Below are 115,343 nucleotides of genomic sequence, written 5' to 3'. Positions count from 1 at the left end.
CACGCGCACGGTTGGTCCGCCGCCGTGGAGCTTGGCTGACAAGTTGTGGTGATCTGAGTGGTTGGTCTCCATCTCGTTGCCTTCCACGTGAATGTTGCCGGAGCCGGTGGACGCTTCGAGGGTCAGGGAAGCGCGGTCTGGCCACATTTCTACGTTGCCGGAGCCGGTGGAAACCTTCCATCCAGTCTTGGGTTGCCCGCCCAACTTGATATCGCCAGAGCCCGTCTCCGCCCGCAGGCCGCCGGAGAGATTGCGCAACTCGATATTGCCGGAGCCGGTGTGTGCCTTCACGTCTCCTGAACCGGTCTGCTCGGCATAGATATCGCCAGAGCCGGTTTCAACCGAGAAGCTGGAGTTGAGGCCCTTGGCGTGAATGTTCCCCGATCCGGTGTTCAGCTTGGCGTTTACTCCCACACCATCATCTGTGACGTTTCCTGAGCCAGACGAGGCATCGAGAAAGGTTCGCGCCGGCGCTTCAATTTCGTAATCAATCGAGATGTTGTGAAGCCCGTCCAAGTGCTCGCCAATGCGCAGGATGCTGCCGGTCTGCTCGATCGGGGGATGAGCGGCAATGTCCTGGACCCGTTGTTCACTGCCGCCAAATCCGGACTTGACGCGGCCGAAGATGTGCACCTGGCTGCCTGAACCCGGCTTGATGTGGATGTTCCCCGATCCCGTGGAAACATGCAGCGTTACCGCGCCGGACACCGAGAGCGTCCGTTCAAAAGTTGCTTCGCTGGCTAGAGCGGGAATTGCGGCCGCGGCCAGGAGCAATGCAGATACCGGAATCCAACGTTTCATTTTGTTCCTCACAGTGTTGCTATTTCGTCTCTACTGTTAGCACTCATCGTGCCAAAGTCACATCGGGGGAAACGACTGATTTCAAACGACTTCAACACGTAAAGATAAATCCTCTCGAGTTGCCATGTCCGCATTTGCAACTGCCGTGTCCGAAAACGAACAACCTTCCGCTTATTGAAGCACTACCGCATCCCCTTCTTTCAGCCCGCTGATCACTTCGGTGATCGTGCCGTTGGATAGTCCAACCTTGACAGGCACTTTCCGCTTTCCGTCCTTCTGTTTCTTTTCCGGAATCTCGACGGAAGCGTTTTTCATTGCGTCATAGATGACAGCATTTTCGGGAACTGTCAGCACGTTCTTGTGTTCATCGAGCAGTATCTCCGCATTCGCAGTCATTTGCGCCTTTAACTCGCCGCCGGGGTTGTTGATGGATACGCGGACCTCAAAGGTTGTGACGTTGTCCTTCTCGACGCCCATCGGGGAGATCTTCGTTACCTTGCCCTGAAAATAGCGGTCGCGGAAGCTTTCAACCTTGATGCGCGCAGGCTGTCCGAGGTAGACGTGCGCAATATCGGCTTCGTCCACCTTACCCTTGACGTAGACTTCAGTCGTATCACCTACGGTCATCACCAGCGTCGCAGTCGAGCCAAGCACGAGAATGGAACTCACTGCATCGCCGATCTCCACGTCGCGCGAGAGCACTACGCCATCCATCGGCGCCAGAATCGTCGTGTAGCTGAGTTGCTCTTCCAGCTGATTCAGCGTTGCCTGGCTCTGCGTAACCTGCGCCTTTGCCTGCTTGAGCTTGGCGTTGTCGACTCCAAGCTGGGCTCGCGCAGAATCTCGCTTGTTTAGCGCTGCTAGGTAGTCGCGATTGGCATTGTCGAGGGATTGCTGCGGTACCAGTCCCTGCTTGACCATTTCGGTGTTGCGATCGAGCGTGACCTTATACATGGGCAGGTCAGGGGCGGCGGCGTTTACTTTGTCCTGCTCAAGTGCTGCTTCGAAGTTGGCCACATTGGCCTCTGCCGCGCCAAGCTGGGCCCGCTGTGCTGCTACCTGCGCCGCAATCTCCTGCTGATCAAGCTGGGCCAACGGCTGGCCTTTGCGAACGACATTATTGATGTCGACGAACAGTTTTTCCACAATGCCTGAGGCCTTTGACTTCACCTCGACCTGGAGGATGGGGGTGATCTTGCCAGTCGCCACCACGGAGCGGGCGACGTCGCCGCGTCCAACCTTGCCGAGCTTACTTGGATCGATGCCAGAGCCGGATGCCATCCGTGCCACGCCATATCCCGCTGCGCTCAGTACCAATACCACTCCCAGCCCAATCCAAAGCCAGAGACGACCATTCTTGCGTGTTGCCACAACTACCCCCAAAACCTGATCCACGCATATCTGAAGATATGCTCTTGAGGTCTGATACGAGACCGCCCAGAGATTAGTTCCACGGCAAGTCCGCCGCTGGTGTTTCGACTCGCCCGGCGAGCATTCCCCGCCAGCTTTGTCCAAATGTTAGACTCAAGCCGATATGCACGGTCTCCCGCTGCTCCAGATTTTCGCTGTCGCCATCCTGATTCTGGCGAACGGATTCTTTGTGGCCGCGGAGTTTGCGCTGGTTTCGATGCGCGACACGCGGATTGAGCAGTTGATTGCAGCCGGGATTCCCGGCGCCTCGGCCGTTCGCCGGCTCCAGCGCGACCTCGATGGCTTCTTACCGGCAGTGCAGCTGGGGGTTACCCTGTGTAGCCTGGCGCTGGGCTGGATAGGCGAGCCTGTGGCTGCTGCCGTTTTCCTGAGCTGGATGGAAGGCCTGCCTCACGCGGTTCTTTTCGCGCACCTGGCCTCTGTCGTCCTTGGATTCTCGCTGATCACCTATCTGCATGTCCTGCTTGGCGAACTTGTCCCAAAATCACTTGCCCTGCGTCGTGCGGAAAATATGGCGATTGCTGTGGCTGGCCCGATGCTGCTGTTCATGGCGGTCACGCGTCCAGCTGTGAAACTGCTGCAAAGTTCAGCGCGAGTGGTCCTGCACATGTTTCGTGTGCCAATGACGCATGAGGCCTCGGTGCATTCGCCAGAGGAACTGAAGCTGATTGCTACTGCTGCACGGCGCATGGGGGTGCTGCCGCAATTTCAGGAGAGCCTGATTCATCGCGCGCTTGAGATGGACGAGGTTCCGGTGCGCGAGATTATGACTCCGCGCCAGAAGATTATCTCGTTGGCAGGGGACACTCTCATCGAAGCTGCCAGCGCTTCGGTCATCGATCATCAGCACTCCCGCGTGCCGGTGTATGACGAAACGCGTGGACCTGAGCACATCATCGGTGTGGTGTATGCCAAGGATCTGGCCCGCCTGATGCACTTCCGCCGCACTGCCGGTACCCGCTCTTCCGCTGCACCAATCGCCGAGTTGCGGCTGAGCCAGATCATGCGCGATGTGCTGATGGTGCCCGAGACCAAGACAGTGCTCGATCTGATCAAGGAGTTTCAGCAGCGGCGAAGACAGATGGCGATTGTCGTCGATGAATACGGCTCGACGGTTGGCCTGGTTACCGCAGAAGACGCGATCGAGCAGCTCACGGGCGAACTCGATGACGAATTCGACGATCCGGCAAGACCTGTACTTACTACTGCATCCGGGGCACTGCTGCTGGAGGGTTCGGTTAATCTGCGCGATCTTGAAACCCAGATGCAGTGGCAACTGCCGCGGGATGGCGGCGTTGAAACTCTTGCCGGATTCATGCTGATGCGCCTCGGTCACATCCCCAAAGGGGGGGAAAGCATTGTGTATGACAACCGCCGCATGACGGTGACGGAAATGGAAGGCCGCAGGATCCAGCAGATAAGAGTTGAGCCAGCCGAAGAAAGTGCGCAAGCGTGAGCATCCTCATTGCAACGCGGTCTAGCGGCTGATACCATTTGGCTTATCCAAATATGGCGATGGGGTTCCGCCATAACCGCCTGTCCTTCGCGGGACAGAGCTGATGACTCCTACGACCTGTAGGAGGATATTTGCCCAAAATCAATTTCGCCCACGCTCTTTCCGAGCAATATCGTCTTGTGACTTATCTGATTCGTTGGATCGCCATCGCCAGCATGGTTGGTGTCCTAGCCGGTTCTGCGTCCGCGCTTCTGCTTGTCTCGCTGAATATCGCCACCGACTTGCGGGACGCTCACTGGTGGCTCATCCTCTTGCTTGCGCCAGCGGGCTTGCTCGTCGGTTGCATGTACAAGTATTTGGGCAGCTCGGTCGAGGCAGGGAACAACCTCATCCTGGATGAGCTTCACGATCCCAAGGCGACGATCCCTCTGCGCATGACGCCGCTCATCCTGATCGGGACGTTTCTCACCCATCTCTTCGGAGGCTCTGCGGGGCGAGAGGGAACAGCGATTCAGACAGGCGCTTCTCTGGCGGATCAACTGACAAGTCCGCTCCGCCTGATGCCGCATGATCGTCGGATCCTGGTTATGTCTGGGATCAGCGCTGGATTTGCATCGGTCTTCGGTACGCCGCTCGCCGGTACAGTCTTCGGATTGGAAGTGCTCGCCTTCGGCAGCATCAGCTATGACGCCATTGCGCCATGCATCATCGCAGCATTCGTGGGGGACCTGGTCACCAAAGCGTGGGGTGTCAATCACACGATCTACCGCGTCGCCGAAATCCCGAATCTCACACTGAGCGGTATTGCCCTGTCGATGGTGGCGGGCGCAATCTTCGGCCTGGTAGCGATGGCATTTGCGAAGAGCACGCACGGCGTTTCGAATTTCGCAAAGCGGCTGATACCGTTCGCGCCACTGCGGCCATTTTCTGGAGGCATTGTGGTCACAACGGCTGTGTTGTTGATCGGCACCACGAAGTATATCGGCCTTGGTATTCCGACCATCGTTGCGTCATTTCACACCAGGCTTCCCGTGTATGACTTTGCCGCAAAGTTTCTCTTTACGGCGGTTACGCTCGGCACAGGCTTCAAAGGCGGAGAGGTCACTCCGCTCTTCTACATTGGTTCTACGCTTGGCAATGCTCTGTCGCGGATCCTCCCGCTTCCGCCTTCGCTGCTTGCGGGTATGGGATTCGTCGGAGTGTTTGCTGGCGCGGCCAATACTCCGATTGCCTCTACGCTGATGGCGGTGGAACTGTTTGGTGCGGAGGCTGGCGCGTATGCGGGCATTGCCTGTGTGATCAGCTATCTGTTCTCAGGCCACTCCGGCATTTATCACGCGCAGCGCGTAGGGAGGAGTAAGTACCGTCATACCGATGCTGAAGAGGGACTATCCCTTGCTTTAGTCGCCAAACAGAGAAGCGAGATCGAACCGAAGTCAGCGCAGGTCTAGCTGAAGTTCATCTGCTCCGAGCATCGAAGCGACGAAACGCGAAGCTAACTAGACTCCAAATAATATCCATCGGTAAACAAATCGTCTTGCTCGAGCGGCAGCGCGTAGCTATACTCGCGTTCTTGAGGAAAGGCGGCTAAGTGCGCGATGTCGTTCTTCGACTACGTCAGGGCTAAGTGGAGGGGTATGTTTTCCGACGGTGCAAGTGAGTCAAGCAGTTCTCCAGCAAATGCTGAAGTTGCGGCGTCACAAACTCCCCCACTGGCGCCAGCTGCAACTTCCGCAGCGTCCAAAACGCCCTTTGCGGCTGGGCGGGTCTTGTTGATCCACGGATACTCGGACAATGGCGAGCACTTGAAACCCTGGAAACAGGCTCTACAGGATGCCGATGTCACAACGACTCCGATCGTTATCGGAAACTACGTAACGTTGAACAATGAGGTAACGATCAAGGATCTTGGAGAGGCATTTGATCGCGCTTTGAGGCTTACTCCGTGGAGTTCGGGCGAAAAAGACGACACGTGGACCTTTGACGCCATCGTCCACTCCACTGGCATGCTTGTACTGCGCCAGTGGCTGACGAGTGATCCATTTCCCAGTGACGATCCGCGAAGCCGAATTCGGCGCCTCAAGCATCTTGTAGGGCTTGCCCCTGCCACGTTTGGTTCACCGCAAGGCAAGCAGGGGCGTAGCTGGCTGGGAGCGCTCGTCAAAGGCAACAAGCATTGGGGTCCTGATTTCCTCAATGCCGGCGATCAGGTCCTCGATGGTCTTGAACTCGCCAGCAGGTACACATGGGATCTTGCGCATAAGGACATGGTGGGCGCTAAGCCTCTTTACGATAAAGGCGCGAACACACCTTATGTTGCTATCTTCATCGGCAATCATGGTTACGACGGAGTTGCCGCTGTTGCTAATCCACCGGGTACAGACGGTACCGTGCGATGGGCGGGCTGTGGACTCGACTCGCGCAAAGTAAGCGTAGATTTTCGTAGGGAAGCGCAATTGAAAGATGGAAACGGCAATACGGTGCGATGCAATATTTCGCCCTGGGCAAGTAATCGCCTTGGCCCTCCGGTGATTGCGGTGGACGGCCAGAATCACGGCTCCATTATTCAAGAGCCCAACCCCGATGTCGCAAAGCTTGTACGGCGCTTCTTCAACGTAGCCGACGATGCGGGTTATGAAACCTGGGCTGCAGCGGCGCAACAATTCGGCGCAGCGGCTTTGCAAAAGATGAATGATGCAAGCAAACCGAATAGTGGCCAGGATGATTCACCTGGGGCGGGTTGGCAGCAACTCGTTGTCCGTGTGGTCGATGATCATGACGATGGAGTACAGGACTACAACATCCAGTTGTTCATGGGAGATAAGCTCACCGATTCGGATGGACCGGCTTATCCATCTATCCCGTTGATCGCCTCTACTTATTCAGGAGACAGCAGCTATCGATGCTTCTATGTGCAACTCTCCGAACATATGTTGAAGATTAATACGCCGGGTAGTAAGTACAGCAAGCTATGGATGGAAATCATCGCATCGAGCGGATCTAAGTTGATCGAATACGAGGCGTACGTTGATGCCAGCGGCGATGCCCATAGCCTGACCATCGACCACGACGGCGGTCAGGCGGTTAAGCTCGATCTGACCGGCCTGGCATCGGGAGATCAGAGACTCCTCTATCCCTATACGACAACCTTGCTGGAGATATTCGTTGAGCGCGAACCCTGGCCGCTTGGCAAGGTGTCGGATCTTTTCAATTTCTTGTCACCGGCATGAGAGAAGCGATCACTGCATTGCAATCTGCTGATACCGGCGTGAAGAGAATTGTCGAAATGAACTGAAATACGAGGATTTTCAGGCTTGCGCCGCGGCGCACTCGTGCTACAGTACGTCTATGAGCGTGCGCCGGACACTTCGAAGAATCCCGATCAAAGTACAGTTGCGCATGATATTTATGGATGTTTGCTGCGGCCCACCGACTCTATAAATAAAGCCCCGTCGCTGCACCCACATCCTGTGGCGTGCCGATCAATACCTGCAATTTGCTACGGTGTGTGCTTTTGCCCATGGGGCATTCGCGCAAACGGGGGAAGTTTCCATGGATTCATCTTTGCTTTGTACAGAAGTCCTTCCTGGTGGGGCGACATGGTCGCACGTTCTCAAACGAGGCACTGCACTCAGAATCACAGACACAGAGGGAAACGCCAACGTCGCGGCCTATTTTCTCAACTTTGAAAATCCATCTGAGCGCTTCAATCTTCCAGATACGCTGAAGGCACAGCATACGGCGCGACTGAAGGCTGGCCACGTTTTGTTTTCGGATATGGGACGTGTTTTGTGCTCGATCACGGAAGATACAGTTGGCTGGCATGATCCTATCGCGGGCATTACAAATGCTGGCCTGATCGAGAAGAAATACGGTAAGACGACTTATCAGCAATCTCGAAATGGCTGGTACCAGAATGCACGTGATGGCTTTCTGGTTGAGCTGGGGAAATACGGCATGGGGCCACGCGATCTGCATTCCACGGTGAATTTCTTCAGCAAGGTCGTTGTGGACGAGAACGGAGATATGAGCTACGTCAGCAACAATTCGCCCAAAGGAAGTTATATCGAATTGCGTGCTGAAATGAATGTGCTGGTTCTCTTAAACACCTCGCCGCATCCACTCAATACCGATCCGAACTATGCCCCTACTTCTGTCGAGCTTGGTATTAGTCGAGTACCGACGCCTATGCGCGACGATCGCTGCCGTACGCTCTGTCCCGAGAACACCCGTGGATTTGTACTCACCGAGTTATACTTTTTGTAATCCCTGCGAGGAAGACGTGTACACAACAAATCTCAAGCCTAGCCACCTTCAGATAGAGGACGCACGGCACAGCATTCGCGTGGAAGCTGGGGATCCGTTTGTCTTTGTCATTGAGAAGGGCCAGGTGGTTCGTATCGTCGATCTTGAGGGAAATCAAGCTGTCGATACCATCTTCTACAATGCTTCCGACTACTCGGACCGGTACAGCGCCCAGGATACGATTCGCGAACAATTGAATATCTATTTGACGACTGGCACAAAGCTGCTTTCGACTAACGGCAATACGCTTCTCACCATTGTTGCTGATACTTGCGGACGGCACGATACTCTTGGCGGTGCATGTGCGACGGAGAGCAATATGGTTCGCTATGACCTGACCAAAGGGCACATGCATGCCTGCCGGAACAGCTTCATCAAGGGCTTGCAACTGTGGAACCACGGCATGGACAAGCGGGATATCACGAGCAACATCAATTTCTTCATGAATGTTCCCGTGACGCCTGTTGGCAAGCTGACGTTTGAAGATGGCGTATCCGATGCCGGCAAGTATGTGGAGCTAGAGGCAGAGATGGATGTATTAATGGTCATCAGTAACTGCCCTCAGTTGAACAATCCCTGCAACGGTTACAATCCGACCCCGATCCAAATCCTAGTATGGGACAAGAATGTTCACTAAAGTCCTGATCGCCAACCGTGGCGCTATCGCGTGCCGCATTCTGCGAACACTCAAGAAAATGGGTATCGCTTCGGTCTCGGTCTTTTCAGAGGCCGACGCCGACTCGCGGCATGTTCTGGACGCGGATGAGGCTTATTGCATTGGACCTGGACCGGCGGCAGAGAGTTATCTCTCCATTGATGCGATCCTGCAGGTCGCGCAGAAGAGCGGAGCCCAGGCAATTCATCCAGGATACGGATTTCTCAGCGAGAACCTTGAATTTGCTCGCGCCTGCGCGCGTCAGGGCATCGTATTCATCGGTCCCGGAATAGATCAGATTGAAGCGTTTGCTCTCAAGCATACTGCGCGCCGTATTGCCTCAGAATGCGGTGTTCCGCTGCTTCCAGGCACCGGCCTGCTGACCGATAAGCAACAGGCATTGGCGTTGGCCGCAGAGCTGACTTACCCAGTCATGCTGAAGAGCTCGGCTGGAGGCGGCGGAATCGGCATGCGCGTCTGCTTGAACGCAGAGCAACTGGAAGATGCGTATGAGTCTGTAGTACGCCTAAGCCAGAACAGCTTCGGCGATGGCAGTGTCTATCTTGAAAAGTTTATTTCCCGCGCCAAGCACGTTGAAGTACAAATCTTTGGAGATGGTGCCGGCGAAATCATTGCATTGGGTGCGCGTGACTGTTCTGCGCAACGCCGCCACCAGAAGGTCATCGAGGAAACTCCTGTACCGGGTCTTCATCCAGACACTCAGCAGAGCCTATTTGCTTCTGCTATTGTGCTTGGCAAGGCAGTAGGATATGGTTCCGCCGGAACGGTCGAGTTCATTTTTGACGTTGATACGAACAACTTCTATTTCCTCGAAGTGAACACTAGGCTTCAGGTTGAGCATGGTGTAACGGAACAGGTAACCGGCGTTGACCTTGTTGAGATGATGATCCAGCAGGCAGCAGGGGAACTACCGTCGCTACAAGGGATGGCGATCACTCCGGTTGGAGCCTCCATCGAGGCTCGCATCTATGCAGAAGATCCAGCCAAGGGCTTTCGTCCTTCGCCTGGGATGCTCGCTGAGGTTGTGTTTCCGGAGCCAGCGCTTGCGCGCGTTGAGACGTGGGTTGAATCGGGAACAGAGGTTACACCCTACTACGACCCGATGATTGCAAAGATCATCGTAACGGGTGCGGATCGCGCCGAAGCTGTGGCGAAATTGCGAGCTGCGCTGGGTCAGTGTCTGATTTATGGCACAGAAACAAACGTTCGTTACCTGCGTTCCATTGCAGCTTCGCAGGTGTTTGCAGACGGCGCAATCGTAACAGCATCTTTAGCGTCGATGGCGTTTGAGCGGAAAGCGTTCGAGGTTCTGGAAAGCGGCACCCAAACAACAATTCAGGACTATCCGGGTCGGATCGGGTATTGGCATGTGGGCGTGCCTCCTTCAGGACCCATGGACTCACTTGCTTTTCGCATTGCGAATCGCCTGGTAGGCAATGCTGACGGCATACCCGCTCTTGAGATGACTGGGATTGGAGCAAAGCTTCGTTTTGATTCGGACGCCATCATTGCACTTACAGGCGCAGACATGGGTGCAGTTCTTGACGGGACGCCATTGAGTTTGTGGAAGTCTACGCGTGTAACGGCAAATCAAGTTCTAGCCCTGGGCGCGGCCAGCGGTGCTGGGTCACGGGCCTACCTCGCAGTGTCCGGCGGGATTGATGCTCCTCAATATCTGGGCAGTGCGAGTACGTTTATGTTGGGTAAGTTTGGCGGTCATGCGGGCAGGGCGCTTCGAGCTGGAGATGTGATCCACTACGGAGTGGAAAGTACGCCTGATCCAGATATCTCGCTTCCTTCCGAACTGATCCCGGTGATGCGTCGCCATTGGAACGTGTCCGTTCTCTACGGTCCGCATGGAGCGCCTGAATTCTTCACCGATGCCGATATCGAGATGATCTTCTCCACCGATTGGCGTGTGCATTATCAATCCGATCGGACAGGCATTCGGCTTGTAGGACCGAAGCCTCAATGGGCGCGTAAAGATGGCGGAGAAGCAGGTCTGCATCCATCCAATATTCATGACAATGCTTACGCCATTGGTTCCATCGACTTCACTGGGGACATGCCGATCCTGTTGGGCCCTGATGGTCCCAGCCTAGGTGGATTTGTTTGCCCGGCGGTAGTGGTTGCCGCGGAACTTTGGAAGCTGGGCCAGATGAAGGCGGGCGATACAGTCCGGTTCGAACGCATCACCGAGGAGCGAGCTCTCGAGATTGAATCTGGTTTCGAAGATCTCATCCACAATTTTGTAATCTCAGATGAGGCTGTTCTTAGTCAGTCGGGAAGCGAGCCAGCAATCCTTCAGTCCTCGACTGGCCGCAGCCCCGGGACGACTTACCGCGCAGATGGCGATAAATATCTTTTGATAGAGTATGGAGAGAGGATCCTTGACCTTGGCCTTCGTTTCCGGGTGCATCTGCTGGAGCAGAAGCTGGCCTCGCTCGGACTACCTGGGCTTATTGATATAACACCGGGTGTCCGATCTCTGCAGATCCACTACGACAATCGCAAGTTGTCGCGTCCTGTGCTGCTCGAAGCGATAGATTCGATCGACCGTGATCTTCCCGAGAATCCCGATATCACTGTGCCCTCGCGTACTGTGTACATGCCGCTGTCGTGGAACGATCCAGCAACGCAGCTCGCGCAATCGAAATACATGCATTCGGTTCGTCCGGATGCCCCGTGGTGCCCCGACAACATAGAGTTCATTCGTCGGATCAATGGTCTCGATTCCGTTGAAGATGTTCATCGCATCGTGTACGAAGCGAGCTACCTTGTTCTTGGCCTCGGAGATGTCTATCTCGGTGCGCCCGTGGCTACTCCGACCGATCCGCGTCATCGCCTGGTAACGACGAAGTACAACCCTGCTCGTACCTGGACACCCGAAAATGCTGTAGGCATCGGCGGTGCTTATATGTGTGTCTATGGAATGGAAGGTCCCGGTGGCTATCAACTTGTAGGCCGCACGGTGCAGGTCTGGAACACGCATCGCTCCACGAAGACTTTTCCGAAAGGAACGCCGTGGTCGCTACGCTTCTTCGATCAGATTCGTTTCTATCCGGTTTCGAGCGATCATCTGCTAGAACTACGCAGCCAGATATTGCATGGCCGCTTTGACCTGAAGACTGAGGAAAGTAGTTTCAATCTACTTGAGTATCAGCAGTTCCTTCGTGGCATCGCGCCAAGCGCTCAAGCCTTCCGCACCAGGCAGCAGGAGGCGTTTCGCGCTGAGCGTGAACGTTGGGAAGCAAATGGTCTCCTTGAGGTTGCGGCTGCGCCCGAGATGCCGGAGACGAATGATGCCGACGCTTTGGTTGCTGAAGGCTGTGTCGCAGTGACTTCACCCATGACCGCGAGCGTCTTCCAGATCGCCGCTGAGGTAGGCCAACCGGTGAGGGCAGGAGCAAAACTAATTGTTCTGGATGCTATGAAAACAGAAATTGTCATCGCGGCGCCGGGTGACGGTGTGGTCGAAGAGATTTTGTGCGCGCCCGGAAAGCTCGTGCTTGCGGGACAATCCCTGCTCGTGCTGCGAACCACAGAATCTTAAGGAGAAGCATGGATATAAGCGCACTGGCGCAGGCCTATCGGTCTGGTAGCACGTCGCCGACAGAAGTGATTGCGGAGATCTACGCAAGGATCCAGCAGATGGGTACCAGTCCAATCTGGATATCACTCGTGGATCAGGAAGAGAATGTCGCGCGTGCGGGTGTTCTCGAAGCGATCGATGATCCGACCCTTCTTCCTCTTTACGGTATCCCTTTTGCGGTGAAAGACAACTTCGATGTAGCAGGACTTCCCACGACCGCAGCATGTCCCGCATTTTCTCATTCCGTCGAGTCCACGGCGCACGTAGTTGAAAGGCTGCTCAACGCGGGTGCCATCCTCATTGGCAAGACGAATATGGATCAGTTCGCGACCGGTTTGGTTGGCACGCGCACTCCTTATGGCATTTGTTCCAGCGTCTTTGATCCCGCCTATATCTCGGGCGGATCAAGCTCCGGTTCTGCTGTAGCGGTTGCGCAAGGACTGGTAAGTTTCTCGCTGGGAACAGATACGGCCGGGTCCGGAAGAGTACCCGCGGCGTTCAACCAGCTAGTGGGGCTGAAGCCAACCCGAGGGCTTGTCAGCAGGCATGGATTGTTGCCCGCATGCAGGACTCTCGATTGCGTTTCTGTCTTCGCAGAAACCTGCCTCGATGCGCTCCAGGTCTTGCAGGTGATCGAGGGCCGTGATGCCAAGGATGCCTATTCGCGCTTGGCTGCACCTGGGCAAGGTGCTGCGCCGTGGGCGGCCTCGCGCTTCAAGTTTGGCGTTCCGACTGCTGACAGCCTAGAGTTTTTTGGCGATCATGAGTCCGAGATTTGCTATCAGAGGGCAGTGGATGCGTTAGCAAATCTTGGAGGCGAGGTAGTCCACTTTGACTACCGGACATTTCTTGCGGCTGCGAGCCTGCTCTACAACGGGCCGTGGGTCGCGGAGCGGCTAGCCGCGATTGAGGAGTTTGCAACAGCACACAGTGGAGCGCTCGATCCTGTTGTGGGCAACATCATTCATGGTGCGAAGCGATTCAGTGCTGTTGACTCCTTCAATGCTGCGTACAAGCTTGAGGCCTTGAAGCAGGAGACCGATAAGGTTTTCGAGCAAGTCGACTTCCTATTACTGCCCACTGCCGCCACGACTTATACCATTGCTGAAGTCAAGGCTTCACCCATTGAGCTGAACAGTAATCTCGGGTACTACACCAACTTCGTCAATCTTCTTGATCTGGCTGCAATTGCCGTACCAGCGGGCTTCAAAGCTGGCGGACGTCCTTTCGGTGTTTCACTGGTCGGTAAAGCATTCACAGACAAGAGCATATTGTCGATCGCCGACAAGCTGCATCGCAGCATGGCCACGACTCTCGGCGGATCGAAGAGACTGCTTGCCGACACCCCGGCCGTTGTTGCAACATCGCGCCCCGATGGTTGCGTATTGATGGCGGTTGTCGGCGCACATCTCACCGGACAGCCTCTCAACTGGCAGATGACGCAGCGAAAGGCGCGACTCGTGCGTACTGTTCGCACGCACCCAGACTATCGGCTCTATGTGCTGCCCAACTCGACGCCACCTAAGCCAGGTCTTGTGTATTCGCCGGGATTCGTGGGGAAGGGAATCGAACTGGAAGTATGGGCGATGCCCGAAGATACCGTCGGAACATTCCTGAATGGTATCCCCGCACCTCTCTCGCTTGGCACGGTTCTACTGGAAGATGGAACCAGCGTAAAGGGCTTCCTGTGCGAACCTGCCGGTATCACGGGTGCAGAAGAGATCACGCATCTCGGTGGATGGCGGCCCTACATTCAAGGGCTTAAATAAGCGGTATTTGTGAAGGACAAACGACGCGATTCGAATCAGACGCCGTCATCATCGTCTCCATCCGGCGGAGGCGGGTCGCCTTCCTTGCCGCCGGCATCTTTCTTCTTGAACGTACCGTCCAGCACCTGCTCGACCTCAACGCGGAACTCGGCATCGTCAGGCTCGCTGTCGGCTTCAAAGCGCGCCACAGGCTTGCCTTCGCGATCAATCAGAAACTTGGTAAAGCTCCAATGAATCTCGCCGCCACCGGCACCATCTTTGGGGTCAGTCAGAAACTTAATAAGAGGAATCGTATCCTTGCCGCGCAAAGAAGCCTTGGAATACACAGGAAAATTCACATGTGCAACATCAGAGTAATAGCGCTGAACAGCCGCGTTATCGCTCAATTCCTGCGAGCCAAAATCGCCGGAGGGGATACCGACTAGCTCTAGTCCCTTGTCGGCATAGGTCTTTTGCAAATCTTCGAGAGCAGCCAACTGATTCTTATAAATAGATTGGCTCGCGAGCGTCACGATCAGCAGAACCTTGCCCTTATAAGTCGAGAGCGAAACCTCTTTCCCATCGAAGGCTACCAAAGAATAGTCGTACACACTCTTATGTTTCACCGGTGCTGGGGCGGGCTTTGAGGCGACAGCCATTGGAAAGGTCAGAAGGACGCAAAATGCAATGTGCTGCGTGAATTTCATGATTTCCTCACATGTATTCTTGCATTCGGCCATCCCTAGTTCAAGGCGATTTGCTGGCAGGAGAGGCTGCGGAGCGGGTATCAATCTTTTTTGTACGCGGCATCAACGAACCCGATTGCACCCGTCAGTCCCCGATCATCTTGATCGAAGTCGGCGGCGGACTGCAACTGTATGAGATTCATCACGCAGCTTAGACAGAGGGGGAAAGGAGCATAGGTGGCACCCGGTATTGGTCGATCAACGCCGTGCTCTTGCAGACAGCGGCTTTTGATTGTTGGGAGAATAAGAATGGTTTATGCTCGTGACTAGACTCGTCACGAGGGTCGTTCTAAAAATCAAGCCCGTTCTTTGCACGAGATGCGTGTTCTCCACAGATTGGTGTCGTGTGTATGGACTTTGAACAGCTAAAGACGTTTCAGCTCGTAAGCCGGTTGAAGAGCTTTTCGCGAGCCGCAGAAAAATTAGGCGTCACCCAGCCGGCAATCTCAGCTCAGGTACGTTCCCTGGAAAATGAAGTTGGGGCGCGTTTGTTTGATCGCGAAGGCGGGAAAGTGACCTTCACAGCTGCTGGCCGTCTTTTTGAGCCATTCGCAGAGCATTGCCTCCAGTGCCACAGCCACATCCTCGCAGGCGTCAGCGAGCTCTATCACTCCCCGCGCGGTGAGATATCGGTCAGCACCAGCGAGGCTACCAGTCTGTATGTGTTGCCCACCGTTTTTGCACATTTCAAGAAGCTCTACAGCCGCGTGCATTTGAGCATTGTTCGCTCCGAACGCTCTCGGACACTGGAAGCTGTTTTCAGCCGCGAAGTGGACTTTGGCATCGTCTCAATGCCCGTTAAAGACAGCAGGCTGTTGATTCACAGCATCCACAAAGACGAAGTGGTGCTTGTGACTCCTAAGGTCCATCCCCTCGCGGAAAGGGATTCGGTGAAGCTGGATGAGATCCTCCAATATCCACTCCTTATGATGAAAAATGGTCGCCAGCGTGAGAAGATCAATCATTTTTTTCATAGTCGCGACGTGCAGCCGCGAGTGGCCATGGAACTGGATTCAAGCGAGTTGTTGAAGCGGCTGATCGTCGCCGGGATTGGTATGGGCTTCCTTCCGTACACCAACGTTCGCGAGGATGAGGCCGCCGGACTGCTTAAGACCATGAAAGTAGACGGCATGCGTGTGCAGCGCGAATTGGCATTGGTGTTCCGGAAGGATAAGACCCTTACTCGCGCAGCGCATGCGTTCCTGGATGTGGCCACCAATGGGCTCAAGCTGGCTGCTCCCACCACAAAGGCAACCGCACGGAATTCCTGATTCATCCACGACGCGGAAACCTTGCAATGGCGTGCTCCGCGCCTTACAGTAAGCTCACATATGCGAATCGAGTCTCCGCTAACCTTCCTTGCCTCTCCTCGACGTCTGTTCAGGATCACGAGTCTCATCTTTTTAGCTTCGTTGTTCTTGCTGGTGCAGGTTGGCTCAGCGCAGCAGAAGGAGGAGTTTCCCAAGAAGACGGGCTCTCTTGAGCCTGGGGTGCAGCACCCGATGACCGAACTGAAGCCGGACGCTGTCTTCCCGGTTGAGGGGCATCCTGACTGGATGGCGGTTACCGGGGATTCGGTTTGGGTTTCGAGCTCGAACGTGAACCACGTTGTCCGTCTTGACCTTGCAACCAACAAGCCTGACACGATTATCTCGGTGCAGCGACCCTGTTCCGGCCTCGCCGTCGACTTCGGCAGCCTTTGGATTCCGAGCTGTGGCAAGCAGAAGCGCGAGCTGATTCGTGCCGATGCCAAGACCGGTGCGATTCAGACGACCATTGCGGCCACGCCGGCGGACTCCGAGGGAGGTATCACCACTGGCGCTGGCAGCGTCTGGCTGGTCACCTCTGACAGCAGCGTTCTGGACCGAATCGACGCGAAAACAAACACGATAGTCGCACACATCGAACTGCCGAAAGGCTCCTTCAACCCGATTTTCGCCGGCGGTTCGGTTTGGGTGGCGAGCAACGCGGGGAATTCGCTCGTCCGCGTTGACCCGGCAACCAACAAAGTCACCGGGACTACTCCGATCGGCCCAAAACCACGCTTCCTCACGGTCGGCGAAGGTTCGGTTTGGGTGCTCAATCAGGGCGACGGCACCATCTCCCGCGTGGACGAGAAGTCGGGCAAATTGCTAGCCACCATTCCGGCTGGAATCCCCGGTGAGGGAGGCGAAATCGCCTATGGAAGCGGTTCTATCTGGGCCACGGTGTTTGGCTACCCGATTACTCGAATCAGCCCCGCAACGAACAAGGTCATCCAGCAGTGGACTGGTGACGGCGGCGATAGTATCCGTGTGACTCATGACTCGATCTTCCTCTCCTTCCTCCTCGGCGCCAAAGTCTGGCGCCTGAAAGTGCCTGCGGCCTAGGCCAGGGTTCGTAATCCTCAACGGTCGATTAGCGGAAGGTGTTTGGAATCATTGGCTCGCGGGCTCTTTTGCCCACTCTCCACCTCAGTCGAAATCACCAACCCAAATCTGCTTGCGGTGGGGTTACAAGGCTTCGAGCAGAAGCCTTCCGAGACCGTTCCTGCCATACGCTTATTCGCGACATAAATGAAATCAATTCGTCTCTGGGATGATTCAGGCCTTGAGATACTTTTGGTATATGGTTTCTGCGTATTCCAATGGTGTATCGTGCGATCTGTCAAACAACGCAAGTTGTCGCTCCCGCGGATCAAAATCGAGAGCAATTCCAGCTCTGAACCTCGCAATGATTCTGACGTTTGTATGCCTGCTTTTTGGATCCTCTCCAGCGGCTCATGCAGAGGCTCCGACGTTCACCGTCGGCTGGTCGGTATATGCCGGTTGGAACCCCTATTTTTATATGGCAAAGTCCGGCATCCTTAAGCGCTGGGCTGATAAGTACGGCATCGTGATCAAGGTGCAGCGCTTTGATTACGCGGCATCGCTCGATGCCTTCGTCGGCAAAAATATCGATGCCTGCACCATGACCAACATGGAGGCGCTCGACATGCCTGCCGCTGCAGGTGTTGACTCGACTGCGCTCATTGTTGGCGACTACTCAAATGGCAACGACGCCGTTCTAGCGCGCAACAATCTCACACTCGCCCAACTCCCCGGCAAGCGCATCATGCTGGTGCAGAAGACCGTGTCGGAGTACCTGCTGGAGCGAGCCATGGATACCAACGGACTCAGCGCTCAGATTCCGCAGCTCAAGCTGGTGAATACCAGCGATTCGGACCTGGTCGGCGCTTTCCTCGGCAGCCAGGGCAATCAAGTCGCTGTCACTTGGAAACCGCTTGTTTCGCAGATTCTTGCGCAGGGCGGCAACGTCAAGTCGCTCTTCGACTCATCCAAGATCCCAGGCGAAATTCTCGATCTGCTGGTCGTGCGCACGGAAGTACTGCAACGTCCGGACGGCTCCGGCTCTCGCTTTGCTAAGGCCATTACCGGCGCCTGGTACGAGACAGTAGCGCAACTGGCAGGTGGTCCAGGCGCAGAGCGCGCCATTCACGATAGTGCCGCTGCGTCAGGAGATTCCGTTCCGTCTTACCAAGAACAACTGCGCACTACGTTTCTCTTCTCTACGCCAAAGGCGGCGGTTCAGTATGCGGAGAGTCCAACCCTCAAGCAGAAGATGGATCTTGTCCGTCAATTCTGCTTCCGTCACCAGTTGCTCGGTCTCAACATCAAGTCCGTCGATGATGTTGCCATTAAGTACCCGGACGGATCGGTGCAGGGAAAAGGAGACCGGATTCGTTTTCGATTCGACTCGAGTTACATGCGCCTAGCGGAACAGGGGAAGCTCTAAACCATGGCGACAGTTCCCATCGTCGGACATTTTGCGGACATCCAGGCGCGGCCGCACCGCCTCTGGACGCAGTCGCTGTCCTGGGTTCTGTTTCTCGTGGGTATCTTCACGTATGCGCACTACTCAGTTGAGCATCACCGCGAAAACCCTGAGGACCGCATCGTCCCATCCGGCGCGCAGCTTTGGGAGGGCATCAAGGTTTCGATCACGCAACCCGCGGATGAAGACGATCCACTCGAAGACGGAGCCAGCCTCTACCAGCGCGTGACGCACAGCCAATTGGTGAAGGATACGGGCGCAAGCGCGCGGCGGTTCTTCATCGCCATTGCCTTCCTCATCCCAATCATCCTGCTCGGTCTGCATATGGCTGTTTTTCCATACGCGGAAGCACTCTTTCTGCGCTTTGGACTTTTCTTTGACAAGATCGTCGCACTATCGCTGTTGCCGATTCTGTTTGGCATATTCAACATCAACGACGCGGGCAAGATCGCGCTGATGGTGATCGGCGTTGGTCCTACCTTGCTGCTTGATACGTACAACATCGCCAAGTCGGTGCCGCGCGAGCAGATCGTCAAAGCGTTCACTTTGAAGTCGACGAACTTCGACGTAGCGTACCGCATCGTTCTCAAGCAGGTGATGCCTCAGATCATCAACAGCCTGCGCCTGAATCTCAAACCGCTCATGCTCTTCCTCTTCGCAGGAGAGATGATCGCTTCGTCCGATGGTCTCGCCTATCGCATCGGACTCATGCGCCGGCACATGGGCATGGATATCATCATCCCCTACCTGCTCTGGGTCGCTGTGCTGCTCTTCGGCATCGACGCTTTGCTGCGTTTCGCCAGCAGGAAGGCGCACCCATGGTACTAGCTGCCGCAGTTCCGGATACACTCTCGATTCCGCATTCTGTCGAGCGGCCGGTAGAGATTGCGCTCGAGGACGTCAGCGTCTCGTATCCTCTCGCGAAGAAGGGCCGCAAGACCGTTCTCTCCCATGTGAATCTGGAGATTCGCGCTGGTGAATTCGTCGCATTACTCGGCGAAACCGGCTGCGGTAAGAGCACCCTGCTCCGCATGATTCTTGGACAGGAGTTTCCCACCAGCGGCACTCTCGTCGTTGACGGCAAGCAGGTCAAACGCATCGATTCACGCTGTGGCTACGTGCCCCAGAAGTATTCACTGTTTCCCGACCGCACCATGATCCAGAACGTGATGTACGGCCCGGAGAATGCCTTCTGCGGCTGGTTGGGACGCCTGCTTCCATCGTTTCACCGGTTCCGCAAACAGCTGCGCATCGAGGCGGAACAGCAGCTCTTGAGCTTCGGACTTCGCGCTACGGACTTCAACAAATATCCCCATCAGCTTTCCGGCGGAATGCAGCAGCGCGTTGCGATTGCACAGGCGTTGATGATGAAGCCTCCGGTGCTGTTGATGGACGAGGCCTTCAGCGCGCTCGATCCGTCCACGCGCGCCAGCCTCCAACAGCAGCTCCGGGAAAAGTGGCATGCGATGAGGCCCACCGTCGTCTTCGTGACGCACAACACCTCTGAGGCCCTCCTGCTCGGTTCGCGACTCATTGTCCTCCGTCCACACCGGGAGGATTCCCAGGAAAGTAATGTGCTCCTCGATATGCAGCTACCTCAATCCAGCGATACAATCTCCGTGAGGGAAAAGAGCCCGGAGTTCCAGGAACTGCGCGACTACGTAGCTCGCCGCGCTTATGGCCGCCCTTCTCAAAACGACGAATTTCAACCTGCGCAGGACATCGATGGACAGGGGGATTCGCTCTGATGCGACTGTCAACGGCACTGTCATCGTCTCAATCACGTTTCTATCTGGCTGCGGCTTCATCACTCGTAGTCGCAGGAATCGCTATCTCCGTCACGGGGTCAGTTCGTGCGCAGGAGGCTCCTGCACCAGACTCCGCTGAGTATTACACCAAGCGAGTCGTGCCTATCCTCGACGACAACTGCTACTCGTGCCATCAGGAATCGCAGTCTGGCGGATTGCGACTGGATAGCTATGCCACCATCCTCAAGGGTGGTAAAACGGGTCCCTCCATCGTTCCCGGCGATCCTGAGACGAGTCTTCTCATCCAGGCCATTCGCCGCACCGGCGCGTTGAAAATGCCGCCGCGCAAAGCCCTCGATTCTGCCGATCTCGAAACGCTCGTAGCCTGGGTTAAAGCCGGCGCAAAGGGAAGCGACACATCCGGGCCCATGACACAGGTTCCTGCTCCTGCTCCCGCAACTGCTGCCCCGGCACCTTCGGCTCCCGTCATTGCTAAGGTCTCCGCACCTTCTACGCCGCATGCGCAGGGCCCAATGTCCGACGCGGACTTTTTCGAAAATAACGTCCGTCCCATCCTCGCCAACAATTGCACCAGCTGCCACGGCGAGAGCACTTCTGGCGGCCTCAAGCTTGACTCCCGCGAAGCCATGTTGAAGGGCGGCGAACACGGCCCAGTGCTAGTTCCTGGCGACCCGTCGAAAAGCCTCATCATCACCGCCGTTCATCAGAACACAGCGCTCAAGATGCCCAAGGGCGGCAAGCTCAACGAGCAGGAAGTTGCGGACCTGACCCATTGGGTGAAGCAGGGCGCCGTCTGGCCCAAGAGCGCTCCCGGCACGGTCTTTTCAGCGTCCGTAAAAACGGGTATCATCACCGACAAGCAGCGCGCCTTCTGGTCCTTTCAACCGATCAAAGTTCCTCCAGTGCCGGAAGTGAAGGATGCGCACTGGGCGAAGACCTCGATCGACAAGTATGTGCTCGCCAAGATGGAGCAGGCGGGCATCAAGCCCTCCGCGCCGGCCGATCGCCGCACGCTAATCCGCCGCGCGACGTACGATCTCACAGGTCTGCCGCCCACGCCCGAAGAGGTCGACGCCTTCGTCAAGGACAAGTCACCCAAGGCATACGAGAGCCTCATCGACCGCCTGCTGGCGTCGCCCAAGTACGGCGAGCGCTGGGGCCGCCATTGGCTTGACGTTGCACGTTATGCCGAAGATGACGTGCGTGGCCTCGATCCCAAGGGCCGTGGTTACATGCCCTTTTCCGGCGCATATCGCTACCGCGATTGGGTCATCAAGTCCTTCAACGCGGACATGCCTTACGATCAGTTCCTGCGTCTGCAAATCGCGGGCGACAAGGTTCCAGCGAAGTCCAAGCAGGAGCAGGAAGACTATCTGACAGCGACCAGCTATCTGGGCGCCGGTCCGTGGGTCTGGGATCAGGCTGAACCGATCCAGGGCCGTGCCGATGAACGCAATGAGCGCGTCGACGCAGTCACCCGCGGGACTCTTGGGCTTACAGTAGCCTGCGCCCGCTGCCACAATCACAAGTACGACCCCATCACGCAGAAAGACTACTTCGCGCTCATCGGCGTTTTTGCCAACTCCACTTACAAGGAATATCCGACCGTCTCCGCTGCTCAGACTGCTGCCTACGAGAGCAACCTGGCTAAGATGGAGAAGCTGCAAATTGAACTGGGCGAGTACACTCGCACGGAGTCCAAACAGCTATCGGCAGCCCTTGCTCACCAGACTTCGGCCTATCTGGTTGCGGCCTGGAATGTGCTCGGTAAGCCCAAGGCTTCTATCGAAGATGCAGCCTCGCAGGCAAAGCTTGATCCGGTCATTCTCCGGCGTTGGGTCGAGTATCTTACGCCCGGCAAGGAGCCGCGTCCCTATGACTATCTAAATGACTGGCAGGCCATGATCGCTGCCGACGGTGGCACCGAGGATGAAGCAAAGGTTCTGGCTGAGAGCTTCCAGAAACAAGTCCTGCGTGTTCGTGAGCACGCCCTTGAAATCGAGGAGCAGAACGACATCGTTCGCGCCAAGAATGATGTTCCAAAGCACCGCGTTCACGACGCCAAGCCAAGCGAATTCGAAACCGACGATCAGTTCTGCCCCGGCTGCGCGCTTGAACTCAAGACGATCCCCATCGATGAAGCCAAGCTTTACTCCGATATCTTCGTTATGCGCAGCGGAGATCAGGAAACGCGTTTTGTTCCCGGCGTCCTGGTATTCGTAGGTTGGGATCTGACCAGCCGCCTCGGGCCTGCTTGGCAAACCTATCTTGAAGCGCAGCAGAAGGAGATGGCCGAACTCAAGAAGAAGCTCGCGCCTGAGAACTACCCCTACGTCCACGGCATGGCTGACAAGCCGCAGATCCAGGACGTCAAGCTCAATGTCCGCGGCAATCCCCACACGCTCGGCGACACCGTTCCGCGTCGCTTCCTTACAGTGCTCACAACGCCGACGACCAAGCCTTATAGCGACGGTAGTGGCCGCCTTGAGCTTGCGAACGACATTATCGCCAGTCCGCTGTCGACACGTGTCATCGTCAACCGCATCTGGAAGTGGCACTTCGGCTCCGGCATCGTCAACACGCCGGACAACTTCGGCCTTGTAGGCGAAGAGCCGACCGATCCCGAACTGCTCGAATTCCTCTCGCATGAATTTCTCACCAATGGCCGCTCCATCAAGAAGCTACAGCGCGAGATCATGCTCTCGGCTGTTTACCAGACCAGCGTTGAAGAGTCCCCAGAAGCGCATGAGAAGGACGGCGCCAACCGCCTATACTCGCACTTCAACCGCACCCGTCTCGACGCGGAAGAACTGCGCGACTCGATGCTCTTTGTGGCCGGCGACCTCGACACCAAGAAGACCTCTGGCCCGTCGACTGATTTTTCGGAAGACAACACCACGCCCACGGTTTTCTGCAAAGTTAGCCGCTACCGTCTGAACAACTATCTGCAGATCTTCGACTTTGCCAACCCCAGCTTCACGTCTGAGCAGCGCTTCTCGAGCAACGTGCCACTGCAACAGCTCTACTTCATGAACAACCCGTTCGTGCTGAAGCAGGCAGGCGTTCTTGCCGAGCGCGTCAACTCTGAGGCGACCGATAAGGATCGCATCATCAAGATTTACTCGTACGTCTACCAGCGCAAGCCATCGGATCAGGAGATCGAACTCGCGCTCAAGTTCCTCAGTACAACTCCCGAAAAGGCCGGTTACGCCGTCGCCGGGGAGCCGATCACCGCCTGGAAGCAGTACGCAAGAATCCTGCTCAGCTCCAACGAATTTCAGTTCCTGGACTAGTCAAAGATCGTCAATCGCAGCTACGCTGCAAAGGATGGAAGAAGCAATGCGACACACACCAGCCAATCAACCGATGACCCGCCGTGAAGCCCTCTGCAAGATGGGCGCGGGCTTCGGGATGCTCTCGCTTGCCAGTCTCCTCGGCGACACCATCGCCCGTGCCGATGAGCCGTCGACCGGCACGACCAAGGCCTCATGGATGATTCAGGAGCCGGGCTTCAAGCCGCGCGCCAAGCACGTCATCTTCCTCTTCATGAATGGCGGTCTTTCGCAGATCGACAGCTTTGACCACAAGCCCACGCTCGCCAAGTACCACGGCCAGCCCATGCCCGGCGGCGACCTGGCCCACGAGCGCAAGACCGGCTCGATCATGAAGTCGCCTTTCGAGTTCAAGCGCTACGGCAAGAGTGGCAAGGAAGTCAGCGAGATCTTCCCCCACCTCGCCGAGTGCGTGGACGACATGTGCTTCGTTCACTCCGTCTTCACTGAGATTCCCAACCATGAGCCAGCATTGCTGATGATGAACACCGGCGCCAACTTCGCCGGCCGTCCGTCGATGGGCTCGTGGATGACCTACGGCCTCGGCACGGAGAACAAGAATCTTCCCGGCTTCGTGGTCCTATGCCCGGAAGTGCCGACGACGGTAGGTCCTCCACTTTGGGGATCTGCTTTTCTGTCCGCCGTGCACCAGGGAACGTACGTTTCTGACAAAGTCGAGAAGACCGATTTTGACCCCAAAAAGCTCATCGCAAACATCCACAACGAAGGCTTCGATCTCAAGCAGCAGCGCAAAGAAATCGACCTTCTTGAGCAACTCGACCAGATGAACATGAAGACCGCCCCGGGCGCGCTTCATGACGGCCAGCTGGAAAGCACGATTGGCGCGATGGAGACAGCCTACCGCATGCAGACCGAAGCTCCAGACGTCTTCGACGTGCGCAAGGAGAGCGAAGCGACCCTGAAGATGTACGGCGAAGGAAGCACCGCTCGCGGCTGCCTTACCGCCGCCCGCCTCATCGAGAAAGGCGTCCGGGTCGTGCAGATTTACTACGCAAAGGGCGATCCATGGGATCACCACTTCGATATCGAAATGCATCGCAAGACCGCCAAGGATTCCGACCAGCCTTTCGCCGCGCTGATCAAGGATCTCAAGGCTCGCGGCCTCTTCGAGGACACCATCATCGTTGCCGGATCAGAGTTTGGCCGCACGCCCGTTGTTGAAATGGGCAGTGGCTTCAACGGCGGACAGACACATAACGGTCGCGATCATAATCCGCACGGCTTCACCATGTGGCTTGCAGGTGGCGGCATCAAAAAGGGCTTCTCCTACGGTCAGACCGACGACTTCGGCTGGAAGGCAACTGAGAATCCGGTCCACGTGCACGACATCCACGCGACGATCCTGTATCTACTCGGTATCGACCACACCAAGCTCACCTATCGGTACAGTGGCCGTGACTATCGCCTCACGGACGTTTCAGGTAACGTGATCCACGACATCATCGCCTAGCATCAAGAAACTCAGCCCGGTGACGAGTCGTCATCGGGCTTAACTTATTCGACGCCGCATTCGACCCCCATTTAAGGTGCCTCATGAAGCTTCGTCTCGCGGCAGTCCTCGCCCTTGCCTTCCTTCCGCAACTCAGTCAGGCCCAGTTTCCGGAGCCAAACGGAGGCGATCTCGAGCGCGGCGTCCTTCCGCAGCATTGGGCGACCGGTGGCCCGAAGTGCATGGAAATGCCCGAGTGGCAGGTCCACGAGTACAACCCCAATCTCTATATCCTTCGCCAGTCCGGCTGCACCGATGCCGAGATGCCGTTTCTCTATCTCTTCTTCGGTAAAGACCGCGGCCTGCTCTGGGACACCGGCTCGCGCAACGGGAATCTCGTCCCAACCTTTCAGCGCGTCGTCCACAACTGGCTCGAGCGCAATCACCGCACCAGCATCCCTATCATCGTTACCCACTCCCACTCGCATGAAGATCACACCTTCGGCGATGCAGCTCTCCAGGCCTTTTCCGATCCGGCGATCCCCATCACATTCGTTCCGGCCAAGGTCGCGGATACCACGGCCTTTTTCCATATCGCCAACTGGCCTGAATCGCCCGGCGAAGTGAACCTCGGCGAACGCAAACTCGACATCATTCCCATCCCTGGCCACGACGTCGTCAGCATTGCCCTTTACGATCGCAAAACCGGCGTGCTTCTCACCGGCGACAGCCTGTACCCTGGCCGACTTTACATCCGCGACTTCGCTGCATTGCAGGCGAGCACCGAACGATTGATCGCCTTCGTCCATGGCAAGCCCGTCGCACATATACTCGGCAACCACATCGAGCAGTCCCGCACCCCGTTCCTCGATTACCCCATCGGCTCGATCTACCACCCCGACGAGCACGTCCTCGACCTGACCTACGGCACATTGCTCGAACTCGAAGACGGCCTGAAGTCCATGCAGGCCTCCCCGCACCTGCTCGCCACCCGCGACTTCACCATCTGGCCGCTCAGCAAGGACGACCGCGGCCTCGGCGCCAAAATGGAAGAAATCTACAAGCAGACGCAGGAGCGCGAGCTCAAGAACAAATGGGATCAGCCGAAGTAGCTTATTCCCTAAGCTGTTCAACCCTTAAGTATCGGAATGCTCATCGTCGCTTGACGATGAACCAACGTTGGTGCCACAATTCCGACCAACATCAGCGCAGACAACCGCTACGCGCGGACTGCGCGCCCGACCTGAACCAATCCTCGCAGTCAGGTTGCAGGTCGCGGTTTGGAGGAATCCCCATGGCACTCTCAGAATGTCCAACCCACCTATCGATCGTTCCAGCCTCCACAATGCGATTCCTCACCCTTCCGTTAGCTGTCTTCCTGCTCGTCGTGCCGCTGGCCGCTCAATCGGACGCTCCGTTGCAACCACCTCTCCTCGCCCCCCAGTCTGGAGCCATATCCCAGGCAAATGCAGTTCCATCTGCCCTCACTCCAGAGCAACTGGGCGATCTTCACATGGCTCGCCGCCGCTATCAGGCGGCCATCCAGACCTATCATCAGATGCCGCATATCTCTCCTGCCGTTTGGAACAAGATCGGCATGGCCAACCAGCAGATGTTTGTCCTTGAGGAAGCGAAAAAGAGCTACGAAAACGCCCTGAAAATGGATCCGAAGAATCCAGACATCCTCAATAACATGGGTACGGTCTATTACTCGTTGAAGCAATTTGCCAATGCCGAAAAGTATTATCGCAAGGCGCTGAAACAGAGCCCAAAATCAGCCTTGATTTACAAGAATCTCGGCACCGATCTTATGGCTGAGGACAAGTTCAAGAAGGGCTGGGACTGCTACCAGGCCGCTCTGGCGATTGACCCCGAGATATTTGAGCGCAGCTTCCAATATAGGGTAGGCGAACCTACTCCCGCCCAAAGGCGCGGCGCGATGAATTTCTATCTCGCCAAGAGCTACGTGCGTGTCGGCATGAACGACCGAGCCGTCGATTACCTGCGCATGGCCATCGACGAGGGCTTTACCGATCGCAAGAAAGTGCTTGCCGACAAGGAGTTTGCCAGCCTGCGTGGAATACCTTCGTTCGAGCAGCTCCTGGTTGAGCAGGCTCACGCCCAGTAGAGAGCGTGCCTGTCAGGTGAGGCGGTTGTAAGGCCGCCTCTGACGGCGTGAAGCGGAAGGCCGGTTGCACGGCGCAAGGTTTGCTGGACTTCTGCCACCGCGGCCAACGCAATATCCGCTGGCGTATCTCCACCCAGATCCAGGCCCATCGGCGCATGAAGACGATCTAGCCAAGCCCCCAACTGTGCATCTACCCTCGCGGCCGGAACGGACAGAGAATGTGCCACGGCCAACAGCACCTCTGACGTTCTGTGACGTGGCCCCAGCACTCCCAGATAAGCCAGAGCTTCCTTCAGTAATTCGCCCAGGATGCGAGTGTCCTGCTCCAGACTGTGCGTCATCACCACAGCGGCATCCGTAGGCTTCATTGCAAATGCAGGCCATTCTACTGCGCCAAGCACGTGCACCACATGCGCCTCCGGAAACCGTGACGGGGTAGCGAGGTTCGAACGTCCATCCGCCACGGATACATACCAGCCAAGCTGCCTTGCCAACTTCACCACCGGGATCGCATCGTCACCAGCTCCAAAAACAAACAGACCTGTCCTGGCCGGTCGCCATTGCAGCGAAACCGAGACCACCTGGCCTCCCTCCAACTGCACACTCTGCGAAAAGGACCGCTGCTGCTCGAAACACTGCTCAGCTAATTCCGAAAGCTTGGCTGTGAGAGCGGGCAATTGAGTAGCCCGGTCGTCGACCGGATTCGGCCAACACACCCGCTTGCCAATCCAATCGCCCTCCAGGACAGTGGCCACCGCCATCGCGTTGCGCTCAGCGAAATCCTCCGCCAGTCGCTCCAGAAAAGCGCTGGCAGTGGCACTCCGCTCCAACAGCAGATGCACTACCCCGCCGCAGCCCATCCCAAACGGCACTTCCCCATCATCAGCGCTGGTGGAGTAGCGCCGGAGCACAGGTCCGTGCTCCGTGTGCCAGAACGCCTTGCGTGCCACCTCAGCCTCCAGGCAGCCACCGCTAATCGTCCCAGCCCGGCGGCCATCGGCGGCAACCAGCATCTGCGCCCCAGGCTTGCGGTAGCCAGACCCATCGACCGCAACCACCGTCGCGAGCACATAATCCGTCCCTGATCTGCGAAGGTCACGCCACAGCGGCAGGATGTTTTCGAGGTCGCTCATTTGAATCCTCTAAGAAACCTCAGACTTCGCGAATCTCGGACTTGAGTAGATCTTCGATGCGCACCGGCAGTTCGCGAACGCGCACGCCCGTTGCGTGGTAAACCGCTGCTGTGATCGCCGGAGCCATCCCCGCAAGCCCGATTTCGCCAATGCCGCGCGCTCCGTACTCACCCATCGCAGGATCTGGATAATCGAGAAATGTCACATCGATCTTGGGGGAATCAGCACACGTCGCCATCAGGTAATCGGCCATACTGCCGTTGATCGGTTGGCCATTCCGCTGGTCGTAGACCGTCTCCTCCAGCAATCCCATGCCGACACCCATTACAACGGCGCCCATGATCTGGTTGGTAGCAGCCTTCAGGTTGATGATCCTGCCGCCGTCAATCACCGTGACTACGCGGCTTACGCGCAGTCGCGCAATATCCGGCTCCCACTCCACCTCAACAAACTGGCAACCGTAGGAGTGCAGCGAAACACCCTTTGACTTGGGATCTTCAAAGGACGGAATTGTCTTGCCTTCGGCACTCAATCCACTCAGTCGCGCAGCCGTGAGAATGTTGGAGAATTCCGTTCCGTTGGAAGCGGCCTGATCGCTCTTGTGGAGCCGTCCGTTGGTGAATGAAACAGTCTTAACATCAGCGCCTTCCAGCGGCGACCCTGCTGTGCTCGTCGCCAGATCGGCAATCTTGCCCATCACATTCGTTGAAGCAGCAGCAATCGCGTTGAGCACGGAGCCGGTCACCATCGACCCGCCAGACATAGGTCCGTCGGGCAGAGCACTGTCACCAATCAGCACATCGATCCGGTCCAGCGGAATTCCAGTCTTCTCGTGCACCACCTGCGCGAAAACCGTGTAGGTTCCGGTGCCGATATCCTGCGTTCCGCAACGCACACAGACGCGGCCGTTGGCGCAAAGCTCAACAGTAGCGGTGCAGGGAAGCCGCATCGCTACCCAACTTGCACCAGCCAATCCCCAGCCGAGAATCTTTCCGTCGCGACGCATCGAGCCAATACCGGCCGTGCGCTTCTCCCAGCCGAACTTCTTCGCGCCGGTCTCCCAACATTCCTTCAAATGCCGGGAAGAGAATGGCATCCCATTGCTTCCATCGGTCTCTGCATCGTTGACCAACCGAAGCTGCAGCGGGTCCATCTTGAGTTCGTCCGCGAGCTCATTCATAGCAGCTTCTAGCGCAAACAACCCCGGAACAGCACCTGGCCCGCGCATGTACATCGGCGCTCCCATGTGTCTGCGTACCAACCCGCTTGTGACTTCGAGGTTCGCGACGGTATAGAGATAGGGGGTAGCCTCACCACAACCCTCATCGTAGTCGTCAAGCTGAGACGTCACGTTGAGATAGTCATGCCGCAACGCCAGTAGCTTGCCTTCCTTCGTTGCTCCCAGCTTGATCGCCTGCTCGGTGCGCGGGCGGTACCCCACATTCGAGAACATCATGCGCCGGTTCATGCTCAGCTTGACCGGCCTGCCCAGCTTGCGCGAAGCTACCGCCGCCATCGCAGTGAGCGGCCAGGGAAACAGCTTTCCGCCAAAGCCAGAACCAAGGAACTTCGTCACCACGCGGACATTCTCAACCGGCAGCCCCAGCACCTGCGCCATCACGACGCGATGATTAATCACTCCCTGCGAAGTCTCGTACAGAGTGACCCGGTCACCTTCCCAAACCGCAACCGAAGCATGCATCTCGATCGGATTGTGCGTCTCGACAGGAGTTACATACAACGCGTCAATCTTGACTGGTGCCGAAGCGAACGCCGCGTCTGGATCACCGCGCTTGGAAACCGATTTGCGCTTGCCATTGAAGTCGTCCAGCTTCGTACGCAGGCTGGCAGGGCTTGTCTCGTACTCTATTTTGACGGCTGCCGCTCCGGCCGTAGCTTGCTCAAATGTCTCAGCGATGACGACTGCTACATGCTGACCCCAGTGACGAATCGTTTCGTCTTCAAAAGCGGAACGCACCTCACTGTTGGTAGCGTTCTGGTCGCCGGGAACAGAGCGATAAAGCTGCCCTATATTGCCGTGGTGGAGCACCAGCACAACGCCAGGCATCTTCTCCGCAACGGATGCATCGAGCCGCTTGATCCTGCCGCTGGGAATTGTGCTCTGTACCGCGACCGCATGCGCCAAGTTCGGGAAGTGAAAATCAGCTGCGTATTGCGCCGCACCGGTCGTCTTCAACGGCCCATCGATGCGCGGCACCGCCGCGCCGATAATGTTCTTACCTGCAGAGCCCTTGCTCATCTGGCTCACTGCTTCCGTCGCTGAAACCATCGTCGTTCTCCTTGCTATGCCCGCTTGCCAACGTGAGACTAAGCAGTCGCCATCTTCAGCGCGCGTGTCACACAACGCCTCGCCAGTTCAACTTTGAACGCATTCTCGGTATGCGGCTTCGCACCTTTCAGAGCAACCTCGGCCGCTGTCTTGAATGTTGCGGGCGTGGCAGCCTTGCCCACCAGCGCAGCCTCTGCCTCATGCGATCGCCAGGGTTTCGTTCCCACGCCGCCCATCACCACCCTCACTGCACGAATGTGTCCGCCCTCAACCTTTGCCACGACCGCCGCAGATGCCAACGCAAATTCATACGAAGCGCGGTCACGCAGCTTCAGATAAACCTGCCTGCTTCCAATGGCGGGAGGCAGTTCAACGTGAGTAATGAGGTCGCCCGGTTCCAGCACATTCTCGATATTCGGCGTCGTTCCCGGCAGCTTGTAAAACTCACCAATCGCCACTGCCCGCTTACCCTTCGTGCCTTCCATGTGGATCACCGCATCCAGCGAAGTCATTGCAACGCACATATCGGATGGATGAGTTGCAATGCAGTGATCGCTCGTCCCGAGGATCGCCATCATGCGGTGATGTCCTTCAATCGCAGAACAGCCGGAGCCCGGTTCGCGCTTGTTGCATCCACCCGAACTGGGATCGCGGAAGTAGGGACAACGCGTGCGCTGCAGCAGATTCCCACCCGTCGTCGCCATGTTCCGTAACTGCGGCGACGCGCCCGAAAGGAGCGCCTGCGACAGCACCGGGTAACTCTTCAAAACTTCGGGGTGATGCGCCAGATCGGAATTGCGAACCATCGCGCCAATCTTCAGCCCGCCATTCGGCAACACTTCCACCTGTGCCAGCGGAAGCGCCGTCACATCCACCAGCGCGGACGGCGTTTCTACACCCAGCTTCATCAGGTCGACGAGGGTCGTTCCACCAGCGATGAATTTCCCTGCATTGCCCGCTGCCTTCTCAATCGCTGTCGGCTGCTCATAGGTAAAGTTGTGCATCGTATCCTCGCTTCAAATCTGCTCTGCTTGCCAATTTTTGCGACCCAGCCCAGGGAACGCTTAAGCCACGGATGGACTAGAAACCTTGCCGCGCACCTGCTGCACGGCCGCCACAATGTTCGGATATGCCCCGCAACGGCAGATATTGCCCGCCATGCCATGCTGCACATCCTCATCCGTCGGCCCGATGGGCTCCTTCAGCAATGCCACCGCGGACATGATCTGCCCCGACGTGCAGTAGCCGCACTGGTAGCCGTCATGTTCGACAAATGCCGCCTGCATTGGGTGCAGGTTGTCCGGCTGTCCGATCCCTTCGATCGTCGTGACTTCCTTGCCTGCGGTCATGACCGCCAGCGTCAGGCAGGAGTTCACGCGCCGGCCATTGACGTGCACCGTACAAGCGCCGCATTGGCCGTGATCGCAGCCCTTCTTTGTCCCCGTGAGGTAGATTCGCTCGCGCAGAAAATCCAGCAACGTGACTCGCGGCTCCAGACCAGCCAACTCATACTTCTTACCATTGATCGATACAGCCGCGAGCGAAGCGGGAGCTTCCTGCGCAGCGGAGACAGTGGCGGCGGGAGCAGCCGTCATCGAAATCGGCGAAACACCGGCCACCAGTCCGGCGGCACCCAGCCCGGAAAGAAAGCCGCGGCGGCTGACCCGGCTGGCGCTTCCAGACTTGTTTCCAGTCTCCGAGAGTGGCTCTAACTCCAGCATTTGCTGGTCCGCGCGCAGCTCGGCCTTCTGTTTCGGTTGGTCTGCCATCGAAACCTCCAAACAATCTATTCGCCCATCCTATCCCATGGACGCGCCGTGCGGTAGAGCGTTACACCACCGCTGAGGCCATCAAATTTCATCCACATTGATCTCCCGGAAAGGGCACTCTTGTGAGTCGTATATCCTCTCGAATCGAGTCGTATCAATACGATTGAGCGGCCACTGACTCGCCTGCCGTATGCTGAATCAAGTGGAAACTCAAGTGCACAATCAGGATCACTCGCTCTACCAACAGATGCTCGCCGTAGCCCTCGATGAAGCTCGTCTCGGCCACGCGGAAGGCGGCATCCCCATCGGCGCAGCTCTCTTCACCCAGGACGGCAAACTCCTCAGCCGCGGCCATAACCGCCGCGTGCAGGAGGGTGACCCATCCATCCACGGCGAAACCGACGCCTTCCGTCGCGCCGGACGGCAGAGCAATTACCGAGACCTGGTCATGGTCACGACCCTCGCCCCTTGCTGGTACTGCAGCGGCCTTGTTCGACAGTTCAACATCGGCACCCTGGTTGTAGGAGAGAGCCGTAATTTCCAAGGTGGAGTCGAGTGGCTCCGCGAGCACGGCGTCAAAGTCATCGACCTCGATAGCCAGGAGTGCGCCGACCTGCTCCTCAGCTATACCTCCGCCCATCCGGAGATCTGGAACGAAGACATCGGCGAACTCCCACCCGAATAGCGAATATGCTCTCCAGCGGTTCTCGGCACCAACGAGTGGCAGCGACTTTGCGAGCGATTTATTTTTCGGAACCCCTGGAAATTGCATTGACACGCGCATAAGGCATAGCTAATCTATGCCTATGTCAATGATGCCTAGCAGCGATATGCCTAAATCTGGCATGCCTTCCGGCGCTCTCGCCATGCTCATCCTCCGCGTCCTGAATTCCGGGCCGCTGCACGGCTACGCGATCGCCCAACGGATACACGTCCTTTCGAGCTCTGTCCTCGAAGTAGAAGAAGGCTCGCTTTATCCAGCTCTCCAGAAACTCCTGCTCAAAGGCTGGGCCTCTGCCGAGTGGGGCATCTCTGAAACCAACCGCAAAGTCCGCTTCTATCGCCTCACTGCCGCCGGGCAAAAGCAGCTCGAAGCCGAGCTGAGTGAGTACGACCGAGTCACTCAGGCTATCCAATCCGTCCTGCGCACCGCGTAGGCAAAAGGCCCATCCGAAGTCTCACATCGAGGTCAATCATGGAAAAGCTCAACGAGATTCTCCGCCGCATCGGTTATCTGTTTACCCGGACTCGCCGCAGCCGCGAACTCGCCGACGAAATGGCCTTCCACCGAGATATGGCTGAACGCACCGGACTACCGGAAGCCCGTCGCCGCTTTGGCAACCCGGCGCTGCTCCGCGAGCAGGCGCGCGAGGCCTGGGGCTGGACATGGATCGATCGCTTCTTCCAGGATGTGACCTACGCCGCGCGTACCCTCCGCCGGTCGCCCGGATTCTCGATCACGGCCATTCTCGTCCTTGCAGTCGGCATTGGCGTCAACGTCACCGCGTTCAGCCTCTTCAACATGATGTTCCTGCAATACATCCCCGTGCGCGGCGCCGACTCCATCCTCCGCCTGCAACGCCGCTCGCCCGACGCTTCCACGAACACCGTGTCCTACGCTTCGATGGCATACTTCCGCGACCATGTCCGCACGCTATCGGCCGTCATGGGCACCATGGGCGTCCCAGGCCAGCAGTTGGAGAACGATTCCAAAGCTGTCCAGATCGGATTCGTCACCGAGAACTACTTCAAGGAGTTGGGCTCTCAGCCCGCTCTGGGGCGCATGATCGATCCAGAGCAGGAGCGGCAGGGGAGCGCTCCGGTTGTGGTACTCAGCAACGGCTTCTGGCAGAGTCACTACGCTTCTGACCCCAATATCGTCGGCAAAATCATCCATATCAACCAGAAGCCAGCCACCGTCATCGGCGTAACCTCCTCTCTCTTCATAGCTCTTGGAAATCAGCATTTTGATATATGGGCTCCTATCACCCAGGCCGGCTATTTCATCGAAGGCAACACCACCGTCTCCACCACCGACTTCAGTGGCTCAGGCGTCGAAATGTGGGGCCGTCTCGCACCCGACATATCTCCTAAAGTCGCTGAGCAGGAACTGCTTGCGCTCACCAACGAGATACGCAAGCTCGCCCCGAAAGACGTCTGGGACAACGAGTACATCCGCAGCGACCCAGGGGGGCATGACCAAATCATGCAGCCCGATATGGTCATCGTCCTCGTTGCCGTCGGTGGGCTCTCCTTCCTGATCCTTGCCGTGGCCTGCGCTAACCTTGGCGGTCTGCTGCTCGCGCGCGGCGTTGCCCGCGAACACGAAATCGGCATCCGCGTTGCCATTGGAGCCACGCGCGGCCGTATCTTCCGTCAACTCTTCACCGAGAGCATTCTGCTCTCAACCGTCGGCTCCATCACCGGCCTCCTCCTCGGCTACCTGACGCTGCGCATCACCATGGCTTACGCGAATGCACCGGTCTGGATGACCGCTAGCCCCGACTGGCGCGTCATAGCCTTCACTTTCGCGGTCGGATTGGTGGCGGCAACCCTCTTCGGCCTCGCTCCGGCCATGCAGATTGCCCGCCAGCGCCAGCGCCGGACGCTCGTCCGCCAGATCTTGCTCGGTGCACAAATCGCAGCCAGCTGTCTCCTGCTCATCGTGTCAGGTCTGCTTGTCCGCGCCGCCCAGCATGCGCTCCATGCCAACCCAGGCTTCGGTTATGAGCAGGTTTTATCTATCGACCTGGGGCAGGGAAGTCACGGCTATAAGCCCGCCGATGCGCGCAACCTGCTGACTCAGTTCAAGGCCCGCGCACTGTCTATTCCCGGAGTGACAAACGTCGCACTCACTTCCATGCAGCCACTCGGTCACAATCGCGTCTCGACCATCTCAAACACCATCAATGGGCACCTGGTCCGCATCTTCCCGTTCACCGTAGACCCGGACTTCTTCGCCACCATGCAGGTACCTCTGCTCCGTGGCCGCAACTTCTACCCCGGCGAACAACACGCCGTCATCATCAGCGACTCGCTCGCCCAGAAACAATGGCCTGGGGAAGACCCAATCGGCAAGCAGGATGCCAGCGGCTCCGGCCCCGGCGACATCGTCATAGGTGTGGTCGCCAACGCCCGTTTGATGGACATGCAGGACGGCGATACGGTCGAACTCTACCACGCCGCGCAGGAAGCCAACATGAACGACCTCGTTGTTCTCGTCAAAACCGCGGGCGCTCCAGACGGCCTTGCTCCGTCGCTTCACGCTATCACCAGCGATCTCGACCCCAAGCTCTTCCCCGAAATTCGTCTACTCAGGGCGGAATTTGTGAGCGAAACCAAGTCAGCGGGCGGTATAGCGAAAACCATCAGCATGCTCGGCTTCGTTGCCGTGCTTCTGGCCAGCCTGGGCATCCTTGGTCTCGTAGCCTACACCGTCTCTCAGCGCACCAAGGAGATCGCCATCCGGCTGGCACTTGGCTCTTCGAAATTTCAAGTCGTCGCTGCCATTCTTCGCCAATTCTCCTGGCCCGTTGTGATGGGTCTCGCCGCCGGCACGATTACAACGGCGGCCATCTCGCAGATCCTCCGCCGAATCCTGTATGGCGTCAGCAATCTCGACCCCATCAGCTACGCAGCCGCCATTGCAATTCTCATGGCTATCTTCGGCATAGCTGCCGTCCTTCCTGCCCGCCGCGCGCTCCAGCTCGATATAGCAAGAGCTCTCCACCAGGAATAAGCCCGTCAGGGTCGAACTCCGGTCTCGCGTTTGAGACCGGGTTCCCCCCGACCGCCAAAATCATCCTTGGTTCCGTGCACCTGGATACATCACAATGGCTGCATGTCCACCGTGCGTCTCTTCGCTTGCCTTCTCGCTCTCAGCCTTCCCGCGGCAGCCCAGCAAATCCCTGCAGCCCTTACGACTGACCCGCCCCGCGACAAAGCCAATCCGGCGGCTATGCAGTCGTTTCAGATTCCCAGCCATGGCGCAGCACTGAACGCCATTGCCTATCTCGCCCCCGGAGCCGGCCCGCACGCGACCGTCATCGTTCTCCACGGTTTCCCCGGCAACGAGAAGAATCTCGATCTTGCGCAGTCCATTCGTCGTGCTGGCTGGAACGCCGTATTCTTCGACTATCGCGGTAGCTGGGGTTCGCCCGGCAGCTTCACCTTTGGCAACTGTATTGAAGACACCCAGGCGGCCATCGCCTACCTGCGCGACCCTGTAAACTCCGCCAAACTCCGCACCGATCCCAAGCGCATTGCCCTCATGGGTCACAGCATGGGCGGATTCCTCGCCGCTTACGCCGGTTCACACGACCCGGCCATCCTCGGTACAGCGATGATTTCCGCCGCCAACATGGGCTACATGCCCAAGGCTGTTGAAGTCCCGAACGATCCCAAGGCGTCCCTCGCGATACTCGCTAAGCGACTTGAAGACGAAGACATCCTGCCCCTCGCCAACTGCACCGGCGAAAGCCTCGCGCAGGAGTTAACTGCACATCAGAAAGATTGGAATTTTCTGGAATATGCGGGACAGTTCGGGAACCGTCCGCTGCTTCTCATCAGTTCCGAGGATGGCCTGGCACCATTCTCGGCAGCTCTGGCAGCTGCCGTTCGCAAGCAGGGAAGCACCCACGTGCAGGAAGCGCACTTCGCCACCGATCACAGCTACTCTGACCAGCGCATAGCCTTGCAGATTACCGTGCTCAACTGGCTCTCGACCCTGAAGTAGGGGAGAGCCAGAAGCATCGGCAAATTAGAAGTGGTAAGCCGCGCCAAACGTAGCCCGCGGATTTACCCGGGAATGCGGCGAGAAGCCCTCATTGTTCGGGTCCAGCACGAACGAAGAAACAATCCCATCGCCGGAAGCCCGCACCGCCCAGTGCTTGGATACGTTGTATTCAAATCCGCCGCCCACAGCGTAAGCGAACGCGATATCCGGCTTCGCGCCAACGTTGCCCGTGTGCGCGCCGCCAAACATCACATGGAAGAATCCAGTCAGATTGTCGGCAGGAATGTAGACCTCAGGGCCGGCCAGAAAAGTCGTCACCGTCGGGTTTGCATGGGTCGTCGAGGTAGCCGTCTTCAGATAGTCTCCGAAGTCGACCGTTCCGCCAAACCACTTCTTCAGCTTCGCGTCAGCTCCAATATTAAAACCGAGAAGCGCTGAGGAACCCTTCACCTGGTTCGCGCTCGAATAAGCAATACCGCCGAAAGCCTCATAGCGGGAAAAATCGGGAGCAGCAGCCGGTTTGGCCGTCTGGCCCATCATGCTCATAGGCAGTAGCAACGCAACAACAGACAACAAAAACTTACCCTTCACCAAAATCTCCTAACACTAGCTCGTAGCTGGTCTCTCAATAGACGGACCAGACCGCAATTCGAGAGTTCTTATTCAGCTTATCAGCCCGAATCCGGCTCATCTTGAGCAATTGGAGCTTCGCCAGCCAACATCAAGGGCGGCGTACCAGTTGGGACGCCCGGGTTCACCTGGATAGAGCCGTAACCGGGCCAACCGTCAGCCCATGAAGCGCCTTAGGCGGCAGCTTATCCTGCAAAATAGCGGATCACCCGTGCCCCGTGAAGGCACGTCAGGAATCGCAAGTAACGTTTGGCAACTCAAAGAGATGCGTTTACATCCAAGAACGTAAATCTGCTCATGGCAAGACTTTCGGGGGCGAAATGGCACTGGTGTACGTCGTAGATGACGAGACGTTGATCGCAACAACCCTTGCGGCAATCCTAAAAAGCAGCGGATTCGAGGCCGTTTCGTTCACTGACCCGCTCGAGGCTCTGTTGGCGGCCGAGTCGCGCTGCCCTGATGTCCTGCTTTCCGATGTCATGATGCCCCAACTCAATGGAGTCGACCTCGGCGTTCAATTCAAAGCCATTCACCCGCACTGCAAGGTGCTTCTGTTCTCCGGCCACGCTTCAACATCCCATCTGATGAGCGACGCGAACAGAAAAGGCCACACGTTTGAACTGCTGACAAAGCCGGTCCATCCCGTCGACCTACTCGCCACGATCAAAGAAATGACGGAAATGACCGTTTAATTTGGGTGAGGAGCGGGCAACTCTGCGGCCTTCTCCGCATGCGCCTCAGGATATTCCCGGTCGAGATACCACGGGATATTGATCACCACGATACTTCGATTCCCCTTCATCAGCAGCAGCACCTTCAGCAGATCAGCACGCCGGTTGTGCATCAGGTTTTCCCACCAGTGCCGGACCACGAGCTCAGGCACCAGTACGCAGATTCGCTGCGACTCATGCGGTTTGATGGCAAGGATGTAATCGACAAGCGGCTGCAGAATATACCGGTACGGAGAAGTCAGCACCACCAGCCTGGGTACCGGCTTGCAAGCCAGATGCAGCGGGTTCACTACCTGCTTCTGCCATTCCCTGCTGATCTGGTCCGGCTCTTCACCGGACTGGACATGCACGCAACGCACATCGGTAGAGAGCGAAAGCCCAAACGAAACTGCCTTCTCTGTAATCCTGCTCCACCGGTCGATAGGCATTACGACAATCGGCTCCTGCACCGATGCCGAAACCAGAGGAGTATCCAGCCTGGTCTCCTCCGCCACATTATCGTAGTGATTGCGCACTGAACGCATGATCACGATCATCGCAGGAATCAGCAGCGCCGTGATCCACGCCCCGGTCGTGAACTTCGTCACCAGAACGACCAGCGTCGTAATACCGGTCGCCACAGCGCCAAGCCCGTTGACGAACATCCGCCCCGGCTTGCCGCCAGCCTTCTTCCAGTGCACCACCATCCCCGCCTGCGATAGCGTAAACGCCAGAAATGCTCCAATCGCATACAGCGGAATCAGCCGGTCCGTAACGCCATCAAAGATGATCAGGAGCACCGCCGTTAGCGCCACCAGCACATAAATTCCCCACGAATACAGGAGCCGACGTCCCCGCAGCAGGAACACATGCGGCAGAAAATTGTTCAGCGCAATCGCCCGGGTCAGCCGCGGAAAATCGGCAAACGCGGTATTCGCCGAAAGTGCGAGCACCAGCAGGATCGACGCGATCGTCGTGTAATAGAACCACCCCTGGCCCATGACCGCCCGCGTCAGCATCGACAGCACGCTCTCGTAATGCCAGCCATTGGGATCAGTCGCCGCCACACCATAACCGCGGCAGAGCAGCGCAATCCCCAGCAGCAGAACAAACAGCAGCGCAATGATAATCGTCAGTGTCTTCTTCGCATTGCCACACGCGGGGTCGCGGAACGCCGTCACGCCGTTGCTTACCGCTTCGACGCCGGTCATCGCCGCGCAGCCCGAAGAAAAGACCTTCAGGATGAGCCAGATTGAGATCATCTCCGTCGCCGCCGCTGGCTTAGGCAGCGGCATCACCGGCACCGGGCTTCCGCCGCTGGCGATGATGTGCCAGCCTCCGACGCCGATGATCACCAGCAGCGTGATCAGAAACAGATACGTAGGCACCATGAACACCACACCGGTGTCATGCACTCCACGCATGTTCACCAGCGTCAGCAGCGCCAGAATCCCCAGGCAAAGCGCCAGCGTATGCGGCTGCAAACTCGGCACGGCCGAAATCAGCGCACCCACACCCGCCGAAATACCCACTGCCGCCGTCAGGACGTAGTCGATCATCAGCGCCGCCGCCGAAAGTAGCCCAGCATTGTCGCCCAGGTTCTCCGTTGCTACGGTATACGAGCCGCCACCATGCGGATAAGCATCGATCGTCTGGCGGTAGCTGAAGTAGACGATGATCAGAAGCGCCAGGATCGCGCAGCTGATGGGCACAATCTCCTTCACGCCCATCAGTCCCAGCGGAATCAGCAGCGTCAGCGCCGCCTCCGGCCCGTAAGCCGCGGAGCTCAGCGCATCCAGACCAAAAATAGGAATGCCCGCAACCGGACCTATGTGCTCCGCGCGCTCCTCCGAAGTAGACAGAGGACGGCCAAGCAGCAAATTCAGAATATTAGAGCCTGAAGCCATCGAAAAAATCCCTCAAAGGACCCGCGTCTGCGTGTCCGCCGAAGGCATTCTCTCACGAAGTGGTTACAGCTTCTGTCTTACTTTCTTCAACTGCAGCCGGCAAAGTAAACAGGAACCGGCTGCCCTTGCCCGGCTCGCTCTCAGCCCAGATTTTTCCGCCATGCTGCTGCACGATACGACGGCAAATTGCCAGCCCGAGCCCGGTCCCGCCAAGCGCGCGTGAGTCCGAAGCGTCGCCCTGCTGGAACCGCTCGAAGATCATGTCCAGCTTCTCCTGCGCGATCCCCCGGCCCTGGTCTTCTACAACCACGCAAATCTCGTTATTCTCGACAGCCTGCGCGCCCAGCTTGATGATCGTCTGCGGCGGCGAGAACTTGATCGCATTCGATACCAGTTCCGCGAGTACCTGCAAAATCCGGTCGAGATCCACATTCACCAACAGCTTGTTCGAAACATCAAAACGGAAAGTAATCTGCGCCTTCAACGCCGCGTCGTGTTCCACATCCGCCGCACGCCGGAGAATATCGCTGATCTTGAGAACCTCGCGGTTCAGCGGCATCCCACCGCGCTCCACCTTGTCGAAGTCCAGAATGTCGTTCACCAACCGGACGAGACGATCGCAATTGCCAATCGCTACTTCAAGCATCTGCTTCTGCTTCTCCGGACGCTTGTCCAAAGAGCCGGAAGAGATCAGTCCGAGCGAGGCCCGCAGCGATGTCAGCGGCGTTCGCAACTCATGGCTCACAGTCGAGATGAATTCGTCCTTCATCCGCTCTAAGCGCCTTCGTTCCGAAATGTCCTGGAATGCTACGACCATACCGGCAATCTGCCCTTCATCCATCAGTGGACTTGCTACATATTCAACAGGAATCGTCGTTCCATCCTTCCGCCAGAAAACATCGTCCCGGATTCGCACACCCTCTCGTTTCCGCATCGCCACCAGGATCGGGCAATTGGTCTTGGAGTGTTGCGTCCCATCGGCGTGACTGTGGTGCACCTTCTCATGAATATCCATCCCGCGCAGCTCATCCGCCGTGTAGCCCAGCATCTTTGCCGCCGCTGGATTGATAAAGCTCAGCTTGCCTTCAAGATCCATCCCATAGATGCCGTCGCCCACCGCGGCCAGGATCAGCTCCCGTTGCCGCCGGATCAATTGCAGCTCATCCTCGGCATCCTGCTGCTCAGTCACGTCCATCCCATGCGTCAACACAAAAGAGGCCGAGCCCGGAAGGTCCATGCGCCGACTGCGAAAGGCAATCTTGCGCTCCGTCCCATCTTTCCGTTCGAAGGGAATCGTTCCCTGGTACTCGCCGGTCTTGATAATCGTCTTCAAACTTTCCGCAAAACTCTGCGAACCAGCCTTCGTCATGAGATCCGATAGCGGCCTGCCCGTAAGCTCTTCGACCCGATACCCAAGACTCTCAGCTGTATAAGGATTCAGCGAAGTCAGCCGACCCTCGATCGTGCAGGTGAACACAAATCCCAGGCTGTTCTCCACCACATGCTTGTACCGTGCCTCACTGGTCAGCAAAGCCTGCTCCGCCTGCCGCTGCCCGGTCACATCCCGGCCGCTCACGATCAGGTATTGCACCTCGCCGCCGCCCAGCGAAATATCCATCCCGCCCGCCGGGCCAACCAGTGGACGCAGCGTCCAGCTCACGCGCCGCGGGAGTCCCTGCTCATTGCGCCACAAATTCTCATAAGGCCCGGCAACCTGTCCGCTCGCCGCCTGCCGCACCTTGTCCTGTGCCCAGCCGCGCGCCTCACGCTCCACCAGTACCTCGTCCACAAACGGGCGTCCCACAATATCCGCCAGCCGTAACCCAGTTAGCTCTTCCGCCGGACGATTCAACCGCACCATGCGGCCCGCCGTATCAAGCACCGCCACCAGCGCCGGAATCGAGTCCAGGGTCGCGGCCACAAAGTTTCGCTCAATCGCCAGCGCCCGTTCCAACCGCTGCCGTGATCGTTGAGCCTGCTCCTGGGCGGCTGTACGGTTATACAGCTCCACCCGGGTTACAGCCTGTCGCGCCAGAATGCTCACCAGCCCGACGTGTTCCTGGCTGAACCGGTTCGGTTCAACCGCCAGACTTGCCAATGTTCCAATCACCCGGTTGCCTGGGCCGAACAGGGGAATCCCAAGATACGACTGGCAGGGAATAGCCCCCTCCAGCTCGACAGCTTCGTTCCCCAATCGCGCGTCAACCAGAGCATCCCGGATCAGCAGCGGTGCCCCCTGCTGTAGCAGCAATAGGCTCGCACTCGTCGACTGTGCCGTCGCGGGAAATCCATGAGTCGATTTGAACCAGAGTCTGTCAGTTCCCAGCCAAGCCAGGTACGCAAAGTCTGCTCCGGAAAGCACCGCCGCCAACCGAACCAGCTCGTCTAAAGCAGGATCAGAAGTACAGTCGAAACCGGCCGCCTCAGGAACAGCCGGCACGACTTTGGTTTCGGGTCGAGTTGTGTCCTGAATCAAAGACATGGCGGCTAATTACCAACTCTCACGAGTATGGAGGAACCTGGTCAAATTGGCTCTCGCACAAACGGGTCAGCAACTACCAGCGGGTATGTGCAACAGAAGTAATGTATGGCTAGCCTTTTTCCAGATGAAATTACAGTACTCCCAATCACCTTCGTACCCGCAAGTTTTTCAGAACGCTAGAGCCCGGGAGGCAGCTTACAGCAGTCTCCCGCGCCAGGAGGCTCATCATTGCTTGAATCCAAAAGCACTTTCCAGCTTCCATCTGTCTCTTTTCGCCAGATGGTGAGGTAACGTCCCGTGGTTACCTTAGTGTTACCGTCTGGATCTTTGCTATGACCCTCGTAGTGGCCCCAGGTGTATCCCATATCCCCCGAAGGACTCATGACTGCGTCCGTAGGAGTCCAGAGGAGCTGGTAGTCCTTCGCCAGCCAGGTAGCTTGTTTGGCAATAGCTGCGTGCCCATGGACCGGCGCCTGGCCATTGCTGAGCGTCACCGCGTCCTCGGCAAACCACGCCGCAAAAGCTTTCCCCCCGCCCTCTGCCGTCTCTCTTGCAAAGCGCGCCTCCAGCTCCAGCAAAAGAGCCTTCCCCGGCTTCATCGCCGTATCCGCCAGGGGACTGGGCTGGGTCGTCGAAGCTCCCGGTCCCAACACTCCAGGATCGAGCACCTGTCCCGCCATGGGGAGTGCGCAGCTGAGCAACCCGAATCCAACCGCCAGCAAGATCAATCCCAAACACCGATTCCGTCGCATCGCATACCCCGCTACCCAGTTGCACCCATATCCTAAACGAACGCTCGTGCCATCTCACGCAAATGCACTGCCGTCCCGTCAAACTCGAAATCAAAACGATTCCGTCCACCAATCCGTTGAGCATTTCAGCGCGTCAAACAGACAGTGGGATCGATGAAAGGCGAATTTCCGATGTTGGTATAATCGTGTGGGACTATCCGGGTCCTTGTGAAGATCAGATTGAATTGAGCCCCAAGCCAATGCAGCGGCAGATTGGGGTTTTTTCTTCGCAAGCGCATTTTCGCGCTTTAGGAAGTGTCGGCGTCATCGCAGGCAGCTTCGTAAGACCCCCCTTCAGGGGAAGGAATTTGAATGGCATCACTGCTCGACACTATTGACTCGGCCCAGGACCTCCGCCGCCTCACTCCTGCGGAACGCGAAACACTCGCCCAGGAAATCCGCGAATTTCTCATCCAGACCCTCAGCAAGACCGGAGGCCACCTCGGCCCGAATCTAGGCGTAGTTGAGCTGACCATGGCGCTTCACATCGCCTTCAACACCCCGGAAGACAAGATCACGATGGATGTGAGCCACCAGGCTTACATCCACAAGTTACTGACCGGACGCCGCGAAAAGCTCGACACCATCCGCCAGCCGGGAGGCCTCAATGGCTTTATGCTCCGGACTGAAAGCGATCACGATGCCTTCGGAGCCGGCCACGCTGGCACCGCTCTCTCCGCAGCGCTCGGCATGGCTGTCGCCCGCGACCTTTCCGGCGGCAATAATCACGTCATCGCCGTCGCTGGAGACGCCGCCTTCACCAACGGCATCTCCTACGAAGCCCTGAACAACATCGCAGACCAGACCAGGCGCCTGATCGTGGTCCTCAATGACAACGAGTGGTCGATCGACCGCAACGTCGGCGCCATCGCCAGCTACTTTCACCGCATCGTCACCAACGACCGCTACAAGCATCTCCATGACTCCGCCTCGCGCCTCGTCGAACGCTTTGGCGGCAAGACCGCCATCAAAGTCGTCCGCAAAGCCGAGGAAGCTGCAAAGGGTATGCTGTGGCCCTCCATGTTCTTCGAGGAGTTCGGCCTCACTTATTACGGCCCTATCGACGGCCATAATCTTCCGCTGCTCATCGAGACATTCAACTTCCTCAAGACCGAAAACAAGCCGGTCCTGTTGCACGTCCTCACGCAAAAAGGCAAAGGCTTCCAGCCCGCCCTCGATGGCCAGAAGAAGTTCCACGGCCTCGGCCCCTACGATCCAGAAACCGGCGAAACCAAGCCGGCTGGTCTGGTCACCTATTCCGAGGTCTTCGCCAACACTCTCGTTCAGCTGGCGAACGAGGACGAAAAGATCGTCGCTATCACTGCAGCTATGCCCAACGGCACCGGCCTCGATCTCTTCCGCCCGCATCACCCTAAGCGCTACTTCGACGTAGGCATCGCAGAAGAGCATGCGGTAGTCTTTGCCGCCGGCATGGCCACGCAAGGCTTCCGGCCTTTCTGCGCCATCTACTCCACATTCCTCCAGCGTGCCTTCGATCCCATCGTCCACGACGTTTGCCTGCAGAAGCTCCCTGTAGTCTTCTGCATGGACCGCGCCGGTCTCTCCGGCGACGACGGCCCGACGCACCATGGCCTCTTCGACATTGGCTACCTGCGTGACATTCCGGACATCGTCGTCATGGCTCCTAAAGACGAAGACGAACTTGCCGACATGATGCGCACCGCCCTCACCATCAATGGGCCCAGCGCCATCCGCTATCCCCGCGGCATCGTTACGGGAGCAGCCCGCAAACCACGTCCCGAAATCCTGCCCATCGGCAAAGCAGAAATCCTCTCCAGAGGTCCGCAGTCGAAGCCCGATGTTGCCATCTTTGGTCTCGGACCGCTCATCACCATGGCGCAGCAACTTGCTGCCCGTCTTGACTCCGAGGGCGTTTCGGCCGCGGTCATCAATCCCCGCTTCGTCAAGCCCCTCGATCTCGAAACCATCGAACATTACGCGCGCCGTGTTTCCGCCTTCGTCACATTTGAGGATCACGCGAAATCCGGCGGCTTCGGCTCCGCTATCCTCGAAGCGCTCAACCAGCTCGGTATCTCAATTCCCGTAGTTCGTATCGGTTGGCCAGACCAGTTCATCGAGCATGGCAAGATCGACCAGCTTCGCGCCCGCCACGGACTTACCGTAGAAGCTGCATGGACCGAGCTCCAGCCGCATCTGGCCTCCATTCGCCATCGCACCCGGATTGCGATCTAAATTGCATCCAAAGGCGAGCACGTTGGAGTCGCCGGCACATCTTGCCTCCGCCCGGGTATGCTGACTTGGGCGGCATCGAACGAGTATCGGGGCGTCGGCTGTCGCAAACCAGGAAACTTGCATCCCATTGGACAGACCGGGGCCAGGGTCGGGCAGCTCGCCATGCAACAATATGAGGAACACTCCCACGATGCCAGCGCTCAAGCGAATGTTGCCACGGTTCTTGCCGCGTAGACTGCTCTTCGAGTGGAGTCGCCCCGGTATATCCCGTTGGCAGGCGACGGGCTTTGTTGCATCAGTGCTCTTCACTCTATCTCTCGCCTACAGTCTGCCGGTTTCAGCGCAGCCCCAACAGACCAAGCTGATTCCCGCGCCACCCCTGGTGCTCGTTGGCGGCACAATCATTGACGTGACCGAATGGGGTCATTCCGCAAATGATCTCCGCGACTCAGTCGTTTTCATCCGCGATGGCCGCATAACCGCTATCGGTCCGCGCGCCAGTCTTCCAATTCCCAAGGGCTCCCGCGTCGTTGACTGCACCGGCAAATTCCTGGTTCCCGGTCTGATTGACGGCTACGCCGGCATGAGCAGCCAGGCGCAGGCCAAAGTGAACCTCTACATGGGCGTCACCACCGTCGTCGCAGCAAGCGACGAGATCCGTGGCCACGTCGATACCCATGCCAGCCCCACACCCCACATTTATCTCATCGATAGCATCGGGTCCACCGACGACTGGAGCTTGCTCATCAGCCGTCCCGAGTGGTCGAAGAAATTGGCTGACCCCAAGAGTTCTCCGGGGCGCTCGGTCGAACTTAGTCCGGAAGACACCGCGCGCCAGCTCGCGGACACCGCGCGTCTCGGCACACGAGTTCTTTGGCTCGGTCACAACATTACCGCGGCAAATACCCAGTGGATCATCGAGCGCGCTCACCAGCTTGGGATGATCACCTATGGAGAATTTGCTTCGACTCCATACAAAGTCGGTATACAGGCCGGCGTCGATGTCCTGCTGCACATGGGCAGATATGAGCTGGGCGTTGTTCCGGACGAGCTCCAGCAGCCGCTCATGGAAGACCCGGAAGGCTCGGCAAGCCGCACCGCCTATGGCTACTCCGAGCGCCTGCCGCCCACCGATCTGCACCTGCGCAACTACGCCAAATTCCTTGCCGCTCATCGCGCCGCGCTGATGCCGACCTTCAGCACCTTCTATCTAAGGCTGCCGAACCACCGCAATCTCTGGAAGGAGCCGGCCGCGCAACTCCTTTCGCCGCAGTCTCTTAACGCACCGCCGGACCCGGAAACCGGTGACGCAGTTTATCAGCTCTCGCCCTGGACCAAGCATCTGCCGAACGTCACCATTCACTGGATGCAGGAGAGCCTGCGTAAGAAGGCGGACCTGCAGGCGGACCGTCTCTGGGCCATCAATCGCGCTCTTTTCGAGGCTTTTCCGCATTACCTTGCCGCCAGCGGAGCGCCCGCCACCGGGACTATGCCCGGCATCTCCATGCATACCGAGCTCGAAATGCTTGTGCGCTTAGGACTTACGCCGAGGGAAGCATTGGCTGCGGCGACCAACAACTACGCGGAGCAGTTCAATTGGCATGAACTGGGGCAGATTGCCGCAGGTCGCCGGGCGGATATTCTGGTGCTCGACGACGATCCGACGGTCAATGTCTGGAACGTCCGCCACATCAATACGCTGTTTGTGGATGGCAACCAGATAGACCGCGACGGGCTGCTGAAGAAGTAGGGAAGCCTCACCTGGCGCCGGTTGCCGCATCTGCAGGCAGGTGGCAATCGATGCGCAATAAACGCTGACCGTTGCGCAATCCGTGTATGGAGATTGCGCAATCGGCGTGGCACGATGCGCAATCGCCGTGAGACGCTTCGCAATTGAAGTGACGAAATCCTGCCTCTTACTTCTTGCCGCTCGCCAATTTCTTCTGAGCGTCCAAAAAACGCCGCAGCCGGTCGAGAGTTCGCGCCTTGCCGAAGACAATCAGGCTCTCCAGCAGCGGCGGACTCATCGTGCTCCCCGTCACCAGCGCGCGGAGCAGCATGAAGTTCTCCTTCACAGACCACTGCTTTTCCTCACCAAGCTTCTTGAGCGCTGCGTCGAGTGCCTCGATCTTCCAATCCGTCGCCTCCAACACGGTAAGCTGCTCGGCGGCAAAGGCCAGTGTCTCCGCCAGTTCGCGCTTCTTGGGCAGAAAGACTTCGGCCGAGGGGAGGATGTTGTCGACAAAGAAGAAATTTGTCAGCTCGCCAAATTGGCCGAGCGTCTCAACGCGGGTCTGCACCAGCGCTGCGATTTCGGACAAATACTGATCGGAAAGTACGGTCGTCCGCAGCGCCGCGTAGAACTCCGCGGGCGTCATGGCGCGCAGGTACTCGCCATTCAGCCACTTCAGCTTGGTGAGGTCGAAGACCGGGCCGCCGAGGCGGATGTTCTTGATGTCGAAGTGCTGCTCCATCTCGGCGAGAGAGAATTTTTCCGTCCCACCATTGATGTCGTTCGGCATGCCGCCGCCCATCAAGCCGAGGAAGTTGATCATCGCCTGGGGTAAGAACCCCGCGTGGCGGTAGTAGACCAGTGAAACGGGATTCTTGCGCTTCGAGATCTTCGATTTGTCGAGATTACGCAGCAGAGGCATGTGCCAGAAGCGCGGCATCTCCCAGCCGAAAGACTTGTAGAGCAGGACATGTTTCGGCGTAGAAGAGATCCACTCCTCGGCGCGGATGACGTCGGTGATCCGCATCAGGTGGTCATCGACTACGTTAGCGAGGTGATAGGTCGGGAAGCCGTCTGACTTCAGCAGTACCTGATCGTCCACGTTGTAGTGGTCGATGACGATCTCGCCGCGCAACTCATCGCGGAACGGGGTGGACCCTTCGCTCGGCACCTTCATGCGGATTACGAACGTCTTCTCTGCGGCCAGGTTCGCCTCAATCTGCTCCGGAGTCAGTACGCGGCACGTACCGGCGTAGCGAGGAGGGAGCTTGGCGGCCATCTGCTCTTTGCGGCTTGCTTCGAGCTCTTCGGCAGTGCAGAAGCAGCGGTACGCAGAGCCGTTGGCGAGCAAAATGTCGGCGTGCTCGCGGTAAATCTCTGTTCGCTCCGACTGGCGGTATGGCCCACACGGTCCACCTACGTCCGGACCTTCGTCCCAGGTCAGGCCGATCCAGCGCAGGGCGTCGAAGATCATCTGCTCGCTGGTTGAGACGAAGCGAGTGCGGTCGGTATCTTCAATGCGCAGAACAAATTGGCCGCCGCGCTGCTTGGCATAGAGATAGTTGATGAGGCCAATATAGGCCGTTCCCACATGCGGGTCGCCGGTCGGCGAAGGAGCAATTCGAACACGAATCGGAGCGGTAGATGTGCTTTGATCTGTCATAGTCGTTAACTCTTTATCGTATCAGTTGGTCTGCTGCCGAAAGCTTCAAGAGGGTTGGTGCATGGACTTGACCAACTTGACCAACTCCGCACCTCAGCTCATACTCAGAGCAGTCGGAAAAGGCCCCGAATCAAGAGCAGGAGGTATGCCATGGCAACTACGCAGGTCAATCTCTACGAGGCGAAAACGCAGCTGTCGAGCTTGGTAGAACGCGCCGCCAAGGGCGAGAAAATTGTTATCGCTAAGGCTGGTCAGCCGATGGCGATTCTGTCTCGTTTTCCAAATGAAGAAACCTGCCCGAAACCACGCAGGGAATTTGGAAACAATCTGCTCGGCGTTACCTATATTGCCGACGACTTCGACTCTCCGTTGCCCGAAGAGGTCCTGCAGGAGTTCGGGCTCTAGCCGATGAGACTTCTTCTAGATACTCATGTGTTTCTTTGGTGGAACGAAGGCAACTCAGCTATTCCCGAGGCATTTCGTCAGGCCATCGCTGCACCGGCGAATGAGGTCGTTGTCAGCGCAGTCGTGGCTTGGGAAATCGGGATTAAGCGCGGCACGGGAAAACTGATGTTCAGCGGCTTGATCGGCGAAGCGATTCTCGGACACAACTTCAGTTCGTTACCTATCTCTGTTCAACACGCAGAAATGGCTGGAGAACTGCCGATGCATCATCGAGACCCGTTCGACAGATTGCTGGTGGCGCAGGCATTGATTGAGGATCTAGTCCTGTTAACCGTCGATCCGCTCGTTCTGAACTACTCCGTACCGCACCTATAGCTTGCTCACTTGATGGGTACGCCATCGAGCGACAGCAGGCGGCCAATAGGGTAGAGCCCGACGCGGTTTTCCTGGTACCAGGGCGAGCGCTCGTAGAAGAACTCCAGACGTGCCTCCGCACTGGCTGCGAAGCGGGGATCGTTCTTCACGCGCTGCTCAAATTCAGCCTTGAGCGCAGGGTCCTTTTCCATCATGGTGCGGGCGACCTTCTCCATCACATAGCCTTCGCCGTACTCCTTCTGCTCGAAGATCGAGTCAAAAAATCCCCAGCGCAGGGCGGAGTCGGGCGCTTCCGGTTCCAGCCAGTGGATGGCTACCTTCGAGAGCCGCTGGTTGAGCGCAACTACGACCGATCCGGCGGGATAGGTCACGGTTTCCGTGGTGAGCGAGCACTGCCCGAACTTGCCCGGCTCCGCCCCTGCGCCTTCGCCGCTGAAGATGGGGTGACGGCCTTCAAACGGCGGTCCCTGCCATTCCATACCGGAGCAGTGGTAGCGCTCGACCTTGCCCGTCCAATCAGCAGTGGTTCGTTGCATCGTGACGTCATGCGCCGCGAGCACGTCGATGGCTCTCGTCCACGCCTGCGGGATGATGTAGGCCGCCGGGGGCGTGGTGGCGAGGGCAATTTTTACCCCGGTTGCAAAAGGGATCGTGGCGTTCCACGGTTCGTGTGAATAATCGATCCAGATGGTGCCGGAGACGGCGCTCAGCTTACGCTCGTACTTATAACCGCGAAACAGAAATGGTGTTGTCTCGCCATTCCATTCAAGGCGCAAAGGGAACTTGGAGTTATCGAGTGGATGTGCGCCTAACTTAGCCGCTTCTGCGTCTGCATCACGATTGAGAGCGATCAACTTCGCTGCGTCACGATTCATGACTTCGAGCAACGCGCGGAGAAGCTCATAGTTGCCGGTGACGCGAGTCTTGTAATCCTTGAGCATGTGCAGCTCGACCAGCATGCCGGGGCGGTTCTCTAGGATCATCTGCCCTGTCGAATAGCGCGGAGGATTGTCATTGAAAGCCAATCCCTGTGCGGGGTCGGAGTCGTCGCGGAGCATGATGTAGGTCGGTGATGTAACGTGCCCTGCGGCATCCACTTGCTTCTGCAACTCGGGGGTTACGGTGTTGCGGATCCACTTCGCAAGGCCAGGGGAAACATCCGGTCCGGCGTCGATCGTATAAGTCACGTCATATTGAAAGTCGGCGCCATCCGTAACATGATCATCGACAAAGAAATCCGGCAGCCAGCGGTGGAATAACTTCAGGAACGCCCGCGCTTCGGGAGTATCTGCCTTCATGTAATCGCGGTTCAGATTGAGATTTGTCCCGTTACCGCGCCAGCCGATGACTTCCGGGCCATTCTGATTGATCCGGTTATAAGGCGATCGTCGTTCGTGACCATCTACGTTGTAGACCGGGATAAAGACGAAGACGGCATGATCGAGAAGAGCGGCCTTTGATTTCGTTATGACGATATCGCGCAACAGAGCGAGGCAGGCATCTTTGCCGTCCATTTCGCCGGCGTGGATTGCGTTCTGCACCAGCAGGATGACGCGGCCGGAGGCGTGGATCTTTTGCGGGTCGAAGACGCCGTCTTTCGAGGCGATAACGATCTTCAGATCGCGGCCTTCGCCAGTCTTGCCGAAGTCTTCGACCTTGACCTGGCCAGGTGCAGCGGCAGCGATTCGGTCGAGATACTTGAGCGTCTCGGCGTAGTCAGGCGTAGTGCGATATCCGGCAGCCTCAGCAGGAGTCTGCCAGTCACTGCCGGTCTGAGCAAGCACAACGTGCGGCAGGGCAGGGAAGAGCGAACAAAACAGAACGGTCAGCGCAAATACACGAATCCTCATGATCCCCCGATCCTGATTGCTGTTCCCTGATCCCTGCGCCCTGTTCCCTGTTTCTAAGTGATGTCTTCAGTGTCGAAGGCGGGCACGATCTCGCGCCGCTTGGGTACGCCGTGGACCTGGGTAAGCAGGTCCTCGACGATGTCTTCCAGCTCGCGCTGGCTCTGCACGACTGCGGACATGCTCTTGAGGTCTTCGGGGTCGCGCACTCGCTCGAGCAGCACAACGGCATGCGCCTGGGCGACATGGTCGAGACCGAGGCCTTCGGGAGTCTTGGCCTTGATGCTGACCTGGTCGAGATCGACACCGAGCAGGTCGGCGACGCGGACGCGCATCTCTCCCGCGATCGGCGAGATCTTGGGCGCGGCGAGAATCAGCGTCGTATCGACGTTGACGATACCGTAGCCCGCGTGCTGGATCTCTTCAAGCGCGAGATTGAGGAAGATGGCCGAATCGGCGTCTTTCCAGCGCGGGTCGTTGGGCGGAAAGAAAGTGCCGATGTCGCCGGCAGCTACGGCGCCGAGCAGTGCGTCAGTGATAGCGTGCAGGAGGACATCGCCGTCTGAGTGTCCGGCGAGGCCGGAGTCATGTGGGAGAGCCATGCCCCCGATCTTCAGCGGTACTCCAGGCTTGAATGCGTGCGAATCCCAACCAAATCCAATGCGTGTATCCATAATTTTCGTGCCTGTCTTATCTCAGAAATGTTGGCCCGTGGCCCGTTCCCGGTCAGCCGCGCTGGTTCAAATAAAACTCTGCGAGTGCGAGGTCGCCCGGCTGCGTGATCTTCAGATTAACCTGAGAGCCGGGAACGACGGCGATGGGGTGTCCGGCGCGCTCAACGACCGAGGCCTCGTCGGTGCCCACGAAGCCGTCCGCGGTGGCTTCGGCGAAGGCGCGACGCAGCAGACCGGAGCGGAACCCTTGCGGGGTCTGGGCCAGCACCACAAATTCGCGCGGGATCGTTGAGGTCACCAGAGCGCCGTGCGCTGTGCGTTCTACCTGCTTTACCGTGTCGATGGCGGGAAGTCCGACGATGGCTGCTCCGTGCTCAACCACTGCGTCAATCGTTCGCTCGATGGTGGCGGCGTCGATCAAGGGGCGCACTGCGTCGTGGACCAGGATCACGTCCTCCTCGCTGCCGGCGATGGCTTCGAGGGCATGGACAACCGACTCCTGCCGGTTGTCGCCGCCTTCAACGACGTGGACTCGTCCGGTGAGACCGTAGGCTTCCGCGTACTCGCCAATCTGGGTTTTGACGCGCTCGACTTCGGTGCGGCGGACGGCGACGTAGATGCCCGTCACGCGCGGCACGGAGGCAAAAGCCTTGAGCGAATGGATGAGGATCGGCAGACCCTTCAGTTCCAGAAACTGCTTCGGCAGCGCCGCGGCCATGCGCGTGCCCAGACCTGCTGCGGGGAGTATGGCAAATACCTGCATAACCTGCCGAGTATACAACGTTTCGCCTGCCCACCTCCGTGTGGCGCATTGGGTCCTTCGACGTCGATTTACTATCGAATCGTGACGATCCCATCCCTGCCGCTCGACCTCACGCTGCTAAAACCGGGCCTGCGCCTGGCCGTCGGGCTCTCGGGCGGGGCTGACTCGGTAGCCCTGACACGCACGCTCGCTGCCCGCGCAGCGGAGTTGGGGGTCGTGCTGCATGCGGCACATCTCAACCACGGTCTGCGTGGCGAGGAAGCTCTTTGGGATCAGGAGTTTGCCGCCGAACTCGCGCGATCGCTGGGGCTGCGCTTTCATACGCACACGGTGGATACTGCGGCGCAGGCGGCCGAGCACCACGAATCGATTGAGGAGGCGGCCCGGAGGCTTCGCTACGTGTGGTTTCGGGAGCTTATGGCTGCGGGGCACATTGATGCTGTGGCCACGGCTCACACTCTGGATGATCAGGCTGAGACAGTCTTGGGCAAATTCCTGCGGGGGGCATGGACGGAGGGCTTTTCTGCGATTCACCCGGTCGTTGCCTATCCGGAAGGGCGGATATTGAGGCCTTTTCTTGGGGTTACACGGCCACAGGTCGAGGACTATCTTACGAATCTTGGTCAGGGCTGGCGCGAGGATGCCTCCAACCGCGACCCGGCCTATACGCGCAACCGAATTCGTCATCATCTCCTGCCTGAACTGGAGCAATGGAATCCGAAGATCCGGGAGCATCTCAGCAATATGGCGGAACTAGCCCGTGACGAAGAAGAATATTGGCAGGCGGAGCTCGCGCGTCTTGCTCCGCAGATGCTGCTGTCAGGCCGCCCGGTCCGCGGCGGTGGACGGGCCAGCGGCGATTCGAGTACGGTCGCGATCGACGTAGTCCGGCTCTCTGCGCAGCCGGTGGCGTTGCAGCGGCGGTTGCTGCGCCATGCTGCGGCCACGTTTGGGGTTTCTCTGAGTTTTGATGCTACGGAATCCCTGCGCCGCATGGTTTCAGACGGCCGGAGCGGCCAACAGCTCGATTTGCCGGGTCCGCTGGCGGCCGAGCGCACTCCGCGGGAGCTGCGTCTTTCGCCCGCGACGCCAAAGCTGGCAGCAACGTTCAAATCTCCTGAGACGAGCCTCGCGGTACCCGGCGAAGCGACCGCATTTGGCCTGGACTTTCGAGCTGAATCGCCAGCACCGCAGCCGGCCGCTGTCATCCGTAACTGGAAAGCAGGGGATCGCGTGACCCTTCGCTATTCGAGCGGACCCCGCAAGATCAAGGAAGTGCTGGAGAGGCTGAAAGTGACCGGCAGCGCCCGGGCTGAATGGCCGGTTGTCGAGTGGCAGGGCCAGGTGGTCTGGATGCAGGGCGCGGAACTACAGCCTGTCGCAGGAATTACAGTCAGAGCTACTAGTAGCCACCTGCAGGCTGACCGGGCGTGATCGCCGGTGCGACAGGGGCCAGGCATGATGCAAGCCCAATCGAATCATCACGATGCAACGCTCTCGACCCGAGTCTGCGCCAATCGATTGCGCTAATTTTGCGTTCCTTACGCAGCGGCGGTGCGGCACTGGAGTGATCCAAGACTGCACATCCCTCATACTTTCGTTCCGTCACTCGAATCGGTCATGCCAGATTTACCCGGACAGGAGTACAATCATGGGATTGCTGGCTCTTCGCCCGCGGCGCCGTTTTAGAACGACGGAAGTCGCCTCCAGACTTCCTGATTCTTTCCGGCCCCTCATGGCGTCTAATCGGCATAAAAGCGGCGTTGGGAGCCCCCGGTAACCCTCCCGCTCCGCAAAAAGGAGTCCTGGTGAACTCGACCGTTAAGACAATCATGTTCTGGGCCTTCATCGTGATCTGCCTGGTGCTGCTCTTCTCCGTAGTCCAGCGCAGCGCTTATATGGGCGGTAAAGAAGACGACGTACCGTTCTCTTCCTTCCTCGAAAAAGTGCAGCAGAATCAGGTGAATGATGTGACCGTGCAAGGTATGGAAGTGCACGGTCATTACAAGGTGGATGGCAAGGCGCAAAATGCCTTCCGCACCAACATTCCCACCAACTATCCCAGCATGTACGACCAGCTCAACAAGGCTGGTGTTCAGACCAATATCAAGGATGCTTCCAGCAATGGAGTCCTGTGGACGGTTCTGATGAACATCGGCCCCCTGGTGCTGATCCTGGGTATCTGGTTCTTCATCATGCGGCAGATGCAGTCGGGCGGTAACAAGGCGATGTCCTTTGGGAAAAGCCGCGCACGATTGCTCTCGATGCAACAGAAAAAGATCACCTTTAAGGACGTTGCCGGCGTAGACGAAGCGAAGGAAGAGCTCAAGGAGATCATTGAATATCTCCGCGAGCCCCAACGCTTCCAGAAGCTCGGCGGCCGCATCCCTAAAGGTGTTCTTCTCGTCGGACCTCCGGGCACCGGTAAGACCCTGCTTGCCCGTGCAGTTGCGGGTGAGGCGAATGTGCCGTTCTTCTCGATCTCCGGCTCTGACTTCGTAGAAATGTTCGTCGGCGTCGGCGCAAGCCGCGTTCGCGACCTCTTCGAACAGGGCAAGAAGAATGCTCCCTGCATCATCTTCATCGACGAAATCGACGCAGTCGGCCGCCATCGCGGTGCCGGCCTCGGCGGTGGTCACGATGAGCGTGAGCAGACCCTCAACCAGCTCCTCGTCGAAATGGACGGCTTTGAGTCGAATGACGGCGTCATCCTTGTCGCTGCGACCAACCGCCCTGACGTGCTTGATCCCGCGCTGCTTCGCCCCGGCCGCTTCGACCGCCGCGTTGTGGTGGGGCTGCCAGACGTTCGTGGCCGCGAAGAGGTCCTGCGCGTTCACGTGAAGAAGGTTCCTGTCGCAGACGATGTCGTGCTCAACACGCTTGCTCGTGGGACACCGGGTTTCTCCGGCGCTGACCTGGCCAACATGGTCAATGAAGCTGCCCTGAACGCTGCCCGCGTCAACCGCAAGCAGGTCACGATGTACGACATGGAGCTCGCCAAGGACAAGGTCCTGATGGGCGCGGAACGCAAGTCCATGCTGCTCACTGACGAAGAGAAAAAGGTTACTGCGTACCACGAAGCCGGCCATGCGCTGGTCTCCGTGCTCCGCGAGCACTCCGATCCTATCCACAAGGTCACCATCATCCCTCGTGGCATGGCGCTCGGCGTTACCGTTTTCCTTCCTGGCGACCGGCACAACTACACCCGCGAATACCTCGAAGCGAACCTTGCCATGTCATACGGCGGGCGCGTTGCTGAGGAAATCTTCCTGAACCAGATGTCGACCGGAGCCGGAAGCGATATCGAGGGTGCCACTGACCTCGCCCGCCGCATGGTGTGCGAGTACGGCATGAGCCGCCTCGGACCGCTGACCTTCGGCAAGAAAGAAGAGCAGATCTTCCTGGGCCGCGAAATCGCCCAGCACCGTGACTTCTCCGAGGAGACGGCACGCCAGATCGACCAGGAAGTTCGCCGCCTGATCGACGAAGCGTACAAGTCGGCCTACTCTCTGGTCGAGTCGCACAGCGATGCCATGCACCGCCTGGCGGCAGCCCTTCTGGAGCGCGAGACCATCGACGCTGAGGAGGTTCGCCTGCTGATCGAAGGTAAGGAACTGCCTGAACTGCGCTCCTCACTGGCTTCGCCCAGTGATCAGGGCGGCGGTGGCGGAGTCACCCAGATCCTCAAGCCGGAAACCGGCCGCGGTTCTGGCGGCTTCCCGGAAGGCTCACCATCCCCGGCATAACCCGCATCAGTGCATGAAACAAAAGGCCATCCGAAAGGGTGGCCTTTTTGTATTGCTATGTCTTGATGCTCTCCTAGAGTTGTGTTTGTTGTCGAGTATGATTTTTTGAATGGAATTTGCACCCCGCATTCGAAAGAACCGTCTGCGTCTTGGATTGGCGCTCACCCTCGGCTTCATTGCCTGGGGACTTACGATGTCGACTGAGTCGACCGGTTCTTCCTGGTCGATCAAGGTTATTCTTCCTGGGATGATCGGGTCCATGATCGTCAGTCAGAATGTTCATGCTTTTCATCTATGGATAGCCGCCATATTCAACTTTATTTTCTATTTCCTGTTGACGTGGGGGTTGATCGGATTAGCAGCTCATTTATTTCGGAAGAAGGTTTGGAGTCCCGAGAACTAAGCCGGACTTAGGAATTACGCCAGCACCATTACCACCGCGCCAGCTGCAATCAACCCACCGCCGACCATCGCCCACGGCGTCATTTTCTCCCCCAGGAAGAGCACGGCAAAGACCATGACCAGCACCACGCTCAACTTGTCGAGCGGAGCCACGCGAGAAGCCGGCCCAAGCTGCAGCGCGCGGAAGTAGCAGAGCCACGAAAGCCCTGTACCGAGGCCGGAAAGCGCAAGGAATATCCATGCTTTCGCGTCGACGTCGCGCAGGCCTTCATGCTTTCCTAGCGCCAGGGCGATGGCCCAGGCGAATACGACGACCACAGTAGTTCGAATCGCTGTGGCCAGGTTGGAGTCCACATTCGCCACGCCAACTTTTGCCAGAATCGCCGTTGCCGCTGCGAACACCGCTGAAAGCAGCGCCCACGCAATCCAGTTTCCAGTCCATGCTCCACTCATTCCTTCATGCTACGTTGGCAGCGAGCCGCATTAAACTAAAGGTATGAAACCGGGCCAAGTCAGTATGACTGCGATGGGAGTGGCCAGTCGCCGGGCGGCACATCAGGTCCTTGATGAGACGCCGAAAGTTCTGGACGATCCAATCGCTGTTCCCATTCTGGGGCCGGAGTTTTTTGCCGACCCGGTACGCCACGCAGATCCTCGTTCCAGAGCCTTTCGCGCCTGGATGGTGGCGCGCAGCCGGTTCACCGAGGATAATCTTGCCGCGGCGGTCGCTACCGGCGTTGCACAATACGTGATCCTGGGTGCCGGCCTCGACACGTTTGCCTACCGCAACCCTTATCCTGCCCTGCAGGTCTTCGAAGTGGACGTGCCGCACATGCAGCAATGGAAGCGGGGCAAACTAGCCGCGGCTCAAATCGCCGAACCGCCCAACGTGACCTACGTTGCGCTGGACTTCGAGCACCAGACGCTCGCATCTGCGCTTACGGACGCAGGTATGGATTTCACGCGGCCTGTGTTTTTCAGCTGGCTCGGAGTTATCCCCTACCTCACGTTGAGCGCATTTCGTTCCACACTGGATCTGATCGCAGCCATGCCCGGGGGCAGCGGTCTGGCTTTCGACTACTCGCTGTCCTATGACGAGCTGAGTCCGCGAATGATTCCCGCTGCCAAGTCTCTCGCTGCGCGCGTCGCCGCGGCTGGAGAGCCGTTTCAGCTGTTCTTCCGCACAGAGCAAATGGACAACGAGCTTCGGTCGGCGGGATTTCAGCGCATCGAGCAACTCGACTCCCGCGATCTGAATGAACTCTTCTTCAACCAGCGCCAGGACGGCCTGCGCCTTGCGGATGAAGGCTTAGGGAAACTGGCTGCCGCGTGGGTTTGAGTACACTGAAGACAGTCATGCGCCGTCTGATTCTCACCGCCCTCGCAGCTGCAATCCTCATCCTTCCCGGTTGCGGGTATCACACCGTCGGTTCGGCGACCCATCTGCCGCCGGGCACCAAGACAATGTCCGTGCCGGTCTTCGCCACGAAGACCAATGCCTACCGCACTGAGACTGTGATGACCACGGCAGTCATCCGTGAATTTGCCGCTCGCACTCGCCTGCGCGTGACCCCCAACGAGGGCGGAGATCCTGACACCGTTCTGCATGGGACGATTCTCACCCAGACCGTTGCGCCGCTTACTTACAATTCTCAAACCCAGCAGTCTTCGAGCTTTCTGATTACCATCACGGTCGCGGTCACCCTCACTGCCCGCGATGGCCGCGTGCTCTATAACAACGACAATTACGTCTTCCGCCAGCAGTATCAGTCGACGACCGACCTTCCCACTTTCCTCGAAGAAAACCCGGCAGCGGTCGAACGGCTCTCGCGCGACTTCGCCCGGGCACTGGTCGCGGACGTGCTCGAAGGCTTCTAAAGTGAAGAAAATCAGGTAACTATTGCAATTCCGTACGGCTTTTCCACCGCGCCCACAGGCCGCTCGAAGGGTATCCTAAAGCCTGTGAAGCCAAGATCTATTGCCGCGGGGCAGCGCCCATGAGTACGCAACGCCAGGGTGTGGGCTTCGCCGCTGCTGACCGCTTCCTCGCGGAGATCGAGGCAGGGAAAACAAAGCCGAGCGCGATGAAGGCCGGATACGTCTTCGCCGGGGACGAGATTTTCCTCTATGAGCGCTGCCGACGCGCCGTCCTGCAGGCCTTTGTGCCGGACGAGATGCGCGACTTCTGCCTGTCGGAGATGGACCTGGCGCAGCACTCAATTTTTGAGATTCTGGACCGGGCGCGCACTCCTTCGCTGATGGCGCCTTTCCAGGTGGTCTTCGTTCGCAACCTCAAGCAGCTCTATACCCGCGGCGCGAAGAAAGACGAGTTCGCAGAGATCGACAGGTACTTTGCGGCTTCCAATCCTCAGGCGCTGGTGATTTTTGTCGCCGACCATATCCGCATTCCCGCTGACCCTCGCCGCATGGATATGGAGGACAAGACCAAGTTCGACCGGCTGCGCGAGACGCTGGGGGATGTGTGCGGGATTGTCGAACTGGCGCGTGTGGACGAGGTGGACGCCATGCGCTGGGTCGCCTCGACTGCGCTGGAGCAGCAGACCAAGATCGAGCCCGACGCGGTCCGCGAACTGGTCGACGCGCTGGGGACGGACATGATGCTGATCGCCTCCGAGCTCGAAAAGCTGCTTCTCTTCAGCTACGGGCGTGGCCGGATTACGCTGGGCGATGTCGAGACCATGGTGCTGAGCGCCAAACAGCGCAGTCTTTACGAGCTTACAGACGCCATCAGCGCGAAGGACCGCCCGCGCGCATTAGCGCTTCTTCATGGATTGCTGAACAGCTCTGAGGCGGGCGAGGAAGCTGCGATCGGACACCTGTATATGCTGGCCCGCACCTTCCGGCAGATGCTGGTGATTCTTGAGAAAAACGTGCGCGACTCAAGGGCCATCTGGCAGGCGCTCTGGCAAGGATTCCGCATGCCGCCTTTCGCGGCTGACGATCTGATCAAGCAAGCGCGTCGCTACAAGAGCCGCCGTGATCTCACCCGCGCTCTGCGGCTGATCGCCCGTGCTGATTTGGAACTGCGCTCGTCGCCGCCGGACAAGCGGATTGTGCTGGAACGGCTCATCTATGATTTGGCGAGCGAGCCGAAGCCATTTGCGGCGAATTATGCTTCACCGCAACTCAGCTTTGAGGGTTAGAGAGCCGCGGCGGCATTCGTGAATTCACGATCACCTCTAAAAGATCGGCAATCGTTTCTCCGGAAAAAGTTCTTCGGGAGCAGCCAGAGTCGTTCTGCTGCCGACGTCGGCCCGGCTCATGATTGCGTCGGCAGTGGGCGATTTGCAAGGCGGCGCAGGTGTCACGACATCGACTGCTTTCCCTCCGCGGTTTTCCGTATGGTGGACAGGCTGCCGGTTGCATTCCATCTCGTCAGCCGCAGCGGCGGTAGCGACGCTTCCTATCATCGACATGGCCTGCGAGTACGAAACGGAATCCCCTTCGACGTCGGCGAAGGCGTCCATGCCGCCTCGCATGTTCATCGCCTCCTGCATGACCGACCTTCCCTGGATATCATTTGCCGGGATGCCAATACCGTAACGCCAGAAGTTAGCGATATAGACCATCGCGTAAACGTCGCCGTTTCGCGCCGCGTGGTCCATATAGCTGAACCCGTTCTTGAGATTAGGCTCTACTCCCATCCCATACGCGCTCATGAGTCCCAGGTAGGTCCAGGCTTTTAAGTTGCCCTGTTCTGCGCTGATGCGCATCCAGCAGTGCGCGCGAGGGAATAGCCTGGCCTCATACGCGACTCGGCCTCTGAGGTAGGCGCCGTTCGCGTCGGTGTGGTCGGGATTGTTCGCCGAGCAGGGCGGCGAGCCATGGTTCATCCAGTCCCAGCGCATGTAGATTTGCTCTTCGTGAGGCAGTTCCGGACTGGTGCCGTAGTAGCGGGCCAGCCAGTAGTCTGACCTTTGCTTGCTGCGAGGTATTCCGGCGCCTGCCTTGAACAATTGCGTCAGGAAACCGCATGCTCGCGCGCTGCCTTGAACGGCGGCTTCCTGTACACGCGCGATCCCAGCAGCCTGGTTTTGTGCAATTCCTCGCCCGGTATAGATCGATTTGCCGTATTCCGCGAGCCCCTCGCCATTGCCGCCAAGAGCAGCGACGTAGAACCAGCAGTTGGCGGTGGGAAAGTCTTTCTCTTCGAGATACAGGTCACCCCGCTGCTCCGCCTCGTCGCCGGAGAGGTGGTGGGAGTTCGCGACATCACACGGGACATCTTGCGCGGCAGTCGAAGACACGCGCACGTAGGTCCATGATTCCATCGCCGGACTGCTCGGCGTTCCGAAATTCACCTTGACCTGGAAATGATTCGCATCCGTCAAAGTCACGTTCATGTTTTCGCCAGTCTCTCTCGGTTGCGGAGTAGCGTCGCGAAATATCCCTGTAGCTGCGGTCGGCGTCGAGAATAAGAAATTACTTACCGGCATGTGATCCGGATAATGCCGCATCCCTTCCAGGTGAGCCAGGAAGACGCGATCTCTCATCTGAAAGGCCAGCACCTTCTCCGGAGTGCCTTCGCGCTGCCACGTTCCGTTCAGGTCAAAGGCTGCCAGCGTCTGTTTCGCCTTCCACTGCACTGCAGGAGGGGGTTGCATCTTGGGCGCGGGGTCGGGCAGCAATACGTCAATCAGTTTTTCAATCGGCACGAGCGGTGGCAGTTGAGCAACCTCGGTTGGTGGCAGCTGTCGTGCGGGTGCGGCTGCGCCAGGGAGCGATCCTCGCCATGTGCTGCCGCCTTCGGACGGCTGGCCTGGCCACTTCCAGCTCACCAGCCCTTCCAGGTTGGAGCCGGTAATGACGCCGACGTACACCGCTTCCAGGCCCTTGAGGGATCCGTTGATTTCATTTCGCCGGATGATCAGATACTTATCGTCAAACCGCTCTACTTTGAGGTTGGCAATGACCTGACTGCCGGAGTTGATCAAGCCTGTGTTGCCTTGAAAGGACCATGGAAAACAGTGGCCGTTCTCGCATACATTGATCGTTGACGGGACAGGACGCCCAGTGCGCGCCGCGACAGGCAGGAGATTTACGGTATCGCGAAGGATAATTGCGCGCCAGTGAGTTTCTCCGTCGGGATGCCCTGGCGATTTCCAGTGGACCGTTCCTTCGACGATAGGGCCATTTCGAGTGCCGGTGTACGTCGCGGTAAGTCCGGCTGCGGCTCCAGTCGTGTCTGCTCTGCGAATCGAGACGACGCCTTTGTCTGCGCTGTCGAATCGCTCCACGGTCAGGCTGCCAATAGCTCCGTTGCTCCATGAGCCGGTTGCTTTTCCAGCGGAGAACTGCCATCGCGAGCAACCGTCCGTGTCTTCACACATCATCAGAAGTGGCGGAGCACTCATTGCCGTCTGTGCCGCGCAAACAGCCGACGCGCCGCCAGCGAGCGCAACAATGGTCAGGAGGATGACAGATGAACAGACAGATCTTTGCACGTGGATCAACATCCAATCGTTGGGTTCGTTCTAGAGTTATGGAATGGAACTGCCGGCGTCAATCTATTTTTTTAAAGAACAAATGGCGTTCGGATTTAGTGCTATCTCACGCCAATTCATCCTCCCGCATGCCCAACTTAGGAAGCAGATCAATTGGACAACGATGCGGGTCTCGCGTACGCTAGCTCAGCAAGATACCTGAGCTACCGCACGCCGCGTTCATGCAGCCACGGAGCATAACTTTGCCCAGCTACGCCGGTGTGCGAGGTGAACCACTTCCGCAGATACTCGACCAGCTCATAGACGGAGCTCATCTGCCAAGGCTCGTGGCGGACATCGAGCACTGCCAGGCGGCCAAGAAGGCGCTGCTGCTCTGCGCGATGGGCTGCCATGCCGGGGTAGGCGTGACGCTCCAGCAAGCGTTCTTCGCTCTCCATGTGCATGCGCATGAGGTCGGCAACCCGGGACAACATGGAACGCACTGAGCGCCATTCTTCACCCTGCAGGAGCGACATGCGGAGTTCGTTCAGAGCGTCGAGCAGGATGCCATGCTGGTCGTCCATTGCCTGCACGCCGATGGTGCAAGAGTGAGTCCATGCGAGAGAAGCCATTTGGAGCCTCCAAATACTACCTACTATCTACAAGCGCATTTATCGGAAAAAGTTGCGCGGTAATTAGGTCGTGTCCCTAGGAAAGCCCCATTCTTTAGTTATTCCAATAGTACTTCCGGGTCAAAGTCGTGACCCCGTGCCGTAAGAGTAACTGCCGCAGCGAGAATCAAGCCGCCTCCGACCCAGGCGAATGGGCCAAGTTTGTCGCTCAGCAGTTGCACCCCAAGCCAGGAACCAAGCGCGGGTTCGATGTTCAAAAAGACCCCGGCCCGCGAGGCAGGCACATGGTGGAGTCCCCAGTTCCATAGCGCCGTTGTCATGGACGTGCAGAGAATGCCGCTTCCCGCCAGGGCCAGCCACGCCGTCAGGCTCACTTTCGCGAAGGGTGGAGGCCCGTCCACTGCCAGCACCCAGGCCACGATCATCGTGGTTCCGGAGAGAATTCCGTAGGCCGTAACGGTGAGTGGGCTGTGGCGGCCGACGAGGCTCTTGTTCATGAGGATCCAGCCGAGCGAGATGGTCAGCGAAAGCACGACCAGCAGGTCTCCTGCCAGCGTGGGACCACCAGAAATCTCGGCAGATCGACCGCCGAGGACAATGAGGGCTGCGCCCGCAGTCGATCCGGCCAATGCGAGCCAGCCAAGCCAGTCCAGCCGTTCGCCGGTGAAAATGGTCGCCCCGAGCGCCAGCAGGACCGGCATCGTGCCGACCATGAGTGAGGCGTGACTCACCGTGGTCATGGAGAGCCCCTTGAACTGCAGCAGGAACTGGATGGGGATGCCCAGCGCGGAGGCGAGAAGCAGCGTCCACTTCTCGCGGCTGGTCCACTTTGGTCCGGTGCGCCGGCTTGACGTCAACAAAATTGGCAGCATGCCGACGCTGGCGAAAAGAAAGCGATACAGCACCATGTGGCCTACGCCCATCTCGCGCAGTGCCAGTTTGCCAAAGTAGAAGCCTGTTCCCCATAGACATCCGGCCAGCGCACATGCTCCGTAGCCGAGCCAGCGCTGGTTGCTTGCGGATGTGTCAGTTTTCTCGGTCGTGCTTGCCGTGCTCATGGATCAAGATTCGCACACTGCGCACCGACGCTTCATTCGAGCGCAAAGACGCTCCGCAGCGCGCTGCAATCGGCGACAATAGACAGCGATGGTGACCCGGCTCCAAAGCGCAGTTCTACCTTACCGCAGCCGCCTCAGATGGGCCCCCGCGACCGTTGCTGCGGTTTTGCTTGTGGTCCTTCTCGCGTGGCCCGCGACCGGAGCCGCTCAGCTTGACCTGGGCGCCCTAGCACCCCAGGCGAACGGCAAGCCTGCCAAATCTGGCAAGGTGAATAAGCATGACAAAGCTGCGAATCAGCAGCAGCCTGAAGGACCTTCCCCGGCATTGAGCCTTCCGATCACTCCGCTTGGTTTCGCCCCTCCTGCGCTCCACTACCTCGGCGGGCGCATCAGCCAGGTTTCCCTCAGTTTTCTTAGCGAAGACACATTACTGTTCACCTTTCGCGTTCCCGGCCTCATCCCTCGCGAGCGTCCGGCTGGTTCTGATTCCGAATCGTCCCATCTGCCAGAGCCGCGCCGTATCCGTGCCGTCGTCCTTTCGCTGCCGACGGGGCAGGTCACTGCCGAGGCGTTATGGGATCTTTACGACAACGCGACTTACCTGTGGCCGTTGAACAACGGTAAATTCCTGCTCCGCGACCGCAAGACGGTCCAGACGGGCGATGCGGCACTCCACCTGACGCCGTTTTTGCGTTTCCCCGGGGAGGTTACGACCCTCGACCTCGATCCCACCCAACACCTGCTCATTGCGAACACCACGGAAATTACCTCACCTGCCAGCTCAAACCAGCCGGCCACGGCAAACGCCAGCACCACCACAAACACGACGGCGGCGAGTGGGGTTTCCACCAACGGCCAGCTAACCATGGATGGCAGTGTTCCCGACGCCACGAAACCCCAGACACAGAACCTGCTGCGCATCCTGCGCATGGACAACGGCTCCGTGATGCTCTTCAGCCGGGTCTCCGGCCCTTCGCGCGTGCCGCTCGACGGGGACGGCTACTTTGAGGCCCTTCGCGGCAGCGGTATGAGCTGGCTGATCAGTTATCAGGATTTTCAGGGCGCTTCCAGTCCGATCCTGAAGGTCGAGTCCACTTGCTCCCCGTCGCTTGAAGTGCTGGCGCACGATATCGTCCTCGCTTCCACCTGCGATGCCAACGGTGGACGCACTCTCGACGTGCTCACACGCAACTTCGACCACAATCTCAAGCCTCAGAAGTCATCCGACAAGAAGTCAGAAAAAAAAGTCGACAAGAAGGAAGACAAGAAGCATGATCCGGCAGACGATCGCCCTCCTGGCCTCCTCTGGCAGGCCGAGAACCCGCCCAGACAGGTCTGGCCGCTGATTGTCCGCTCCGCCGAAGGCCGGCGCTTCGCCCGCGCTACCCTGAATGTTACCCATGCGATCAGCCCCAGCGCGCCGCTGGATACGGAAGATATCCGCGGCCAGAACATTCAGGTCTACGACCTGGCCAACGGCAATGTGGCGCTCTCGCTCTCGGTCTCGCCGGTATTTGACGGCGGGGGTAGCTTCGCTCTCTCCCCGTCCGGACAGCGCTTCGCAGTCGTCAACGGCGATGCCATCCAGGTCTTCAATCTGCCCGCGGCTCCTGCATTGCCGGCACCGCCGGTCGGTCGGCCCTAGAATCCTCGGATTGCCCTGAGATGGCCTTCGCAAGAGCGGCACGCGGCTGCCTGGGTAGCCAATGGAACCAAACGCTGCAGTCTCGTTGTAAACTTATTGCCTGGGAGAACTCTTTGTGGCAACCGCCGTCGTGCGCTATACCGCCGCTGCTCAAACGGACCGCGGCCGCAAGCGCTCCTCCAACGAAGACGCGTATGGTTACTCGGTCGAGCACGGAGTCTATGTCGTCTGCGACGGCATGGGCGGAGCCGCTGCCGGAGAGATAGCCAGTCAGCTTGCCGTTGAAGAGGTTATGAAGCTGGTTACCGAGCGGGTGAACGACCACATCGCCCAGCTGGAGCAAGACCCCGGTCAGTCCGGTTCCTCGCCGCTGCCCGCCATTGCCGAAGAGGCAGTCGTGGCCGCCAACCAGGCTATCCACAGCCGCGCGCAGCGCAACGCCCGGTTCAGCGGCATGGGTACCACGCTGGTTGGCATTCTCGCTCCAACGCCAGAGGAAGAACGCCGTCTCTGGATCCTGAACATCGGTGACAGCCGCTGCTATCGCCTGCGCGACGGGAAAATTCAACTCTGCACGGAAGATCATTCCCTTGTGGAAGAGCAGATACGTCTCGGCCGCATGACCCGTGCGGAGGCGGCGCGTTCGCCGCTGCGGAATGTTATCACTCGTGCCTTGGGCACACAGCCTACCATCACCGCCGATCTCATCGAGCAGGAAGCGCAACCCGGCGACCTGTTCCTGCTGTGCTCGGATGGGTTGACCCGCGAGCTCAGTGACGACAAAATCGAAACGATTCTCAACGGCAGCATTGGCGGCATGAACCCGGCGTCCGCACCGCTTGAAGAGCTCTGCAACCGCCTCATTCAAGCGGCGAACAAGGCTGGCGGCAATGACAACATAACCTGCCTCATCGTCCGTGTGGATTGAATGGACTCGATCGAAACAGTAGCAGTGATAGGAGCAGGCACCATGGGCAGCGGCATCGCCCACGTTTTTGCTCGCTCGGGATTTAACGTTCTTCTCTGCGATGTGCAGCAGGCTTTTCTCGACAAAGCTGTCGAAAGAATCCGCACCAATCTGGGCAGGGAAGCGGCCAAAGGCAAACTTCCCGCCGATCAGATCGAGCCGGCTGTTGCGCGTATTCAGACGACCACGGACAGGAGTGCATTGGCTGCAGCCCACTTTGCCGTAGAGGCGGCCAGCGAGCGCTTCGAGGTTAAATCCGAGCTGTTCCAGTCACTGGACAGGATTCTGCCTGCGGAAGCGATCCTCGCAACCAACACCAGCTCGATTTCGATCACCAAGCTGGCGGCGCAGACTCAGCGCCCGCATCAGGTGATCGGGATGCACTTCTTCAATCCGGTGCCGGTGATGGCGCTGGTGGAGATCATTCGCGGCTTGCAGACTTCGCAGGCGACTTACGAGGCTGTTCGCGACCTCGCGGTTCAACTCGGCAAGACGCCGGTCGAAGTCAATGATGCGCCCGGGTTCGTCTCCAACCGCGTCCTGATGCCGATGATCAATGAGGCTGCGTTTACGGTGATGGAGGGCGTGGCTACGGCGGAGGCGGTCGATGAGGTTTTCAAGCTGGGGATGGCGCACCCCATGGGGCCGCTGACGCTGGCGGACTTCATCGGCCTGGATGTCTGCGTGGACATTCTTCGCGTGCTTCACTCTGGTCTCGGCGATCCTAAGTACCGGCCTTGCCCGCTGCTGGTCAAGATGGTGGACGCCGGATGGCTGGGGCGGAAATCCGGGCGTGGCTTCTACAGCTATTGACCCGAAACCGGGCCGCCTGCCGTTACTAAATAGGGAATCCCGATCCGCGCGGCAGTCCATTCCACAGCGAACGGGACTATCCTAGAAAGATGGTCAGGTTCACCGTTCTCGCCTCCGGCTCCAAGGGAAACAGCTCGATTGTCTCCAGCTGTCCTACGGGCGACGGTCACTGCACCAAGATTCTGGTGGATGCCGGGCTGAGCTGCCGTGAGCTCTTTCGCCGGATGCGGCTGGTGGGCGAAGATCCTGCGACGCTCGACGCGATCCTGATCACCCATGAGCACCAGGACCACATCAACGGGTTGGCGGCGACCGCTCGCAAGCTTGGCATTCCTGTTTACTTTACGGAAGCGACCCACCGGGCGTGGGTTCGGCAGGTAACGCCGAAGAAGCGTATTACGTATGCCGACTGGGCGGCTCAGTACCGTGCGGGAAAGCAGGCGGCAGGGATCTCCGGTCCGCACCCTGATCCCAACCCTATGCCTGATCCTGAGCCTGACCCGGCTCCCGAGCCCGATCCGGTTCCCGATCCAATGCCGATGGCGTCCCAAAGCGCCGGCGACGGCCTCTGCGTGATTGCTCCTGAGGGCGGTGCGGCAGAGGAAAGCTGCGATGGCCCTGAAGCTGTGCCTGATCCTTCACGGCTGCCCGAGGTCAACTATTTTCGCCCTGGCCAGACGTTTTCGATTGGCGATGTCAGTATCAGCCCCTTTACCATACCCCACGATGCTGCTGACCCGGTCGGGTTTGTCTTCGCTGCGGAAGGTGTGCGGCTGGCGGTAGCCACCGATCTCGGCTATATGCCACCCAACGTGCAGGCACAACTCCGGCGCTGCGACCTGATCATGCTGGAATCGAATCACGATCTGGAGATGCTGCGCGACGGCCCGTACCCGTGGTCCGTCAAGCAGCGGGTACTCTCGCGGGTAGGCCACCTGTCAAACGACGCCACAGCCCAGTACCTTGAGCAGACGTACGACGGTACCGCTACCCACCTGATTCTGGCGCACTTATCGGAAAGCAACAATATGCCGGAACTGGCTCGAATGGCCGCAGAACGCGCCCTGACCTCGAAGCCCAGCCTGCTTGCCAACCGGCTGCACCTGGCCAGCCAGCACGAGCCTCTGGCAACGGTCTATTTCTAGCAGGCATTGCCGAGCTGGAGTCCGGGAACTTCTTCCCTCACGCATTCGTAATCGCTTTCAGTTACAATTGGGAGATACGCATGCTCTCGAGAACCTGTGTCTCCCTGCCCCGAGAGTTTTGTCGAACATTCTAAGAACCGAATTTTTGTCCGAGCGAGTCTAACTATTATGGCAAGATCCCAATGCACTGACAGGGTAGTAGGGGCCATTCTTGGTAGCTGGCGCTACGACATCTCCGGCATTTCACCTGAGATGCGCAGGGACTACGAACAGCACCTGGCAGATTGTGCCCACTGCCGATCCCGCCAGAAATTCCATCGCTCACTCGATGGCACGCTGGCCGTACTCACTGCGCTCTCCATGATCAGCTTCCTTTTCGCGCTCGCCGTGCTGCAGCGGGTGAAGTACATGGAGCACGTCGCCTTTAATATCCTCCACCTGGAGACTGTTTCCATCTATCAAATGCTCGTTTCTGCCGCCTTTGCAGGACTTGGATTTTCGCTGATCGCGTTCCTTCTGGTGATGGCGACTACGCCCGCCTCGTCGTACCTCGGCGACATCGCCATGAGGCGCGCTCGCGGCATTGAGGCCCGCCTGCCCGAGTCGATCCGCAGCATGCGCTCGCGTTAATCGGTTTCCTCTACGTAAGAAGAAAGCCCGCCGGAATTTTCTGGCGGGCTTTCTTATTTAGCTTCCCTGTGCCACGACCGGAGTCGCGGGCTTCACGTACTTGTCCATCCAGTTCTCCATCTCCCAGAGCATGTGCAATACGCTCTCGCGGCCTGCGTAGCCGTGGGACTCCAGCGGCAGCAGGACAAAGCGTACCGTCGCACCTTCGCCCTTGAGCGCCGCGTAGAATCGCTCGCTCTGGATCGGGAAAGTGCCGGTGTTGTTGTCTGCCTCGCCGTGGAAGAGCAGGATCGGAGTTTTGATCTTGTCGGCGTACATGAACGGGCTCATCTTGTTGTAGACATCGGGAGCCTGCCAGTAGGTGCGCTCTTCGTTCTGGAAGCCGAACGGCGTCAGCGTACGGTTGTACGCGCCGGACCGCGCAATGCCCGCGCGGAACAGATCGCTGTGCGCCAGCAGGTTCGCCGTCATAAACGCGCCGTAGGAGTGTCCCATGACAGCTACGCGTCCGCGATCCACCGCGCCTGTAGCCACACCCGCGTCAATGGCGGCTTTGGCTCCATCGACCAGCTGCTCTGTATAGGTGTCGTTGGGCTCAGCCTTGCCTTCACCGATGATGGGAATTGCGGCATTGGCCAGCACCGCATAGCCCGTCGTCGTAAAGAACATCGGTGACAGCGCGCTGATGCGGGTGAACTCGTAGGGCGACCCTGTCACCTGGCTTGCCGCAGCGCGGCTTTTGAACTCGGCCGGATAGGCCTCCATCAGCGTCGGTAGAGGGCCTTTGGACTTGTCATAACCGGCGGGCAGGTAGAGATCCGCTGTGAGGTCGACACCGTCGGCACGCTTGTAATGCAGCAGTTGATGTGAAGGCATCGGCAGGCCCGCGTAGGGGTTGGGGAAGTTCGTAACCTGCGTCCACTGCGCGCCCGGAGTTGTTGCGGTAAGGAAGTAGTTCGGGCTCTGCTCGATGGACTCGCGCCGCGCCAGAATTTCGACGCTGCCGCCGGTTTCCAAAACGGCCAGCGGCACTTCATAGAACGGCGCCTGCGACTGCCAGAGCTTGGTCTCCTTGGCGTTCTCGGCCACCGGCATCACCGCGACAAACGGCATATCGCCCTTCGGCGAAGCGCCCTGCCCGGTGAAGTAAATCCCTTGCCCGTCCGATGTGGTCTGCAGTACCTGGTGCCCTGAGACGTTGGCGACAGTAAGCGGTCGGCCCGGATTGTGATAGCGGTCCTGCGTCGAGCCTTCGTAGAGTGTCGTCAGCTTCCCCGTCGCCGGATCGAGCGCGGCCAGGATCGACTTGCGATCCTTCCAGCGGCCTTCGGTGACGATGGCCAAGTGCTCGTTGCCCCAGGCGATGCCGCGATAGCGAATCGGCAATTCAGCGACCACTTTGCCTTCGCCGGTGAACGGCGCGTCGAGGGTATACAGGCGGTCGCGGATCGCCGATTCTTTCTTGGCGTCGCCGCCATCGGCTGCCTGCACCCAGGCAATGGTAGCCGGCGCATCATCCCGCCAGCCGTATTCGCGCGGCCCGGGTTCGACGGCATCGCGGTCGATGGGCAGATTGTCGATCAGCGGAGCGTCGTTCAGCACTTTTGCCTCGCCGGTTGCGACAGCGAAGACCTCGCGACGAGTGGGGAAGCGTTCATAGGTCTGGTGGTAGGAGAAGGGTTTGTGAAGCTCTTCGGCAAAAATGTACTTGCCATCCGGCGAGCCATCGATCGTCGCGAAGACGCCGGGCTTGCCGAGTTTCTTCGCCGCGCCGCCGAGCTTCAGTTCTTCAAGTTGCGATGTCGCGTAATACGCAAAGATGGCCTCGTCGGTAGGGTTCTTCAACAGGTCTTCGTAGGTAGGAGCCGGGGTAGCTTTGCCGTCGTTTTCTTCAACAACCGGGCCGGTAGGGACCTCGGATTTGACTGGTACGGGGCCACGGTCGGTGGGGACGGCAAGCACGGCGAGAGCCGAGTCGCTGAGCCATTGGATGGGCGATGATTCGGAAGCACCGAAGAAGGTGTAGACAGGCGCTGATAGGACGCCGTTGACGTGAATGCCGGGCATGGGTGCGGCGTGGGCACGGGCAACGTCCAGAATCCAGAGACTAAGGCCAGCCTGTTCCTGGTTGGCGAAGGCGACATGGCGGCCATCCGGAGACCACCGCGTGTAGAGGATATGCGGGTGAGCGGGGAGGCCGCTGACAGCAGTCTCAGTGGTCTTCGCGCCATTCACGGGTACTTGCTGGAGTTTGATCGAGGTGAAGTAGCGCGTACGGCTCTGAGCGTTCGCCCGTGGGTTGAAGCGCAGGCCAGCCAGACGGAACTCCGGCTCGGCGAGATCGGCGATCGTTGGCAGGGAAGAGCTCTGCTCGATCAACACCATGCGCGGGCCCGAGCCGTGCGCCGGAGAGATACTCAGCAATGGCGTGGGTGCGGCGTCGACCAGCTTCACCATCACGTCGGGCGGAAGCTGATACTTCAGATCGGAAGCATTTTCCTGCGCTGTTAACGCAGAAGAAGCGAGTCCTGCCATTGCGGCAGAAAGGACGACAGAGCGGCAGAGCCTCGAAGCCATGCGGAACCCCTTTAATTTTCAAATTTTGAAGTGTGGGAGCGAACATCCCGGCGTGCAGGGATTGATAGCGTTGAGTATACCCAAGCTGCCCGCGTGTATCGCATTGCGCGATCTATCAGCGGCCATCGGCGGAACTATTTTTGCCAGGGAATGGTAAGGCCGCCTGTAAGGCTGGAAACTTTCTCGACGTTGTGGCTCTTGCACCATCCTTCGAGTTCTTTGACCAGGCGCTCGACGGCACGCGGGTCGGCGTAGCTTGCCGTGCCCACCTCGACTGCGGTCGCCCCTGCGAGCAGGAACTCGACAGCATCTTCCGCTGTCACGATGCCGCCCATCCCCAGAATCGGAATCGAGACTGCCTTCGCGACTTCATACACCATGCGCAGAGCGATGGGCTTGATCGCCGGGCCGGAGAGGCCCGCAGTGATGTTGCGAATCAGCGGCTGGCGCGTTTCCGCATCGATAGCCATGCCCAGGAAGGTATTCACCAGCGAGATCGCATCGGCGCCTGCAAGAGCCGCCACACGCGCCATCTGGCTGATCGACGTGACGTTGGGTGACAGCTTCACAATCAGTGGCCGCTTCGAAGCAATCTTGGCCTTGGCGACCAGCACTTCCAGCGCCCCGCAGTCGGCACCGAAGGTCATCCCACCCTCATGCACGTTCGGGCAGGAGACATTCAATTCGTACGCAACGATGCCTTCCGCGTCATTGAGCCGCTCGATGACCGCGATGTAGTCCGAAACCTGGTAGCCGAAGACATTCACGATGCACTTGGCCTTCGGATAGCGCTTCAACTCCGGCAGCTTCTTCGCGATGAAATCGCCTACGCCGATATTCTGCAGGCCGATGGCGTTGAGCATGCCTGCCGCGGTCTGCACAATGCGCGGCGCCTCATTGCCTGCCATTGGTTCGAGCGACAAACCTTTCGACACGAAGGCGCCGATCCGTTCGAGTGAGACGATCTCCTCAAACTCGATCCCGTAACCGAAGGTTCCGCTGGCGGCAATGACCGGGTTCGCCAGCTCAATGCCGGCGAACTGCACTCGCATATCAGGCTTCAAAGGCAATCGCTCTCTTACTTCACGCTCTTCCGATTTTACCGGGCCTTGCTGCCGTTCTCCTTGAACGACTCGGTCAATATCCGGCCCACCGCTGCCGATGGCTGATTGATTCCGAGAAGGGAAGCGAATGTCGCCGCCAGATCCACCGGTTCAGCGCGGCCGCGATACGTGCCCGGCGCAAAGGCCGAACCATAGAAGGCCAGCGGTACATGCCGGTCGTAGGACCAGGGGCTGAAATGCGTCGTGCCTGACCCGTGCTGATCCTGCATCTGATATCCGGCCAGCACCAGCATGACGAACCAGTTACCGTGATCGACGTAGCTGTGGCCAAGCTCTCGGCCAAACTCGGTGGGAGGCAGTTCCCCATGCGCGAATTGAAGCCGCGTGTAAATGCCGCCGACGATCGGCGTTGGCGGCAGACGATGCGTGGCTGGCTCCTGCGGTACAGGCGGGCCTAGCTTGGCGACTGCCTCCGGCAGTGCATCGCGCAACGCTCCCTCGGCCGTAGCTTCATCAATCTTCATGGCCTCGAAGATGCGGCGGTTCAGATTCAGATAAGGCAGGTCGCTGGTCGGCATCACGTACTCGATTGCGTTGCCGACACTTCCAAACCGCTCGTTGAGCGCGGTATTGACGTTCGCTACCAGGCCGTTGAGATCGAAGGTCGCAGCATTGATGCCGAGAGCCGCAGCGTTTGCCGGAACAGGAGCCACGCCATGATCGGCGGAGAGGCCGATCCACACGTTCTTCAGACCGACCGTCTTGTCCAGCCAGCCGAAAAAGCGGTCCAGATCCTGATCGAGACCGAGCACCATGGCATGCTCCTGGTCGGAGTCCGGTCCATACCTGTGGCCGACCAGATCGTGCGCCGACAGCGAAACCGTCAGCATGTCCGTCGTCGGTCCCTGGCCTAATTTTTCGCCCGCTACCAGAGCTTGCGCAAAGTCCAGCTCAAAGTGGTTGGCCACGGGGCTCAGCTCGATCGTTGCGGAAAATTTACCGTCCGCCGGTACTCCGGCTTCCTTCGCCGCTTCAGCAAGCCGTCCGCTCGTGTTGAAGGCCGTTGCCCAGCCGGGCAGATGTTCCATGTAGTACGTCGAGGTCGTGAATCGCCCGCTTGCGTCGTCCAGCCAGAATGCGCCGTTGGCCGATTGTCCCGGTGGCAGAATGGCTGCGCGATCCTTGAGCGACACTCCGAAGACCCGCGACTTACCCTGGGTGGCAAGACGAAGCTCGTCGCCTACGGTGGAAGCCCGCAAATTGCGCGGGGAAGAGCCCTTCAGTTCCGATCCAGCAGGCAGGTCCACGAGCGTGTACCGTTCGTCTTCCACCGAGGAAACCTTGCGGTCGTACCAGCGGCTTGCATCATAAAACTCGTTCGACTCGATGCCGTGGCCGTCGGAGTACGCGCCGGTGCCGATAGTCGCATGCCCCGGTGCAGTCTTGGTGTTCGCGTAGTTGTAGTAGCAGTCGGGGAACCATGCGCCCTCGTCCAGAAAGAGCTTGAACCCACGCCCCTTGAACTCCGAGCGATAGCGCTGCAGCATGTCGGAACGGAACTGGTCGATGACTACGATGACTACGAGCTTGGGCTGTGCTTGATAGGCCTGGGCGTTCAGAGCAGGAGGGTTAAGAAGACCGGCTAGCAGGGAGACGATGGCGACGACGGCAGCGAGGGAAGAAAGACGGCGCATTCCTCAATCCTAAAGGCAGGAAACAGGGAATATGGCACAGGGAACAGCGAGTTGCTGAAACGTTAATGAAGGCGAAACAACGGAAGACCGTCAGGACTTCATTATGCGGAACGCTCCTCCGCTTGGTGCAACAAAGCGCCTTCTGATCCCTGTTCCCTAATCCCTGTTCCCTCGTCGATCTTCATTTCGCGCATCACGCGCTCGGTCACTGGCCGGCAGGGGCTGCCTGCGCAGATCATCCAGGGCGGCATCGGCTTGGTGACTACCGACCGCACGGAAATCACCGCGCCTTCGCCCACCTCAGCTCCCGGCCCGAGGACGCATTCTGAAGCTACCCACGATTGCGAGCCGATCGTGATCGGCGTCGAAATTGTCGCGAAGTAAGGATCGGTATGGTCGTGGGTTGAGGTGCAGATGTAATTGCGCTGAGAAATGACCACATGCCGCCCGATGACGACCGGCAGAAAATTCTGGACTTCGGTGTTGGCGCCGATCGTCGAGCGCTCTCCCATGGTCAGGTTCCAGGGCACCCACACACGAACTCCGGGTCCGATCAGGCAGGCCGGACCAATCTCCGCGCCGAAGAGCTTGAGCAGAGCGATCCGCAGCGGGCTGAGTGCCGAAGGTGTGTGCTCCCAGAAGGGAATCTGAAACAGTCCCCAGAGCGCCCGCAGCAGCTTTACCCTGAGAGGCGTGCTGCTCGGCACCTTGTACAGATCAACCCGCAGAGGCCCCTCTCCGGGTAGGGCTCCTGAAAGGTCCGGCTCCTGCTCCCGCGACTGTCCAACATTCGGCAAAACCTCAGAACTCAACCCAACCTCCGAGAAAATTCGCTACCGTTGTTCACGGACCACTAGCCACTGACCACGAACCACTGCCTTACCTCGTCTATAATCGCAGAGAACCAAGAATTTCTGTAGGAGAAGTTCGTTTCGAGCCAGGCAGCCAGACATCGCAGCCGGCCAGCAACGTCCATCCGCTAAAGGTCGCTACCCGCACATGATTCGTTTCCTGCAAAGCAAAGATAATCGCCTCGTCAAGGCGATCTTTATAGTGATCATCGGCGCCGCCGTTGTCACCATGGTCATTACCCTGATTCCCGGCATCTTCCAGGACTCAGCGGTCACCCCGGACACCTACGCGACGGTTTATCCGCATTGGTACAGCAAGCTGCTCTTCAGCGGCGAAAAGGTTTCGCTGGCGCGTGTGCAGCAGTTCGCCCAGCAGCAGGCTCAACGCCAGGGACAGCGCATCCCGCCCCAGTTCATGGATCAGTACATCCAGATGATCCTGCCGCAGGCGGCGCAGCAACTCATCCTGCAAAAGGTCATGCTGGTGGAAGCCGGCAAGCTAGGCCTGACCGCCAGCAATGATGATGTGCGAACCTTCCTCACCAGCGGGCAGCTGGCCGAGTACTTCGCGCCCAATGGCCAGTTCGTTGGCGAAGACAAGTACAAGAACATCGTCTATCAGCTTACCGGCGGCCTTTCCGTTGACCAGTTCGAGAAGGAAGTTCGCGACCAGATCGTCCTGACCCGCCTGCAGAAGCTCATCACCGCGGGTGTCACCGTCAACGACAACGAGATCCGCGACGAGTACCGCAAGGCCAACATCAAGATCAAGTTTGACTATGCGGTCATCTCCTCGGACGACCTGCGCAAGCAGATCAACCCGTCGGATGCCGATCTGCAGGCTTTCTTCACGAAGAACGCAGCCCGCTATGCCTCGGCCGTTCCGGAAGAGCGCAAGATCAGCTACTTCGCTTTCACCGCCGACCAGATCCCCGGCGGTACGCCGAAGGTTACTCCGCAGGAGGTTCAGGCCTACTACCAGCAGCATCAGGCTGAGTATTCAGTTCCCGAACAGGCCCGCGCCCGCCACATTCTCATCAAGACCTCGGGCGGCGCAGCCAAGTCGGATGCGGAAGCCAAGGCCAAGGCCGAAGCTCTGTTGAAGCAGATCCGGGGCGGCGCGGATTTTGCCGAACTGGCCAAGAAGAACTCCGAAGATCCCGGCAGCGGCGCTCAGGGCGGGGAACTCGGCTTTGCCCGTCGCGGCATGATGGTGCCGGAGTTTGACAACGCCATCTTCACCCAGAAGATCGGCGACACGCAGATTGTCAAGACCAACTACGGCTATCACATCATCCAGGTGGAAGAGCGCCAGACGGCTCACTCCCAGCCACTCTCGGAAGTGGCGCCAGCTATCACCATCACCCTAACCCGGCAGAAGCAAACCGCCGCCGAGCAGCTCTATGCGCAGACCCTCGCCACCGAAGCCGCCAAGAACGGCCTCGCCAAGACGGCCGCCGCACATGGGCTTCAGGTCGTCACCACTCCGTCGATTCCCGCCAGCGGCGTCATTGCCGGCCTGCCGGACGGATCGCAGGTCATCTCCAAGGCGTTCACGGCCAAGCTCAATGGAGAGCCCGGCTTTGCGACAACAGGTGAAGGCTACGCGATTTTCCAGGTCACCGGCGTTACCGCGCCGCACGCGCCTGTCTTTGCTGAATTCAAGTCGCAGATCGCCAAGGACTACGCGGATGAGCGTCTGCCGCAGCTCCTCGCGGAGAAGACCAAGGCCCTCGCCGACAAGGCGCATGCCTCAGGCGATCTCGCGAAGGCTGCCAAGGAAGTCGGCGCCACGGTCAAGACCAGCGACCTCGTCGGGCAAGCTGGCCAGGTGCCTGACTTCGGCCAGGTGGGCAGCGTAGCTCCTGACCTCTTCAATCTGAAGATCGGCGACATCAGCGGACCGATCAATGCCCAGCGGACCGGCGTCGTCGCCAAGATCGTGGACAAGCAGGAGCCAACCACCGACGAGATCAACAAGAACCTCGATCAGACTCGCGAGCAGGCACTTGATCGCCGCCGTGAAGATGTCTTCAGCGTCTTCGTCAGCACGACCGAGGACCGCTACAAGAAGGCCAAACTGATCGCTCTCAATACGAAAATCGCCAAACAGGGCCCCACCCTGCCAGGCCAGTAAGTCAAAGCCGGCAATCAGGACCAGCCGGAACTACGCGGACCAACATAGAACTCCCCGGAGCCACAACTCCGGGGAGTTCTACTTTCTAAGCCTCCTCTGACGGGGCCCGGGGATCGAATCCATACGATCGTTTCGTTCCCACTCGAATCGACGATTGTGATCCTGTCAGTTCTAGCTGCAAGGAAGAGCAATAACGACCATACTTCGTTTCCCAGTTAAGGCTAGCGTGACGGCAGAGGTGGAATAAACATGTCTAATTCTGCGGAAATGAAAGACTTTATGGCGACGATCAACTCCATTCAAAGCAGGTTTATGGAGAGCCTCATCACCGGGAGACGCGATGCAATCTTTTGCCAGGCAGCAAAACGTGAAACCCCACAGTCGGAAGTAGACCCAGGAAAGGCCTACACTGACTCCCAGCGAGGAACATTTTAGGGCGCGCAGCGCTAGGGCCAGTATTTAGGTGGCTTTCATTCCCGATGAGATTCTGCCGCTGCCTCCGCTGTAGCATTTTGTGCTCTCATCTTCACAGAGTCAGCGGATAATGAACCCATGCGATTTCAAAGATCTTCCGGCGTCTTGCTGCACATCAGCTCACTCCCCTCCTACGGCGGCATCGGCGATCTCGGCCCGGAAGCCTATAAGTTCCTTGAATTTCTTGCAGCAGCCAAGCAACACGTCTGGCAGGTTCTGCCGCTCTGCCCCACTGGCTATGGAAGTTCGCCGTACGCCGGCAGCTCAGCTTTCGCCGGCAATCCCTTTCTGATCAGCCTCGAACTCCTCGCCGACTGGGGATGGATCGCGGGGGACCGGATTGCCAACCTCGCCGGCCGCAGCGGCAACGTCGACTTCGAAGACGTGGAATCCCGCAAGCTACCCATTCTCTATGAGGCAGCCCGCAACTTCCTCGAACGCGGCGCCAGCGAAGACCAGTTTCACGCCCAGTGGCAGCGCTTCACCGCCTTCTGCACCGCGGAAGCCTCCTGGCTCAACGACTACGCCTACTACGCTGTTTTCCGCCGCCACTTCAACACCGGCGCATGGGCTGCATGGCCCGACCCCATCCGCCGCCGCCACCCGGAGGCGATGGCGAAGGCCGCGATTGATTTCGGCCCTGATCTGGCCGTCGAGCAGGTACTTCAATTTGCGTTTGAAGAGCAGTGGCGTGCCCTGCGCTCCGCCGCAGCCAAGCAGAAGATTCGTATTCTGGGCGATATCGCCATCTTCGTCAGCATGGATTCAGCCGATGTCTGGGCCAATCCGGGCCTCTTCGAGCTCGACGAAGACCTCAATCCCATCCACGTCGCCGGCGTACCCCCCGACTACTTCTCCCCGACCGGCCAGCGCTGGGGAAACCCGCTCTACCGCTGGGACGCTCTGGCAGAAACCGGCTACGCCTGGTGGGTGCAGCGCGTTCGCCGCAGCGTGATGGTCTACGACATCGTCCGCCTCGACCACTTCCGCGGTTTCGAGGCCTACTGGTCGATCCCCGGCAACGAAGAAACCGCAGTCAACGGCGAATGGGTGAAAGCCCCCGGCGCCGACCTCTTTGCCCGGCTCGAACACATCCTCGGCCCCCTGCCGCTGGTCGCCGAAGACCTAGGCCTCATCACACCTGAAGTCGATGCTCTCCGCCTGAGTCAGGGCATGCCCTGCATGCGGGTGCTTCAGTTCGGCTTCAGCGGTGCCGATGCCCACGATCATTTGCCGCACCGCTTCGTGCCCGGCACGGTGAGCTATACCGGCACGCACGACAACGACACTACCTTTGGCTGGTGGCAAAAGGCCACGGAAGTCGAGCGCACCGCTCTCGAAACCTATCTCGGCGCTGTACCCGAAAGCCCGGTCTGGCCGCTCATGCGCGCCAGTGCCGCCTCCGTCGCCGAACTCGCCCTCGTGCCTGCGCAGGACCTCCTCAATCTCGGCTCGGAAGCTCGCATGAACACCCCTGCCGTAGCCGTAGGGAACTGGAGCTGGCGAGCCCCGGAAGGCTCGTTCCACGAAGGCCTTTCCCGTGGCCTCGCCGACCTGGCCCAGGTCACCGACCGCGACAACGACCCGCTGGCGCCGTTTGCTGCACCCACGCCCGTTCCTCCCACCGGCTCAGTCGGCGGCCAGGCCTAATTTTTCCATAAGGATTGCCCCCCAAACCCAAGGCTGCCCTGGCAGCCGTCACCCCGGTAGCCCTATCCTGAAGCCATCCAAAGGCTTCGAGGGCTATCCGGCATGGGCAATTTACTCCGAGTCGCATGCACCATTGCTATTGTCGGCTTCCACATCGCTCACGCTCAGACCATCGCGGTCGTTACCGGCGACGCGCGTGTAGACAAGCTCCTCGGTCAAATGACCCTCGCCGAGAAGCTCACTCTGATCCACGACAGCCGTGAGGATCCTTCCACTTACCAGGGGCAGGCTGGTTACATCCGCGGCATTCCCCGCCTCGGCATCCCCGGCCTCCGCCTTGCCGACGGCCCACCCGGCGTCCTCACACGCCACCCGTCGCAGGCAGAAACCGCCACCATGGGCGTCGCCGCCACCTTTGACCCGCCGCTCGCCGAGCAAAACGGCATCGTCATTGGCCGCGAAGCCCGCGCACTCGGCATCGATGTCACCCTCCAGCTTTTCGTCAACCTTGACCGCGACCTCGCCTTCAAGCGCGCCTACAACACCTTCGGCGAAGACCCGCTGCTCACCAGCCTCATCGGCGCGGCTGAGATTCGCGGCATCCAGTCCCAAGGCGTGATGGCCCAGGTCAAGCATTTCATCGGCTTTGACAGCCCTGCCACCGATATTTGGATCGACGACCAGACGCTCCACGAGGTCTACCTTCCGCCCTTTGAAGCTGCCGTCCAGGCCGGAGTCGCCTCCGTCATGTGCTCCTATAACCACATCAACGGTTCGCACTCCTGCGGTAACGCCTCCACCCTCACCGGCATCCTGCGGAACCAGCTGGGCTTCAAAGGCTTTGTCACCTCCGACTGGGGCGCCACCCATTCCGCAGAGTTTATGAACGCCGGCCTCGACATGGAGATGATCGACGGTCCCGACAGCACCGGGTACCAGGAACCAGCTTTCCTCGGCGCGGAAGCAGCCGCCCTGCCACTTCCGGCCGATCCAGAAACCGTCTCTTCTGGCGATCTCTACGGCGGGCAAATCCCCGAAGAAGCCGCCCCCGCTCCCTCGGACGGCGGCGACCTCGGCGCCCAGGTCAAACCGAAGACCATCGCCGAAGCCCTGAAAGACGGATCCGTCACGGAGGCCGCGATCACCCGCGCCGCCGGCCACGTCCTCCTCCAGATGCAACGCTTTGGCCTGCTCGACGGGAAGTCGAAGCACGAAATCACCCCGCCGGCCATCGAAGCTAACGCCAGAATCATCCAGCGGACCAGCGAAGAGGCCGCAGTCTTGCTCAAGAACGAAGCCTCAGCCCTGCCCCTCAAGGCAGCGGATCTCGACTCGATCGTCCTCATCGGCCCCACCGCCGGCCAGGTTGATGCCATCGGCATCAATGGCGAACGCTCCCAGGGCATCACCAGCCGACAGATCGGCCCGCTGGAAGCCATAAGAAAAATCTCCGGCCACCCCAACATCCAGTTCGCTGTAGCCGACGACATGACCGGAGTTCCCATCCCTGCCACACTGCTGAGCCACCAGACCCAGCAGGGCAGCCACCCCGAAAGCCAGCCCGGCCTTCAGCGGGTCGTATCCGGAAAAACAACCACAGACCCACAGCTCAACTTCACACACCAATCCGGTAACCCGCTCGCGCCCAACATCAGGGCCACATGGACCGGCATTCTCACCATCCCCAAAGCAGGGAATTACTGGCTCTACCTCCAGGCCCTCGGCACCGATGCCAGCCTCTCGATCGATGGCAAGCTCATCGGGATAACGGGCACGTTTCAGGGCGATGTCCACGGTGACATCCTCCAGGCCAACCAGGACAACGTCCTGCCAACCACCGACGGTCTGGACAACATCCGCCACGCCATCGAACTCACCGCCGGCCCTCACACCCTCAAAGTCCAGATCAGCCCCGACACCTCCAACGCCCCCGTCCAGATTCGCCTGAACTGGTACACCCCCGAGCAGCGTCAGGCCGACCATGCCGCCGCTATCGCCGCTGCCCGCCGCGCCAATGTCGCCGTCGTCTTTGCCTGGACCCGCCGCGTACCCTTCTTCGCCCTCGCCGGCGACCAGAACCAGCTCATTGAAGAGATCGCCGCCGTCAATCCCAACACCATCGTTGTCCTCAACACCAGCCAGCCCGTAGCCCTGCCCTGGGTGACGCGCGTCAAGGCAGTCCTCGAAATGTGGTGGCCCGGCGACGAAGGCGGATGGTCCACCGCGAATCTACTCCTGGGCAAGACCAGTCCCGCCGGCCGCCTGCCCATGACCTGGGCCAATCGCCTCGCAGACTACCCCGCCACAGATCCCCGCTACCCGGAACGCTCGGCCGAGGGTGTCAACCATAAGACCACTTTCTCAGAAGGCGTGAACGTCGGTTATCGCTGGTTCGATCATGAAAACCTCGCCCCGCTCTTCCCCTTCGGCCACGGACTCAGCTACACGTCGTTTGCGTACTCCGCCCTCAGTGTTACAAAGGCCCCGGACGGAGGTCTCACCGCCACTTTCCGTCTCCAGAACACCGGCAAGACCGCTGGCGACGAGGTTCCGCAACTTTACCTGAGCGCCCCCAACCCACCCCCTGCCGGTGCTGCTTTCCCGGTCCGCAAGCTCGCCGCCTTCGATCGCATCCACCTCAACTCAGGCGAAGCAAGAGTCGTCACACTGCGCGTCCCGCTGCGCCAGCTCCAGTACTGGTCCACCGACGCCCATGCATGGACGACTCCTGCTGGCACCCGCATCATCAGCGTCGGCTCATCCTCCCGCGATCTCCCCCTGCAAGGGGAGGCAAGGGAGTAGCCCGTGATCCGCACCGCCGCACTCAGGGCCAAAAGCCCGCCAGGCACGAGCGCTGCGGGGCCCAAGATCCAGCCGTCACCCTCTTTTTTGTCAAGTCTCCAGCCCCCCTCTTCCCGCACTCTTGGCTGATCCTGATCCCCCGCGGAGATGCCTTGACCCCTGCGTTTATCCCCGTCTTTCCTGCCTTTTTGTCACCGCTTGAGCCGCCCTGCATCCCCCGCCCGCCGCCCAAAATAAGTCCGTTTCCAGTTGCGTTGCATTTTCACCAGAACGCGCACAATGGAGGTATCGGATACCTCCAACTTCGGAAGCCTCGTCATGCCCAGGAGCGATCCCGATCCTGAAATTGCACCTTCATCCTCGTGATGAGTGCCGGTCCGCTCCGGGGTGGCCAAACCTGCTCTCACGTGCACTTAACCCCCCTTTAGCATCACTAAAATGAAGGGCAAACCGCACAAAATGAGCTAGATAAGGGGAAAACAGCATACCCCAACCCCCTGCCCCAGAAAAATCACGATTTTCACCACATTCGCACCACCCGCGGAACTTCTCTATGATTTGAGTTCACCATGACCGACTCCATCACCGTATCCAAAGAGGATTACCTCAAAGCCATCCTCGAAGCAGAATCCGAAGGCCACAACGTCATTCCTGCGACGCTGGCCCATTGGCTTTCGGTTTCTCCTCCTGCCGTGACCAATGCGCTGAAGCGGCTGAAGCGCGATGGCTTCGTCGACGTGAAGGCCGACGGCATTGTGCGGCTGACGGCAAGCGGCAAGGAGACGGCCTATCGCACCGCTCTACGCCACCACCTCATCGAGCGGATGTTAAGCGAGGTTTTCGGCATGGAGTGGTACGAGATACACGCGGAAGCAGAACGCCTCGAACACGCCGTTTCACCAGCCTTCGAAGCGCGCCTCATCGAAAAGCTCGGAGAACACGGTACTTGCCCCCACGGCAACACCGTCCTGCCGGAAAGCCCGGCGCAGCGCCGCAAACGCGGCCTCATCCAGCTTTCCGAAGGCACGGAGAGCGCCGAGTACACCGTCGCGGCCCTGTACGAACGCGACCCCAAGCTGCTGATCTTCCTTCATCAGTCGGGCATCAGCCCCAACACCCGTCTTCGTCTCGTCACCAAGAACTACGACCAGACCGTGGCGATCGAAACACCAATAGGCTCGATTACCCTGGGCCGCCCTGCAGCCGAACGTGTCTGGGTCAAGCGTGCAGGGTCCGCCGGGTCGAAAAACGGTACAAGGGATTCGATCAAATGAATACGCCTGGAAAATAGTTATTAACCATGGTTAATAATCTGTGCCATACTGGCGATAACAGGACATTCACGAACGGGAATTCCCTGTCGACGCCATGGCTACTCAAACGACCCAGAATCCGGCTCAGGAAAACCTTCGGCCCTCGATGCCGGACGTATTTTCGTCGGTGAGCGTTTCCCAGTCGCCGCAGCTATGGCGCCGGCTGCTTGGCTTCCTCGGCCCGGGCTTCCTGGTGGCTGTAGGCTACATGGATCCCGGCAACTGGGCCACCGACCTCGCGGCCGGCTCGCGATATGGCTATACCCTGCTGTTCGTCATCATGCTGTCGAACCTGATGGCGATTTTGCTGCAGAGCCTGGCTGTCAAGCTGGGCATTGCCACAGAGCAGGATCTGGCGCAGGCCTGCCGCAACCAGTACAGCCGTCCCGTCGCCATCGGACTTTGGATCCTCGCCGAAATTGCCATCGCTGCCTGCGACCTCGCGGAAGTGATCGGCTCGGCTATCGCGCTCCAATTGCTTTTTCATATCCCGCTGATCTTCGGCGTGCTCATCACATCGCTCGATGTGCTGCTGATCCTGTTTCTCCAGAATCGTGGATTCCGCTATCTCGAGGCCCTGGTGATTGTTCTCATCGGCACGATCGCGGCGCTCTTCGGCATCGAGATCGTCCTGGCACGTCCAGAGTTCGGGCCCATTCTCAGCAATCTTTTCATCCCCTCGCGGGAGATCCTTTCGAATCCTGACATGCTTTACATCGGCATCGGCATTCTCGGCGCGACGGTGATGCCGCACAATCTCTATCTGCATTCGTCGATCGTGCAGACGCGCAACTACCCGCGCACGCCGGAAGGGAAGCGCGAGGCCATCCGCTTCGCCAACTGGGACTCGGCCGCGGCTTTGACGATGGCGTTGTTCGTCAATGCGGCGATTCTTATCGTTGCCGCCGCGGTTTTCCACCGTGGCGGTCACACCGAGGTTGCCGAAATTGAAGATGCCTATAAGCTGCTTTCGCCCATGCTCGGTGTTGCCGGAGCGTCGGCTATCTTCGCTATTGCGCTACTTGCTTCCGGTCAGAACTCGACGCTGACGGGAACGCTAGCCGGACAGATCGTGATGGAAGGGTTTCTGAACTTCCGCCTGCCGCAATGGAAGCGACGCCTCATCACTCGCCTCACGGCTATCGTTCCGACGTTGATCGTCGTGGCGCTCTACGGCGAGCATGGCACGGCAAAGCTGCTCATCTTCAGCCAAGTGGTGCTGAGTATGCAACTCAGCTTCGCTGTCTTCCCGCTGGTAGCGTTCACCAGCAACCGCAAGTTGATGGGACAATTCGTCAATGCTCTGTGGTTGAAAGCGCTGGCCTGGCTGATCGCGATCGTGATTGCAGGGCTGAATGCGTGGCTGCTCATCCAGATATTTCAGGGCAAATAGCGTGCTTCGCATGCTAGTATCTTGCCATTCGCCTATGACCGCCTCTCGCTAAATCCAGTGCATCGACTACGCATCTGCCGCTGTCAAAGCGGAGAAGGGTTGCGCAGTCTCATCGTGAACCTGGAAACCGGCCAGCACACAAGCGAGGCATCCCATGCAGCGATCTTCCGTTTCACGTGTCTTCGAAGTGATCCATTCGGCGCGACTCGATCTCATTCCAGTCACGGTTGAGTCGCTTCTCTGCCAGCAGCGCAACAGCTCCAAAATGCACATCGAACTGGGAGCGATCCTCAAGGCTGAAATCCCGCTATCGTGGCCGCCTGTCGACTGGGAACCGCATGTCCTCCAATACCTGCTCGACCTGATCGGAACGGACGCGGAAGCTACGGGCTGGTGCCGTTATTTACTCTTGCGCGATGAGGGTACACAGACACGCACGTTGATAGGTACCTTTGGCTCCGGCTTTCCCAAGCCTGAGACCGGACTGTCCGAGATCGGATACGGTCTGCTTCCCGAGTGGCAGCGACGGGGCCTTGCGGCAGAGGCCGTTCTTGCGATGCTGCCGTGGCTGCGGACGCGGCGTGCGATTACTGCTTTCGTGGCGCAAACCTTCCCGCATCTGCGCGGCTCGATTCGTGTTCTCGAAAAGACCGGCTTCCGGCCAGCGGGTCTGGGATATGAGGACGGTACGATTCTTTTCCGGCGAGAGTGCGAGACAATCAAGGCAGTTGCGTCGCCGGAGAAGAGATGACTGCTATCCGCAATTTGCCCTCCTGGAAGAATTTGTTTGCTGCGACGCTTACGGCGGTCGTTCCCTTTGCCCTTCGCTCGGTGAATGCGCAGACGCCGGTCACGATCACTGTGCACGCCGATCAACCAGCGGGAGCATACAGGCCGCTGTGGAACTTCTTTGGCGCCGACGAGCCAAACTACATCTACGCGCCGAACGGCCAGAAGCTGCTTCGCGAACTAAGCAGCCTGAGCCCAGTTCCGGTGTACTTCCGTCCGCACAATCTGCTGACAACGGGTAACGGCGACGGCTCACTCAAGTGGGGCTCCACCAATGCCTACACGGAAAAGCCGGATGGCACTGCGGTCTACGATTGGACCATTACTGACAGAATCTTCGACGCGCTCATCGCAGCCAAGGTTCGTCCGCTGGTCGAGATCGGCTTCATGCCGGAGGCGCTGTCAACGCATCCCGAACCTTATCGGCACACCTTTCCCAGAGGAGACATTTATACCGGCTGGGCCTATCCGCCGAAGGACTACGATAAGTGGGCTAGGTTGGTTCTCGCATACACAGAACACCTGAAAGCCCGCTACGGGGTGCAGGTCGATACGTGGATGTGGGAAGTCTGGAATGAACCGGATATCGGTTATTGGAAGGGAACTCCGGAAGAGTACGACCACTTATACGATGTCACTGCAAACGCCGTGCGCCAGGTGCTGCCAAGGGCTCGCATTGGCGGCCCGGAGTCGACCGGTGTGACCTCAGATCGCGCTGAAGCTTTCCTTCGTCAGTTCCTCGAGCACTGCGCTCATGGCAGGAACACGGCGACGGGAGCAACAGGGGCGCCACTCGACTTCATCAGCTATCATCCGAAGGGCCGTCCGTCGAACATCAGTGGCGCGAACGGTTCGCATGTGCGCATGGATATTGGGCATCAGCTGCGCGCTATTGATCGTGGCATGCGTATCATCGCCTCCTACCCGGAGTGGAAGAACACGCCGATCGTCCTCGGCGAAAGCGACCCCGAAGGCTGCGCCGCCTGCAAAGGTGCGGAGAACGGCTATCGCAACGGGCCGCTTTACGGCGTCAGCGTTGCCGAGGCTACGATGCGCACATATGAGCTGGCGCATAAGTACGGACTTACGGTTGAAGGTTCGGTAACATGGGCCTTCGAATTTGAAGATCAGCCTTACTTTGCCGGCTTTCGCGAGTTAGCTACGAACGGTGTTGATAAGCCGGTGCTGAACGTATTTCGCATGATGGGCATGTTAGGCGGCGATTGGCTCAAGACGGAAAGCTCCCATGCAGTGTCGCTCGAAGATATCGAGCAGGAGAGCGTCGTTGGCTCCTCGGACATCAATACAGTCGCTACGGCTCGTACTGACGGCTCCCATCACTCCATTGATGTGCTGCTGTGGAACTACAACGATGACGATGTCGCAGCCCCGGAAGCTGCGATCCAGCTCAAGATTGCTGGTTTGGACGCAAGCACCGTCACAGCCGAAGAGTTTCGGATGGATTCGACGCACAGCAACGCGTATGCCGCCTGGCAGCAGATGGGAAGTCCGGTAGAGCCGACGGCGGAGCAACAGCAAAAGCTCGAGGCCGCCGGCACCCTCGAACGCTCCGTTGCGCCCGGTCCACTGACGGTTCAGGCAGACGAGGGCACCATCGACCTGAAACTTCCGCGGCAAGGCGTGGCGCTGGTTCGCCTGAGCTGGTAGCCGCCTTTACACCTTGTACCCAAAGCGCCGACAATAGGCCTGAACACATATCGAGCGAGGATCCCCGAATGCCACTTTCCGGCGAAGCAATCCGACTGATGAACTACATCGATGACGTCTCCGTAACCCTGCGCCGCATTCTGACCGGGGTAGCCACGCTCGACGACAGCGAACGCGCTCTCGTCTCCGCCCACCTCGCCCAGGCCAAGCCCAGCGCGACCGACGTTCTTGACGCTCTGGCAGCCAAGAGCCCGCTTAAGGAAACCATCTAGGTTCGTTGAGTCCTATTGAGTCCCATCCAGAACCGGTCAGGTCTGTCTTGAGTCATCCTGCAATCACCGTAGCGATCATCGGCGCCGGCCCTCTTGGTCGGCGCCTTGCATTTCATGCGGCGCGCGCCGGTTTCCGGGTCATTCTTGAAGACGTGATGCCTTCAAGCCTGCGTCATGCCGAAGGAGCTCTCCGCGAAGGGCTGGGCCCAGGGGCGATGCCCCTCGTCAGTTTTGCCAGCACGGTAGAAGAAGCTGTGCGCGAGGCTGATCTGGCCATCGACTGCGTTCCCGATGAGCTTGAGTCGAAGCTGGAGATATTCTCACTGATGGACCGGATGGCTCCGCCGAAAACAGTCTTCGCCACGCCCACCACGAACCTTTCGATTGCGGATCTCGCGAGCTGCACCTATCGTCCGGCACAATGCGTCGGCCTGGCGCTGGATGCGGCAAAGCTCTCAGAAGAAATGCCGGTATCCATCGAGATCCCCATTCGCATCACGACTCGTACCAGTGCGGCAGCACAAGCGGTTGTGATCGAGTTCTGGCAGCAACTCGGTTATGTGCCAAAGGTCGAGCTGGACGCTGCGGAAGCGATGTTGCGGTAGCCAATTCGTCGGTGCACCGTCAAACCGGGAACAAAGGCTGAGCAGACTGCGTACAAAGATCAGGCAGAACTCCGCCGCGGCTCCCTATGCAAAGCTTCAGTGACATTCTCGGCGAAGTCTTCCGTGCCATGATGGCCAATAAGCTGCGCACTTTCCTGACCATGTTTGGGATTGCGTGGGGAGTGGGTTCGCTGCTGGTGCTGGTCGGCCTCGGCGAAGGCTTTCGCAGTGGGCAGCAGCGCAATCTTGCCAGCGTCGGCAATGACGTCATCATGATGTGGAGCGCGACGGTTCCAGCACTTCCCAATCAACACACTGCCCAGCGGCCTTACAAGCTCACGCCAGCGGACGAAGCAGATATGCGCAAGCTGCCTGAGCTGCGCTCTGTTACGGCGATATTGAACCGTCAGGATCTCTACCAGGTGAGCGCCTGGTCAAATACGTCGTCACAAGTGCTTGGCGTCGAGCCTAACTTCGCGCAGGTTCGATTTGTCCCGCTCGAAGAGGGCCGATTTATCAATGCCGGGGACCTGACAGGTCGCCGCCATGTTGCCGTACTTGGATTGAAGTCAGCGAAGCTGCTGTTTCCCGGCCATCCGATGGTCGGGGAAACCATCACCATCAATGGGACGGCTTTTACGGTGATTGGACGTGTAGGCACAGTGAGCCGCGGCAACAGCGATTTCGACGATCAGAAGATCTATATCCCGCTCACCACCATGCAGCAGCTGTTCGCGATGAAGGGCGAAAACATCCCGCAGGACGCGCTGACCTCGATCCAATATCAGCCGGCAAAGAAGGGCGATGACACTGCCGCTCTCCGGGCTGTTCACGAGGTCATCGCTCGGAATCACGGTTTCGATCCCTCGCTCAAAGAAGCCTTTGACGAGTGGGATACGATTCACACCTCGGCGCTGATCGGGAAGATCTTCGACGCGATGGATATGTTCCTTGGCGGCGTGGGAATTGTCACGCTGGGTTTGGGAGCGGTGGGCATTGTGAACATTATGCTGGTCTCGGTCACGGAGCGTACCCGTGAGATTGGCCTGCGTAAGGCTCTGGGCGCGACGAAGCGAAGCATCCTGACACAGTTCTTTCTGGAAGGGCTGATCCTTACGACCTTCAGCGGCGTTGTCGGCATAGGGCTTTCGGCTGCCTTCATGGGGCTGCTGCAGGTAACGCTGGGCGGACAGATGCCGGGATTTGATCCTCCGCAATTGGTCTGGTGGTCGGCTGCGCTGGCGCTGGGGTCGCTGGCGGTCTGCGGGGTCGTGGCAGGGGTATATCCGGCGAGTATTGCCGCGTCACTTGAGCCAGTTGAAGCGCTGAGAAGGGAATAGCAGATGTTGAAGGACATTCTCATGCAGGCGTGGGAGGCTATGGTCTTCAACCGCCGGCGCACCATGATCACCATCGTTGGCATGGCGTGGGGCATCGCTACGGTGGTGCTGCTGCTGGCGTATGGAGCAGGTTTCAGTCGGGCGATCGAGAACATCTTCGCCACCTGGGGAACGACGCTGATCGGGGTATTTCCTGGGAAGACGAGTGAACAGGCGGGCGGAGACAAGGCCGGGGTCAAGGTTCGCTTTACTCAGGACGATGTGGACCTGGTCTGGAATAGTGTTCATGGCCTCAATCACATCACGCCGATGGTCAACAAAGACGTGCCGGTGCAGGACGATCTGCATACATTCACGTGGACGGTGAACGGCGTGCTTCCGGCGGCGCAGGAAATCATGCATCTTCCAGTCGAGACCGGGCGCTTCTTCAACGGGGGAGAAGAGGAGCAGCGGGCGCATGTTTGCGTGATTGGGTCCGAGGCGAAGACGAAGCTGTTCTCGGGTGGATATGGCGTTGGTGAATCGATCCGGCTGAGTGGGATTCGTTTTACCATCGTGGGCGTGCTTGAGGCGAAAATCCAGGAGGGCGATAGCGACGTCAACCGGCAGATCTACATCCCGTTCAGCACGATGGGCGACATCAAGGACACGAAATACCTGGATGGGATGTGGATGAACTATACCGGCGACCACGAGAAGATCGAAGCGGATGTGCGGGCCACGCTGGCTGCAGCGCATCACTTCCGGCCGTCTGATAAGCGGGCAATCTTTGTTGCAAATCTCATGGAGCAGCTAAGCCAGTTCCGGATTCTTTCCATGGCACTTCAGGTATTGCTGGGCCTTGTCGGCGCGCTCACGCTTGGCATTGCTGGCATCGGGCTGATGAACATCATGTTCGTCGCTGTGCAGCAGCGGACCCGCGAGATCGGTATCGAGAAGGCGCTTGGTGCGCGCAAGCGGCACATCCTGATTCAGTTTCTTGCTGAGGCATTCGTGATTACCGGGGTGGGCGGAGTGACAGGAATTGTGCTGGCTGAAGTGGTTTCGCTGCTGGTCGGGCGAATCACGTTCTACAGCGCTATTGCAGCGCATGCCGAGAACACGGATATCGTTCTGACCATTTCGCCGGCTTCAGTCATGGTTGCGACGGGAATTTTGATTGTGACAGGGCTGGTCAGCGGAATGATCCCTGCGATGAGAGCCGCCAATCTTGATCCGATCGAGGCACTGCGGTACGAGTAGGGTGCAGGGGGCAGCGGATAGCGAACTATACCGGCGGTAAAGCGTCTACGACCGGAATTCCAGGGGGCGGCGCAAAATGGAATTGCGCTTCCGGGATGGCCGCATTTGCTTCCTCTCCAGAGAAGGAGAAACTGGTCTTCGCGCCGTCGACTTCTTCGATCGAAATCGCGGTAATCGTGCCTGTTGACGTAACCGTCAGGGATAGTTTGCTGATACGTTTCTGCTGTCCTTTTGGAATTCCCGAGAGAGTTAAATCTCCGCTGTTGGTCGATGCGAGGGCGAGACCTGTCAGTTCTGACTCGATTTTGGTGTGCCCGAGCAGGAAACGAAGCGGTGAGCGCAGGTCGTCGAGCTGGCTGGCAGGGATGCGCTGGACCTGGCTCTGCCCCGGCGAGTAGAACCAGGCGTATTTGCCGTCGAGCACAAAGACTTTGCCCTGCGTGCTCTGATAGTCCCACCGCATCTTGCCGGGCTTGCGCAGGAGCATCGTGCCGGACTCACTTCGGCGCATGCCGAGGCCCTCATACTGCTCATGGAATTGTGCTTTCAGGCTTTGCAGGTGGTTGTAGTGCTCGTCGACTTTCCGGGCAATTTCTAGTGCACTGGGTTGCGATGACTTGCCTTGCGCATGCGCTGGGGGAAGGCTTGCTATGACTAATACGAACAGGCTGAACACGACGCGCGTGATCAGCCTGCATGTTTGGAATTTGAATTGCACTTCGATCACTGGGCGAGTTCGCTGCAATTTGTGCCGCCCTGGGGATCATCCTTGATGGTCCCGCCCTCGTCCATGCAGAAGCCGCGATTGCCGGTGGAACCGGGGACGCGTGGAACAGCGTTGACCATGTACTTGACGTTGCTGGCGGAGTCGTCGGCCTTCTGCGGACAGCTGATGGTGAAAGTGTAGCCGTCCTTTACGCCGCTGGCGAGGTCACCGGAGATCATGCCGGATTTACTGGCGGTGTTGGTTGCCTCATCTTCGCCACCGAGAGCCTTGATATCGCAGGCGTAACCGATCTTGGCATAGGCGCCGGTGTAGAGCGATTGTCCGGTTTGGATGGCTTTGAGCGAGGTAATGGCGGAGAGCTCATTGCTGTGGATGCGGAACTTCTTATAGCTGGGCACGGCCAGCAGCATAAGGATGAGCATGATGCTGATGACGATCAGCAGTTCCATGAGGGTGAAGCCGTTTGGGCGTTGGCGGCGGGAGCGTTTTTGCATGGTGGTCATAGAAATCCAAAGCCTCAATGTTTCAGCCTGAAACGGTTTGGCAGGCGCGTTGGGTAAAACGGCAAACCTGCTCGCTTGAATCGTAACGCCTGCGGGAGGCAAAAGGAAAGCCCGGTTGTGGACAGTGCTCCGGGAAATTCCCTCAAGGCGATAGACGCATCTGCTGCGAAATCCGCTCGCAGCCGGCCTGCTAGCAGACGAGACGATTACGCTTGAGCTTTAGGCCATCCAAGCGGCCGAGTAGAGTGACGGCGATGCGCTCGGAGATGAACAGCTTCTGCGCCATCGCCTGCACCTGGTCAGCGGTGACGGCATCGAGACGCTCGAGGACCTCTTCGACGGAGAAGAAGTGTTTGAAGTACATCTCCTGACGGGCGAGGTTGGACATGCGCGCGCCGGAGCTCTCGAGGCCGAGCAGGATGTTGCCTTTGACCTGCTCTTTGGCGCGATGGAGCTCTTCGGGCGTAAGGAGGGTTTCCTTGAGCGTGCTGAACTCGGCCATGACCAAGTCGAGCATTTCGAGGGTCTTGTCGGCGGACGTTCCGGCGTAAACGCAGAGAGAGCCGGTATCGCTGTAAGGGCTCAGGTCGGAGTAGATGGAGTAGGCCATGCCGCGCTCTTCGCGGATGGTCTGGAAGAGACGCGAACTCATGCCGCCGCCGAGAACGGTGTTCAGAATGAGGGTCGCATAGCGATTCTCGTCGGTAATCGGCGGGGAGGGCACACCCAGGCAGATCTGAACCTGTTCCAGAGACCGCTTGTTGCGCAGGATGATCGGTGCGCTCACTTCGGGAGACTGGAAGGCGAGTTCCGTGGTTCCGGCGGCGAGGGTGCTGAACTTGTCCGCGACGGAGGCTACGAACTCGTCGTGGTCGAGGCGGCCGGCGGCGGAGAAGACCATGTTTCCGGCGCGGAAGCGATCGCCGTGGTAGTCAAACAGGGTTGTCCCGTTGAGGCCGGAGACGGTCTCCGTTGTTCCCAGAATGGGCTTTCCCAGGGGCTGGTCTTTCCAGAAGTTCTGGGTAAAGATTTCGTGGACGAGAACGTCCGGGTTGTCTTCGTCGATCTTGATTTCTTCCAGGATGACGCCGCGTTCACGCTCGATATCCGTGTCGGCAAAGATCGGGTTCAGGACCAGGTCGGAGAGCACATCGAGAGCGATGGGAACGTGGTTTGAAAGCGCCTTCACGCTGAAGCAGATCGTCTCTTTGCCGGTGAAGGCGTCGAGATTGCCGCCTATGGCGTCCATTTCGCGGGCGATATGCTGGGCGGAGCGCGAGCGGGTGCCTTTAAAGAGCATGTGCTCGACGAAATGCGAGATGCCGTTGATTTCAGCGGCCTCATAACGCGAGCCGGACTGGACCCAGACACCCATGGCGACGGAGCGGAGGTGTTCCATGCGCTCGGTGAGGACGATGAGGCCGTTGGGTAGGACAGTACGGCGGAGATTGCGTTCGATGTGTTCGTCGGGCTGAGAAATTGGTTTCGTCATGGATAGTTAGCTAACTCTTCGATTGTAATCTTCTGGGTCAGGATGCGCTTTTCTGGGAATTTGGCGGCGCACAGGGAGAGTTGCGGATTGACTTCCGAAATGGGCCGGCGCAAACTATTGCTGTAGGTAGATCCGGAAGCCGTGCAAGGGCTCCCGGAGTAGCGAGCACTACTTATGAAGCAGCACTCGGATTAGAACAGCCAAAGCTAGCAGGAATCGCCAGTCGAGCACGATACTAATAGCCACCTGGAGCCATTTCGGCTCTCTTCTGGGCATTCTGCCCCACCTCCTTACATCGGTCGGTCCCGAGGACGTTCCCGCGGCCTCAGGACCTCACCATCCTGGTTCCGTTGCACATGTAAGAAGGTAGACTGCCAGCCATCTTACCCTCGGTAGGCGTGAGCGCTCCTTTAGCGAACAGGATTTATTTCCCTGAGCCCGATATTCTTTCCCAAAATTGAACGGCCCGTATACTAGATACAGAGACTTCATGACCGACTCCCAGCAAAATCCCGATAACCTCGTTCGACTTGAGGGCTACACATCTGATCCCAACGTGCTGACCTCCACGGCGATGTTCCCCCTGTTCGGGCTGGATGTGGCGGCGCTGACGGAAATTTTCAGCGGGTTGGGAGAGAAGGCGTACCGCGGGCGGCAGCTTGCGGATGCCTTGTATAAGCAGCGGGTGCGGAGCCTGGACGAGGTGACGACGCTGCCGCAAGCTTTACGCGACCGGCTAAATGCTGAGGGCTGGCATGTGGGCCGGCCGCATATTGCTGAAAGCTTTCGCAGCGTGGATGGAACGGAGCGATACCTCATCCAAACTGGCTTACAGACGGTCGAGACGGTCTGGATGCCGGAGGGCGATGACGGCGCGGAATTCAGTGATGACGACGTGGAAGTACCGGCTACGGCGGGTTGGAAGCGGGCGACGATCTGTGTTTCCAGCCAGATCGGGTGCGCGGTGAATTGCCAGTTCTGTCTGACGGCTAAGCTTGGCCTTCAGCGGAATCTGACGCCTGGGGAGATTGCCGGGCAGGTGGTGGCAGTGCTCGCGCGGCACAAAGTCGAGTTGAACAAAAGCCGGGTAAACCTGGTGTTCATGGGTATGGGCGAGCCGTTCCTGAATTACGACAATTTCATGGCTGCGGTTCGGTTGCTCATGGATGAAGTGGGGATTGCGGCGCCGCGGATGACGGTTTCTACATCAGGGATCGTGCCGGGAATCTTGAAGTTTGCGCAGGAGAAGATCAGGCCGAAGCTGGCGATCAGTCTCAATGCGCCGAATGACGATGTGCGAGAAGCGATTATGCCTGTGAACCGCAAATGGAATATTGCGGCGGTGCTGGACGCTGTGCGGACAATTCCATTCAAGACGCGGGAGCGGGTTACGTTCGAGTACGTGATGCTGGGTGGAGTCACCGACCAGCCTGAGCATGCGGACGAGGTCATCGAGCTCGTGAGGCGGTCAAATCTGCCGGCGATGGTGAATCTGATTGCCTGGAATCCGGGGCCGGGGATTGAGTACAACAGTCCAACCACCGATTCGGTCGCGGCGTTTCAGAAACGGCTGATTGCGGCGGGGATTCAGACCTACATTCGCCGACCTCGCGGGAGGGATATCTACGCGGCCTGCGGACAATTGAAGCGGACGACTGAAGGTACTGCGTTGGCCAGTTGAAGTATGAGGATTGAGAGCCCAGGTCTGCAGTGAGCAGCCTGGGCTTTTCTGCTTTTTAGCTCACTTAGTGGGTGGTTCGATGGGCTTTACACTGCCGCAATCAGCACTCTTGAAAGTTGAGGTGGATTCGATGGTCCACTCGACCGGGCGAGGATTGGGGCCAGCCTGGAGATTTCCCTTGAAGTGGACCTTGCTCTTGGCATGATCCGGGTCATCCCAGGTGGCTTCGATGGTGCCGGAACCGCTCATCGGTCCGGCGCATGTCATGACCGCGCTCATGCTGTGGTCTGTCTTTTCCACGTTGGAAATCTGGCAGCCTGCGCGCGTCTGAGCCATCGGAGAGCCAAATTTGTCGATCATTGCCTGCGTGACGCAGACCTGAGTGGTACGGGGCGCTCCGCCACCAAAAGCGCCTACCGGGGGCGGTCCGCCACCTGGCATGGGTGATTGTTGCCAGGTCATGTTGCTTGTTACATCCCAAAGACCGGGTTTGCGGGACTGAGCCCAGACGACGATGGTGGCAGAGAGCACGCAGACGATGGCTGCGGCAATGGCGAGATTGCGGGGAATGCGCATGGGTTCTCCAGAGTGAGCTTTGGATTTTGCCGCGAGCGGGGGCGGGAAAGTCCAGCGGCACAACTCTAAGGGATGGGGGGGAGGGGTGGGAAAGGGAATTGTGAGTCCGGCCCTACCTCAGCGGACCGGCTGAGGGATGCGGCCTACGAGTTTGCCGAGTTCCATGAGGGCGGCGGTAACGCGGTCGCTGGCGTGGCGCAATACATCCCCCTCGCTCAGGAAATTGCCTACGATGCATTTCACTCCAAGGGATTCGACACGATCGACGTCAGGAGCGATAGGAACTGCGCCTTCGGCGGCGTAGCGGAGGAGCATCTCGGGGGACACAGGTGCGGTGTTGAGGATGGCGTAATCGAAGACCGGCGCTCCGGTGTGCTCGTAGATGCGCTCGATGTGCTGGGAGGCACTGAGGCCGAGGCTTTCGTTGGCCTGGGTCATCAGGTTGCAGACGAAGACGCGTAGACCGTGGGCGGCAGCGAGGGCCTCGGGGATGCCGCGGACGAGCAGATTGGTAATCAGCGAGGTATAGAGCGATCCAGGGCCTACGGTGATCAAATCCGCGCGTTCGATGGCTTCGAGCGTCTCTGGAAGTGGGGCTGCGTCAGGCGGGTCGAGCATGAGCTCGACAATGCGCCGTTTGCTGGCGCTGATGTTGGTCTCGCCGCGTACCAGGGTGCCGTCATCCATGCTGGCGACGAGAGTGGCATTGGCGGTGGTCACGGGATAGATGCGGCCGCGGGTATTCAGAATTTTGGATGCAAGCTGGATGGCCTGACCGAAGTCGCCGGTGATCTCTGTCAATGCAGCAACAAAGAGGTTGCCGAAGTTGTGGCCTTCGATATCGCCGCCGGAGCGGAAGCGATGACGAAACAGCTGGGCAAGCAGATCCTCTTCTTCGCTGAGGGCAACCATGCAGTTGCGCAGGTCCCCGGGCGGGAGCATGTTGAAGCCCTTGCGAAGCCGGCCAGAGGAGCCGCCATCATCGGTGACCGTGACCAGGGCGGCCAGGTCTGTGATGAGGCAGGGCTCGCAGTCGGAATTGAGAATACCGGGAACCGCGACGTGCCGGCGCAGGCCGCGGAGCAGCGTAGAAAGCCCGGTGCCTCCGCCAATGGCTACAACGCGAAGGGGGACCGGGCTTGGATTGGAACTGGGCAAATTGACTTCTTTCGTGGCCTGTATTCGCTCGGGGAGCTCAATAGCCAGAGGTATCCCGGGACGTGCCTACGGAGCTTCAGGATACAGCAGTTCGGTGAAGCGGGGATCATCCTGCATGGCCTGGAAGTCGGTGTCCGTGCGGGCCTGGAGGCGGTTCCTGGGGTTCTGCTCAATCGACAGCGCGAGATGCTCCAGGCATTCCTCCACCTGACCGGTTATCGCGTCGAGGACCGCTAGACCATAGAGAGCATAGTCCGCGCTGGGAAAGCCGCGCAGGATGGCATTGAACTGCTCCCGGGCTTCCTCGAAGTAGTCGGTGTTGAGCAGGGAGACGGCGTAGTCGTACTGCTCCTCGGGCGTGGCGAAGGTAAGCTTCGATTTACCGAGTTCGCGATGGCAGGCTGTCACGTACATGCGGCAGCGCTCGGCCAATGGAACTGAAGCCGTGCCAATGAGCTTTTCGAAGGCGATGAGCGCCTTATCGAACTTGGCCTGCTGCAGCAGCTGGACTGCTGCCTGATAGTTCTGCAGGAGTGCTGCGTCATGACTCGGCGCTGTTTGCCCACCTGCGAGTGTTACCGGCGGAGTTGCCTTCTTTCGGCTTGACAAGTTTGTTCGGGCCTCGAGCATCATGGTCAGTCGTTGCGCTACAGGTATGTCTTTGCTGCGATACGGTCGTAAATCTGTTTGTAGCTTCAGCCCCTCTTTATACGCACAACCCCGTCTCGCGTCAATGGGCTGTGGTGTGCTCACGGGTGTACAAGCTCATGTAGAGGCTAGATTCTGCTTGGCAATCGGAGCAGCTTCGAAGATTGTGTGAGCGAAAGTGCTCATCGGATGGCCCAGGCAGCGGGTTGAATTGGCATCGAAAGCAATGTAGTACGCTGCCGGCTGGATCGGAAGCGAACCCTGGAGGAAATTGATGAGCGAACCGAAGAAATGTGGCAATCCTGTATGTAGTTGCACTCCGCCCGAGAAAGAGAAGTATTGCAGCGCCTATTGTGAGTCGATGGCAGGCTCGGTAGCAGTTGTGTGTAAATGTGGCCATCCTTCCTGCGGTGGCGAAACGATGAACGCGTAATCTCGCCTTTCTTGCCAGTCGGATAACGACGAGAGCGCCCGGTGAACCGGGCGCTCTTTGTCTGCATGGCCGGAATACCCCGAAACCTTGATCGAAACGAATATCAGGGAATGTCAGGGTGGCTCAAGGCAGTGATTCGGTCGCGGCGTGATAGACCGCGGGATTGAGTGTCGGGTCGTTGTACATCTTGAGCTGGCGATAAAGTTTAAAGCGGCGTTTACCGGCGAGCGTCTCGGACCACAGTGTGCTGAGGCAGGCCGCGAGGTCGGTGCGCTGGGTCAGCAGGATTTCCAAGCGCTCGCGGTTTCGCTCCGCGTGGCCCGCAGGCGCGTCGACTCGCTCGGTTTCCTCGCGCGTATGAAAAATTTTGAGTGCAAGGATGGACAACCGGTCGATGATCAGGCCGGGAGACTCCGAGTGCAGTGGCGCGTCAAGGTTTGGCAGATTTTCAGCGGCAAGGGTTTTCAAGAGAAACTGATCCAGCTGCTCGGAAAGGTCATTGCGGCGCTGGTTGGTTTCGTCGATGCGTCGCTTCACCCGGGCGAGGTCTGAGTCGGTGGCGTCCGGAGTGCGCGCCTGGTCTTCTGTATGCCACAGTTCGAAGTTCGCCAGATGCTGACGCGCGACAAGGGAGATCCATCCGTCCGTGTCCGAAGAGGGCGGGCGCCAAGTTTCAAAAGCTTCGTGGTGCCAACGTTTGGTTAGCTCATCATGCAAGGCTGCAATTTGGGTTATCTCAGGCATGTGTTCTTCAGTGTGCTCGATCTGGTTGATTCTAGTTGCTGCTTGCACTCCGCGTTCGACATTGTGCGGGGTGCCGTGAAGTGTATGTCAGACCCGATGAATCCATGGATTGATGAGCGTGAGGCCTGCATCTTCGAAATGGCGGGTATTACCAGTAGCGAGCGCAGCGTTGGCTGCCAACGCGATGCCAGCAATCATGGTATCGCGCAGTTCCTGAGGTTTGCCCTCCGATTGTCTCGATGCCATGAGACGTGCGGCCTGATCAGCTGCTGCCGCATCGAAGTTCGCAATCCGGAGTTCGATTTTGTGGTTCAAAACGATGTCAAAGGAGGAAATGAGCTGATCACGACGTCTACCGGCCGGCAGAATTTGTAGTCCGAAGCGGACTTCGAGGATAGTTACCGACGTGGTCCAGATGGACGTGCGGGATTGACGATCAAGCCATGCTACGACGCGCGGATCGGGATCAGACTTCATCAACTCTGAGAGGACATTCGTATCCAGAAGGATCATGTATCCGGCTCAAAGATCGAACGTTGGCGGCTTGACGGAGTAGCCATGAAACTCAGGAATGTCCTCTTGGAGCCCGGTGGAGCGGAAAAGTGCAGCAATCTCCGTTCCCAACCCCGTTGAGGCGGGCAGATCGGCTTTCAAAGCATCCCGGAGGATGTCGCGAGCCTCTTCCTCCATGCTTCGCCCATTTCGCGCTGCGCGACGCTGGAGGCGGGCTTTGACTTCCATTTCGAGATTTCTGACCAGCAGCTGGGCCATGGTGGTCTCCGTTGATAGCATGATATCAGCTGTTTCTGGGTCCGGAGACATTTGATGATTCTGGCAGTCAGCGGACGTTATGGTAGAACTATCCACACTTGGCCCAAGTCCTTTGCGAGCTTACGAGGCGACGGCCGGTTGTCATTCTTGTCATATTCCGGGGGAGACTGGATGTCCGATCGCATTGAGCGGTTTCTGTGTGTTGCCAGCTATGAGAAGGGGCAGGATTTTATGCGCCAACTGGCCGATCTGGGCGTGAAGCCGACGCTGCTAACCATGGAGAAATTGAAGAACGAGCCGTGGCCGCGGGAGATTCTGGAGGAAGTGGTCACGATGCCGAGTGGCCTCACAAACCAGCAGATCACGAACACGGTGACATGGCTGGCTCGCGGGCGGAAGTTCGACCGGCTGGCGGCTCTCGATGAATTCGACATGGAACTTGTGGCGCAGCTTCGCGAGCATATGCGGATTCCCGGGATTGGTGTTTCCGCAATTGCCTACTACCGGGACAAGCTGGCCATGCGCACGGCAGCGCGGGAGAAGGGTTTTCTGGTTCCCGAATTCACGCGTGTGCTCAACTACGACGAGCTCCGTGAATACATGCAGAGTGTGCCGGCCCCGTGGCTGCTGAAGCCGCGGTCGGAGGCATCGGCGCTGGGGATCCGGAAGATCCAGGAGCCGGAGGAGTTGTGGCGAGCGCTCGACGAACTGGGCGACCGGCAGAGCTACTTCTTAATGGAGCGCTTTGTGCCGGGGGACATCTTCCACGTTGACTCGATTGTGAGCGAGGGTGAGGTCGTCTTCTCGTCTGTACATCAGTATGGGCGGCCGCCGATGCAGGTGATGCACGATGGCGGCGTATTCACGACGCGAACGGTCGACCGAAAGAGTTCTGACTGGGCCGAGCTAACCGAGCTGAACGCAAAGCTGGCTCCGGCGCTGGGCCTGAAGCGCGGTGTAACTCATGCCGAGTACATCAAGGCCCATGCGGATGGCCGGTTCTATTTCCTGGAGATTGCGGCGCGCGTGGGCGGAGCCTTCATTGTCGATCTGGTGGAGCATTCGACCGGCGTAAACCTGTGGCGTGAGTGGGCCAAGATCGAGGTGGCGCAGTTGCGAGAGGAGGAATATATTCCACCAGCGGCTCGGGAGGACTACGCCGGTAGCGTGTTGTGTCTGGCAAAGGAAGAGCAGCCGGATACCTCAGCCTTCAACGCTCCGGAGATTGTCTACCGCATGAAAAAGCATCATCATGCCGGTCTGATCGTACGTTCCGAACGGCCTGAGCGGGTGGCGGAATTGCTGGAAGAATATTCGCAGGCGTTCCTTGGGCAGTTCATGGCCTCCATGCCTGCGCCAGACCGCCCAACAGCTTAGCTATGGTGTGGGTGCACATTTGAACTGAATTGAGGAGGAGTGCGACCCGAAAAGTGGTGAGCTCGCTGGGATTCGAACCCAGGACCCACGCATTAAAAGTGCGTTGCTCTACCAACTGAGCTACGAGCTCGAAACGCTCACCAACTGAATAAGTCTCCTGGAATCAGTAGGCTTATCAGATTTTCTTGCTTGCCCGAATATTGATCTTGGTCAGAAAGCCATCGAGCGGCCTTTCCATACCAAAACCTCACGGGTTGTGGCCATCAGATCCAGCGCCGTTGAATGACTCATCGGAGAGGGATGGACACACATTGCAGTCATGGCGGTGGTGCTGTGACCCATGATTGCCTGCATCGTCTCTAAGTTTACCCTAGCTACGCCTAAACGAGAAGCCAAGGTCCGTCGAAGGACATGTAGGGCAACGCATTGGTGTTCGCCATCTAGAAACTGCCGATGAGAAATCAGGATGTAGCGGACTGGGTCTGCGTGGGGCTGGCCATGCTTCGATTTGTTTGCGTTGGGGTATTCATCCCGCCTGGACCGGTTGCAGAGTGGAAGTTCACCTGGTCGGCTGAGGGCAGTGGAACACGAGCTCCACTGCTATCAATCTCGTTTGACTCCACGTAGAACTTGACGAGAGTCGTGCTTCCGAAGCTGGTGGTGATTGCGACATCGGCAGCGTCGCGGCCGGTAGCCATGAGGACGCGACCGAAGCGCGGATAGTTATGGCGCGCGTCGAGATCGACCCACCGGCCATCGAGAAAGACCTGGTACCAAGCACTGAAGTCGCCTGGACCGCTGAACGGCTGACGAATATCCCCAATGTAGCCAGTGACGTACCGTGCGGGAATGTTCATGCAACGGGACAGGGTGATGGCGAGGTGTTGGAAGTCGCGGCACACTCCAACTCGCTCGATAAAGACATCCGTCGAGGTCTTGGTAGGACGGGCGGCGTTGTAGTTGAAAGTGACGCTGTCGTGCACCCAGTCGCGGATTGCGATGGCGCGCTCCCAACCGGCTTTGGTCCCGCCGAACTGGTTCTGAGCGATAGCGCCGAATTGATCAACCTCGCAATAGCGGCTGGGGAGGAGGAATTGAAGCACGTCCGACGGAAGATCCTCGATTGGGATTTGCTGCGCATCGGGATAGAGAACGTCCGGAAAAGGATCCGCCTCGATGACATTGGAGCCTGAGAGTCTCAAGTGACCTGCGGGCGAGACGAAGCGGGTACAGCGATTCCCGAAGGAATCGATATATTCGGAGGTCGGAACGACCGTGTTGGGAGGTGTGGGGACACCCAGTGACTCAACCAGGAGTTCGTTTCCTGAAAGTAGGCGTGGCTCCAGTGAAGGATGAAGATGGAGAAGTGCCACCACGGCGGTCGGAGCGGGCAGAGTAAATTCGATGTTGAATTCAGACAGTATGAGCATGGTCTTCCAGAATTGCGTCAGATAATTCCTTGGATGCGCGCGAGCGTGCAGGAGTGGGTCCGGTCAGAGTGTTGATTGGCGCGAATGCGAGCGAAACAACACAATGTGCACGAAAGAGCAATTTCCAGCCAAGGAAGTGGCTTCTGTCGCGACACAAATGAAAGGGCAACGTATAGGATCAAGAAACAAATGGGTATCCAAGTCGAGTTGCGCCACCGCAGTCAATATGTGTACAGCAAAGCCGTTTCGCTCGGGCCGCAAGTCATCCAGTTGCGGCCTGCGCCCCATGTTCGCACCGCGATTTTGAAGTATTCGCTCGACGTGAAGCCGGCCGACCACGTCCTGAACTGGCTGTTCGATCCGCTTGGCAATCATGTCGCACGGGTGATTTTCCCGAGCAAGACCGCTGACTTCACGGTTGATGTGAGCCTGGTTGTGGATCTTGCCCCGTTCAATCCATTCGGCTTTCTACTCGAGCCGACAGCTGAATCTTATCCATTCGCTTACACCACAGACCAGGCCATCAATCTGGGCCCATACCTTTATGCGCAACCGGCTGGGCCGCTGCTCGCTGACTTCCTGCGGGGGATCGGTACGGAACGGCAAGGGACCATGAGCTTTCTGGTGGGATTGAACCAGAGGTTGCGAGACCGTGTTGCCTACACAACGCGCATGGAACACGGTGTGCAAACGTGCGAGCAGACTCTCGGGGAAGGCAGTGGATCGTGCCGCGACTCGGCATGGCTGCTGGTGCAAGTACTGCGAAACCTGGGATTTGCTGCTCGATTCGTTTCCGGTTACCTGATCCAACTGGCAGAAGATGAACCGCGGATCGATGCAACGAATGGCCCGCTCGTGGACTCGGCGGATTTGCATGCATGGGCGGAAGTCTTTCTACCGGGTGCGGGCTGGGTTGGGTTCGACCCGACTTCAGGATTGTTAGCAGCGGAAGGGCATATCGCGCTGGCTTGTACGCCGACTCCGCCTGAAGCTGCACCGATCGGCGGCACCGTCGAGCACGCAGGCGTGGAGTTCAACCACGCGATCACCGTAAAACGACTCAATGAGCCTCCCCGGCTGAGCAAGCCCTACAGCGATGAAGAGTGGGGTGCGATTCGGGAAGTTGCGCATGGCATTGACCGTGACATCGTGGCACAGGACATTCGCTTGACGATGGGCGGCGAACCTACGTATGTCGGGATCGACAATCCCGAAGACGGCGAATGGAATCTCGATGCTATGGGGCCAAGTAAGCGAAGCCGTGGCCTGGCGCTGATTCGGAACCTGCGGGAGAGAACGGCTCCCGGGGGATTGATGCATTTCGGGCAAGGGAAGTGGTATCCGGGTGAGCCTCTCCCTCGTTGGGCTTTTCATTGCATTTCAAGGTTGGACGGGGTTCCTGTCTGGGAAAACGGAGACCTGATAGCGCGCGAAGAGCATGAGTCGCATTTTGGAGTAAACGACAGTCTTGCCTTTGTAAAGGCTTTAGCAAACCGCCTCCAGGTGAGCTCAACCAACGTGCTGGCCGCATTTGATTCGATAGAGGACGTGCCGGACCAGCCGGTGGGATATGTGCTGCCGCTGCGTCGCCGCCAGGCAGAAGGGCAACTTTTCTGGTCGAGCCAGTTGTGGTTTCCAAGGCCAGATCCACTCGTGCTCTCAGGTGGAGACTCTCCAATCGGCTACCGAATTCCCGTTGACATGATGCCGTTCGTCGCGCCGGATGATTTGACGTACGAGCGCGACGAAGCAGAGTTGGTCAAGCTTCCCTCTTCTCCGCAACGGCGGACGGATCTCTTTGGAGTTGAAGCAACGCCAGACCCGCTTCCACCGCTTTCCAGTACGGCGGAATCGGCGACGGTATTGATCAGGCCTTCGCTGTGCGTCCAAGTCCGCGAGGGGCGCCTGTGTGTGTTCCTGCCTTTTGTGCCAGTGCTGGCAGACTACCTTGATCTGATTGCGGCGGTCGAAGACACATGCGTATACCTGAAGCACGCAATCTGGATTGAAGGCTACACACCGCCAGCAGATCTACGTATTCGCTCTTTCAGTTTGACGCCGGATCCTGGAGTGCTGGAGGTGAACCTACCGCCCACAGACAACTGGGATGACCTTGAAGAATTGAATACCGTCCTGGCGGAGGAAGCTCATAAAAACCGTTTGATTGCCGGAAAATTTGCTTACGACGGCAGTCATCTGGCGACAGGGGGCGGAAGCCACATTGTTCTTGGTGCGGCTACTCCCTTGGATAGCCCGATTCTTCGGCGGCCAGATCTCCTTCGCAGCATGGTCGCGTTCTGGCAGAATCACCCATCGCTGTCCTACCTGTTTTCAGGGATGTACGTCGGTCCCACGAGTCAGTATCCTCGCGTGGATGAAGCGCGTGTCGATGCGCTCTATGAACTGGAGGTCTCTTTCGGGCAGATGCCTAAAGATGGTTGTCCTCCTCACATTCTGGACGGCCTGTTCCGAAATCTCCTGGTGGATGTCACCGGCAACACTCATCGCGCAGAGTTCTGCATTGACAAACTGTTCCCACCGGAGAATCAGGGGCTGCCTCTCGGACTGCTTGAACTGCGGGCGTTCGAAATGCCTCCGCATCATCGCATGGGGTTGGTGGAAATGCTGTTGGTTCGGGCTCTTGTTTGCATGTTCTGGAAGCAGCCATTTGAGGGCTCATTGAAGCGTTGGGGCACCTCACTCCACGACCGATTCATGCTGCCGCACTTTGTCAGAAAAGACTTCGACGAAGTCCTGGGCGAGTTGCGCCAGGCGGGATACATGCTGGAGCCGCAGTGGTTTCGTTCGCATCTTGATTTTCGCTTTCCGAAGATTGGTTCGGTCACCGCGAATGGGGTGGAGCTAGAACTACGACAGGCGCTGGAGCCCTGGAATGTGCTCGCGGAAGAAACGAACTCAGGCCGCACGGGCCGCAGCGTGGACTCATCGCTGGAACGTATGCAGGTGAAGGTCACTGGCTTGACGGAAGGGTCTCGCTATCAGATCGCGTGCAATGAACGCAGAATCCCGTTGGTTGCCACGGGAGAGCCCGGCGAGGCGGTTGCAGGCCTGCGGTATCGCGCGCGCCGGCTGTATGCGGCGCTGCATCCTACGATTCCAGTGCACACGCCTCTTACGTTTGACCTGATTGATACCTGGAAAGACCGTTCCATCGCCCGCTGCACCTACTACGCCGGTCCGCCGGATGGCACTGTGTACACGAAGCGGCCAGCGGATGCCGCCGAAGCGAAGGAGCGGCGACTGCGGAGATTTGTCGCTTCGCCGCCTCCAGATGCGCCAATGTATGCTCCGGAGCCAGAGGATAATCCGGAGTTTCCAATGACGCTTGATATGCGGTGGACCGGGCTGAACAGCAATGATCAGAGGCGCTCAGAGGGAAGATGATCGTTGACCTCTATCAATCCGAGCTCCGTTATGGTGCAACCTACGAGGAGTCATCTGCCGACGGTGTGAACCCTCGTGCGCACTGGTTGCCGCTCATGGAGTCGTTGAGAGAGATTGGCCCGGAGGAGATCGCCAGGCGTTGGTCGCTTGCTGAGCGGCGCATTCGCGAGAACGGCATCACGTACAACATTTACGGCGACTCATTGGGAGCAAACAGGCCTTGGAGCACGGACATCGTCCCGCTGCTGATCTCGGCCAAAGAGTGGCGCTTTATCGAAGCAGGAGTCGTCCAGAGAGCCGAGTTGCTGAGCAGGCTGTTGGAAGATCTGTATGGTTCCCAGCAATTGCTGAAGGATGGGCATTTCCCCGCCGCATTGCTGTACGGGAATCCGGCATTCCTCCGGCCCATGGTGGGGGTGAAAGTACCTCCTCGAAGCTATCTCCATATGCTTGCGGTGGATCTGGCGCGGTCACCGGATGGGCAGTGGTGGGTTCTGGCAGATCGCACGCAGGCGCCTTCTGGCAGCGGATATGCACTGGAAAATCGGACGATAGTGGCGGACTTGTTGCCGGAGCTTTTTCGGACATCGAACGTGTTGCGATTGGCGCCGTTCTTTCGTGCACAGCGAGACGCTCTTATCGCAATGGCAGGAATTCCGAATCCTCGGCTGGTGCTTCTCACGCCGGGGCCGCACAACGAGACGTACTTTGAACACTCCTACCTGGCGAAGTATCTCAGCATCACCCTGGTGGAAGGTGCGGATCTGACGGTGCGCGAGCGTCGTGTTTATCTGAAGACAGTGGATGGTCTGGAGCAGGTGGACGTGATTCTGCGGCGCGTTGACGACGGATTTTGCGATCCGCTTGAATTACGTAGCGACTCTCTCCTCGGGGTGGCTGGGCTAGTGGATGCGATCGTAGCCGGCAACGTGACAGTCGCAAATGCCCTCGGAAGCGGATTGATCGAATCTGCCGCCATCATGCCGTTTCTGCCTGGTCTCGCGAGGCATCTGTTGGGGGAAGAGCTGAAACTGCCCTCCGTTGCTACCTGGTGGTGCGGACAAGCCGACGCTCTCAATTGGGTACTGAATCATCTGGACTCAGTGGTTGTGAAGCCAGCGTTTCCGCTTCGAGGTATGGAACCCGTGTTTGGTTCCGAGCTGCCCGAGTCCGAGCGCGCTGAGTTCATCAACCGGCTAAGCGCTTTTCCGCACGAGTACGTAGCCCAGGAGCAAGTCGCGCTCTCCACTGCGCCGGTGTGGGAGAACAATGGTCTGAAGTCGCGCAGTATCGTATTGCGCACCTATGTGTTGAATACACCAAGTGGCTGGGTGACGATTCCGGGAGGCCTGGTACGTGTCGCAGAGGCCGAGGGATCGGTCGTGTCGATGCAGCGCGGCGGCCACAGCAAGGACGCATGGGTGCTGTGGGATGAGCCTATCGATACCTTCAGCATGCTGCGACCGAAGACCGAGCCGGTCGAACTGCGAAGAGTCTCGCGCGTGGTGCCAAGTAGTGTCGCGGACAATACCTTTTGGCTCGGACGATATGTGGAGCGCGCTGAAAATATCGCACGCATTTTGCGATCCATGGCTGGACGCGTTCGGCATGGCGAAGACTCCGAACTCACGAGCCTTATGCAACTGCATAGCTGCCTCGGTACAAACCAAAGCAAGTTACCGAAGAGTAGACGTAGGCCACTCACCTACGCAGTGCTGGAAAAAGAGATGCTTTCCATGCTGACCGATAGCAAGCGTTCAGAAAGCCTGCCCGCGACGCTGGCTGAGGTTGCGCGCATCGGAGGTAATGTTCGAGAGCGGCTCTCAGCAGACATGATGGTGTTGCTGGGGCAATTGAGGGATGTTATGCATGCGCCGAAGCGAGCCACCCTCTCAGAATATTCAGCATTGCTGACCGACTGCCTTGAGTTACTCTCCGCTTTCTCAGGCATGGAGCGCGAGAACGTAAATAGAGGCTCGGGCTGGCTCTTCATGAGTATAGGAAGAAGGTTGGAGAGAGCTGTTTACCTCACCAGGCAGCTGCGAGTTATTACGAAAGGTATCGCTCCCGAAAACTGGGGATTCCTGGAGTTGCTGTTGGGGGTAGCTGATAGTTCTGTCACATACAGAACGAGGTATTACACAACGCTGCAACCACTCGCGGTACTCGATGTCTTGATGGCCGATGAGACGAATCCGCGCTCCTTGGATTTCCAATTGGAACATCTGGCGGAGCTGTACGAAAAGCTGCCGCGCCATGATCCATCCGATTTGAAAACCATGGAGGATGCACTTCGATCTCTTCGCAAAATGGACCTGCAGGCAATGGAATATCTGCCATCAGGGAAGTCGACGCGACACGCAGGGGGGCTGCCGCAACTCGACAGCTATCTTGCTGAACTTGAACGGCTGCTTCCGTCGTGGTCCAATAATTTGTCAAGTCGATATTTCAGTCACGCGCGTACATTGCCAGTCACGATGGGGCAGTAAGGAAGTTAGATGATTTATCGAATCAGTCATCGGACAACATATAAGTACGTCCATCCAGTGTCTGTGGGTAATCATGTAGCGTGCTTGACGCCGCGCTCCTATACACATAATCGGGTTCTGTATTCCGACTTACGCATCTCTCCAGCTCCAATCACCCGAACCGAACGCGTGGACTACTTTGGAAACCTGCTTTGCTTTTTTACGTTGTCCGAACCGCATAGGGAACTGGTCGTCGAGGCAACAAGCGAAGTAGAAAGATCGTATGACTGCGAGACGGTGTATGGCGTTTCAGAGCGGCGTTCCCAAGCGTGGGAGCAATCGACGCTTGCTCTAGCGAACGATCACAGTCCCGCGGGCCTTGAAGCGTATCAGTATCAGTTTGAATCGCCTCGTATCCGCATTCGCCCCGAATTTGCCGCTTATGCGCTGGGGTCGTTTACCCCGCGCCGTCCGATGGGCGAGGCGTTGATGGAGTTAACGACCCGCATCTACCAGGACTTCAAATTTGATTCGAACGTGACAACTGTTCGCACCCCGACAGAGGACGTATTCAAGAAGCGGCGTGGCGTTTGTCAGGATTTCGCTCACGTCCAGATTGCATGTCTGCGATCCATCGGTATCGCAGCGCGGTATGTGAGTGGGTACCTTCGAACGTACCCGCCGCCCGGAGCAGCAAGACTAGTCGGCGCAGATGCATCGCATGCCTGGGTTTCCGCGTATAGCCGTGATCTCGGATGGCTGGATGTCGACCCGACCAATAATGTACAGCCCACAGACGGGCACGTAACGCTCGCGTGGGGAAGGGACTACGGCGACGTCAGCCCGCTCCGCGGTCTCATCCTGGGGGGAGGAAACCATCTGTTGAAAGTAGAAGTGGACATGGAGCCAATCGAGACTCCTCGAGCTGTGGAGCATCCGATGACGTCCACCGTTTAGTGCACTCGAAGACTGTTTATTTCATTCGATCAGGCTCTAGGTCGCTTCCACTCAGAGCGAGAGAGGTTGCATTTCGAAATCTCGCACCAACCCGCGCATTCTATTGCACGAGAGCACCAGACTTGCTATCTCAAAACGCGATGCGCGATGGTACTGTACAGCATGAAAAACCTTCATTGCGTGTCCGGCGGGCTACTGGAAGCGTGGACAGGGGCTCGGGTAACAAAATAACAGTACCAGAGTAACCGACAAGGTGTTATCGTTTCGGTAATAGGTCAGTCCAAAAATCAAACCGGACGCCTGGATGAGCAGCCCCGGGATATGAGGATTGGACAAGCAGAAATAGTGATTTCTGTTCCGGTTGCGATTCGTCGTACGATTTGGGCATGCACCGGTTGAATATGGTTTGAGTTCCATGAAGCAGCAACGGAGACTCGCAGGTGGGTATGACCGATCCCAAATTGCCGAACGACTCGGGTGAAGCGACGACGCCGGACGATGTGGCGACCCTTTATTCGTGGGCCAATTTACATGGGGCGAAATATCGGGATTTCTCTGCCTCCCGGGCTCAGGCCAGGGAAGAGGCCCGGCTGAGGGTAGAAGAGGCCGAAGCTGCGGAGCGCAAACGCCAGGAAGAAGAGGCCGAGCGCAAGGCGCAGGAAGAGACGCAGATCGCGGCTCGTCTGGCCGCCGAAGCCGCGGAGGCCGCGCGCCAGGCCGAGGCGGAGCGGATCGCGGAGATTGCGCGTCAGGCCGAAGCGGAGCGCCAGGCAGTGTTGGCAGCACAGGAAGCCCAGCGGCAAGCGGCATTGCAACGATCCTGGCAGCCTGCTGCTCCGGAAGCTTATCAGGTTGATTACTCGAGCTCCTTTGCGGGCCATGGGATGCCCGTCGAGGAGCCGGCTCATCCGGTTGCCAATTTTGAGGTGGAGAACGTACTGGCCGACAGGTACGAGGTTCGTCCACAGTACCCCGCGAATACCAGCGAACGGGGGGTGTCTCCGTCGCAGTATTTTCCGGAGGCTCCCGCAACTCGGCCTGTGCAACCGCCAGCGGCGCAGCGTCCCGCGACGTCAGTTCGTCCGGGTGGCCAGACCTTTCCGAATTCGCCCTACCCGCCCCTGGGATCTGCTCAGGTTAGCAACGCAGCTGGCGCGGGCTTCACCAGTCCGCCGGCTTCTGCCTCGTATCCCGATGATTCCGACCAGGGAAAGGGGCAGCCATCCTATCCGGGGACCAGCTATCAGCCGGAGTTTCCCGCCAATCCATATCCGTCCTCTTCGCAACAACAGTTTTCCGGTTCGCCATGGTCCATGCCCGACCCGCGTGAGTCGCAGGAGATGGCTTCCCGTCCGGCTTGGCTGGCTCCGGAGCCGCAGGAAGCACAGCCGGTCCCGTCTGCTCCCCGGATTCCTCAATCGCAGCGGCCGGCCCCTCCAGCTGTGCCGGTGCAGGCACCGAAGCAACCTTTCTTTCAATCAACAGCTCAATCCACGTTTCAAGCTCCACCTCAGCCTTCATTTCAGCCCCCGGTGCATCAACAGGCGCCGCCTCCTGCTCCAGCCCTTCAACCGCAGAACTCCTCGCCTTATGGGCCGGGGATCGGCCCGTCGTACGCTGTGAATCCGGGACACATGCCCGCGAATCCGGCTCCGATGGAAGATGCGCTGACGAGTTCGCGGGAGCGGGCAGCCAACCGCTGGTATGCGCTGAAAAGCGTCTTTGACCCGCAGGCAGCTCCCGTCGAGCAGCAGCCCCAGCAGCCTCCTGCGCGTGTACCGGTGTTGGCTGTCTTCTCGCTTGCGGGTGGAGTAGGGAAGACCAGCCTGGTGGCTTCTCTGGGACGAGCGCTTTCATCCCGGGGCGAGCGGGTTCTGCTCGTGGATACCGCCGCGTATGGTCTGCTGCCGTTCTTCTTCGGAGCGCGAGATCAGCGGCCAGGACAGCTCAGGACATTTAACCCGCCGGGCGCGAGCGTGGACGCGCCGATCCAGCTTGTGACCTTGGATCCGGAAGCGCCCCCGGCAGAAGCGCAGCAGTTGCCCGTCAATCAAGACCCGAACCAGAGCCTGCAGCAGGTGCTGCACGCGGTGCAAAATCAGGCTGCCCAGAGCCAGGATTGGCTGGCGCAGGAAGTGATGCGCTACAGCCGGGGCGTGAATCGCATCCTCATCGATCTGCCAACAGCCTCAGGCGCGACAACGCGCCGTATCTTGCGCATGGGTCCGGTAGTGTTGGTGCCCTTGGCGCCGGATATGAGCTCTGTCGTGAGCGTGGGCGCAATTGAGTCGTTCTTTCGTCACAACGGGGCGAGCGTGAATGGTAAGCCCATTCTGCCGTACTATGTACTGAATCAATTTGATTATTCACTGCCGCTTCATCTCGACGTGCGGGAGATTCTGCGCGAACAGATCGGGGAACGCTTGCTGCCGTTCGCGTTGCGCCGCAGTCCGGCGGTGAGTGAGGCTCTTGCTGAAGGAATGACCGTGATCGATTACGCTCCAACTGCCTCGGTGGCCGAGGATTACGCGCATCTGGCTGAATGGGTCCGGAGTCTCTCTGCGCCTGCAACGCAAACGTATCGGGGCGTGCGTTGGAGTGAACGATGAGCGTAACGCAGATCTGGCATGACATTGGTGCCGGAGAGACATTTCTCAACAAATTGCTGCGTTTCATTTTCCTGATCGCGGCACTCGTGATGTTCTATTTCTTCGCATCGCTGCCACTGACCTGGCCGCAGCAGGCGGTCTGCGGTCTGCTGACCCTGCTGATGGGTCTGGCACTGGGGCGCACGTCCGAGTCGTACCTCGTGACGCTGACGCTGATGCTGCTGTCGCTCTTCGCGACCTTTCGCTATGGCTTTTGGCGTGTTTCGGGGACGATCGCATTCTTTCAGGACCCCGCCAACCACTGGGGAGCGCTCGATGCGTTCTTCATCATGTCGCTGGTCTTCGCCGAGAGCTACGCATTTGTCATTCTCTTCCTGGGCTTCTTTCAGACCATCTGGCCATTGCGCCGCGCGCCGATGCCTCTCCCAGAGAACACAGAAGAATGGCCGCATATTGATGTCCTGGTCCCGACGTACAACGAGCCGCTCGAAATCGTTCGCTATACCGCTCTTGGAGCACTCAACATTGACTGGCCGACCGACAAGCTGCATGTCTACATCCTCGACGACGGACGGCGCAAGGAGTTCGAGGAATTTGCGTTTCAGGCAGGTGTTGGCTACAAGATCCGTCCGGACAATTTCCATGCCAAGGCAGGCAACATCAACACAGCCCTCAAGAGTCTGACCTCGCCCTACGTGGCCATCTTCGATTGCGATCACGTGCCGACGCGCAGCTTCCTGCAGATGACGATTGGCTGGTTTCTGCGTGACCGCAATCTTGCGATGTTGCAGACGCCTCACCACTTCTATTCGCCGGACCCGTTCGAGCGCAATCTTGGCCAGTTCCATGTCATTCCGAACGAGAACGAACTCTTCTACGGCATCGTGCAGGACGGCAACGACTTCTGGAATGCGACATTCTTCTGCGGCTCTTGCGCAGTACTACGGCGCGAGGCGCTGGATGAGATCGGCGGCATCGCCGTCGAAACAGTGACCGAAGATGCGCATACCTCGCTGCGCATGCAGTCCAACGGCTGGAACACCGCGTACATCAACATCCCGCAGGCTGCCGGCCTCGCGACGGAACGTCTGTCAGCGCACGTCGGCCAGCGCATCCGTTGGGCTCGCGGCATGATCCAGATCCTGCGCACAGACAATCCGCTCTTTGCGCCCAAGCTCGATTTCGCCCAGCGGCTTTGCTACTTCAACGCGATGGCGCACTTTCTGTATCCGCTGCCACGATTGATCTTCCTTACGGCGCCGCTGATCTATTTGCTTCTGTCGCACACCAACGTGCCCGGATATTGGGCTGCGATTCTGGCGTATGCGCTTCCGCATCTCACGCTTTCGAACATCACGAACTCGCGCATCCAGGGGCAGCACCGCCACTCGTTTTGGAACGAAATCTATGAGACGGTCTTGTCGCCGTATATTTTGCTGCCAACCATGCTGGCGCTGATCAACCCCAAACTGGGAAAGTTCAACGTGACGGCCAAGGGCGGCATCGTGAAGCGCAGCTTCTTTGATGTCAAGATTGCGCAACCGTTCCTCGTCCTGCTGTTCTTCAACTTCCTCGGCCTCGTTGTAGCCATTCCGCGATTCTTTATCTGGGACCGTGACAGGCCGGGCACGGTGATCATGAACTGCATTTGGTGCTTCTTCAACATCATTGTGCTGGGCGTGTGTTCGGCGGTTTCGCGGGAGATGCAGCAGTTGCGCGGTCATGTGCGCATCAAGATCGTGACCGAGGTCTTCGTCAAGATGCCCGATGGGCGTTCGCTGCGTGGCGAGACGATCGATATGTCGAGCGGCGGGACAGCGGTACGGATGGATGAGCCAATCGAGATTGAGCCGGGCGCACTGGCTAAGCTTTACTTTCCTACTTCATCGGTGGAGGCCGATTTGCCTGTGACCCTGGTTCTCAGCAATGGCACGACACTGCGCGCCAAGTTCAACGAACTAACCATACCGGAGCAGGAACTGCTGACGGTGCTCTTGTACTCGCGCGCGGACACATGGCTGGGCTGGGGCGAAAGCCGCGAGGTAGATCAGCCGATGAAGAGCCTGGGACGCATCTTCTACCTTTCCTTCCAGGGTCTGAAGATGACCTTCGTAAGCCTGTTCTTCAAGCAGAAAGCGAAAGCCGCGCCCAAGGCCAAAGGCAAGAAGGCTGCAGTCAGCGCAACTCGGGCAGCACACATGCTGCTCTGGATGCTCCTGCCGCTGGGTCTCCTCGCTGCTTTTGCTGGTCGTGCGGCAGCAGCGCAGAACATGGCGCTGCCGCAGTCGGCCACGCCGAAATCTACGGCTGCGCCGATGCCTGCAGGACAGTTTCGCGATACCTTTACGTTGGCCGAGGCAGGATCAGGCACGATCGAGATGCACGGCATCGACAGCCAGAACACGATCTTCTTCACACTCCCGCAAACGCACGTGGTGAAGACTGCAAAGATCCACATCTATTACACGTTCTCTCCGAGCCTGTTGCCCGCGCTGAGCCACATGCAACTGCTGGTCAACGGAACGCTCTTTGCGACGCTGCCGATTCCGCCCGGACAAGTCCCGGGCTCCGCAGGCAAGCAGGAAGAAGCCGATATTTCAATCCCAGCCGAACTCCTGGTACGGAAGAATACGCTGACCATGGA

The 115,343-nt window shown here is 58.5% G+C and carries 87 protein-coding genes, 1 tRNA gene and 1 riboswitch (2 of these 89 cut by a window edge); of the genes, 54 read left to right on the top strand and 34 right to left on the bottom strand.

The genetic code is table 11. The annotated features are described in order from the left end of the window. Positions 1-801: the 5' portion of a DUF4097 family beta strand repeat-containing protein gene (locus AC5S27_RS14850; protein WP_493935347.1), read on the bottom strand. Its footprint begins 33 nt before the window's first position; the window shows 801 of its 834 coding nt (coding positions 1-801); its start codon is at positions 799-801; its stop codon lies beyond the left edge, outside the window. Positions 802-972: 171 nt separating this feature from the next. After that, positions 973-2,172, bottom strand: a complete 1,200-nt coding sequence (locus AC5S27_RS14845) for an efflux RND transporter periplasmic adaptor subunit (RefSeq protein WP_493935346.1) — start codon at positions 2,170-2,172, stop codon at positions 973-975. 163 nt (positions 2,173-2,335) lie between these two features. Between AC5S27_RS14845 and AC5S27_RS14840 the strand changes: the two genes are divergently transcribed. The 7 genes from AC5S27_RS14840 (at position 2,336) to atzF (ending at position 14,030) form a co-directional block, all read left to right on the top strand. Then, complete coding sequence (locus AC5S27_RS14840) at positions 2,336-3,688, top strand: hemolysin family protein (protein ID WP_493935345.1); 1,353 nt, start codon at positions 2,336-2,338, stop codon at positions 3,686-3,688. Between the two features lie 46 nt (positions 3,689-3,734). Then, positions 3,735-3,808, top strand: a riboswitch (Fluoride riboswitch). 11 nt (positions 3,809-3,819) lie between these two features. Beyond that, positions 3,820-5,139: a voltage-gated chloride channel family protein gene (locus AC5S27_RS14835; protein ID WP_493935344.1), complete on the top strand. Its 1,320-nt coding sequence runs from the start codon at positions 3,820-3,822 to the stop codon at positions 5,137-5,139. A gap of 354 nt (positions 5,140-5,493) precedes the next feature. After that, positions 5,494-6,918, top strand: coding sequence for a hypothetical protein (locus AC5S27_RS14830; RefSeq protein ID WP_493935343.1), 1,425 nt, complete (start codon positions 5,494-5,496; stop codon positions 6,916-6,918). A gap of 322 nt (positions 6,919-7,240) precedes the next feature. After that, positions 7,241-7,954: an urea amidolyase associated protein UAAP1 gene (locus AC5S27_RS14825; protein ID WP_493935342.1), complete on the top strand. Its 714-nt coding sequence runs from the start codon at positions 7,241-7,243 to the stop codon at positions 7,952-7,954. A gap of 16 nt (positions 7,955-7,970) precedes the next feature. Then, the gene (locus tag AC5S27_RS14820) at positions 7,971-8,630 is read left to right on the top strand and encodes an urea amidolyase associated protein UAAP2 (protein ID WP_493935341.1); all 660 of its coding nucleotides are present in this window, start codon (positions 7,971-7,973) and stop codon (positions 8,628-8,630) included. After that, complete coding sequence (gene uca, locus AC5S27_RS14815; RefSeq protein ID WP_493935340.1) at positions 8,620-12,222, top strand: urea carboxylase; 3,603 nt, start codon at positions 8,620-8,622, stop codon at positions 12,220-12,222. The genes AC5S27_RS14820 and uca overlap by 11 nt, the downstream gene beginning before the upstream one ends. 8 nt (positions 12,223-12,230) lie before the next feature. Continuing rightward, complete coding sequence (gene atzF, locus AC5S27_RS14810; RefSeq protein WP_493935339.1) at positions 12,231-14,030, top strand: allophanate hydrolase; 1,800 nt, start codon at positions 12,231-12,233, stop codon at positions 14,028-14,030. Between the two features lie 35 nt (positions 14,031-14,065). Here atzF and AC5S27_RS14805 read toward each other — a convergent pair whose 3' ends face one another. Beyond that, positions 14,066-14,716, bottom strand: a complete 651-nt coding sequence (locus AC5S27_RS14805; RefSeq protein WP_493935338.1) for a glutathione peroxidase — start codon at positions 14,714-14,716, stop codon at positions 14,066-14,068. A gap of 389 nt (positions 14,717-15,105) precedes the next feature. On the opposite strand from AC5S27_RS14805, the gene AC5S27_RS14800 reads away from it, so the two are divergent. The 9 genes from AC5S27_RS14800 (at position 15,106) to AC5S27_RS14760 (ending at position 27,247) form a co-directional block, all read left to right on the top strand. Beyond that, complete coding sequence (locus AC5S27_RS14800) at positions 15,106-16,026, top strand: LysR family transcriptional regulator (protein WP_493935337.1); 921 nt, start codon at positions 15,106-15,108, stop codon at positions 16,024-16,026. A 60-nt stretch (positions 16,027-16,086) separates the two neighbouring features. Then, on the top strand, positions 16,087-17,124 hold the full coding sequence (locus AC5S27_RS14795; protein WP_493935336.1) for a Vgb family protein: 1,038 nt from the start codon (positions 16,087-16,089) through the stop codon (positions 17,122-17,124). A gap of 343 nt (positions 17,125-17,467) precedes the next feature. After that, on the top strand, positions 17,468-18,529 hold the full coding sequence (locus AC5S27_RS14790; protein WP_493935335.1) for a putative urea ABC transporter substrate-binding protein: 1,062 nt from the start codon (positions 17,468-17,470) through the stop codon (positions 18,527-18,529). A gap of 3 nt (positions 18,530-18,532) precedes the next feature. Next, a complete protein-coding gene (locus AC5S27_RS14785; protein ID WP_493935334.1) occupies positions 18,533-19,396 on the top strand; it encodes an ABC transporter permease in 864 nt (287 codons plus the stop codon). Continuing rightward, positions 19,387-20,316, top strand: coding sequence for an ABC transporter ATP-binding protein (locus AC5S27_RS14780; protein ID WP_493935333.1), 930 nt, complete (start codon positions 19,387-19,389; stop codon positions 20,314-20,316). The genes AC5S27_RS14785 and AC5S27_RS14780 overlap by 10 nt, the downstream gene beginning before the upstream one ends. Beyond that, positions 20,316-23,630 (top strand): DUF1549 domain-containing protein, encoded by a 3,315-nt coding sequence (locus tag AC5S27_RS14775; protein WP_493935332.1) that lies wholly within the window; start codon positions 20,316-20,318, stop codon positions 23,628-23,630. The genes AC5S27_RS14780 and AC5S27_RS14775 overlap by 1 nt, the downstream gene beginning before the upstream one ends. Before the next feature lie 46 nt (positions 23,631-23,676). Beyond that, entirely contained in the window at positions 23,677-25,140 is a 1,464-nt protein-coding gene (locus tag AC5S27_RS14770; RefSeq protein ID WP_493935331.1) for a DUF1501 domain-containing protein, read from the top strand. Between the two features lie 83 nt (positions 25,141-25,223). After that, the gene (locus AC5S27_RS14765) at positions 25,224-26,231 is read left to right on the top strand and encodes an MBL fold metallo-hydrolase (RefSeq protein WP_493935330.1); all 1,008 of its coding nucleotides are present in this window, start codon (positions 25,224-25,226) and stop codon (positions 26,229-26,231) included. Positions 26,232-26,413: 182 nt separating this feature from the next. Next, a complete protein-coding gene (locus AC5S27_RS14760; protein ID WP_493935329.1) occupies positions 26,414-27,247 on the top strand; it encodes a tetratricopeptide repeat protein in 834 nt (277 codons plus the stop codon). Here AC5S27_RS14760 and AC5S27_RS14755 read toward each other — a convergent pair. The 4 genes from AC5S27_RS14755 to AC5S27_RS14740 are packed head-to-tail and all read right to left on the bottom strand — an operon-like array spanning position 27,235 to position 32,439. Beyond that, on the bottom strand, positions 27,235-28,380 hold the full coding sequence (locus tag AC5S27_RS14755) for an XdhC family protein (RefSeq protein ID WP_493935328.1): 1,146 nt from the start codon (positions 28,378-28,380) through the stop codon (positions 27,235-27,237). The two genes, AC5S27_RS14760 and AC5S27_RS14755, sit on opposite strands and share 13 nt — an antisense overlap. Before the next feature lie 19 nt (positions 28,381-28,399). Then, positions 28,400-30,670: a xanthine dehydrogenase family protein molybdopterin-binding subunit gene (locus tag AC5S27_RS14750; RefSeq protein ID WP_493935327.1), complete on the bottom strand. Its 2,271-nt coding sequence runs from the start codon at positions 30,668-30,670 to the stop codon at positions 28,400-28,402. 38 nt (positions 30,671-30,708) lie between these two features. After that, on the bottom strand, positions 30,709-31,674 hold the full coding sequence (locus AC5S27_RS14745; protein ID WP_493935326.1) for an FAD binding domain-containing protein: 966 nt from the start codon (positions 31,672-31,674) through the stop codon (positions 30,709-30,711). Positions 31,675-31,734: 60 nt separating this feature from the next. After that, complete coding sequence (locus AC5S27_RS14740) at positions 31,735-32,439, bottom strand: (2Fe-2S)-binding protein (RefSeq protein WP_493935325.1); 705 nt, start codon at positions 32,437-32,439, stop codon at positions 31,735-31,737. A 214-nt stretch (positions 32,440-32,653) separates the two neighbouring features. Here AC5S27_RS14740 and AC5S27_RS14735 point away from each other — a divergent pair, with 214 nt between their 5' ends. From AC5S27_RS14735 to AC5S27_RS14720, 4 genes are all read left to right on the top strand, one after another. Continuing rightward, the gene (locus AC5S27_RS14735) at positions 32,654-33,124 is read left to right on the top strand and encodes a nucleoside deaminase (RefSeq protein WP_493935324.1); all 471 of its coding nucleotides are present in this window, start codon (positions 32,654-32,656) and stop codon (positions 33,122-33,124) included. 145 nt (positions 33,125-33,269) lie between these two features. Continuing rightward, a complete protein-coding gene (locus AC5S27_RS14730; protein WP_493935323.1) occupies positions 33,270-33,596 on the top strand; it encodes a PadR family transcriptional regulator in 327 nt (108 codons plus the stop codon). A gap of 38 nt (positions 33,597-33,634) precedes the next feature. Then, positions 33,635-36,178, top strand: a complete 2,544-nt coding sequence (locus AC5S27_RS14725; RefSeq protein WP_493935322.1) for an ADOP family duplicated permease — start codon at positions 33,635-33,637, stop codon at positions 36,176-36,178. 102 nt (positions 36,179-36,280) lie between these two features. Then, complete coding sequence (locus tag AC5S27_RS14720; protein WP_493935321.1) at positions 36,281-37,174, top strand: alpha/beta hydrolase family protein; 894 nt, start codon at positions 36,281-36,283, stop codon at positions 37,172-37,174. Positions 37,175-37,198: 24 nt separating this feature from the next. Here AC5S27_RS14720 and AC5S27_RS14715 read toward each other — a convergent pair whose 3' ends face one another. Further along, on the bottom strand, positions 37,199-37,765 hold the full coding sequence (locus tag AC5S27_RS14715) for an outer membrane protein (protein WP_493935320.1): 567 nt from the start codon (positions 37,763-37,765) through the stop codon (positions 37,199-37,201). 257 nt (positions 37,766-38,022) lie between these two features. On the opposite strand from AC5S27_RS14715, the gene AC5S27_RS14710 reads away from it, so the two are divergent. Beyond that, positions 38,023-38,496, top strand: a complete 474-nt coding sequence (locus AC5S27_RS14710) for a response regulator (protein ID WP_493935319.1) — start codon at positions 38,023-38,025, stop codon at positions 38,494-38,496. Here the strand turns inward: AC5S27_RS14710 and AC5S27_RS14705 are convergent. From AC5S27_RS14705 to AC5S27_RS14695, 3 genes are all read right to left on the bottom strand, one after another. After that, positions 38,493-40,421: an APC family permease gene (locus AC5S27_RS14705; RefSeq protein ID WP_493935318.1), complete on the bottom strand. Its 1,929-nt coding sequence runs from the start codon at positions 40,419-40,421 to the stop codon at positions 38,493-38,495. The two genes, AC5S27_RS14710 and AC5S27_RS14705, sit on opposite strands and share 4 nt — an antisense overlap. Before the next feature lie 52 nt (positions 40,422-40,473). Further along, positions 40,474-42,903, bottom strand: coding sequence for a PAS domain S-box protein (locus tag AC5S27_RS14700; protein WP_493935317.1), 2,430 nt, complete (start codon positions 42,901-42,903; stop codon positions 40,474-40,476). A gap of 176 nt (positions 42,904-43,079) precedes the next feature. Beyond that, on the bottom strand, positions 43,080-43,637 hold the full coding sequence (locus AC5S27_RS14695) for a YybH family protein (RefSeq protein ID WP_493935316.1): 558 nt from the start codon (positions 43,635-43,637) through the stop codon (positions 43,080-43,082). Between the two features lie 369 nt (positions 43,638-44,006). Here AC5S27_RS14695 and dxs point away from each other — a divergent pair, with 369 nt between their 5' ends. Then, entirely contained in the window at positions 44,007-45,908 is a 1,902-nt protein-coding gene (gene dxs, locus AC5S27_RS14690; RefSeq protein WP_493935315.1) for a 1-deoxy-D-xylulose-5-phosphate synthase, read from the top strand. A gap of 190 nt (positions 45,909-46,098) precedes the next feature. Further along, positions 46,099-47,658 carry an amidohydrolase family protein gene (locus AC5S27_RS14685; protein WP_493935314.1) on the top strand — a complete coding sequence of 520 codons (1,560 nt, stop codon included), beginning with the start codon at positions 46,099-46,101 and terminating at the stop codon, positions 47,656-47,658. A 166-nt stretch (positions 47,659-47,824) separates the two neighbouring features. On the opposite strand, the gene gltX is transcribed toward AC5S27_RS14685, so the two are convergent. Continuing rightward, on the bottom strand, positions 47,825-49,303 hold the full coding sequence (gltX, locus tag AC5S27_RS14680; protein WP_493935313.1) for a glutamate--tRNA ligase: 1,479 nt from the start codon (positions 49,301-49,303) through the stop codon (positions 47,825-47,827). Positions 49,304-49,453: 150 nt separating this feature from the next. Here gltX and AC5S27_RS14675 point away from each other — a divergent pair, with 150 nt between their 5' ends. Together AC5S27_RS14675 and AC5S27_RS14670 are read left to right on the top strand one after the other, a co-directional pair. After that, positions 49,454-49,708 carry a type II toxin-antitoxin system Phd/YefM family antitoxin gene (locus AC5S27_RS14675; protein WP_493935312.1) on the top strand — a complete coding sequence of 85 codons (255 nt, stop codon included), beginning with the start codon at positions 49,454-49,456 and terminating at the stop codon, positions 49,706-49,708. Positions 49,709-49,711: 3 nt separating this feature from the next. Continuing rightward, complete coding sequence (locus AC5S27_RS14670) at positions 49,712-50,083, top strand: type II toxin-antitoxin system VapC family toxin (RefSeq protein WP_493935311.1); 372 nt, start codon at positions 49,712-49,714, stop codon at positions 50,081-50,083. A 5-nt stretch (positions 50,084-50,088) separates the two neighbouring features. On the opposite strand, the gene AC5S27_RS14665 is transcribed toward AC5S27_RS14670, so the two are convergent. Genes AC5S27_RS14665 through ispD form a run of 3 tightly spaced genes read right to left on the bottom strand, consistent with a single transcriptional unit; the run spans position 50,089 to position 53,367 of the window. Further along, on the bottom strand, positions 50,089-51,933 hold the full coding sequence (locus tag AC5S27_RS14665) for a M14 family metallopeptidase (protein WP_493935310.1): 1,845 nt from the start codon (positions 51,931-51,933) through the stop codon (positions 50,089-50,091). A gap of 53 nt (positions 51,934-51,986) precedes the next feature. Then, positions 51,987-52,604: a 2-C-methyl-D-erythritol 2,4-cyclodiphosphate synthase gene (gene ispF, locus AC5S27_RS14660; protein WP_493935309.1), complete on the bottom strand. Its 618-nt coding sequence runs from the start codon at positions 52,602-52,604 to the stop codon at positions 51,987-51,989. A 52-nt stretch (positions 52,605-52,656) separates the two neighbouring features. Continuing rightward, complete coding sequence (gene ispD, locus AC5S27_RS14655) at positions 52,657-53,367, bottom strand: 2-C-methyl-D-erythritol 4-phosphate cytidylyltransferase (protein WP_493937317.1); 711 nt, start codon at positions 53,365-53,367, stop codon at positions 52,657-52,659. Positions 53,368-53,448: 81 nt separating this feature from the next. Between ispD and tilS the strand changes: the two genes are divergently transcribed. From tilS to AC5S27_RS14640, 3 genes are all read left to right on the top strand, one after another. Beyond that, positions 53,449-54,801 (top strand): tRNA lysidine(34) synthetase TilS, encoded by a 1,353-nt coding sequence (gene tilS / locus AC5S27_RS14650; RefSeq protein ID WP_493935308.1) that lies wholly within the window; start codon positions 53,449-53,451, stop codon positions 54,799-54,801. Positions 54,802-55,175: 374 nt separating this feature from the next. Next, positions 55,176-57,113, top strand: coding sequence for an ATP-dependent zinc metalloprotease FtsH (gene ftsH, locus AC5S27_RS14645; RefSeq protein ID WP_493935307.1), 1,938 nt, complete (start codon positions 55,176-55,178; stop codon positions 57,111-57,113). A gap of 109 nt (positions 57,114-57,222) precedes the next feature. Further along, on the top strand, positions 57,223-57,516 hold the full coding sequence (locus AC5S27_RS14640; RefSeq protein ID WP_493935306.1) for a hypothetical protein: 294 nt from the start codon (positions 57,223-57,225) through the stop codon (positions 57,514-57,516). Between the two features lie 14 nt (positions 57,517-57,530). On the opposite strand, the gene AC5S27_RS14635 is transcribed toward AC5S27_RS14640, so the two are convergent. Further along, on the bottom strand, positions 57,531-57,968 hold the full coding sequence (locus tag AC5S27_RS14635) for an EamA family transporter (protein WP_493935305.1): 438 nt from the start codon (positions 57,966-57,968) through the stop codon (positions 57,531-57,533). A 73-nt stretch (positions 57,969-58,041) separates the two neighbouring features. Between AC5S27_RS14635 and AC5S27_RS14630 the strand changes: the two genes are divergently transcribed. From AC5S27_RS14630 to holA, 3 genes are all read left to right on the top strand, one after another. Then, the gene (locus tag AC5S27_RS14630; RefSeq protein WP_493935304.1) at positions 58,042-58,854 is read left to right on the top strand and encodes a class I SAM-dependent methyltransferase; all 813 of its coding nucleotides are present in this window, start codon (positions 58,042-58,044) and stop codon (positions 58,852-58,854) included. Between the two features lie 17 nt (positions 58,855-58,871). Next, the gene (gene lptE / locus AC5S27_RS14625) at positions 58,872-59,393 is read left to right on the top strand and encodes an LPS assembly lipoprotein LptE (RefSeq protein WP_493935303.1); all 522 of its coding nucleotides are present in this window, start codon (positions 58,872-58,874) and stop codon (positions 59,391-59,393) included. 119 nt (positions 59,394-59,512) lie between these two features. Next, complete coding sequence (gene holA / locus AC5S27_RS14620; protein ID WP_493935302.1) at positions 59,513-60,679, top strand: DNA polymerase III subunit delta; 1,167 nt, start codon at positions 59,513-59,515, stop codon at positions 60,677-60,679. A gap of 36 nt (positions 60,680-60,715) precedes the next feature. Here holA and AC5S27_RS14615 read toward each other — a convergent pair whose 3' ends face one another. The 3 genes from AC5S27_RS14615 to AC5S27_RS14605 form a co-directional block, all read right to left on the bottom strand. Then, complete coding sequence (locus AC5S27_RS14615) at positions 60,716-62,980, bottom strand: tetratricopeptide repeat protein (protein WP_493935301.1); 2,265 nt, start codon at positions 62,978-62,980, stop codon at positions 60,716-60,718. 203 nt (positions 62,981-63,183) lie between these two features. After that, on the bottom strand, positions 63,184-63,591 hold the full coding sequence (locus tag AC5S27_RS14610) for a bacteriohemerythrin (protein ID WP_493935300.1): 408 nt from the start codon (positions 63,589-63,591) through the stop codon (positions 63,184-63,186). Between the two features lie 98 nt (positions 63,592-63,689). After that, positions 63,690-64,649, bottom strand: a complete 960-nt coding sequence (locus AC5S27_RS14605; protein WP_493935299.1) for a DMT family transporter — start codon at positions 64,647-64,649, stop codon at positions 63,690-63,692. A gap of 88 nt (positions 64,650-64,737) precedes the next feature. On the opposite strand from AC5S27_RS14605, the gene AC5S27_RS14600 reads away from it, so the two are divergent. From AC5S27_RS14600 to AC5S27_RS14580, 5 genes are all read left to right on the top strand, one after another. After that, positions 64,738-66,294 carry a hypothetical protein gene (locus AC5S27_RS14600; RefSeq protein WP_493935298.1) on the top strand — a complete coding sequence of 519 codons (1,557 nt, stop codon included), beginning with the start codon at positions 64,738-64,740 and terminating at the stop codon, positions 66,292-66,294. A gap of 115 nt (positions 66,295-66,409) precedes the next feature. Then, a complete protein-coding gene (locus AC5S27_RS14595; protein WP_493935297.1) occupies positions 66,410-67,222 on the top strand; it encodes a Stp1/IreP family PP2C-type Ser/Thr phosphatase in 813 nt (270 codons plus the stop codon). Continuing rightward, complete coding sequence (locus AC5S27_RS14590; RefSeq protein WP_493935296.1) at positions 67,223-68,074, top strand: 3-hydroxybutyryl-CoA dehydrogenase; 852 nt, start codon at positions 67,223-67,225, stop codon at positions 68,072-68,074. 89 nt (positions 68,075-68,163) lie between these two features. Then, entirely contained in the window at positions 68,164-69,219 is a 1,056-nt protein-coding gene (locus AC5S27_RS14585) for an MBL fold metallo-hydrolase (RefSeq protein ID WP_493935295.1), read from the top strand. Between the two features lie 168 nt (positions 69,220-69,387). Continuing rightward, positions 69,388-69,849, top strand: a complete 462-nt coding sequence (locus AC5S27_RS14580; protein ID WP_493935294.1) for a hypothetical protein — start codon at positions 69,388-69,390, stop codon at positions 69,847-69,849. A 57-nt stretch (positions 69,850-69,906) separates the two neighbouring features. On the opposite strand, the gene AC5S27_RS14575 is transcribed toward AC5S27_RS14580, so the two are convergent. From AC5S27_RS14575 to AC5S27_RS14560, 4 genes are all read right to left on the bottom strand, one after another. Next, the gene (locus AC5S27_RS14575; protein ID WP_493935293.1) at positions 69,907-72,426 is read right to left on the bottom strand and encodes a S9 family peptidase; all 2,520 of its coding nucleotides are present in this window, start codon (positions 72,424-72,426) and stop codon (positions 69,907-69,909) included. A gap of 134 nt (positions 72,427-72,560) precedes the next feature. Next, the gene (locus AC5S27_RS14570) at positions 72,561-73,478 is read right to left on the bottom strand and encodes a dihydroorotate dehydrogenase (RefSeq protein ID WP_493937316.1); all 918 of its coding nucleotides are present in this window, start codon (positions 73,476-73,478) and stop codon (positions 72,561-72,563) included. 47 nt (positions 73,479-73,525) lie between these two features. Then, positions 73,526-75,184: an alkaline phosphatase family protein gene (locus AC5S27_RS14565; protein ID WP_493935292.1), complete on the bottom strand. Its 1,659-nt coding sequence runs from the start codon at positions 75,182-75,184 to the stop codon at positions 73,526-73,528. Between the two features lie 101 nt (positions 75,185-75,285). After that, entirely contained in the window at positions 75,286-75,996 is a 711-nt protein-coding gene (locus AC5S27_RS14560; protein WP_493935291.1) for an LbetaH domain-containing protein, read from the bottom strand. 187 nt (positions 75,997-76,183) lie between these two features. Between AC5S27_RS14560 and AC5S27_RS14555 the strand changes: the two genes are divergently transcribed. The 11 genes from AC5S27_RS14555 (at position 76,184) to AC5S27_RS14505 (ending at position 91,720) form a co-directional block, all read left to right on the top strand. After that, on the top strand, positions 76,184-78,172 hold the full coding sequence (locus AC5S27_RS14555; RefSeq protein WP_493935290.1) for a peptidylprolyl isomerase: 1,989 nt from the start codon (positions 76,184-76,186) through the stop codon (positions 78,170-78,172). 552 nt (positions 78,173-78,724) lie between these two features. Further along, the gene (gene malQ / locus AC5S27_RS14550; RefSeq protein WP_493935289.1) at positions 78,725-80,296 is read left to right on the top strand and encodes a 4-alpha-glucanotransferase; all 1,572 of its coding nucleotides are present in this window, start codon (positions 78,725-78,727) and stop codon (positions 80,294-80,296) included. 102 nt (positions 80,297-80,398) lie between these two features. Then, complete coding sequence (locus AC5S27_RS14545) at positions 80,399-83,098, top strand: beta-glucosidase (protein WP_493935288.1); 2,700 nt, start codon at positions 80,399-80,401, stop codon at positions 83,096-83,098. Positions 83,099-83,667: 569 nt separating this feature from the next. Then, positions 83,668-84,372, top strand: coding sequence for a metal-dependent transcriptional regulator (locus AC5S27_RS14540; RefSeq protein WP_493935287.1), 705 nt, complete (start codon positions 83,668-83,670; stop codon positions 84,370-84,372). A 94-nt stretch (positions 84,373-84,466) separates the two neighbouring features. Further along, complete coding sequence (locus tag AC5S27_RS14535; protein ID WP_493935286.1) at positions 84,467-85,804, top strand: Nramp family divalent metal transporter; 1,338 nt, start codon at positions 84,467-84,469, stop codon at positions 85,802-85,804. 154 nt (positions 85,805-85,958) lie between these two features. Beyond that, positions 85,959-86,555 carry a GNAT family N-acetyltransferase gene (locus AC5S27_RS14530; protein ID WP_493935285.1) on the top strand — a complete coding sequence of 199 codons (597 nt, stop codon included), beginning with the start codon at positions 85,959-85,961 and terminating at the stop codon, positions 86,553-86,555. Then, entirely contained in the window at positions 86,552-88,261 is a 1,710-nt protein-coding gene (locus AC5S27_RS14525) for a GH39 family glycosyl hydrolase (RefSeq protein ID WP_493935284.1), read from the top strand. The genes AC5S27_RS14530 and AC5S27_RS14525 overlap by 4 nt, the downstream gene beginning before the upstream one ends. 68 nt (positions 88,262-88,329) lie before the next feature. Beyond that, the gene (locus AC5S27_RS14520) at positions 88,330-88,533 is read left to right on the top strand and encodes a hypothetical protein (protein ID WP_493935283.1); all 204 of its coding nucleotides are present in this window, start codon (positions 88,330-88,332) and stop codon (positions 88,531-88,533) included. 47 nt (positions 88,534-88,580) lie between these two features. Beyond that, a complete protein-coding gene (locus tag AC5S27_RS14515; protein ID WP_493935282.1) occupies positions 88,581-89,138 on the top strand; it encodes a 3-hydroxyacyl-CoA dehydrogenase NAD-binding domain-containing protein in 558 nt (185 codons plus the stop codon). An 86-nt stretch (positions 89,139-89,224) separates the two neighbouring features. Beyond that, a complete protein-coding gene (locus tag AC5S27_RS14510) occupies positions 89,225-90,478 on the top strand; it encodes an ABC transporter permease (protein WP_493935281.1) in 1,254 nt (417 codons plus the stop codon). Positions 90,479-90,481: 3 nt separating this feature from the next. Continuing rightward, positions 90,482-91,720, top strand: coding sequence for an ABC transporter permease (locus AC5S27_RS14505; protein WP_493935280.1), 1,239 nt, complete (start codon positions 90,482-90,484; stop codon positions 91,718-91,720). A 25-nt stretch (positions 91,721-91,745) separates the two neighbouring features. On the opposite strand, the gene AC5S27_RS14500 is transcribed toward AC5S27_RS14505, so the two are convergent. The 3 genes from AC5S27_RS14500 to AC5S27_RS14490 form a co-directional block, all read right to left on the bottom strand. Then, entirely contained in the window at positions 91,746-92,396 is a 651-nt protein-coding gene (locus tag AC5S27_RS14500; protein WP_493935279.1) for a LolA family protein, read from the bottom strand. Positions 92,397-92,443: 47 nt separating this feature from the next. Beyond that, positions 92,444-92,950: a type IV pilin protein gene (locus AC5S27_RS14495; protein ID WP_493935278.1), complete on the bottom strand. Its 507-nt coding sequence runs from the start codon at positions 92,948-92,950 to the stop codon at positions 92,444-92,446. A 190-nt stretch (positions 92,951-93,140) separates the two neighbouring features. Continuing rightward, entirely contained in the window at positions 93,141-94,442 is a 1,302-nt protein-coding gene (locus AC5S27_RS14490) for a M16 family metallopeptidase (RefSeq protein WP_493935277.1), read from the bottom strand. A gap of 490 nt (positions 94,443-94,932) precedes the next feature. Between AC5S27_RS14490 and rlmN the strand changes: the two genes are divergently transcribed. Next, positions 94,933-96,123 (top strand): dual-specificity RNA methyltransferase RlmN, encoded by a 1,191-nt coding sequence (gene rlmN / locus AC5S27_RS14485; RefSeq protein ID WP_493935276.1) that lies wholly within the window; start codon positions 94,933-94,935, stop codon positions 96,121-96,123. A gap of 60 nt (positions 96,124-96,183) precedes the next feature. On the opposite strand, the gene AC5S27_RS14480 is transcribed toward rlmN, so the two are convergent. The 6 genes from AC5S27_RS14480 to AC5S27_RS14455 all read right to left on the bottom strand — a co-directional run bounded on the left by AC5S27_RS14480 (position 96,184) and on the right by AC5S27_RS14455 (position 100,453). After that, on the bottom strand, positions 96,184-96,699 hold the full coding sequence (locus tag AC5S27_RS14480) for a DUF3617 domain-containing protein (RefSeq protein WP_493935275.1): 516 nt from the start codon (positions 96,697-96,699) through the stop codon (positions 96,184-96,186). Between the two features lie 117 nt (positions 96,700-96,816). After that, positions 96,817-97,857, bottom strand: a complete 1,041-nt coding sequence (locus AC5S27_RS14475; protein ID WP_493935274.1) for a gluconeogenesis factor YvcK family protein — start codon at positions 97,855-97,857, stop codon at positions 96,817-96,819. A gap of 66 nt (positions 97,858-97,923) precedes the next feature. Then, positions 97,924-98,466 (bottom strand): TPR end-of-group domain-containing protein, encoded by a 543-nt coding sequence (locus AC5S27_RS14470; protein ID WP_493935273.1) that lies wholly within the window; start codon positions 98,464-98,466, stop codon positions 97,924-97,926. Between the two features lie 595 nt (positions 98,467-99,061). Beyond that, positions 99,062-99,682 (bottom strand): DUF4254 domain-containing protein, encoded by a 621-nt coding sequence (locus AC5S27_RS14465; RefSeq protein WP_493935272.1) that lies wholly within the window; start codon positions 99,680-99,682, stop codon positions 99,062-99,064. 87 nt (positions 99,683-99,769) lie between these two features. Further along, complete coding sequence (locus AC5S27_RS14460; RefSeq protein WP_493935271.1) at positions 99,770-100,195, bottom strand: PIN domain-containing protein; 426 nt, start codon at positions 100,193-100,195, stop codon at positions 99,770-99,772. 9 nt (positions 100,196-100,204) lie between these two features. Beyond that, the gene (locus AC5S27_RS14455; protein ID WP_493935270.1) at positions 100,205-100,453 is read right to left on the bottom strand and encodes a FitA-like ribbon-helix-helix domain-containing protein; all 249 of its coding nucleotides are present in this window, start codon (positions 100,451-100,453) and stop codon (positions 100,205-100,207) included. Between the two features lie 171 nt (positions 100,454-100,624). Here AC5S27_RS14455 and AC5S27_RS14450 point away from each other — a divergent pair, with 171 nt between their 5' ends. Further along, a complete protein-coding gene (locus AC5S27_RS14450) occupies positions 100,625-101,830 on the top strand; it encodes an ATP-grasp domain-containing protein (RefSeq protein WP_493935269.1) in 1,206 nt (401 codons plus the stop codon). A 54-nt stretch (positions 101,831-101,884) separates the two neighbouring features. Here AC5S27_RS14450 and AC5S27_RS14445 read toward each other — a convergent pair. Both AC5S27_RS14445 and AC5S27_RS14440 read right to left on the bottom strand, forming a co-directional pair. Further along, positions 101,885-101,960: transfer RNA gene (locus tag AC5S27_RS14445), tRNA-Lys, on the bottom strand. A 331-nt stretch (positions 101,961-102,291) separates the two neighbouring features. Further along, the gene (locus AC5S27_RS14440; protein WP_493935268.1) at positions 102,292-103,260 is read right to left on the bottom strand and encodes a transglutaminase-like domain-containing protein; all 969 of its coding nucleotides are present in this window, start codon (positions 103,258-103,260) and stop codon (positions 102,292-102,294) included. Positions 103,261-103,449: 189 nt separating this feature from the next. Between AC5S27_RS14440 and AC5S27_RS14435 the strand changes: the two genes are divergently transcribed. The 5 genes from AC5S27_RS14435 to bcsA all read left to right on the top strand — a co-directional run. Then, complete coding sequence (locus tag AC5S27_RS14435) at positions 103,450-106,665, top strand: transglutaminase family protein (protein WP_493935267.1); 3,216 nt, start codon at positions 103,450-103,452, stop codon at positions 106,663-106,665. Continuing rightward, complete coding sequence (locus AC5S27_RS14430; protein WP_493935266.1) at positions 106,662-109,154, top strand: circularly permuted type 2 ATP-grasp protein; 2,493 nt, start codon at positions 106,662-106,664, stop codon at positions 109,152-109,154. Before AC5S27_RS14435 ends, AC5S27_RS14430 begins: the two co-directional genes overlap by 4 nt. A 9-nt stretch (positions 109,155-109,163) precedes the next feature. Next, the gene (locus tag AC5S27_RS14425) at positions 109,164-110,090 is read left to right on the top strand and encodes a transglutaminase family protein (RefSeq protein WP_493935265.1); all 927 of its coding nucleotides are present in this window, start codon (positions 109,164-109,166) and stop codon (positions 110,088-110,090) included. Positions 110,091-110,536: 446 nt separating this feature from the next. Beyond that, on the top strand, positions 110,537-112,699 hold the full coding sequence (locus AC5S27_RS14420; RefSeq protein WP_493935264.1) for a cellulose synthase operon protein YhjQ/BcsQ: 2,163 nt from the start codon (positions 110,537-110,539) through the stop codon (positions 112,697-112,699). Then, on the top strand, positions 112,696-115,343 hold the 5' portion of the coding sequence (bcsA, locus tag AC5S27_RS14415; protein ID WP_493935263.1) for a UDP-forming cellulose synthase catalytic subunit. It continues 1,792 nt past the right edge of the window; 2,648 of the gene's 4,440 nt are visible here — the first part of the coding sequence; it begins with the start codon at positions 112,696-112,698; its stop codon lies off the right edge, out of view. Before AC5S27_RS14420 ends, bcsA begins: the two co-directional genes overlap by 4 nt.

It is taken from the genome of Acidicapsa borealis (assembly GCF_059115245.1).
This window is presented reverse-complemented; position numbering and strand designations above follow the sequence as displayed.

Excerpts from the sequence above, each read along its gene's own strand:
- AC5S27_RS14840 (WP_493935345.1), top strand. The coding sequence starts at position 2,336 with ATGCACGGTCTCCCGCTGCTCCAGATTTTCGCTGTCGCCATCCTGATT.
- AC5S27_RS14790 (WP_493935335.1), top strand. The coding sequence starts at position 17,468 with ATGATTCTGACGTTTGTATGCCTGCTTTTTGGATCCTCTCCAGCGGCT.
- AC5S27_RS14585 (WP_493935295.1), top strand. The coding sequence starts at position 68,164 with ATGGTCAGGTTCACCGTTCTCGCCTCCGGCTCCAAGGGAAACAGCTCG.
- AC5S27_RS14505 (WP_493935280.1), top strand. The coding sequence starts at position 90,482 with ATGTTGAAGGACATTCTCATGCAGGCGTGGGAGGCTATGGTCTTCAAC.
- AC5S27_RS14530 (WP_493935285.1), top strand. The coding sequence starts at position 85,959 with ATGCAGCGATCTTCCGTTTCACGTGTCTTCGAAGTGATCCATTCGGCG.
- AC5S27_RS14635 (WP_493935305.1), bottom strand. The coding sequence starts at position 57,968 with ATGAGTGGAGCATGGACTGGAAACTGGATTGCGTGGGCGCTGCTTTCA.
- AC5S27_RS14770 (WP_493935331.1), top strand. The coding sequence starts at position 23,677 with ATGCGACACACACCAGCCAATCAACCGATGACCCGCCGTGAAGCCCTC.
- AC5S27_RS14705 (WP_493935318.1), bottom strand. The coding sequence starts at position 40,421 with ATGGCTTCAGGCTCTAATATTCTGAATTTGCTGCTTGGCCGTCCTCTG.
- AC5S27_RS14580 (WP_493935294.1), top strand. The coding sequence starts at position 69,388 with ATGGCAAGATCCCAATGCACTGACAGGGTAGTAGGGGCCATTCTTGGT.
- rlmN (WP_493935276.1), top strand. The coding sequence starts at position 94,933 with ATGACCGACTCCCAGCAAAATCCCGATAACCTCGTTCGACTTGAGGGC.
- AC5S27_RS14435 (WP_493935267.1), top strand. The coding sequence starts at position 103,450 with ATGGGTATCCAAGTCGAGTTGCGCCACCGCAGTCAATATGTGTACAGC.
- AC5S27_RS14765 (WP_493935330.1), top strand. The coding sequence starts at position 25,224 with ATGAAGCTTCGTCTCGCGGCAGTCCTCGCCCTTGCCTTCCTTCCGCAA.
- uca (WP_493935340.1), top strand. The coding sequence starts at position 8,620 with ATGTTCACTAAAGTCCTGATCGCCAACCGTGGCGCTATCGCGTGCCGC.
- ispD (WP_493937317.1), bottom strand. The coding sequence starts at position 53,367 with ATGCAGGTATTTGCCATACTCCCCGCAGCAGGTCTGGGCACGCGCATG.
- AC5S27_RS14630 (WP_493935304.1), top strand. The coding sequence starts at position 58,042 with ATGGGAGTGGCCAGTCGCCGGGCGGCACATCAGGTCCTTGATGAGACG.
- AC5S27_RS14540 (WP_493935287.1), top strand. The coding sequence starts at position 83,668 with ATGACCGACTCCATCACCGTATCCAAAGAGGATTACCTCAAAGCCATC.
- AC5S27_RS14730 (WP_493935323.1), top strand. The coding sequence starts at position 33,270 with ATGCCTAAATCTGGCATGCCTTCCGGCGCTCTCGCCATGCTCATCCTC.
- AC5S27_RS14510 (WP_493935281.1), top strand. The coding sequence starts at position 89,225 with ATGCAAAGCTTCAGTGACATTCTCGGCGAAGTCTTCCGTGCCATGATG.
- AC5S27_RS14720 (WP_493935321.1), top strand. The coding sequence starts at position 36,281 with ATGTCCACCGTGCGTCTCTTCGCTTGCCTTCTCGCTCTCAGCCTTCCC.
- ispF (WP_493935309.1), bottom strand. The coding sequence starts at position 52,604 with ATGGATACACGCATTGGATTTGGTTGGGATTCGCACGCATTCAAGCCT.
- AC5S27_RS14780 (WP_493935333.1), top strand. The coding sequence starts at position 19,387 with ATGGTACTAGCTGCCGCAGTTCCGGATACACTCTCGATTCCGCATTCT.
- AC5S27_RS14460 (WP_493935271.1), bottom strand. The coding sequence starts at position 100,195 with ATGATCCTTCTGGATACGAATGTCCTCTCAGAGTTGATGAAGTCTGAT.
- AC5S27_RS14725 (WP_493935322.1), top strand. The coding sequence starts at position 33,635 with ATGGAAAAGCTCAACGAGATTCTCCGCCGCATCGGTTATCTGTTTACC.
- AC5S27_RS14525 (WP_493935284.1), top strand. The coding sequence starts at position 86,552 with ATGACTGCTATCCGCAATTTGCCCTCCTGGAAGAATTTGTTTGCTGCG.
- AC5S27_RS14750 (WP_493935327.1), bottom strand. The coding sequence starts at position 30,670 with ATGGTTTCAGCGACGGAAGCAGTGAGCCAGATGAGCAAGGGCTCTGCA.
- AC5S27_RS14760 (WP_493935329.1), top strand. The coding sequence starts at position 26,414 with ATGGCACTCTCAGAATGTCCAACCCACCTATCGATCGTTCCAGCCTCC.
- AC5S27_RS14440 (WP_493935268.1), bottom strand. The coding sequence starts at position 103,260 with ATGCTCATACTGTCTGAATTCAACATCGAATTTACTCTGCCCGCTCCG.
- AC5S27_RS14640 (WP_493935306.1), top strand. The coding sequence starts at position 57,223 with ATGGAATTTGCACCCCGCATTCGAAAGAACCGTCTGCGTCTTGGATTG.
- AC5S27_RS14805 (WP_493935338.1), bottom strand. The coding sequence starts at position 14,716 with ATGAAATTCACGCAGCACATTGCATTTTGCGTCCTTCTGACCTTTCCA.
- AC5S27_RS14495 (WP_493935278.1), bottom strand. The coding sequence starts at position 92,950 with ATGACCACCATGCAAAAACGCTCCCGCCGCCAACGCCCAAACGGCTTC.
- AC5S27_RS14455 (WP_493935270.1), bottom strand. The coding sequence starts at position 100,453 with ATGGCCCAGCTGCTGGTCAGAAATCTCGAAATGGAAGTCAAAGCCCGC.
- AC5S27_RS14800 (WP_493935337.1), top strand. The coding sequence starts at position 15,106 with ATGGACTTTGAACAGCTAAAGACGTTTCAGCTCGTAAGCCGGTTGAAG.
- AC5S27_RS14700 (WP_493935317.1), bottom strand. The coding sequence starts at position 42,903 with ATGTCTTTGATTCAGGACACAACTCGACCCGAAACCAAAGTCGTGCCG.
- AC5S27_RS14685 (WP_493935314.1), top strand. The coding sequence starts at position 46,099 with ATGCCAGCGCTCAAGCGAATGTTGCCACGGTTCTTGCCGCGTAGACTG.
- AC5S27_RS14775 (WP_493935332.1), top strand. The coding sequence starts at position 20,316 with ATGCGACTGTCAACGGCACTGTCATCGTCTCAATCACGTTTCTATCTG.
- AC5S27_RS14450 (WP_493935269.1), top strand. The coding sequence starts at position 100,625 with ATGTCCGATCGCATTGAGCGGTTTCTGTGTGTTGCCAGCTATGAGAAG.
- AC5S27_RS14590 (WP_493935296.1), top strand. The coding sequence starts at position 67,223 with ATGGACTCGATCGAAACAGTAGCAGTGATAGGAGCAGGCACCATGGGC.
- AC5S27_RS14575 (WP_493935293.1), bottom strand. The coding sequence starts at position 72,426 with ATGGCTTCGAGGCTCTGCCGCTCTGTCGTCCTTTCTGCCGCAATGGCA.
- AC5S27_RS14570 (WP_493937316.1), bottom strand. The coding sequence starts at position 73,478 with ATGCGAGTGCAGTTCGCCGGCATTGAGCTGGCGAACCCGGTCATTGCC.
- AC5S27_RS14825 (WP_493935342.1), top strand. The coding sequence starts at position 7,241 with ATGGATTCATCTTTGCTTTGTACAGAAGTCCTTCCTGGTGGGGCGACA.
- AC5S27_RS14795 (WP_493935336.1), top strand. The coding sequence starts at position 16,087 with ATGCGAATCGAGTCTCCGCTAACCTTCCTTGCCTCTCCTCGACGTCTG.
- gltX (WP_493935313.1), bottom strand. The coding sequence starts at position 49,303 with ATGACAGATCAAAGCACATCTACCGCTCCGATTCGTGTTCGAATTGCT.
- AC5S27_RS14535 (WP_493935286.1), top strand. The coding sequence starts at position 84,467 with ATGGCTACTCAAACGACCCAGAATCCGGCTCAGGAAAACCTTCGGCCC.
- AC5S27_RS14420 (WP_493935264.1), top strand. The coding sequence starts at position 110,537 with ATGACCGATCCCAAATTGCCGAACGACTCGGGTGAAGCGACGACGCCG.
- AC5S27_RS14600 (WP_493935298.1), top strand. The coding sequence starts at position 64,738 with ATGGTGACCCGGCTCCAAAGCGCAGTTCTACCTTACCGCAGCCGCCTC.
- AC5S27_RS14745 (WP_493935326.1), bottom strand. The coding sequence starts at position 31,674 with ATGCACAACTTTACCTATGAGCAGCCGACAGCGATTGAGAAGGCAGCG.
- AC5S27_RS14480 (WP_493935275.1), bottom strand. The coding sequence starts at position 96,699 with ATGCGCATTCCCCGCAATCTCGCCATTGCCGCAGCCATCGTCTGCGTG.
- AC5S27_RS14605 (WP_493935299.1), bottom strand. The coding sequence starts at position 64,649 with ATGAGCACGGCAAGCACGACCGAGAAAACTGACACATCCGCAAGCAAC.
- AC5S27_RS14430 (WP_493935266.1), top strand. The coding sequence starts at position 106,662 with ATGATCGTTGACCTCTATCAATCCGAGCTCCGTTATGGTGCAACCTAC.
- AC5S27_RS14545 (WP_493935288.1), top strand. The coding sequence starts at position 80,399 with ATGGGCAATTTACTCCGAGTCGCATGCACCATTGCTATTGTCGGCTTC.
- malQ (WP_493935289.1), top strand. The coding sequence starts at position 78,725 with ATGCGATTTCAAAGATCTTCCGGCGTCTTGCTGCACATCAGCTCACTC.
- AC5S27_RS14740 (WP_493935325.1), bottom strand. The coding sequence starts at position 32,439 with ATGGCAGACCAACCGAAACAGAAGGCCGAGCTGCGCGCGGACCAGCAA.
- AC5S27_RS14490 (WP_493935277.1), bottom strand. The coding sequence starts at position 94,442 with ATGACGAAACCAATTTCTCAGCCCGACGAACACATCGAACGCAATCTC.
- AC5S27_RS14665 (WP_493935310.1), bottom strand. The coding sequence starts at position 51,933 with ATGAGGATTCGTGTATTTGCGCTGACCGTTCTGTTTTGTTCGCTCTTC.
- atzF (WP_493935339.1), top strand. The coding sequence starts at position 12,231 with ATGGATATAAGCGCACTGGCGCAGGCCTATCGGTCTGGTAGCACGTCG.
- AC5S27_RS14610 (WP_493935300.1), bottom strand. The coding sequence starts at position 63,591 with ATGGCTTCTCTCGCATGGACTCACTCTTGCACCATCGGCGTGCAGGCA.
- dxs (WP_493935315.1), top strand. The coding sequence starts at position 44,007 with ATGGCATCACTGCTCGACACTATTGACTCGGCCCAGGACCTCCGCCGC.
- AC5S27_RS14670 (WP_493935311.1), top strand. The coding sequence starts at position 49,712 with ATGAGACTTCTTCTAGATACTCATGTGTTTCTTTGGTGGAACGAAGGC.
- holA (WP_493935302.1), top strand. The coding sequence starts at position 59,513 with ATGAGTACGCAACGCCAGGGTGTGGGCTTCGCCGCTGCTGACCGCTTC.
- AC5S27_RS14755 (WP_493935328.1), bottom strand. The coding sequence starts at position 28,380 with ATGAGCGACCTCGAAAACATCCTGCCGCTGTGGCGTGACCTTCGCAGA.
- AC5S27_RS14565 (WP_493935292.1), bottom strand. The coding sequence starts at position 75,184 with ATGCGCCGTCTTTCTTCCCTCGCTGCCGTCGTCGCCATCGTCTCCCTG.
- AC5S27_RS14425 (WP_493935265.1), top strand. The coding sequence starts at position 109,164 with ATGATTTATCGAATCAGTCATCGGACAACATATAAGTACGTCCATCCA.
- AC5S27_RS14465 (WP_493935272.1), bottom strand. The coding sequence starts at position 99,682 with ATGCCTGAGATAACCCAAATTGCAGCCTTGCATGATGAGCTAACCAAA.
- AC5S27_RS14785 (WP_493935334.1), top strand. The coding sequence starts at position 18,533 with ATGGCGACAGTTCCCATCGTCGGACATTTTGCGGACATCCAGGCGCGG.
- AC5S27_RS14520 (WP_493935283.1), top strand. The coding sequence starts at position 88,330 with ATGCCACTTTCCGGCGAAGCAATCCGACTGATGAACTACATCGATGAC.
- AC5S27_RS14555 (WP_493935290.1), top strand. The coding sequence starts at position 76,184 with ATGATTCGTTTCCTGCAAAGCAAAGATAATCGCCTCGTCAAGGCGATC.
- AC5S27_RS14675 (WP_493935312.1), top strand. The coding sequence starts at position 49,454 with ATGGCAACTACGCAGGTCAATCTCTACGAGGCGAAAACGCAGCTGTCG.
- lptE (WP_493935303.1), top strand. The coding sequence starts at position 58,872 with ATGCGCCGTCTGATTCTCACCGCCCTCGCAGCTGCAATCCTCATCCTT.